The following is a 110305-nucleotide window of genomic DNA, read 5'->3' as shown; positions in this document are numbered from 1 at the left end:
ATGACGCCAGTAGCGATGCTTGGTCGGATTCATGTTGGTGTTCGGTGTCGCACCGCTCAGCGCAGAACCGCCGGCGTCCTTCGGCGCGGATACCGCCTTGTCGCCTGATTGGGCCAGAGACACGGCCGCCGGTACGATCACTGCCGCCGATCCTCCGAGAAGGAGGAAGCCGCAGAGGCTCGAGATGTTCATGTCTGACTCCAGGCGGTCAGCGTGACAACAACGCGACTTCAGCTCGGGACGTCAGGCCAAGTCGCGGGGAACCACGATAAGAGCCGGCTTCCGGATCGCAAATCAGGGATTCTCTGTAGAACTCTGGGGCGGGAAATCGAGCTTGCGGTTCCGGCCAGCCTCCGCCCACGAGGCCGCGCAGGCGTTGACTACGGCTGGGAATCGGTTCGTGGACGGCCGCCCGCGACGAGCACGAAGCTCTGCCGGCAGAATTCACCGCCCTTGGCGAGCTCGGCGGCGATGCGCCTGGCATGGACCACGGCTGCCTCCCGGCTGGCATGCTCGCAGCCGGTTAAGTCGGGAGAGAGACCGTATCTGTCGATGATGTGGAAGAAGTAGCGCATGTGACAGATTTATGTCGGGCCGTTGCCGGGCTCCAGTGACAAACGTGGCAGGTGGCATCAGCAAAAGGTATGAGGCGTGCCGCGCCTCAGGAACGGCCTTGCCGGGCGCACGATCACACCTGCCGCGTGATGGCGGGAAGGCTGGGTAGTTGGCCGTGCCGCCCTCAGGTGATCATCCGATGTCTCAGGCAAGCCTGAAAGAGTAGCGTCGCCCGCATCGAGAGGAGAAGCGGAGGCGCGCGATGTCAAATTATGACCACAACCTGGCAGTCTCCGAGGCCGAAGCTGCTGCGCTCGCGATCGACGGCGAGCGCCGCAGCTATATGGTGCGCATCTACAATTACATGGCTGCGGGAGTCGGCCTGACCGCTGCAGTCGCGTGGATCACCTATCAGCTCACCGGTCCGGAACTGCTGAAGAATCCCGTAATGTGGGTCTTCGTGCTTGCGCCCCTGGTCCTGGTCTTCGTGATCAGCGCGCGCATCAATACGCTGTCGGTCACAACGGCGCGGTTGCTGTTCTTTATCTATGCAGCCCTGGTCGGAGTGTCGCTCTCGACCCTGTTTCACATCTACACAAATTCCTCGATCACCCGCGTGTTTTTCATCACCGCCGCGATGTTCGGTGCGCTCAGCCTGTTCGGCCAGACGACGAGGCGAGACCTTTCGGGAATGGGGACCTTCCTGTTCATGGGACTGATCGGCATCATCATCGCGATGCTGGTCAATCTCTTCCTGAGGTCGACCGGGCTGGACTGGCTGATCTCGGTGATCGGCGTCGGTGTGTTTGCCGGCCTGACCGCCTACGACAATCAGCGGATCAAGGCGATGTATGACAGCAGGGATGACGAAGTCACCAAGGGGCGCAAGTCAGTGATCGCAGCCCTGTCGCTCTACCTCAACTTCATCAACCTGTTCCTGATGCTGTTGCGACTCGCCGGGTCCCGCCGCTAGCACGAGCTGGAACGCGGTTCCGGTAACCACAAGCCCAACGATCGAGGCCGGTTCGGCCTGGATCGTCGGGCGTGGTGCCCATTTCAACTCAACCTGGATGCGTGATCCGGCGTCTAGGCCGCCGGCTTTGCTGCGGCGGTCGAGAGCGCATCGCGCAGCGCCTTTTCTTTGGCGTCATCCAGCGACGTCTTCAAGACGACCCCGCCTGCGTCCTGGATTTCACGGAGCACCTTGTCCGCCGTCATGTTCTTGATCAGCAGGAACAGGACGGCATCGCCTGGCTGGATGCTCGCAGCCAGTTGCTTCATGAAAGCGTCGTCGATCCCGAAATCGGTCAGTGCGCCGCCAAGCGCACCCGAAGCGGCGCCGATCGCGACGCCCACAATGGGATTGAGGAACAGCACGCCGATCAAAAGACCCCAGAAACTTCCCGACATTGCACCCAGCGCGGTGGTATTAACCAGCTGATTCAGCTTGATATTGCCTGAATCCGTCTTCACCGCGATGACGGCGTCGTTCACGGTGATGAGATATTCCTTCTGTAGCCTGAGGAGGCGCTGGCGCACCTCTTCCGCTTTGGCTTCGGATGGATACACGATCGCGACGAGATCGGACATGCAGACCTCCTGCTTGATGAGTTTCTCCCGGCATCTTGATGGATTTCTTCCGGCATAGAGTGCCCCGGGCTACGCGGATCGGCTAGAGTTAGCCGTGGCCATGGGAGGGCGACATCCCGAAAAACCCTTGGCGTCGGCGAGGAATGTTCCCATCGGTCAGCAAACGTCCGGGGACGGGCAGACACGCGAGTTCCTATTGCGTATTGATGCGCCCGATAGCACAATCCTACCTAAACGTGTATATTTTTGAATGTACATCTGGTGGGGGCGCTGGCCGGATCCCGGGGAGGAGGAGACCGGAATAACAAACAGCCTCTCGATGGCGAGAGGCGATCGCGTATGAGTGCGTATCATGAAGCAGGATGGCGCTTCCGCCTACGGTTCTCATCGAACCTACGCCGAGGGATGGAAACGTGTTCGCTCTCCTCATGCGAGCGATCGGCAATATTGGAACGTCACGTCTGATTTTCTCTTTGTGATGCGCCCTTCGACCGGAGGGCGCTTTGTTTATGTGGACGTCAACCCTGCATTCGAATCTCTCGTCGGGCTCTCGTCGAGCGATATCTGCGAGATGACTGTTCGCGACTGCATGGGAGCGCGGGATACGCGGTCCATCCAGGATGCACTCGAGGCGTGTCTCTCCAGACGCCGCGAGGTCCGGATCCGGCACCGGCTCTCGCTCGGGGGATACCCGCGAATTGTCGAGACCATCGTCGCTCCCATTTACGGCGCTGTCACCGGCACGATTGTGAGTTTGGTCGGCAGCCACAGGTTTCTGGACGAGACATCGTCGCCAAAGCTGGAGCGGATGTGGGGCAGTGGCGCGAACGTGAGTGCCGCGCTGCTATCCATTCAGGAGGACATGCAGCAGCGCATCGCCTCTGATCTTCACGACTCGACGTGCCAGCATTTGATCGCCGCGAGTCTTGGAATCATGCGACTTCGGAACGGCCTACGCGACCCGACCGGCGCCGAGCGGCTTTGCAGTGAGATCGATGTCTCGATCGATCAGGCGCTCAAGGAAATTCGAGGCTACGCCTATCTGTTGCACCCGCAAGATCTGACGGTTGCGGGATTGAAGGCAACCATCGAGAAATATGCCGAAGAGTTCGCTGAGCGCACGTCCATCAAGACAAGTGCAAGCATCGCCGCTGAGATCAATCGGTTGCCTTGCGAAACGCAACGCTCGCTGCTGCGGGTCGTCCAGGAGGCGCTCGCGAACGTTTTCCGTCACGCCAAAGCGACGGAGGTCCGGATCGCGATCGAGACGATCGACGATCGGTTTCAACTGACCGTCAGCGACAATGGCCGCGGCCTGCCATCCGTTCGGGCGCTTGGCGGCGGGGTGACGGAGATGCCTGGCGTCGGAATTCCGGCAATGAGAGCCAGGCTGCAGAAGATGGGAGGCAGCCTCGAGATCCGATCCGGATCGGCAACGCGACGGCCTGGTACCACACTGTCTGCGGTATTTCCGCGTGCGTCCGCGAAAGCGGCATCGACCAACGGCCGCCGTCATCCTCATCATCCGCGCAAACGGGTTGTGAACAAGAAGGCTCAATGCTGATCATACAATCGAACTATCTCTCCGAACCGGTTGACGTGTGTGTGATGCGAGTGGGAGTCTCCGGCCATGAAACGCTTTCTTATCGCCGACGATCACGAAGCGGTACGGTGCGGGCTGCGAGCGGTTCTGGAACTACGCGACGACTGGGAGGTCGTTGCCGAGGCGAACGATGGCAGCAATGCTCTTGCCGCGGCCGTTGTGAACCAGCCCGACGTGGCCATCGTGGACTTCTCGTTGCCGCGCATGACGGGAGTGGAGGTTGCCCGACGGATCAGGGAACATCACCTGCCGACCGAAGTGATGATCTTCACCGTGCACAACTCCAGCCTGCTGGCGCAGCATGCGTTCGAGGCCGGTGCCCGGGCATTTGTGCTGAAATCGGACGCGAACCGGCTCTTGTTGACGGCGATCGAGGCGCTTCTGAAACACAAGCCGTTCTGCACCGACAGCTGTTCGGCCCGGTTCAGCGAGATGTCGATGGGTGAGAGGGGAAGGCAACACAAGCTGTCGCCGCGCGAGCAATTGGTGGTCAAGTTGATCGCGGATGGCTACAGTAACAAGGGCATCAGCGCCATTCTGAACCTCAGCGTGAAGACGGCCGAAGCACATCGGGCGGCCGCGATGCGCAAGCTGGACATCCATTCGACGGCAGATCTGGTTCGTTATGCCGTGCGCGCCGGCCTGCTGCAAGCGTGAGGACGCTTGATGTTCTGTCGTGAAGGCGAAAGACGAGCTGATGTCGGTACATTTCCGGCAAAATCCAAGGGTTTTGCGGGATAACCGCCGGACAGCCAGTCAGTATTGTACCCAGTCTGCAATCGTATCGCTGTCGACTGCTTGATCAGCATTGTGCCGGCTACAGGAACGTCGCCGTGAAGCGGATCTTGATCGCGGATGATCATGAAGTTGTACGTTCCGGACTTCGCGCCATCATCGAAGCGCGCTCCAACTGGGCTGTGGCTGGAGAAGCCTGCGATGGGGAGCAGGCGATCACGCTGGCGTTGGACACGAGGCCGGATGTCATCATCGCCGACTACTCCATGCCGGTTGTGAGCGGGCTCGAGGTCAGCCGCCGCGTCAAGGTGCTTCAGCTCCGTTCCGAGGTCCTGATACTGACCATGCACGAAAGTGACGAGCTTCTGACCGAAGCGCTGCTGGCAGGGGTGCGCGGCTTCCTGCTCAAATCCGACGCCAAGCGGCACCTCATCTCTGCAATCGAGGCTCTGCTCGAAGGGCGGCCTTATTTCACCAGCGTCGTGTTGGAGAAATTGCTGGTCAACTATCAGCTCAACAAACAGAACAGGTCCGGCATGCTTCTCACCGCGCGGGAGCAGAACGTGGTTCAGCTGATTGCAGAGGGGCACACCAACAAGGTCATCAGTTCAATGCTGAACCTCAGCGTCAAGACGGTCGAAACCCATCGGGCATCGGCGATGCGCAAACTCGGCATGTCCTCCACGGCTGAACTGGTGCGCTACGCGATCCGCAAGAGGCTGGTGTCTCCCTGAAGTCCGAACCGTTCGTCGAGGCGGACATCAAAGTCACCGCGCGCTCCCATGTGACGGAAGCCAAGCAGGCGGGCCGGCCATGGCGCGGGTTCAGCCGATCGGCTTTTCGAACCGGGGCTCGGCATCCGCTCCTGTCCGGGACGGGGCGACAGCCAGGCGGCGGTTCCCAGATGCCTTCGGCCCCGGGGGCCAAGCTTGGCAGGTGCCGGCGGGGCGGTCCCTGCGCATTTGGCGGCGGGCCGGGCAGGGGCATCCAGGCGGTCATCCGGCCCCCCGACCTTGACCTTTGCCCGCTCGGGAAGTAGATATCCCCGCAACCTGCTGCCGGCCCGTCCAGACGACGGATATCCGGCGCGGCTTTAAACTCCCGAATAATCGAGCCCGCTTGCCGGCTCATCTCTCGAGACGAGGGTTGGGCGAAGAGCGGCTGTTCGGCTTCCTTGAACATCTTACGACGGACGCGGACTAATCGACGATGGCTACCAGCCCGTTCAAATTCCTGCAGGAAGTGCGCTCGGAGACCGCCAAGGTCACCTGGCCGACCCGTCGTGAGACGACGATCACCACGATCATGGTGTTCGTCATGGTGGCGCTGGCCTCGATCTTCTTTTTCGCTTCTGACCAAATCATTCGCTACGTCATCACCTTGGTATTGGGCATCCACTGATGGCAATGGGAACGCAGACCGCCGACAAGCGCTGGTATATCGTCCACGCCTATTCGAATTTCGAGAAGAAGGTCGCCGAGTCGATCCGCGAGCAGGCCAAGCAGCGCGGGCTTGAGGAACTGTTCGAGCAGGTGCTGGTGCCGATCGAGAATGTCACGGAAGTGCGCCGCGGCCGCAAGATCAATGCCGAGCGCAAGTTCTTCCCCGGCTATGTGCTGGTGAAGATGAAGCTGACGGACGAGGCCTTCCACCTTATCAAGAATACGCCGAAGGTCACCGGCTTCCTGGGCGCGGAAAACAAGCCGATGCCGATCTCGGAAGGCGAGGCGATGCGCATCCTCAACCAGATGCAGGAAGGCGTCGAGCGGCCAAAATCGTCGATCTCCTTCGAGATCGGCGAGAACGTGCGCGTGGCCGACGGCCCGTTCGCCTCGTTCTCCGGCGTGGTCGAGGAAGTCGACGAGGGACGTTCGCGCGTCAAGGTGGCGGTGTCGATCTTCGGCCGGGCCACCCCGGTGGAATTGGAATTCGGTCAGGTCGAGAAAATCGTCTGATCGCGTTATGCAACGTTTGCGCGTTGCATAGAGAGGGGCGTGGGAGGAGGGGCGCGGTCGCCAGCCGCGCTGGTCCGGACCACGAAACCTGAACCGCCGGCGACGAGCCGGCACAACAGGAGTGAGCAATGGCAAAGAAAGTTACCGGATACCTGAAATTGCAGGTGCCGGCCGGTGCGGCGAACCCGTCGCCCCCGATCGGCCCCGCGCTCGGTCAGCGCGGCCTCAACATCATGGAGTTCTGCAAGGCGTTCAACGCCCAGACCCAGAAGGAAGAGAAGAACACCCCGATCCCGGTGATCATCACGATCTATGCGGACCGGTCCTTCACCTTCGAGATGAAGACCCCGCCGATGTCCTACTTCTTGAAGCAGGCCGCCAAGATCCAGTCCGGCTCCAAGGCGCCGGGCCGCGACAAGGCGGGCAAGGTGACGAAAGCGCAGGTGCGCGAGATCGCCGAGAAGAAGATGAAGGACTTGAATTGCGATTCCGTCGAAGCGGCCATGAAGATGGTCGAGGGCTCGGCCCGCTCGATGGGCCTGGAAGTTGCGGGGTAAGGCATCATGGCTATCGGAAAACGTCTGACGAAGGCCCGCGAGGGGATTGATCGCACCAAGCTCTATCCGCTTCCCGAGGCGATCAAGATGATCAAGGAGCGGGCCAAGTCGAAATTCGACGAGACCATCGAGGTCTCGATCAATCTCGGTGTCGACCCGCGCCATGCCGACCAGATGGTCCGCGGCGTCGTGATGCTGCCGAACGGCACCGGCCGCACCTTGCGCGTCGGCGTGTTCGCGCGCGGGGCCAAGGCCGACGAGGCCAAGGCCGCCGGTGCGGACGTGGTCGGCGCGGAAGACCTGGTCGAAAAGGTGCAGAACGGCAACATCGACTTCGACCGCTGCATCGCCACTCCCGACATGATGCCGCTGGTCGGCCGTCTCGGTAAGGTGCTCGGCCCGCGCGGCATGATGCCGAACCCGAAGATCGGCACCGTGACCATGGACGTCGCCGGCGCCGTGAAGGGCGCCAAGGGCGGCTCGGTCGAGTTCCGGGTCGAGAAGGCCGGCATCGTGCAGGCCGGCGTCGGCAAGGCCTCGTTCACCGAGGAGAAGCTGGTCGAGAACATCAAGGCGCTGGCGGATGCGGTCGTGAAGGCCAAGCCGGCAGGTGCCAAGGGCACCTATGTGCAGCGTGTCGCGGTGTCCTCGACCATGGGCCCGGGCGTGAAGGTCGAGCCGGGCACCGTGCTGGCGTGATGCCGGTCCGGCAAATTTAGAAGAACGCGCCGAGCGGGACCGGGCAACTGGTCCCGCTCTTGCTTTTTGAGAGCGGGATCGAGAGCGCCGCGCGCGGGGTGTCATGCCTGACAAAGTCCTGGTCTATTCACGTTTCCCCAAAACCCTGCTGCAGCGGATCGGTGCGCATTTCGAGCTGCTCGATTCGGCAGGCAAGCCGGCGCATGAGGTATTTTCGCACCATGATCTCGCGCCCATCCGCGCCCTGCTCACCGCGGGCGGCACGCCGCTGCGGGAGGCGGACATGGACCGGCTGCCGCAGCTCGGCGCGATCGTCTGTTACGGCACCGGCTATGACGGGGTCGACCTTGAGGCCGCGGCGGCACGCGGCATCGCGGTCGGCCACAGCCCCGGCGCCAACGCCGCATCGGTCGCCGATGTCGCGATGACCCTGATGCTGGCGGCGACGCGGCGGCTCAACGTCGCCGACCATTACGTGCGCAGCGGCGACTGGGCCGCCGCCAAGCCGTCGCCGCTGATGAAGCCGCCGGTCGGCCTCAGCCGGCGCAAGGTCGGCATCTACGGCATGGGCGAGATCGGCCGCAAGATCGCCGCCCGCGTCGCAGCCTTCGAGGCCGAGGTCGGATATTTCAGCCGCACCCGCTATGACGATCTGCCGTACCAATATCTCCCCAGCCTGGATGCGCTCGCCGAATGGTGCAGCGTGCTGATGATCGCGGTCCGCGCCGGCGGGGAGACGCATCATGTGGTGAATGCGGATCTCTTGAAGAAGCTCGGCACGGATGGCTGCGTCGTCAACATCTCGCGCGGCTCCGTCATCGACGAGGCTGCGCTGCTCGCGGCGCTGAGGGACGGCACCATCGCCGGCGCCGGCCTCGACGTGTTCGAGACCGAGCCGCACGTGCCGGACGAGCTGACCAGCCTGCCGAACGTGGTGCTGACGCCGCATATCGGCGGCAACACACAGGAATCGCATGTCGCGATGCAGGCCTGCGTTCTTGCCAATCTCAGCGCGTTCTTCGCGGGCAGGCCGCTGCCTTACGCGGTCAGGTGAGGGGACGGCCGCCCTTCGAGCTGGCTGATGGTGCGTGGCGCAGCTTGTCCGGGTTGCGGACCAGATAGAGTGCGGCAATCCTTTCGCCGTCGATCGCCATGCTGAGGGTGTGGTCGAGCTCGCCGTCCAGATAGAGCAGCGCGCCGATGCTGCCATTGATCATGGTCGGCACGATGCGCAGATCATGACCGGCGTTCTTGCCGGCTACGCCGACGAAGAAGCGCGCGACCTTGTCGGCGCCGATGATCGGATTGAGTGCCGCGGTCTTGCGGCCGCCGCCGTCGGTGATCGCGATGGCGTCCTCACGCAGCAGGGCCGCGAGGCGGGATGCGTCGCCACTGGCAACGGCCTCGCCGAACGCTTCCAGCAGGCGGGCGTGGTTCTCCGCAGGTGCGGGCGGCGCGGCCCGCTGGTCGCGCACGCTGCGCCGACCGCGCGCGGCGAGTTGCCGGCAGGCCGCCTCCGAGCGATGCAGCATGGCGGCGATCTCGGAGAACGGCCGGTCGAAGACGTCATGCAGCAGAAAGGCCGCGCGCTCAAGCGGCGAGAGGCGGTCGAGCGCCAGCATCAGCGCAAAGGACAGATCGTCGGCCATCTCGGTGGCGGCGTCGGCCGACAGGGCTTCACTGTCGAACACCGGCTCCGGCAGCCACGGACCGACATAGATCTCCCGCTGCGCCCGTGCGCTTTTCAGCCGGTCGAGGCAAAGCCGGGTCACGATGGTGACCAGGAATGCCTCGGCATTCTGGACATCGTGTGCACCGAGGTAGCGCAGATAGGCGTCCTGCACCACGTCCTCCGCGTCGCTGCGGCTGCCCAGCATCCGATAGGCGAGGCCGAGCAGCCGCCGCCGATGTGGCGCGAGCGGGTCCTTCTCATGCGGCTTGCTTGACGACATCGATCGTATGTCCGTCCACGCTGACGCGCCGACATTCCCTGGCATAGCCGAGCGCCAGCTTCATCATCGGAAACAGGCGGCCCATCTGCAGCGCCATCGCCAAGTCGACCACGCCCTTGTCGCCCCAGCGCGTGCGAACCGCCTCGCGCCTGAGATCCTGATCGTCGGAACGGCGCACGATCGCGTCTGCGAAGCCAAATCCAAGCGCCGTCTCCGCGGTCATTGCCCGGACATCACGGCGGACGACGGCCTCGACCTGGTCCTTTGGCATGCCGGCCTCAAGGGCCATGTTGACGCACAGCTGGGCGCAGGGCCCGCAATCCTCGGCCATCGCGCCGGTGATCTTGGCGGCGAAGCTCGCCTCGATCGGGACCACCTCGCGATGCGACGAGGCGGCCATGAGACGGGCGAACTTGAAGAAGGCGCGGGGCGATTTCGTCAGCATACGGTCGAGATAGCTGACGTCATAACCGTAGTGCTTGCTCATGGCGTGAAGCTTGCGGCGGACGAAGAAGCTAAGCATGGTGTGGGTCTCCTTGGCTAGGCAAGGCCGCATAGACGGCGAGTGGTGCTGAGGTCATGCAACCAGTCGTCGTATTGTGCGCGCCTCCTGCGCGCTCAGACGAGCGGGCAAGGCCGCGTGTGACATCGCGGGTTCAAATTTCTCGGGCGGGTCCCGGAACTTTCTGCCGTCTGCTGGAACCGGCCCGAATTTTGCTCTTGGCAAGCCGCCGCTGACCCGTTAAAGAACCGCCTTCCGGGCGTGCCAGCTTGCTGGCGCGCCTGTGCGCGCATTCCGAAAGCCTGGAGGAGAGATCGTTCCTTTTGAGATGTCCGTTCAAGGATGGCTCGAAAGGAAAGAGGATCCTTCTGCTTCCGAAAATGTCGCAGGGGAGGTCGGTTCGCCGATCGCCCCGATCCTGTCCGAGACTGCAGGCGCCCGCGCGGAAATGCAAATTTCCTCTACGGCTTAATCGTATGGCCTGCATAGACGGGTGACGACCGGATTTTGGCATCCCGAAAAGGCATTAGCCGCATCGGATGCGGGTTTGGTTCGAACCTCGACACTCCGCCCCTGAAAAGGAACGCGGAAGGGCAGGCTATTCAAGTCATCGTCCTGCTCGTCCGTAACCCTTGGTCGTCGTGTCCAGAGGACGGGTTGGTGGGACGGTGGGTGCAACCCGGCGGTCCCGTCTGTTCTTTATGGCGAAGACCGCCTACCGGAGAGAGCTTGCTGTGGAACGAGCGGCAAAGAAAGAGGCGGTCGAACAACTGCACGAGGTCTTCAAGACCACGGGCGTTGCGATCGTCGCTCACTATTCCGGCCTCACCGTGGCCCAGATGCAGACTCTGCGCAAGCAGATGAAGCAGGCGGGCGCGTCGGTGAAGGTCTCGAAGAACCGTCTCGCCAAAATTGCTCTTGATGGCACGGACGTCGTCGGCATCGGCCCCCTGTTGAAGGGGCCGACCGTGATCGCAACTTCGAACGATCCAGTCGCGGCGCCCAAGGTTGCCATCGAATTCGCCAAGGCGAACGAGAAGTTCGTCATTCTCGGCGGCTCGATGGGTAAAACCGTCCTGAATGTCGACAGCGTCAAGGCGCTCGCCTCGCTGCCGTCGCTGGACGAACTGCGCGGCAAGCTCGTCGGCCTGATCCAGGCGCCGGCGACCAAGCTCGCCCAGCTCGCCAACGCACCCGCGGCCAAGGTCGCGCGCGTCATTCAGGCTCATGCCTCAAAGGGCGAAGCGGCCTGACGCCCTTCGCAATCCCTCGACAACCCCTGGTTTCGAACCAACGACTTTAAGGAAATAGATCAATGGCTGACCTGCAGAAAATCGTCGACGACCTCTCCAGCCTCACCGTTCTCGAGGCCGCCGAGCTCGCCAAGCTCCTGGAAGAGAAGTGGGGCGTGTCCGCCGCTGCCGCGGTGGCTGTCGCCGCTCCGGGCGCTGGTGGCGGCGCTGCCGCCGCTCCGGCGGAAGAGAAGACCGACTTCACCGTTGTCCTGGCTTCGGCCGGCGACAAGAAGATCGAGGTCATCAAGGAAGTCCGCGCCATCACCGGCCTCGGCCTGAAGGAGGCGAAGGACCTCGTCGAGGGCGCGCCGAAGCCGCTGAAGGAAGGCGTGAACAAGGAAGAGGCCGACAAGATCAAGGCCCAGCTCGAGAAGGCTGGCGCCAAGGTGGAATTGAAGTAAGCGCAGCTTGCTTCAATTCCATCCCCGGGCGAGCGCAGCGAGACCCGGGGATCTGGAAGACGTGGATGGCCGGGTCAGGCCCGGCCATGACGGGTGGAGAGGCGGCAACGCCCTCCATCCGTTTAGGAAGAAAGAGTTTGCAGCAATTCGGGCAGCGGAGCCCGTCCCATCGCTGCAAAAGACGTGCAACGGGAGGGCCCGCTGCGCGCTGGACACGAAAAAGTGTGGGGAGAGAGGGGCCTGCCCCTCGAATCTCGATTATTGTCAACCCATATTGGGTCGGCAGCACGAAAAGCCGGTGAGCGAGGGGAATGGCGTTTCCCGTCGCGGACCGTTGGGAGATAGGCAATTTCGGGCTTTTGCAGTCCGTGATGAGATGGTTCTGACGAGCGGGTGCGCCCTTGCGCTCCGCGCGTCGTTTTGCGTTTTGGAGGTCCGAAGAACGGATTTGGGACGTTTTCGTTCCCGAAACGACCTTCGGGCCGTCAAAATGGATCGAAATTCAACCCGAAGAGCGAGCGCAAGCGCTTTTCGGAAGGTCCGCCCCTCCGGGCGACGAAATGAGAGGCCACGATGGCGCAGCAGACATTCACTGGTCGCAAACGCGTTCGCAAGTTCTTCGGACACATCAAGGAAGTCGCAGAGATGCCGAACCTCATCGAGGTTCAGAAGGCGTCCTATGACCAGTTCCTGATGGTCGATGAACCTGCGGGCGGCCGGCCGGACGAAGGCTTGCAGGCGGTGTTCCGCTCCGTGTTCCCGATCTCCGACTTCTCGGGAACCTCGATGTTGGAATTCGTCCGCTATGAATTCGAGCCGCCGAAATACGACGTGGACGAGTGCCGCCAGCGCGGCATGACCTTTGCCGCGCCCCTGAAGGTGACGCTGCGCCTCATCGTGTTCGATATCGACGAGGAAACCGGCGCCAAGTCGGTCAAGGACATCAAGGAGCAGGACGTGTACATGGGCGACATCCCGCTCATGACCATGAACGGCACCTTCATCGTCAACGGCACCGAGCGCGTCATTGTCTCCCAGATGCACCGCTCGCCGGGCGTGTTCTTCGACCACGACAAGGGCAAGACCCATTCCTCGGGCAAGCTGCTGTTCGCCGCCCGCGTCATCCCGTATCGCGGCTCCTGGCTCGACATCGAGTTCGACGCCAAGGACATCGTGTTCGCGCGCATCGACCGTCGCCGCAAGATCCCGGTGACGTCGCTGATGTTCGCGCTCGGCCTCGATGGCGAGCAGATCCTGTCGACCTTCTACAAGAAGATCATCTACAAGCGCGCCAAGGACGGCTGGCGCGTGCCGTTCGACGCCAACCGCTTCCGCGGCTACTCGACCGTCAACGACCTGATCGACGCCGACACCGGCAAGGTCGTGCTCGAGGCCGGCAAGAAGCTCACCGTGCGTGCCGCCCGCCAGCTCCAGGAGAAGGGGCTGAAGGCCCTGCGGATGGCCGATGAGGAGCTGGTCGGCAACTATCTCGCCGAGGACCTCGTCAACCCGAAGACCGGCGAGATCTACGCTGAGGCCGGCGAGGAGATCACCGAGAAGAACATGAAGGTGCTGAACGAGCACGGCTACAAGGAGCTGCCGCTGCTCGACATCGACCACGTCAATGTCGGCCCCTACATCCGCAACACCCTCGCTGCCGACAAGAACATGACGCGCGAAGACGCGCTGTTCGACATCTACCGCGTGATGCGTCCGGGTGAGCCGCCGACGCTGGACTCGGCGCAGGCCATGTTCCAGTCGCTGTTCTTCGACGCCGAGCGCTACGACCTCTCTGCGGTCGGCCGCGTCAAGATGAACATGCGCCTCGAGCTCGATGCGCCCGACACCCAGCGCACGCTGCGCAAGGAAGACATCCTGGCGGTCATCAAGACCCTGGTCGACCTGCGCGACGGCAAGGGCGAGATCGACGACATCGACCATCTCGGCAACCGCCGCGTCCGCTCGGTCGGCGAGCTGATGGAGAACCAGTACCGCATCGGTCTGCTCCGCATGGAGCGCGCCATCAAGGAGCGCATGTCGAGCGTCGACATCGACACCGTGATGCCGCAGGACCTGATCAACGCCAAGCCCGCCGCCGCTGCGGTGCGCGAATTCTTCGGCTCCTCGCAGCTGTCGCAGTTCATGGATCAGACCAACCCGCTGTCGGAGATCACCCACAAGCGCCGTCTCTCGGCGCTTGGCCCGGGCGGTCTGACCCGCGAGCGCGCCGGCTTCGAGGTGCGCGACGTGCACCCGACGCATTACGGCCGCATCTGCCCGATCGAGACGCCGGAAGGTCCGAACATCGGCCTGATCAATTCGTTGGCGACGTTTGCTCGCGTCAACAAGTATGGCTTCGTCGAGACGCCGTACCGCAAGGTCAAGGACGGCCGCGTCACCGACGAGGTGGTGTATCTGTCGGCGATGGAGGAGGGGCGCTATCGCGTCGCGCAGGCCAACGTGCCGCTCGATGCAAAGGGCCGCTTCACCGAGGACCTCGTGGTGTGCCGTCATGCCGGCGAAGTCGTGCCGATGACGCCGGACAAGGTCGACTACATGGACGTGTCGCCGAAGCAGCTGGTTTCGGTCGCCGCGGCGCTGATCCCGTTCCTGGAGAACGACGACGCCAACCGCGCGCTGATGGGCTCGAACATGCAGCGCCAGGCGGTGCCGCTGGTTCGTGCCGAGGCGCCGTTCGTCGGCACCGGCATGGAAGGCGTGGTCGCCCGTGACTCAGGCGCTGCGATCGCAGCGCGCCGCTCCGGCGTGATCGACCAGATCGACGCCACCCGCGTCGTCATCCGCGCCACCGAGGATCTCGATCCGACCAAGTCGGGCGTCGATATCTACCGGCTGATGAAGTACCAGCGCTCGAACCAGTCGACCTGCATCAACCAGCGTCCGCTGGTGAAGGTCGGCGACGTCGTCAAGAAGGGCGACATCATCGCCGACGGTCCGTCGACCGATCTCGGCGAGCTCGCGCTCGGCCGTAACGTGCTGGTCGCGTTCATGCCGTGGAACGGCTACAACTTCGAAGACTCGATCCTGCTCTCCGAGCGGATCGTGAAGGAGGACGTCTTCACCTCGATCCACATCGAGGAGTTCGAGGTGATGGCCCGCGACACCAAGCTGGGCCCTGAGGAAATCACCCGCGATATTCCGAACGTCTCGGAAGAAGCGCTGAAGAACCTCGACGAGGCCGGCATCGTCTATATCGGTGCCGAGGTCCGCGCCGGCGACATCCTGGTCGGCAAGATCACGCCGAAGGGCGAAAGCCCGATGACGCCGGAAGAGAAGCTGCTGCGCGCCATCTTCGGCGAGAAGGCCTCCGACGTCCGCGATACCTCGCTCCGCGTGCCTCCGGGCGTGCAGGGCACGATCGTCGAAGTGCGCGTGTTCAACCGCCACGGCGTCGACAAGGACGAGCGTGCGCTGGCGATCGAGCGCGAGGAGATCGAGCGTCTGGCCAAGGACCGTGACGACGAGCAGGCGATCCTGGACCGCAACGTCTACAGCCGTCTCGCCGACATGCTGGAGAACCGCCAGGGCATTTCGGGTCCGAAGGGCTTCAAGAAGGATACCAAGATCACCCGCGCGGTGCTCGATGAGTATCCGAAGTCGCAGTGGTGGCTGTTCGCTTCGCCGAACGACAAGCTGATGGCCGAGATCGAGGCCATGCGGAAGCAGTACGACGAGTCGAAGAAGGGCCTGGAACAGCGCTTCCTCGACAAGGTCGAGAAGCTGCAGCGCGGCGACGAGCTGCCGCCGGGCGTCATGAAGATGGTCAAGGTCTTCGTCGCGGTGAAGCGCAAGATCCAGCCTGGCGACAAGATGGCCGGCCGTCACGGCAACAAGGGCGTCGTGTCCAAGATCGTGCCGATCGAGGATATGCCGTTCCTGGAGGACGGCACGCATGCGGATATCGTGCTCAATCCGCTCGGCGTGCCCTCGCGCATGAACGTCGGCCAGATCCTCGAGACGCATCTCGGCTGGGCCTGCGCAGGCCTTGGCCGGCGCATTGCGCAGACCGTCGATGCTTATCTCTCGAAGCAGGATATCAAGCCGCTGAAGGAGACCTTGAAGCGGATCTACGGCGAGGACGAGACCATCAAGACGCTCAACGACAATGAGCTGCTTGAGCTCGGTCACAATTTGAGCCGCGGCGTGCCGATCGCCACCCCGGTGTTCGACGGCGCCAAGGAGACCGACATCGAGGAGATGCTCAAGCTCGCCGGCATGGATGCTTCCGGCCAGTCGACCGTCTATGACGGCCGCACCGGCGATCCGTTCGACCGCAAGGTCACCGTCGGCTACATCTACATGCTGAAGCTGCACCATCTGGTCGATGACAAGATCCATGCGCGCTCGATCGGCCCGTACTCGCTGGTCACCCAGCAGCCGCTGGGCGGCAAGGCCCAGTTCGGCGGCCAGCGCTTCGGCGAAATGGAGGTGTGGGCGCTCGAAGCTTATGGCGCGGCCTACACGCTGCAGGAGATGCTGACGGTGAAGTCGGACGACGTCGCCGGCCGCACAAAGGTCTACGAGGCGATCGTCCGCGGTGACGACACGTTCGAAGCCGGTATTCCGGAATCGTTCAACGTGCTGGTCAAGGAAATGCGCTCGCTCGGCCTTAACGTCGACCTGCACAACTCCAAGATGGGACCGGCGCCGACGTCGGAAGCTGCCGAGTAAATCGACATGTCTGGCCCGGCCGCGCGCTATTCGCGCGGCCGGGTCGGCGTCCTTGCCGCTCGGGTCGGGCAGGGCGCCAACTTTAAGAGATTTTCGAATTTGCTGCCGACCCCCGATCGGCATGCGAGGAGAAGACGATGAACCAAGAAGTTATGAATCTCTTCAATCCGACGACGCCGGCCCAGGTCTTCGACCAGATCCGGATCTCGATCGCGTCTCCTGAGAAGATTCTGTCCTGGTCCTACGGCGAGATCAAGAAGCCGGAAACGATCAACTACCGCACCTTCAAGCCCGAGCGCGACGGCCTGTTCTGCGCGCGCATCTTCGGGCCGATCAAGGACTATGAGTGCTTGTGCGGCAAGTACAAGCGCATGAAGTACAAGGGCATCATCTGCGAGAAGTGCTCGGTCGAGGTGACGCTCTCGCGCGTCCGGCGCGAGCGCATGGGCCATATCGAGCTCGCCGCTCCCGTCGCGCACATCTGGTTTCTGAAGTCGCTGCCCTCGCGCATCGGCCTCCTGCTCGACATGACGCTGAAGGATCTCGAGCGGATCCTGTACTTCGAATATTACGTCGTGCTCGAGCCGGGCCTGACCGCGCTGAAGGACCGTCAGCTCTTGTCGGAAGACGAGTATCTGAAGGCGCAGGACGAATACGGCCAGGACAGCTTCACCGCCATGATCGGCGCCGAGGCGATCCGCGAGCTGCTCAAGGGCCTCGAGCTCGAGAAGCTCGAAGTGTCGCTGCGTGCCGAGATGCAGGAGACCGACTCCGACATCAAGCACAAGAAGCTCGCCAAGCGGCTGAAGATCGTCGAGGCGTTCCGCCACTCCGGCAACAAGCCGGAATGGATGATCATGACCGTGATCCCGGTGATCCCGCCGGATCTGCGGCCGCTGGTGCCGCTCGATGGCGGCCGCTTCGCGACCTCGGACCTCAACGACCTCTATCGCCGCGTCATCAACCGCAACAACCGCTTGAAGCGGCTGATGGAGCTGCGCGCGCCCGACATCATCATCCGCAACGAGAAGCGCATGCTTCAGGAGGCGGTGGATGCGCTGTTCGACAACGGCCGTCGCGGCCGCGTCATCACCGGCGCCAACAAGCGTCCGCTGAAGTCGCTCGCCGACATGCTGAAGGGCAAGCAGGGCCGGTTCCGCCAGAACCTGCTCGGCAAGCGCGTCGACTATTCCGGCCGTTCGGTGATCGTGGTCGGTCCGGAGCTCCGCCTGCATCAGTGCGGCCTGCCGAAGAAGATGGCGCTCGAGCTGTTCAAGCCGTTCATCTATTCGCGGCTTGACGCCAAGGGCCTGTCGACGACCGTCAAGCAGGCCAAGAAGCTGGTCGAGAAGGAGCGGCCCGAGGTCTGGGACATCCTGGACGAGGTGATCCGCGAGCATCCGGTGCTGCTCAACCGCGCCCCGACCTTGCACCGCCTCGGCATCCAGGCGTTCGAGCCGGTGCTGATCGAGGGCAAGGCGATCCAGCTGCATCCGCTGGTCTGCGCCGCGTTCAACGCCGACTTCGACGGCGACCAGATGGCCGTGCACGTTCCGCTGTCGCTGGAAGCGCAGCTCGAAGCGCGCGTCTTGATGATGTCGACCAACAACATCCTGCATCCGGCGAACGGCCAGCCGATCATCGTGCCGTCGCAGGACATCGTGCTCGGCTTGTACTATCTCTCGATCATGCGCGAGGGCATGCCGGGCGAGGGCATGGCGTTCGGCAACATGGCCGAGCTGGAGCATGCGCTGCACGCCAAGGTCATCCACCTCCACAGCAAGATCAAGTATCGCTGGGAAGGCATGGACGAGGAGGGTAAGCACTCCAAGCGCTGGATCGAGACCACCGCGGGCCGCGTGATGCTCGGCAACGTGCTGCCGAAGCATCCAAGGATCTCCTACGAGATCATCAACAAGCTGATGACCAAGCGCGAGATCTCGGGCGTCATCGACCAGGTCTATCGTCACTGCGGCCAGAAGGAGACGGTGATCTTCTGCGACCGCATCATGGCGCTGGGCTTCTACAACGCCTTCAAGGCCGGCATCTCGTTCGGCAAGGACGACATGGTCGTGCCGCACGGCAAGTGGAAGATCGTGGAGACCACCCGTACGCTGGCGAAGGATTTCGAGCAGCAGTACAATGACGGTCTGATCACCCATGGCGAGAAGTACAACAAGGTCGTCGACGCCTGGTCGAAGGCAACCGAGGAAATCGCCAAGGAGATGATGAAGGAGATCTCCTCGACCAAGAAGACGCCGAAGGGCGCGGATGCGGACATCAACTCGATCTACATGATGGCCCACTCCGGTGCGCGTGGTTCGCCGGCGCAGATGCGCCAGCTGGCCGGCATGCGCGGCCTGATGGCCAAGCCGTCGGGCGAGATCATCGAGACGCCGATCATTTCGAACTTCAAGGAAGGCCTCTCGGTGCTCGAGTACTTCAACTCGACCCACGGCGCCCGCAAGGGCCTCGCGGACACCGCGTTGAAGACCGCGAACTCCGGCTACCTGACCCGCCGTCTGGTCGACGTGGCGCAGGACTGCATCATCACGCAGGACGATTGCGGCACCCATCTCGGCATCAAGATGCGCGCCATCATCGATGCCGGCACGGTGGTCGCCTCGCTCGGCTCGCGCATCCTTGGCCGCGTGGCCTGCGACGACGTGCGTGATCCGTCGTCCAGCAACGTGCTGGTCAAGGCCGGCACGCTGATGGAGGAGAGCCATGTCGACGCCATCCAGCAGGCCGGCGTCCAGGAGGTGAAGATCCGCTCGGCGCTGACCTGCGAGCTCGTCAATGGCATCTGCTCGAAGTGCTACGGGCGCGATCTGGCCCGCGGTACTCCGGTCAACCACGGCGAGGCGGTCGGCGTCATCGCAGCGCAGTCGATCGGCGAGCCGGGCACCCAGCTCACCATGCGCACCTTCCACATCGGCGGTGCGGCGCAGCTCAACGAGCAGTCCTTCGTGGAATCGAACTTCGAAGGCAAGGTCGTGATCAAGAACAAGGCCATCGCCCGCAACAGCGAAGGCCATCTGATCGCGATGGTGCGCAACATGGTCGTGTCCATTGTCGATGCCGACGGCACTGAACGTGCGACGCACCGTATCCAGTACGGTTCGCGCATGCATGTCGACGACGGCGACATGATCAAGCGCGGCCAGCGCATCGCCGAGTGGGATCCTTACACCCGCCCGGTGCTGTCGGAGGCCGAGGGCACGATCGGGTTCGAGGATCTGGTCGAAGGTCAGTCGATCTCGGAGACGCTCGACGAGTCGACCGGTATCGCCAAGCGTGTCGTCATCGACTGGCGCTCGACGCGCGGCGGCGCCGATCTGCGGCCCGCGATCGTGGTCAAGGGCAAGGACGGCAAGGTGCTGAAGCTCGCCCGCGGTGGTGACGCCCGCTACATGCTGGCGGTGGACGCCATCCTGTCGGTCGACGTCGGCACCACGGTCAAGCCGGGCGACATCCTCGCCCGTATCTCGACCGAAAGCGCCAAGACCCGCGACATCACCGGCGGTCTGCCGCGGGTGGCGGAGCTGTTCGAGGCACGCAAGCCGAAGGACGCGGCGATCATCGCGGAAATCGCGGGCACCATCCGCTTTGGCCGCGACTACAAGAACAAGCGCCGCATCTCGATCGAACCGGTCGACAAGACCGAGGAGCCGCGTGAGTACCTGATCCCGAAGGGCAAGCACATCCACTTGCAGGACGGGGATATCGTCGAAAAGGGCGACTTCATCGTCGAAGGCAACCCGGCACCGCACGACATCCTGGCGATCAAGGGCATCGAGGAACTCGCGGCCTATCTGGTCAACGAGATCCAGGAGGTCTATCGGCTGCAGGGCGTGCTCATCAACGACAAGCACATCGAGGTGATTGTCCGTCAGATGCTGCAGAAGATCGAGGTCACCGACCAGGGCGACACCGACATGATCGCCGGCGAGCAGGTCGATAAGATCGAGTTCGACGTGCTCAACGAGAAGGCGAAGGAGGAGGGCAAGAAGCCCGCCACCGGAACCCCGGTCCTGCTCGGCATCACCAAGGCGAGCCTGCAGACCCGCTCGTTCTTCTCGGCGGCGTCGTTCCAGGAGACCACGCGCGTTCTCACGGAGGCCGCGGTCAACGGCAAGATCGATCCGCTCGAGGGCTTGAAGGAGAACGTCATTGTCGGCCGCCTGATCCCAGCCGGCACCGGCGCCTCGATGGCCCGGATCCGCGAGGTTGCGGTCAAGCGCGACAAGCTGATCCTCGACGAGCGCGAGAAGCAGGCGGCGATCGTGCCGGCTCAGCCCGAGCCGCAGCCGCTGGCATTGCCGCCGGCCGAATAGGCCGCACGACAATTAGCCGGAGCGCGATACCGCTCCGCTCCGGCTGTTCATCAGTCGTAGAAAAGGCCGGCTGTCGCCGGCCTTTTTTTGACGGTTTTTTGCCCTGATGCGGTCCCGCATCCCTGCTGTTCATCTTTCCTTCAGGGAAAAAGGCGCTTTTGATATCCTCCGATCCGCTAAAATGACCGTCGTGACCGACAAGATTCCGCGCTGATTCAATGAGTTGGGCATGAATCGCGCGCGGGAAGGGTCGAATCTTGGCCGATCGGGCTCAAGGGTGACTTCTCCGAGGTGACTTATTCAAAGCGCCTTGGAATCCCCGAGACGCGATTCATGACTTGGACCACCGGCGTCGGCTTGCGACGGCCGGAGATAGCGGAACGCTGATGCTTGACCTTGCGATTGTAGGTGGTGGCCCGGGTGGCCTGATGAGCGCCTGGTACCTCAAGAGAAAACTGGGCGACCTGTGCAAGGTCACGATCTTCGAAGCGTCCGACCGGCTCGGCGGCAAGATCGTCACGCGCAAGTTCGACAAGGCGCCGGCGATGTACGAGGCGGGTGTTGCCGAGATCTACGATTACTCGATGACCGGCCCCGATCCCCTGCGCGAACTGATCCAGCATTTCGGCCTGCAGACCATTCCGATGGACGCGCTGCAGGTGCATCTCGACGGCGCGCTGCTCGACGATGTCGACGGCCTGCGCCGCAAGTATGGCCCGAAGACCGCGGCTGCGGTGGAAGCTTTCCGCAAGCGCTGCATCGAGGTGATGTCGCCGGTCGAGTATTACGAGGGCGTCGGCGCGCACGACAATGAGCATCCCTGGGCCTATCTCACCTGCGAGGAACTGCTCGACAAGGAGGTCGACGATCCCACCGCGAAGCGCTTCTTCAAGACCATGGCGCGCTCGGACATCGCGACTGAGGCGCACAATACCAACGGCCTCAACGCGCTGAAGAACTTCGTGATGGATATCGATGGCTATATCGGCCTGTACTCGATCCAGAACGGCAATGAGCAGCTGATCGAGTGCCTGCGTTCCGAGGTCGATGCTGACATCCAGCTCAATCATCGCGTGCTCAAGGTCGGCAAGTCCGATTCCGGCCGTTACCGGCTCAAGATGATGAACGGCAAGGGGCCGGAGACGCGCGAGTTCGATCTCGTGCTGATGTGCCTGCCGCATTCGTGGCTCGCGACCGTCGGTTGGGAAGGCGAGGGCCTGCGTCGGTCGATGACCAAGCACATCGCCTATTTCGACCGGCCGGCGCATTATTTGCGCGTTTCGATCCTGTTTGATGAGCCGTTCTGGGGCGAGAAGATTCCCGGCTCCTGGTTCATGTCGGAGGCGTTTGGCGGTTGCTGCGTCTATAACGAAGGCTCGCGCCACGATGTCGGCAAGCATGGCGTGCTGAACTGGCTGATCGCCGGTTCCGACGCGCTGGCCTTCGCCAATCTCTCAGATCAGGAACTGATCGACGCTGCGCTGAAATCGCTGCCGGCCGAGCTCGGCGATGCCCGCTCCCATTATATGGAGGGCCGCATCCATCGCTGGCTGTCGTCGGTGAACGCGCTGCCGGGCGGCCTGCCGGTGCGCGACGTGATGACCAATCATCGACCGGAGCCGAAGGAGCATCCGGGGATCGTGGTGGTCGGCGACTATCTCTTCGATTCGACCCTCAACGGCCTGCTCGATTCGTCGGACGCGGCCACCGACATCATTCTTACCGAGATGATGCGGCTGCGTCGCGCCCGCTCGCAGGCCGAGACGCCGCTGTCGGACAAGATCGATCGCGAATATTTCGACAATTATCGCGGGCAGGGACCCTATAGCGAATCCTGGTCGCAATTTACCGATCCGGACTATCTGACTGACCTGATCAAGATCGTCTGGAACAACAAGGCCAAGGGCAAGGGCTACAAGCTGCTGGTGGCGGGCTCGGCGAGCGGCGAGCTGGTCGGCGCGCTGCGCGAGCGCGGCATCGATGCATGGGGCGTCGAGAACAACCGCTATATCCACGGCAAGACGCCGAAGGCGCTGAAGAAGTACAACAAGCTCGGCTCGATCACCGACCTGCCGTTCAAGACGGGCACGTTCGATTTCGTGTTCGAGACCAGCCTGTGCCATCTCGGCGACAAGCAGGTGGTGCGGGCGATCCGCGAGCTCAACCGCGTGGTCAAGACTGGCCTTGTGTTCGGTTCGATCACCTCGGACATGGCGCCGGCGCTGATCGACCGCTACGACCTCTTGCGCGGGGTCAAGAAGCTCGGCACCTGGTGGGAATGGTCGGAATTGTTCTTCGGCAACGGCTTCGATCTCTCGATGCACCGCCACGACTGCACCGATGCATTGTGGGAGGCGACGCTCGCGGCCAACAAGGGGCCGGGGCAGTGGTACGCGGACTCCGACAGCCTGCGCTATTCGTTCTTCGACAAGGTCGAGGACGAGGATTGAGGACGCTGGTGGCGGCGCTGTGCAGATGTTAAAGGCCTGACGCGCAAGGCTGACGCTCTCGCGGCCGCGCTGCTTCGGTTGGTTGCATGGCGCCTAAGAAACCAGTCTCAAAACCAGGATCCAAGTCGGGTTCGAAGCGAGGTTCGAAATCCTCTTCGACCTCGGCTCCGGATGGTCCGAGCGCGGACGACCGGACCGCGTCCGATCGGATCTCGGCCGCCGCCGGCGCCGCGGCCGAAATCGCCAAGCGGCTCGCTGGAACCGCTGCGCCGCAGGCACAGCAAGCGCCGCTCGCCGACAAAGCACCGCCGGTGGCCCAAGCGCCGCAGGCGCCTGAACCACCGCAGGTACCTGAAGCGCCTCAGGCACCCAAAGCTCTGCAGGCAGCCCAAGCGCCGCAGGCATCCGATGCGCCGCAGGCATCCGATGCGTCGCAGGCACCCGACGCGCCGCAGCCAGCTGAAGCTTCGCAGGCAGCCAAGCCGCCGCAGGCATCAAAAGCTCCACAGGCCTCCAGGCCGCCGCAGGCATCAAAGCCTCCGCAGTCTTCCAAGCCCTCTCAGGCTCCCAAGCCGCCGCAGGCCTCCAAACCTGCGCCGCCTCCCGATGATGATGACGACGAGGACGAAGAGGACGAGGACGAAGGCCTCGCGCTCGATGATGATGACGACGATGAGGATCTCGTCGTCTTTTCGGCCCGCGAAGCGGCCGGCGCGCTCGCCACGGTCTACCGCTTCGTCAGGCCGCTCCTTGCCAACTACAAGAGCATCCTGGCTTTCGTCGGCCTCGGCATCGTGGTCGAGACGCTGTTCAACGTCATCATGCCCCTCAGCCTGAAGTTCCTGATCGACGATGCCCTCGGCGAGGAGGATTTCGAGGCCCTGTACCGTATCCTTGGCGTGCTCGCCGCCGCCGGTATCTTCACCTCGATCGTGGCGATCTGGTACGAGCGCTGGGACGCGCGGCTCGCGGCCTGCATCATCTCCGACGTCCGCTCGCGGCTGTTCGAGCACGTGCAGAACCTGCCGGCGGCCTATTTCCAGCGCACCAAGCGCGGCGAGATCCTGTCGCGCTTCTCGGTCGACCTGTCGGCTTTCGAAGGCGCGGTGAAGAGCTTTGCCAACAGCGCGGCGCTGCCGTTCCTCGAGCTGATCGCCGGCATCATCCTGATGCTGTTCCTGAACTGGCAGCTTGCGATCATCTCGCTCCTGGTGTTCCCGATCACCCTGATCGGGCCGCGTATCCTGACGCCAAAAGCTGTGCAGGCCAATTACGAGCAGAAGCTGAACGAGGCGGCGCTGCTCGCCGTCGTCCAGGAGAACATCGCGGCGCAAGCGGTGATCAAGGCTTTCAGCCTGCACCGCAAGGTGTTCGGCTGGTTCACCTTCCGCAACGACGAGGCGCGCCGCAAGATCGGCGCGGCGATGTTCCTGTCGAGCATGGTCGAGCGCACCGTCACTGTCGCGGTGCTATTACTTCACCTCGTTGTGCTCGCGCTCGGCGCCTATCTCGCCACCAAGGGCCAGATCACGGTCGGCACCTTCGTCACCTTCGAGAGCGCGTTCTGGGAGGTGTCCTATAACATCGCCCACGTCATGCATTTCATCCCGGTGTCGATCTCCTCGGCTGCGGCGGTGCGCCACATCCAGGAACTGCTGGATGAGCCGACCCGAGGGGCCGACCGCCCGGGCGCGCCGGACCTGCCTCGGATCAGCCACGACATCACCTTCGAGCGCGTCAGCTTCCAGTATGAGGGCAGCGAGACGCCGGTGCTCGACAACCTCAGTCTGCGGCTCGATGTCGGCAAGCGCATCGCCATCGTCGGGCCCTCGGGCTCCGGCAAGAGCACGCTGCTCAACCTGATCCTGCGGCTCTACGTGCCCGACGAAGGGCGGGTCACCATCGACGGCGTCGACATCCGCAAGGTAACCCGGGACTCCTTGCGCGGGAGCATGGCGATCGTGTTCCAGGAGAACATGCTGTTCAACATGTCGCTCCGGGAGAACATCCGGCTCGGCAAGGAGAACGCGACTGACGCGGAGGTCGTGGAGGCCGCGAAGAAGGCCGAGATCCACCGCTACATCATGAGCCTGCCGCAGAAATATGACACGATCGTTGGCGAGCGCGGCGATACGCTCTCGGGCGGCCAGCGCCAGCGCATCGCGATCGCGCGCGCCATCATCCGCAATCCATCGGTGCTGCTGCTGGACGAGGCGACGTCGGCGCTCGACCAGACGACGGAGGCGGCGATCAACCGCACCCTGCTCAAGGTCGCCAAGGGCAGGACCATGATCTGGTCGACCCACCGCTTGACCTCGGTGGTCGAAATGGACGAGATCATCGTGATCTCCGGCGGCCGGGTGATCGAGCGCGGCACCCATGCCGAGCTGCTCGCCAAGGGTGGCACCTATCGCAAGCTATGGGACGACCAGGGCCACAAGCCTGCGACCGCAGGTCAAGCCGATGGCGACAGCGACGATGACGACGAGGATGATGATGACGAGTGAGCGCCGCCAGCGGATGGGTTCACGCGCGCCAGCCGGTGCTTGAGGCCGCGTCCCAGCGAGACGCCGAAACGGGCCCAGCGCTGCGCCAGCCAATAGGGGCCGAGCTCGACCGAGACCGACTTGAACTGCCAGGCTTTGCGCATCGACCAGGCATCGCAGGCCCGCTTGAGCGGATCGGCGTAGAATGCCGCGATCTTGGCTTCGCCCATGCCGCCGCTGGCGAGCCATTGCGGAATGTAGACGTTGCAGAGCCGCGCGACGTCGGTGAACACCTTATCCGAGCCGGTGCCCGTGACAGGGCAGGTGGCGGCGAAGGCATCGCCGACCAGCACCAGACCCGGCTGCCGGTGGCCGGCGGTCACATAAAGATCGGCCGGACGGACCTTGACCTCTCCGGTGACGGCATAGTCGCCCGCGACCCGCCTGAATCCGGGCAGCACGGCGTCGAGCGCCGCCACCGGAGTGCGCCTGACAGCTCGCAGCCAGGGATCGCCAACCTCGCGATAGGCAAACAGATTGGCCCGCATCCGGTCGCGAAGCGGGAATAGCGTGATGTAGGGTACCCGGGTGCGGGCCCGTTCCTGGAAATAGGTCATGGCCGGGAAGGGGAAGCTGCTGCGACCGAGGGGTGCGATGTCGAAGCCGATCGAGATCGAATGCGCGGCGCTTTCGATTCGCCGGACGATGCCCAGCGCATGGCGCAGCCCGACATTGAGCCCGTTGGCGAGCACGACCAGACGGGCGGAGATGGTCTCGCCGTTGGACAAGAAGACGCTCTGCCGGTCCTCGCTCGGGCTGACCGCCACCGCCTTGGCCACGATCCGTTCGACTTCAGGCGGAATCTCCTCACGCAGGGCGTTCACCAGCGCATCGTAGAGAATGCCGTATTGAGGGCTCGGGTCCTTGTCGAGCACGCAGCCGAATCGCGCGATCCAGTTCTCGCCGGCCAGGGTCGCCTTGCGGAGCACCGAATCGGCCAGCCCGGTGGCGCGGAAGCGCGCGAGTTGCGCCTCGCCGCCCAGCTTCTCGACCCGGAAATCCGGCGGATAGACCTCGTGCGGATCGACCAGCACGGCCGCGATCCCGGTGCGGCCGAGCATGGCGGCTGCGGCCGAGCCGGCCAGCCCCCCGCCGATGATCGCAATGTCGGTATATCTCATGGCCAAGGCCCTGCTCGGACCGGTCATCATTGCGCCCGTAATGACAAAAAAAGCCTTAGCCGGATTGTTTTCCGAATATTTGCTCCGGGTAAAAAGTAGTGCACCACTGGACTGGCGCGGAATTGAACATAGATCAGGCTGCACGACGCCACTGCCGAAGCGTTGAGCTGACGCGGAGCGGTCAGCGAAATCGCAGGCTGCAGAAGCCTTTCTTTGCGCATCTTGCAGCCTCGTTTTGCTTGACTTGGCTATTTACCGCTTATAAAAGGCGCCCACTTAACGACAGGCGGTGAGCATCGCCAGCGTCGGAACGGATCACCCATCCCGCTCAGAAATGGGCTGCTCGGAGACGAGCAGGGACGGGCACCACCCTCGACGAATGCCGCTCAAACGCTGTCGATTATAGCTAGGCAATGCCAGGACGATTTTAGTTCTCTTGAGCACGTCCTCTTGAGACCAAACTCGGATGCATGACCTCGGTGAACGGCTGAGCGGCTCGCGCTGATCGGCTCTGACTGCGGTCCTCTGTGGCGTCGAGCGCTTTCCGTTCAGAGATGAGCGGTTGGCGTGTTTTCGCTTTGCGTGGAGGTTTTTTCGCGCGAGGCGGTCCGGCGGGGCGGGAAACCCCGAACAAGAATTTGCGGAGCGCTGTCAAGGCTTTCCGCGCGAACGTTGAAGGGTAAGGCCAAGATGCCGACGATCAACCAGCTGATCGCAAGTCCGCGCGAGGTGCAGAAGTCGCGTAAGAAGGTGCCGGCGCTGCAGCAGTCGCCGCAGAAGCGCGGCGTTTGCACGCGCGTCTACACCACGACGCCGAAGAAGCCGAACTCGGCGCTTCGCAAGGTGGCCAAGGTGCGCCTGACCAACGGCTTCGAGGTGATCGGCTATATCCCGGGTGAGGGCCATAACCTGCAGGAGCACTCGGTGGTCATGATCCGCGGCGGCCGCGTCAAGGACTTGCCGGGCGTGCGCTATCACATTCTCCGCGGCGTGCTGGATACCCAGGGCGTCAAGAACCGTAAGCAGCGCCGTTCGAAGTACGGCGCGAAGCGTCCCAAGTAAGACGTTCGAGACAAGCGGGAAAAGACAACAATGTCGCGTCGCCATTCAGCCGAGAAGCGTGAAGTTCTTCCGGATCCGAAGTTCGGGAACATCATTGTCACCAAGTTTATGAACTCGGTGATGTACGCCGGCAAGAAGTCGGTCGCCGAAAGCATCGTCTATGGCGCGTTCGGCATCATCGAGACCAAGACCAAGCAGAACCCGCTGACGGTGTTCGAGCAGGCGCTCGACAACGTCATGCCGACCATCGAGGTCCGCTCCCGCCGCGTCGGTGGTGCGACCTATCAGGTTCCGGTCGAGGTGCGTTCGACCCGCCGGCAGGCGCTCGGCATCCGCTGGCTGATCGCCGCTGCCCGCGACCGCAACGAGAAGACCATGACCGAGCGGCTTTCGGCGGAGTTGCTCGACGCCTCCAACAACCGGGGGAACGCCGTCAAGAAGCGTGAAGACGTGCACCGCATGGCGGAAGCCAACCGCGCCTTCTCGCACTATCGCTGGTAACGGCGACACGAACGGAAATTTAGGAACAGGTCCATGCCCCGCCAACATGCCATCGAGGACTACCGCAACTTCGGTATCATGGCGCATATCGACGCCGGTAAGACCACGACCACCGAGCGCATCCTCTATTACACCGGCAAGAGCCACAAGATCGGCGAGGTGCATGAAGGCGCCGCGACCATGGACTGGATGGAGCAGGAGCAGGAGCGTGGCATCACGATCACCTCGGCTGCCACCACCGCGTTCTGGAACGGCAAGCGCCTGAACATCATCGACACCCCGGGCCACGTCGATTTCACCATCGAGGTCGAGCGTTCGCTTCGCGTGCTCGACGGCGCCGTGTGCGTGCTCGACTCCAACCAGGGCGTCGAGCCGCAGACCGAGACGGTCTGGCGCCAGGGTGACAAGTATAAGGTGCCGCGTATCGTCTTCGCCAACAAGATGGACAAGACCGGCGCCGACTTCTTCAAGTGCCTGGCCGACATCGTCGACCGCCTGGGCGCGAAGCCGGTTGCGATCCAGCTGCCGATCGGCGCCGAGAACGCCTTCAAGGGCGTGATCGACCTCGTGAAGATGCAGGCGATCGTCTGGAACGACGAGGCGCTCGGCGCGAAGTTCGATTACACCGAGATTCCGGCCGAGCTCGCCGACCAGGCCGCCGAATATCGCGAGAAGCTGGTCGAGGCCGCCGTCGAGCTCGACGACGATGCCATGGCCGCCTATCTCGACGGCAAGGAGCCGGACGAGGCGACGCTGAAGCGGCTGATCCGCAAGGCCGTGCTGTCGGGCGCGTTCTATCCGGTGCTGTGCGGCTCGGCCTTCAAGAACAAGGGCGTGCAGCCGCTGCTCGACGCGGTCGTCGATTATCTGCCGTCGCCGCTCGACGTGCCTGCGATCAAGGGCACCGACGACAAGGGCAACGAGGTTGTGCGCAAGGCGGACGACAAGGAGCCCTTGGCGCTGCTCGCGTTCAAGATCATGGACGACCCGTTCGTCGGCACCATCACCTTCTGCCGCATCTATTCGGGCGTCCTGCAGAGCGGCACCGGCGTCGTGAACTCGACCCGCGAGAAGAAAGAGCGCATCGGCCGCATGCTGCTGATGCACGCGAACAACCGCGAGGACATCAAGGAAGCCTATGCCGGCGACATCGTCGCGCTGGCGGGCCTCAAGGAAGCGCGCACCGGTGACACGCTGTGCGACCCGGCTCACCCGGTGATCCTGGAGAAGATGGAATTCCCGGAGCCGGTGATCGAGATCGCGATCGAGCCGAAGTCGAAGGCGGACCAGGAGAAGCTGGGCATCGCGCTGGCCAAGCTCGCGGCGGAGGATCCGTCGTTCCGGGTGTCGACCGACCACGAGTCCGGCCAGACCATCCTCAAGGGCATGGGCGAGCTTCACCTCGACATCAAGGTCGACATCCTGAAGCGCACCTACAAGGTCGATGCCAACATCGGTGCGCCGCAGGTGGCGTTCCGTGAGCGCATCACCAAGCCGGCCCATGTGGACTACACCCACAAGAAGCAGACCGGCGGTACGGGCCAGTTTGCGGCCGTCTCGCTGGTGGTCGAGCCGAACGAGCCGGGCGGCGGCTACGTGTTCGAATCCAAGATCGTCGGCGGTGCGGTTCCGAAGGAATACATCCCCGGCGTCGAGAAGGGCATCGAGAGCGTGCTCGGCTCCGGCGTGGTCGCCGGCTTCCCGGTGGTCGATGTCAAGGTGGCGCTGGTCGACGGCAAGTATCACGACGTCGACTCGTCGGCGCTGGCCTTCGAAATCGCATCGCGCGCGGCCTTCCGCGAAGCGCTGCAAAAGGGCAAGTCGGTTCTGCTCGAGCCGATCATGAAAGTCGAGGTGGTGACGCCGGAAGACTACACCGGTTCGGTCATCGGCGACTTGAACTCGCGGCGTGGCCAGATCCAGGGCCAGGACATGCGCGGCAATGCCAACGTCATCAATGCGATGGTGCCGCTCATGAACATGTTCGGTTACGTGAATAACCTGCGCTCGATGAGCCAGGGTCGCGCGACCTTCACGATGCAGTTCGACCACTACGCGGAAGCGCCGGCCAACGTGTCGGCGGAAGTCCAGAAGAAGTTTGCCTGATTGTCGTTAGCTCAAGTTAGCGACTGAACGGAGAGTCAAATGGCCAAAGCAAAGTTTGAACGTACCAAACCGCACTGCAACATCGGCACCATCGGTCACGTCGACCACGGCAAGACGTCGCTGACGGCTGCGATCACCAAGATCCTGGCCGAGACCGGTGGCGCGACGTTCACTGCCTACGACCAGATCGACAAGGCGCCGGAAGAGAAGGCTCGCGGCATCACCATCTCGACCGCGCACGTCGAGTACGAGACCAAGAACCGCCACTACGCGCACGTCGACTGCCCCGGCCACGCCGACTACGTGAAGAACATGATCACCGGCGCCGCCCAGATGGATGGTGCGATCCTGGTCGTGTCGGCCGCCGACGGCCCGATGCCGCAGACCCGCGAGCACATCCTGCTTGCCCGCCAGGTCGGCGTTCCGGCGCTGGTCGTGTTCCTCAACAAGTGCGACATGGTCGACGATCCGGAGCTGCTCGAGCTCGTCGAGCTCGAGGTCCGTGAGCTGCTCTCGAAGTACGAATTCCCGGGCGACAAGATCCCGATCATCAAGGGCTCGGCTCTGGCTGCTCTCGAGGACTCGGACAAGAAGCTCGGCCATGAGGCGATCCTTGAGCTGATGCGCAATGTCGACGAGTACATTCCGCAGCCGGAGCGTCCGATCGACCAGCCGTTCCTGATGCCGGTGGAAGACGTGTTCTCGATCTCCGGCCGCGGCACCGTGGTGACCGGTCGTGTCGAGCGTGGCGTGATCAAGGTCGGCGAGGAAATCGAGATCGTCGGTATCCGTCCGACCCAGAAGACCACCGTCACCGGCGTTGAGATGTTCCGCAAGCTGCTCGACCAGGGTCAGGCCGGCGACAACATCGGTGCGCTGCTCCGCGGCACCAAGCGCGAGGACGTCGAGCGCGGCCAGGTGCTGTGCAAGCCGGGTTCGGTCAAGCCGCACACCAAGTTCAAGGCCGAGGCCTACATCCTCACCAAGGAAGAGGGCGGCCGTCATACCCCGTTCTTCACCAACTACCGTCCGCAGTTCTACTTCCGCACCACCGACGTGACCGGTGTCGTGCACCTGCCGGAAGGCACCGAGATGGTGATGCCGGGCGACAACATCGCGATGGAAGTGCACCTGATCGTGCCGATCGCGATGGAAGAGAAGCTCCGCTTCGCCATCCGCGAAGGCGGCCGCACCGTCGGCGCCGGTGTCGTCGCCTCGATCATCGAATAACAAGAGCGAATAGGGAATGGCGAGTGGCGAATGGAGACATCCATTCGCTGTTCGCTACTCGCCACTCACTACTCAAAGAAAGACACGGCAATGAACGGCCAAAATATTCGCATCCGTCTCAAGGCGTTCGACCATCGCATCCTCGATACGTCGACGCGGGAGATCGTGAACACGGCGAAACGCACCGGCGCACAGGTTCGCGGACCCATTCCGCTGCCGACGCGCATCGAGAAGTTCACCGTCAACCGTTCGCCGCACGTGGACAAGAAGAGCCGCGAGCAGTTCGAGATGCGCACCCACAAGCGCCTGCTCGATATCGTCGATCCGACCCCGCAGACCGTCGATGCTCTCATGAAGCTCGATCTGGCTGCCGGCGTCGACGTCGAGATCAAGCTCTAAGTTTTGGATTCACGTCCGCCTTCAACCGCGGACATAGAGAAGAACAGGAAGCACGCCGATGCGCTCCGGAGTGATCGCACAAAAGGTCGGGATGACGCGGGTCTTCACGGAGACCGGCGAACATATCCCCGTGACCGTGCTGAAGCTCGGCAATTGCCAGGTGGTCGGTCATCGCACCACCGAGAAGAACGGTTATGTCGCGCTGCAGCTCGGCAGCGGCAGCCGCAAGACGGTCTACATGCCGAAGGCGGAGCGCGGCCAGTTCGCGGTCGCCAAGGTCGAGCCGAAGCGCAAGCTCGCCGAATTCCGCGTCAGCGAGGACTCGCTGATCCCGGTCGGCGCCGAGATCCAGGCCGACCATTTCGTCGTCGGTCAGTTCGTCGACGTCACCGGCACCACGGTCGGTAAGGGCTTCGCCGGCGGTATGAAGCGCTGGAACTTCGGCGGTCTGCGCGCCACGCATGGTGTGTCGATCTCGCACCGTTCGATCGGTTCGACCGGTGGTCGTCAGGACCCCGGCAAGACCTGGAAGAACAAGAAGATGCCCGGTCACATGGGTGTCGATCGCGTCACCACGCTGAACCTTCGGGTGGTGCAGACGGACGTTGCGCGTGGCCTGATTCTGGTCGAAGGCGCCGTGCCCGGCTCCAAGGGCGGCTGGATTTCGGTGCGCGACGCCGTGAAGAAGCCGCTGCCGAAGGAAGCGCCGAAGCCCGGCAAGTTCAAGGTCGCGGGCGAGCAGGCTGCGGAAGCGCCGGCCGAGCAGGAGGGCGCATAAATGGAATTGAAGGTCACCACGCTCGAGGGCAAGGAAGCCGGCTCGGTCCAGCTGTCCGATGCCATCTTCGGTCTCGAGCCGCGCCAGGACATCATTGCACGTTGCGTGCAGTGGCAGCTCAACAAGCGCCAGGCCGGCACCCACAAGGCCAAGGGCCGCGCTGAGATCTGGCGCACTGGCAAGAAGATGTACAAGCAGAAGGGCACCGGCGGTGCCCGTCACGGCTCGGCCCGCGTGCCGCAGTTCCGTGGCGGCGGCCGCGCTTTCGGCCCGGTGGTGCGTTCGCATGCCACCGACCTGCCGAAGAAGGTGCGCGCGCTGGCGCTCAAGCATGCGCTGTCGGTCAAGGCCAAGGACGGCGATCTGATCGTGCTCGAATCCGCGGTGCTGGAAGCTGCGAAGACCAAGGCGCTGCTTGGCCACTTCTCCGGTCTCGGGCTCACGAACGCGCTGATCATCGATGGCGCCGAGCTGCACACCGGGTTCTCGAATGCGGCCCGTAACATCCCGAACATGGACGTGCTGCCGATCCAGGGCATCAACGTCTACGACATTCTCCGCCGGCAGAAGCTCGTTCTGACCAAGGCGGCGATCGATGCGCTGGAGGCGCGCTTCAAATGAAGACCATCGATCCGCGCCACTATGACATCATCCTGGCGCCTGTCGTGACCGAGAAGGCGACGATCGCTTCCGAGCACAACAAAGTTCTGTTCAAGGTCGCCGCCAAGGCAACCAAGCCGCAGATCAAGGAAGCGATCGAGAAGCTGTTCGACGTCAAGGTCAAGAGCGTCAACACGCTCGTGCGCAAGGGCAAGACCAAGGTGTTCCGCGGCAATTTCGGTTCGCAGTCAGACAGCAAGCGCGCGATCGTGACCCTCGAAGAGGGCCACCGTATCGACGTGACCACCGGTCTATAAGGCGACACTGCCATGGCATTGAAGACATTCAACCCCACGACGCCGGGCCAGCGCCAGCTGGTGATGGTCGATCGTTCGGCGCTCTACAAGGGCAAGCCGGTCAAGGCGCTGACGGAAGGCAAGCTCGGCAGCGGCGGCCGCAACAACACCGGCCGCATCACCGTGCGCTTCCGCGGCGGCGGCCACAAGCAGGCCTACCGCACCGTCGATTTCAAGCGCGAGAAGGTGGACGTTCCGGCCACCGTCGAGCGGTTGGAGTATGATCCGAACCGCACCGCGTTCATCGCCCTGGTCAAGTATCAGGACGGCGAGCAGGCCTACATCCTGGCGCCGCAGCGTCTGGCGGTCGGCGACACCATCGTCGCCGGCAACTATGTCGACGTGAAGCCGGGCAACGTCATGCCGCTCGGCAACATGCCGGTCGGCACGATCGTGCACAACATCGAGGTCAAGATCGGCAAGGGCGGCCAGCTCGCGCGTTCGGCCGGCACCTACGCCCAGATCGTCGGCCGCGACCAGGACTACGTCATCGTCCGCCTGAACTCGGGCGAGCAGCGCTTGGTGCACGGCCGTTGCCGCGGCACCATCGGTGCGGTCTCGAACCCGGACCACATGAACACCTCGATCGGCAAGGCCGGCCGCAAGCGTTGGATGGGCCGCAGGCCTCACAACCGCGGTGTCGCCATGAACCCGATCGACCACCCGCACGGCGGCGGCGAAGGCCGCACCTCCGGCGGCCGTCACCCGGTCACTCCGTGGGGCAAGCCCACCAAGGGCAAGAAGACCCGCACCAACAAGTCGACCGATAAATTCATTCTCCTCAGCCGCCACAAGCGGAAGAAGTAAGGAACGCCGGACATGGTTCGTTCAGTCTGGAAAGGCCCGTTCGTCGAGGCGTCGCTGCTCAAGAAGGCAGATGCCGCGCGCGCGTCCGGCCGTCATGACGTGATCAAGATCTGGAGCCGCCGCTCGACCATTCTGCCGCAGTTCGTCGGCCTGACCTTCGGCGTCTACAACGGCCAGAAGCATGTGCCGGTCGCGGTCAACGAGGAAATGGTGGGTCACAAGTTCGGTGAGTTCTCGCCGACCCGGACCTTCCACGGCCATTCCGGCGATAAGAAAGCCAAGAAGGCCTAACGAGATAGGCTTTAGGGATTTAAGCGATGAGCAAACCAAAGCGCGAACGGAGCCTCCCGGACAACGAGGCCAAGGCGGTCGCCCGGATGCTGCGGGTGAGCCCGCAGAAGCTGAACCTGGTCGCCCAGATGATCCGCGGCCGGAAGGCCTCTCTTGCGCTCGCGGACCTGCAGTTCTCGCGCAAGCGGATTGCGGTCGACGTCAAGAAGTGCCTGGAGTCGGCAATTGCTAATGCCGAGAACAACCACGAGCTCGACGTGGACGATCTCATCGTGTCGGAAGCCTTCGTCGGCAACGGCATCGTGATGAAGCGTTTCTCGCCGCGCGGCCGTGGCCGTTCGGGCCGGGTGTTCAAACCATTTTCGCAGCTGACGATCATCGTTCGTCAGGTCGAGGCGGCCGCTTAAAGCGCGGCGCGGGAGAATAAGATGGGTCAAAAGATCAATCCGATCGGGCTTCGCCTCGGCATCAACCGGACCTGGGATTCGCGCTGGTTCGCGGGCAAGGCCGAGTATGGCAAGCTGCTGCATGAAGACGTCAAGATCCGCGAGATCCTGCACAAGGAGCTCAAGCAGGCCGCTGTGGCGCGCATCGTCATCGAGCGTCCGCACAAGAAGTGCCGCGTCACCATCCACTCGGCGCGTCCGGGTGTCGTGATCGGCAAGAAGGGCGCCGACATCGACAAGCTGCGCAAGCGGGTGGCCGACATCACCTCGTCGGATGTGGTGATCAACATCGTCGAGATCAGGAAGCCCGAGCTCGATGCGACCCTGGTCGCCGAATCGATCGCCCAGCAGCTCGAGCGCCGCGTCGCGTTCCGCCGCGCCATGAAGCGCGCGGTGCAGTCGGCGATGCGTCTCGGCGCGGAAGGCATCCGCATCAACTGCTCGGGCCGTCTGGGCGGTGCGGAAATCGCACGCATGGAGTGGTATCGCGAGGGCCGGGTGCCGCTGCACACGCTGCGTGCCGACATCGATTATGGTGTCGCCACCGCGTTCACGACCTTCGGCACCTGCGGTGTGAAGGTCTGGATCTTCAAGGGCGAGATCCTCGAGCACGATCCGATGGCGCAGGACAAGCGGATGGCCGAGGGCGACAGCGGCAGCAGCTCTTCGCGCTCGCGCCGCGACGCTGCCTGATCGGCGGCGCTAGACAAGGTTTTGAGGGCTACCAGCCATGATGCAACCAAAGAAGACCAAGTTCCGAAAGGCGCATAAGGGCCGTATCCACGGTGTTGCGTCCTCGGGCGCGACGCTGGCGTTCGGCCAGTTCGGGCTGAAGGCCATGGAGCCTGACCGCGTCACCGCGCGTCAGATCGAGGCCGCCCGCCGCGCACTGACCCGTCACATGAAGCGCGCCGGCCGCGTCTGGATCCGCGTGTTCCCCGACCTGCCGGTGTCGAAGAAGCCGGCCGAAGTCCGCATGGGCTCGGGCAAGGGCTCGCCGGAATTGTGGGTGGCTCGCGTCAAGCCCGGCCGCGTGATGTTCGAGATCGACGGCGTGAGCAACCAGATCGCGCGCGAGGCGCTCTCGCTGGCGGCCGCCAAGCTGCCGATCAAGACGCGCTTCGTCGAGCGCATTGCGGAGTAATGGCCATGGCCGAGATGAAGACGTCCGACATTCGCGCGATGAGCCCCGACCAGATGGAGGATGCGATCCTCAATCTGAAGAAGGAGCGTTTCAACCTGCGCTTCCAGCGCGCCACCGGGCAGCTCGAGAACACCTCGCGCCTCAAGGAGGCGCGCCGCGACATCGCCCGCATCAAGACCATCGCCGCGCAGCAGCGCGCCAAGAACAAGTAAGAGGCCGGACCTATGCCGAAACGGACCCTTCAGGGCGTTGTCGTCAGCGACAAGCAGGCCAAGACGGTCGTGGTGCGCGTCGATCGCCGCTTCACCCATCCGATCTACAAGAAGACCATCCGCCGCTCGAAGAACTATCACGCTCACGACGAGGGCAACGAGTTCAAGCCGGGCGATACGGTCTGGATCGAGGAGAGCCGGCCGATCTCGAAGTTGAAGCGCTGGACCGTGATCCGGGGCGAACACAAGAAAACCGCCTGAGGCGGATCGGCCCACACGGGCCGGTTTCGCATTCGGGATCAGAGAAAAGCGCGAATTTCTCGCGCATCAGATGAAGAGGACGAGGTGCATCAATGATTCAGATGCAGACCAACCTCGACGTGGCCGACAATTCCGGCGCACGCCGTGTCATGTGTATCAAGGTGCTCGGCGGCTCCAAGCGTCGTTATGCCACTGTCGGCGACATCATCGTGGTGTCGATCAAGGAAGCGATTCCGCGCGGCAAGGTGAAGAAGGGCGACGTCATGAAGGCCGTCGTGGTGCGCGTCCGCAAGGACATCCGCCGCGCCGACGGCTCGGTGATCCGCTTCGACCGCAACGCCGCCGTGCTGATCAACAATCAGTCCGAGCCGGTCGGCACCCGTATCTTCGGGCCGGTGCCGCGCGAGCTGCGCGCCAAGAACCACATGAAGATCATTTCGCTTGCGCCGGAGGTGCTGTGATGGCTGCCAAGATCCGCAAGGGCGACAAGGTGATCGTGCTCACGGGGCGCGATAAGGGCCGCACCGGCGAGGTGTTCGAGGTGCGCCCGGATGAGGGCAAGGCGCTGGTGCGCGGCGTCAACCTGGTGAAGCGTCACCAGAAGCAGACGGCGCAGCAGGAAGGCGGCATCATCTCCAAGGAGGCGCCGATCGACCTGTCGAACATCGCCTATGTCGGCAAGGACGGTAAGCCGACGCGTATCGGATTCAAGATTCAGGCGGACGGCAAGAAGGTCCGCATCGCCAAGAGCTCGGGAGCTGAGATCGATGGCTGAGACTGCTTACGTGCCGCGCCTGCGCGCGGAATATGACCGCAAGATCAAGGGCCAGCTGACGGAAAAGTTCGGCTATGCCAACGTCATGCAGGTGCCGCGGCTGGAGAAGGTCGTGCTCAACATGGGCGTCGGCGAGGCCGTCAATGACCGCAAGAAGGCGGAGACGGCGGCTGCCGATCTGTCGCTGATCGCGGGCCAGAAGGCTGTTGTGACCTATTCGCGGGTTGCGATCGCGACCTTCAAGCTGCGCGAGAACCAGCCGATCGGCTGCAAGGTGACCTTGCGCAAGGCCCACATGTACGAGTTCATCGACCGCCTGGTGAACGTCGCGCTGCCGCGCGTGCGTGACTTCCGCGGCCTGAACCCGAAGAGCTTCGACGGCCGCGGCAACTACTCGCTCGGCATCAAGGAGCACATCATTTTCCCCGAGATCGACTTCGACAAGGCCGGGGAGAGCTGGGGCATGGACATCACGGTGTGCACCACCGCGCGCACCGACGACGAGGCCCGCGCCCTTCTGACCGCATTCAATTTCCCGTTCCGGCAGTGAGACGCTGATCTTCTTCAAGCATCTCAAACGCGGATACCCAGGAGCCAAGCATGGCAAAGAAGAGTTCAGTCGAGAAGAACAACCGACGCAAGCGGATGGCGAAGAACGCCGCTCCGAAGCGCGAGCGGTTGAAGGCGATCATCGCCGACAAGACCAAGCCGATGGAGGAGCGCTTCGCCGCGACCCTGAAGCTGGCCGAAATGCCGCGCAACTCGTCGGCGACCCGCATTCGCAACCGCTGCGAGCTGACGGGCCGGCCGCGCTCGAACTATCGCAAGAACAAGCTCAGCCGCATCGCACTGCGTGAGCTTGGATCGAAGGGCCTGGTTCCGGGCCTGGTGAAATCGAGCTGGTAAGGAGGGTCGTTAAGATGTCAACGCACGATCCCATCAGCGATCTGATCACCCGCATCCGCAACGCGCAGATGCGCTCGAAGTCGAAGGTCTCGACGCCGGGCTCCAAGATGCGCGCCAGCGTGCTCGAAGTGCTGAAGACCGAGGGCTACATCCGCGGCTATGCCACGGTGGAGCATGCTTCGGGCCGCAGCGAGATCGAGATCGAGCTGAAATATTTCGACGGCGAGCCCGTGATCCGCGAGATCGAGCGGGTCTCCAAGCCCGGCCGGCGGGTCTATACCTCGGTGAAGAACCTGCCGCGCGTGAATAACGGGCTTGGCATTTCGGTGTTGTCGACGCCGAAGGGAATCATGGCCGATCATGACGCGCGTGACGCGAATGTCGGCGGTGAAGTTCTCTTCACGGTGTTCTAAGAAGGATTGAGCCATGTCACGTATTGGCAAGAAGCCAGTGGCGGTGCCGTCCGGTGTGACGGCCACCGTCGACGGACAGACCGTCAAGATGAAGGGGCCGAAGGGCCAGCTTCAGTTCATCGTCCATGACGATGTCGAGGTGAAGTTCGAGAACGGCCAGGTCAAGGTCGCCCCGCGCGCCGAGACCAAGCGCGCGCGCTCGCTCTACGGCACGGCGCGGGCGCAGATCGCCAACCTCGTCGAGGGCGTCACCAAGGGCTTCGAGAAGAAGCTCGAGATCACCGGCGTCGGCTACCGCGCCGCGATGCAGGGCAAGAACCTGCAACTCGCGCTCGGCTACAGCCACGACGTCGTCTACGCGATCCCGGAAGGTATCACCATCACGGTGCCGAAGCCGACCGAGATCACGGTCACCGGCACGGACGCCCAGCGCGTCGGCCAGGTCGCGGCCGAAATTCGTGCCTACCGTCCGCCGGAGCCCTATAAGGGCAAGGGCGTGAAGTACGCGGGCGAATTCATCTTCCGCAAGGAAGGCAAGAAGAAGTAACGGAGCCGGTCATGTCGAGAGCCAAGGTTACGAATGCCCGGCGCAAGCAGCGCGTGAGGCTGGCGCTGCGCCGCTCCGCGGGCGGCCGTCCGCGCCTGTCGGTATTCCGTTCGTCGAAGCACATCTATGCGCAGGTCATCGACGATCAGAAGGGCGAGACACTCGCCTCCGCGTCGTCGATGGAAAAGGAGATGCGTACGGCCGGGAACACCGGTGCCAACATCGATGCGGCCAAGGCGGTGGGCAAGCTGCTCGCCGAGCGCGCGGTGAAGGCGGGCATCAAGGAAGTCGTGTTCGATCGCGGCGGCTATCTGTATCACGGGCGCGTCAAGGCGCTGGCGGATGCGGCGCGCGAAAGCGGATTGAGCTTCTAAGGAATTAAACGGGCGTCACGCCCACTTACGAGATTGGAAAGCACCATGGCAGGTGAACGCGAACGCGGCGGCCGCGAACGGAGCAAGGAGCGCGAGGAGCGCGACAGCGAGTTCGTCGACAAGCTCGTCCACATCAATCGTGTCGCGAAGGTCGTCAAGGGCGGCAAGCGCTTCGGCTTTGCGGCGCTGGTGGTGATCGGCGACCAGAAGGGCCGGGTCGGGTTCGGCCACGGCAAGGCGCGCGAGGTTCCGGAGGCGATCCGCAAGGCGACCGATTCGGCCAAGCGCAACCTGACCCGGGTGGCGCTGCGCGAGGGCCGCACCCTGCATCACGACATCTTCGGTCGTCACGGTGCGGGCCGCGTCTATCTGCGCGCCGCTCCGGCCGGTACCGGCATCATCGCCGGCGGACCGATGCGCGCGGTGTTCGAGACGCTCGGCATCCAGGATGTGGTGGCGAAGTCGATCGGCTCGTCGAACCCGTACAACATGGTGCGGGCGACCTTCAACGCGCTGAAGCACCAGGATAGCCCGCGCTCCGTCGCGGCGCGCCGCAACATCAAGGTGTCGACCCTGCAGGCTCGCCGCGTCGGCGGCGACGCCGAGGCGTCGGCGGACTAACAACGCGCGCCGCCTGCGCGGCGCATCTCGGAGTTTGAAACCATGGCTACCGCCAAGATGATCAAGATCGAGCAGACCGGCAGCCCGATCCGTCGCCATCACTCGCAGCGCGCGACGCTGATCGGGTTGAAGCTCAACAAGATCGGCCGGGTCACCGAGCTGCCGGACACGCCGGCAGTTCGCGGCATGATCACCAAGGTTCACCATCTCGTCCGCATCTTGGGCGAGAAGTAAGGCAATAGGAGAAGGGCGATGAAGCTCAGCGAGATCGCCGACAACGCCGGCGCGCGCAAGAAGCGCATGCGCGTCGGCCGCGGCATTGGCTCCGGCAAGGGCAAGACTTCGGGCCGTGGCGGCAAGGGCCAGACCGCGCGCTCCGGCGTGCGCATCAAGGGGTTCGAGGGCGGCCAGATGCCGATGCATCGCCGTCTGCCGAAGCGCGGCTTCAACAACATCTTCGCGCGCGAGTTCGTCGAGATCAATCTCGACCGCATTCAGGATGCGATCGACGCCAAGAAGCTCGACGCCGGCAACGTGATCAATGCCGAAGCGCTGGTGAAGTCGGGCGCGCTGCGCCGGTCCAAGGATGGCGTGCGTCTGCTGGGCCGCGGCGAGCTCAAGGCCAAGATCAACATCGAGGTGCATGGCGCTTCGAAGTCGGCGGTGGCCGCGGTCGAGAAGGCCGGCGGCACCGTGAAGATCCTGGCGCCCGGCAAGGGCGAAGGCGAGGCGGCGTAACATCTGCGTCATCGCCCTGCCGTAAGCGGGTAGCCGCCGGAGCAGGGCGATGGACTTCGTGGAACCGCGCACCAAATAATATCCGGCGTCTGCCCGATCCCGCGACGAGTCGTGTAGATGAGGGAGTGAAGAGGGCGGCGGGAGAAAGCCAAACATGGTCTCAGCAGCGGAACAACTGGCGGCTAACCTCAATTTCGGCGCGCTTGCCAAGGCCGACGAGCTCAAGAAACGCATCTGGTTCACGCTGGGCGCGCTGCTGGTCTATCGTCTCGGCACCTACATTCCGCTCCCCGGCATCGATCCCAACATCTGGGAGCAGGTGTTCCGCACCCAGGCCGGCGGCATTCTCGGCATGTTCAACATGTTCGCCGGCGGCGGCATCCACCGCATGGCGATCTTTGCGCTCAACATCATGCCGTACATCTCGGCATCGATCATCATCCAGCTCCTGACCACCGTTTCGCCGCAGCTCGAAGCGCTGAAGAAGGAGGGCGAGGCTGGGCGCAAGACGCTGAACCAGTACACGCGCTATCTCACCGTGATCCTGGCCGCGTTCCAGTCCTACGGCATCGCCGTCGGCCTGGAAGGCGCCGGCAATGTCGTCAGCGATCCCGGCCTGTTCTTCCGCCTGTCGACCGCGATCACGCTGACCGGCGGCACCATGTTCCTGATGTGGCTCGGCGAGCAGATCACGTCGCGCGGCATCGGCAACGGCATCTCGCTGATCATCCTCTCGGGCATTGTCGCCGAGCTGCCGTCGGCGCTCGCCAATATGTTGGAACTCGGCCGCCAGGGCGCGCTGTCGACGGGGCTGATCCTGATCGTCATCGTGATGGCGGTGGCCGTGATCGCCTTCATCGTGTTCATGGAGCGCGCGCAGCGCCGGCTCCTGATCCAATATCCCAAGCGCCAGGTCGGCAATAAGATGTTCGAGGGCCAGTCCTCGCATCTGCCGCTCAAGCTCAACACCTCGGGCGTGATCCCGCCGATCTTCGCCTCGTCGCTGCTGTTGTTGCCGACCACGGTGGCGAACTTCAACGCCGGCAAGGGGCCCGAGTGGTTCCAGTGGGTCACCACCCAGCTCGGTCACGGCCGGCCGCTGTTCCTGGTGCTGTATCTGGCGCTGATCCTGTTCTTCGCCTTCTTCTACACCGCGATCGTGTTCAACCCGACCGAGACCGCCGACAATCTGAAGAAGCATGGCGGTTTCATCCCGGGCATCCGTCCCGGCGAGCGCACCGCGGAATATATCGACTACGTGCTGTCCCGGATCACGGTGATCGGCGCGATCTATCTGGCGATCGTTTGTTTGATTCCGGAAATTCTGATTTCCTACGCCTCCGTGCCGTTCTACTTTGGCGGCACGTCGCTCCTGATCGTGGTCAGTGTCACGATGGATACCGTGGCGCAGGTCCAGGGTTACCTTCTCGCCCATCAATATGAGGGGCTGATCAGGAAGTCGAAACTGCGGGGGCGCCGCCGCGGCTAGCGGCGGGTCGCGGCCCGGAGACGTCAAGAACATAAGGTGCGCGGGGATTTCGCTCACCGAATGCCGGGGGGCGAATATCTATGAGACTGATTCTTCTCGGACCGCCGGGCTCGGGCAAGGGTACTCAGGCACAGCGGCTGGTGCAGCGCTATGGCATCGTGCAGCTGTCGACCGGCGACATGCTGCGCGCCGCCGTGGCCGCCCAGACGCCGATCGGCCTGAAGGCCAAGGACATCATGGCCGCCGGGCACCTGGTGCCGGACGAGATCGTGATCGGCATTATCAAGGACCGGATCGAGCAGCCGGATGCAGCCAACGGCTTCATCCTGGACGGCTTTCCGCGCACGGTGCGGCAGGCGGAAGAACTCGACGAGCTCCTGACCGCAGAGCAGATGAACCTCGATGCGGTGATCGAGCTCAAGGTCAATGAGGGCGTGCTCTTGGAGCGGGTCGAGCGGCGGGCCGCCGAGACCCGGGCGCGGGGCGAGGAGGTTCGCGCCGACGATACCGCCGAGGTGCTGACGCGGCGGCTGTCGAACTATCGCGAGCAGACTGAGCCGCTGATCCATTACTATTCCGATCGCCGCAAGCTGGCGACGGTCGACGGCATGATGTCGATCGAGGAGGTCACCGACGAGATCGGCCGGATCCTGACCGCTCTCGGCGCTGGCGGTGCCACGCGCGCCGCCAAGACGGCGAGCCCCGCCAAGCGCAGCGGTGGAGCGGCCAAGAAAACGGTCAAGAGAGCTAGGAAATCGCTTCAGGCGGCCGCTAAGCCAGGCAAGCCGGCAGCCAAGACCAAGCCGGCGGCAGCCAGATCCAAGGCGCCCGCAGCCAAGCCGGCCGGCAAGAAAGCGGCCAAAAATGCCAGGAAGGCTGCTAAAACGGCCACGGCCGGGGCCCGCAGGGCCGGAACCAAGGCGGCAGCCGGCAAGAAGGCCGCTGGCAAGAAGGCGACTGCGAAGAAGACCGCTGCCAAGACGGCTGCAAAATCCTCCAAGGGCGCGCGAAAGACCGCCGCCAAGGTCGGAAAAGGACTCGGGAAACGGCCGGCAAAGGGCCGGTCGCGGTGAGTTGAAGCGTCAGTCAGGGGCCGCCAGGTCTGCCCCGCGGCCGCTTCAAGTCGAAAATAGGCTTGGAGTCAAAGGGTTGATTGCGGTTTCTTGATTTCAAGATGGCAGCCGCGGTCGTTCTTGACATGCAGCGAAACTTGAGAATCGAAGCATCACGGGCGGTTGACGACAGCCGTATGAATCCATTAATAAGCCCGCATCCAAGTCGGTAGTTTTCAAAAAGATGCCGGGCCCTGCGAATCGAGGGGTGGGCGTCTTGTTCGCGTTTGCGGACACCTGCCCGAGATAGCGAGAACGAAGACCGGTCCGCCTCCGGATCGGCACAGGAGAGAAGTCCGTGGCCCGTATTGCCGGCGTCAACATCCCGACCAACAAGCGCGTGCTGATCGCGCTCCAGTACATTCATGGCATCGGCCCGAAAATCGCGGCTGATATCATCGAGAAGGTCAAGATCCCCGAGGATCGCCGGGTCAGCCAGCTCAGCGACCAGGAAGTGCTGCAGATCCGCGAAGTGATCGACCGCGACTATGTCGTCGAGGGCGACCTCCGCCGCGAGACCGGCATCAACATCAAGCGGTTGATGGACCTTGGCTGCTATCGCGGCCTGCGTCATCGCCGCGGCCTGCCGGTGCGCGGCCAGCGCACCCACACCAATGCGCGCACGCGCAAAGGTCCGGCCAAGGCGATCGCCGGCAAGAAGAAGTAAGCGGGCGAATAGGGAATAGCGGATGGCGAGTAGGGGGATAACCCTATTCGCTATTCGCAACTCACCATTCGCCTCATCGGTGTAGCCGCTGGCATTACGGCGGCGTTGAGATCTCAAGAAAGGTACCTATATGGCCAAGGAAGCCGCACGCGTTCGTCGTCGTGAGCGCAAGAACATCGCCTCCGGCGTCGCGCATGTGAACTCGTCGTTCAACAACACCACCATCACCATCACCGACGCGCAGGGCAATACCATTGCCTGGTCGTCGGCCGGTACGATGGGGTTCAAGGGATCGCGCAAGTCGACCCCGTATGCCGCGCAGGTCGCGGCGGAGGACGTGTCCAAGAAGGCCCAGGAGCACGGCATGCGCACCCTCGAGGTCGAGGTTGCGGGTCCGGGTTCTGGCCGCGAATCGGCGCTCCGTGCGCTGCAGGCTGCGGGCTTCACCGTCACTTCGATCCGCGACGTGACGACGATCCCGCACAATGGCTGCCGTCCGCGCAAGCGCCGGCGTGTCTAATTAGGTAAGGAGGCGGGCCCAAGGTCCGCCTCGTTGTGCTTTTGAGCGATTTGATTGCCGCGCGATCTGATGCGCGGGTCTCCAACGCCAGCCGTTCAGACCGAGAGGGCTGGCCCGTATGGGTGAAACAGTGACGATCCAGAAGAATTGGCAAGAATTGATTCGGCCGAACAAGCTTCAGGTCACGCCCGGGTCTGACGCGACCCGTTTCGCGACCCTGGTGGCCGAGCCCTTGGAGCGTGGCTTCGGCCAGACGCTGGGCAACGCGCTGCGTCGCATCCTGCTGTCGTCCCTGCAGGGCGCTGCCGTGCAGTCGGTGCACATCGACGGCGTGCTGCACGAGTTCTCCTCGATTGCAGGCGTCCGCGAGGACGTCACCGACATCGTGCTGAACGTCAAGGACATCTCGATCAAGATGCAGGGCGAAGGCCCCAAGCGCATGGTCGTGAAGAAGCAGGGTCCGGGCGTCGTCACCGCCGGTGACATCCAGACCGTTGGCGACGTCGTGGTGCTCAATCCGGAGCTGCAGCTCTGCACGCTGGACGAGGGCGCCGAGATCCGCATGGAGTTCACGGTCACGACCGGCAAGGGCTACGTGCCGGCCGAGCGCAACCGGCCCGAGGATGCGCCGATCGGCCTGATTCCGATCGACAGCCTGTTCTCGCCGGTCCGCAAGGTCTCCTACAAGGTCGAGAACACCCGCGAGGGCCAGATCCTCGACTACGACAAGCTGACCATGACGATCGAGACCAACGGTGCGATCTCGCCGGAGGACGCGGTGGCCTATGCCGCGCGCATCCTACAGGATCAGCTCAATGTGTTCGTCAACTTCGAGGAGCCGCGCAAGGAAGTCGCGCAGGAGATCATTCCGGATCTCGCCTTCAACCCGGCCTTCCTCAAGAAGGTGGACGAACTCGAGCTGTCGGTGCGTTCGGCGAACTGCCTGAAGAACGACAACATCGTCTATATCGGCGACCTCGTGCAGAAGTCGGAAGCGGAGATGCTGCGCACCCCGAACTTCGGCCGCAAGTCGCTGAACGAGATCAAGGAAGTGCTGGCCCAGATGGGTCTGCATCTCGGCATGGAAGTGCCGGGCTGGCCGCCGGAGAATATCGACGAGCTGGCCAAGCGCTTCGAGGATCATTACTGAGCGAATAGCGAGTAGGGAGTGGCGAATAGGGGAGAAACTACTCGCTACTCGCCATTCGCTACTCACCACGTTAGGGCGAACCCAGGCAGCCCACCTGAGCAACATGTCCGACGAACCGTCGCGGCACATTGAGAAGTGAAGGAATAGACTATGCGTCACGGCAAGGTTCATCGGAAGCTCAACCGCACCGCCGAGCATCGCAAGGCGATGTTCGCGAACATGAGCGCATCGCTGATCAAGCACGAGCAGATCGTCACCACGCTGCCGAAGGCCAAGGAGCTGCGGCCGATCGTCGAGAAGCTGGTCACGCTCGGCAAGAAGGGCGGCCTGTCGATGCGCCGCCAGGCGGCCTCCGAGCTGCGCGACGAGGCGATGACCAAGAAGCTGTTCGACGTGCTGGCGCCCCGCTACAAGGACCGCCAGGGCGGCTACACCCGCATCATCAAGGCCGGCTTCCGCTACGGCGACAATGCCGCGATGGCCGTGATCGAGTTCGTCGATCGTGACGTCGACGCCAAGGGCCAGGATTCCGGTCCGGTGCAGGGCGCGGAGTCGGAGGCGGCGTAAGCCTCAAGCTCCGGCATGAATGAGTTTCGAAAGCGGCGCCTCGGGCGCCGCTTTTTTTGTGCGCCGGTCCGGCTTGGGTCGCACGGGATGTGCGCTCATATGTGAGTCGTAACACGTGACAGGAGCGCCTCATGCACATCGACCTCTCCGGAAAGACCGCATTGGTGACCGGTTCCACCGCCGGCATCGGCTTTGCCATCGCGCGAGGGCTGGCGGCCTCGGGTGCGGAGGTCGTGCTCAACGGCCGCGGCGAGGCGCGCGTCGATGCCGCGCTCGCCAAGCTGAAGCAGGCGATGCCAAACGCGAAGCTCCGTGGCATTGCCGGAGATGTCGGCACGGTCGAGGGCTGCAACGATCTGGTCACGGCGCTGCCGGAAGTCGACATCCTCATCAACAACGCCGGCATCTACGGCGCGCAGGATTTCTTCGAGATTTCCGACGAGGAGTGGAGCCGCTATTTCGAGATCAACGTGATGTCGGGCGTGCGGCTCTCGCGCGCCTACATGCAGGGCATGCTGAAGCGGAACTGGGGCCGCATCATCTTCATCTCCTCGGAATCGGGGCTGAACATCCCGACCGAGATGATCCAGTACGGCATGACCAAGACGGCGCAGCTTGCGATCTCGCGCGGGCTCGCCAAGCTCACTTCGGGGACCGGCGTCACCGTCAATGCCGTGCTGCCGGGCCCGACCATGTCCGAAGGCGTCGAGGTCTTCGTCAAGGATCTTGCGCGCCAGAACAAGCAGTCCGAACAGGAGGCCGCAGCGAACTTCGTCAAGCAGCACCGGCCAGGCTCGCTGCTGCAGCGCTTCGCCGATGTCGGCGAGATCGCCAACATGGTGGTCTATGTCGCCTCAAAGGAGGCCTCCGCCACCAATGGCGCGGCGCTGCGCGTCGAGGGCGGCATCGTCGACACCATCGCCTGAAAGAGAGCCCAGTTCATGCCCGCCTATGTGATCTCCGAGGTCGAGGTGCGGGAGGCCGAAGCGATGGACGCCTACCGCTCGCTGGCCGCCCGCGCGATCGCGCAGTATGGCGGCCGTTATCTGGTTCGCGGCGGCGCCTCCGACACGGTCGAAGGCGGGCCCCCGGCCAAGACGCTGATCATCGTCGAATTTCCGTCGATGGCCCGTGCACGTGAATGGTATGCGTCGCCCGAATATGCGCGAGCCTTGAAGTATCGGCGGTCCGCGCTGGACCGCCGCCTGGTTTTCGTCGAGGGTATCGCGCCGGGGTAACCCCCTTCGAATCGAAGCTGATGACCTTGATATCTCCGCGCCGGAAGCGGTGGCTGAAACTGACGTCGGCACGCTGGCAGCGGCGCGCGATCTTCGTAGCTGGCGGTCTCGTGGTCGGGGCGGCCGCCGTCGTGTTGGCGGCGCTTGCCGACCAGGCACAGCTCGCCTTCAATCTCTTGCTGGCGAAATCGCGCTACGCCTCGCTGTTGGTCACGCCGCTGGGCTTTGCGCTCTCGGTGTTTCTCACCATCCGTTTCTTTCCGAACGCGCAAGGCAGCGGCATCCCGCAGGCGATCGCCGCGCGCCATCTCACGGACACCACGGCGCGCACGCCGCTGGTCTCGATCCGCATTGCGATCGGCAAGATCGTGCTGACCTTGCTTGGCCTGCTCTGCGGCGCTTCGGTCGGCCGCGAGGGGCCGACGGTCCAGGTCGGCGCCTCCATCATGTTCGGGCTGGGCCGGCTCTCGCCGCGCCGCCAGCCTGGATTGATCCTGGCGGGTGCCGCCGCCGGCGTTGCGGCCGCCTTCAACACCCCGCTTGCCGGCATCGTGTTCGGAATCGAGGAGATGAGCCGGACCTTCGAAACGCGGACGTCCAGCCTTATCATCGGGACCGTGATTGCCGCCGGCCTCACCTCGCTCGCGCTGATGGGCAACTACACCTATTTCGGCACCACGCCGATTGCGTTGCGCAACGGCATCGACTGGCTCGCGATTCCGCTCTGCGGTGTTTTCGGCGGTGCCATGGGCGGCCTGTTCAGCCGCATCGTCATCACCATGGCGCGGAGCGCCGGGCATCCCAAAGTCGGCGCGCTCACGCGGCATCCGCTGCTGTTTGCGCTCCTGTGCGGGCTGGCGGTGGCGATCTGCGGCGTCGTCTCCGGCGACATGATCTACGGCACCGGCTATGCGCAGGTGAAGTCGGCGCTGGAGACCGGCACGCCGCTGCCGGAGAGCTTCGGTGTGCTGAAATTCCTTGCCACCATTTTTGCCGCGATCAGCGGCATCCCCGGCGGCATCTTCTCGCCGTCCCTGGCGGTGGGCGCAGGCCTCGGCGCCAATGTCGCCACGCTGTTCCATGACGCGCCGCTGGCGCCCATCATGCTGCTCGGCATGGTCTCGTATTTTGCCGGTGTCGTGCAGGCACCGATCACCGCCTTCGTGATCGTGACCGAGATGACCGACAATCACGCCATGGTGGTGCCGGTGATGGCCGCCTCGCTGATCGCCTACGGCACCTCGCGCCTGATCTGCGAGGAGGGGATCTATCACGCGCTCGCCAAGGGCTTTGTCGCCAAGGCGGAGCTGCCGCGTGCAGGTTGAGCCGGTCCGTCGCCCTTCAGGCTGTGGCGGACACCTTGCTTTGCTCGCAATGACGGAGAAATGCAGGAGTGTGGGTTAGCGGCCGCGAGTGCATGATCGTGCGGCAGACTCCAAAACATGAAGCGCGGACGCGTAACCCACCATGGCCTCGGCAAGGTCGGTGGGTCTCGCTGGCGCTCAACCCACCTTACGAATCCTACCACCCCTCCAGCACGATCTTGCCGCGGGACTTGTTGCTCTCGATCAGCGCGTGGGCGCGTTTGAGGTTGGCGGCGTTGATGGTGCCGTAGTTCTCGCCCAAGGTGGTGCGGATCACGCCCTTATCGATCAGGTCGGCGACATCGTTCAAGAGATTATGCTGGGCGATCATGTCCGGCGTCGTGAAGGACGAGCGCGTGAACATCGACTCCCAATGGATCGAGATCGCCTTGCCTTTGAAGGCGGTGGCGGAGAACTCGGCGGGATCGTCGATCAGGCCGAACTTGCCCTGCGGCGCCATGAAGTCGATGATCTGCTTGTAGTGCTGGTCGGTGTGGGTGAGGCTGGCGACGAGGTCGACCGGCGGCAGCTTAAGCGTGTCGATCTGCTCCTTCATCGGCTTGCCATGATCGATCACGGCATGCGCGCCGAGCGCAAGGCACCAGTCCCGCGATTCCGGCCGCGTCGCGGTGGCGAGCACGGTCAAGCCGGTGAGCCGGCGGGCGAGCTGGATCAGGATCGAGCCGACGCCGCCGGCACCTCCGGTGATCAGAAGCGTGCGTGGATCGAGGCTCTTGCCGGGCACGGCGCCGAGCCGGTCGAACAGCAATTCCCAGGCAGTGATCGAGGTCAGGGGCAGGGCGGCGGCCTCAGCCAGCGACAAGCTCTTCGGCTTGCGCCCGACGATGCGCTCGTCGACGAGGTGATATTCGGCATTGGTGCCCTGGCGCAGGATCGAGCCGGCGTAAAACACTTCGTCGCCGACCTTGAACAGCGTCACCTCGGGGCCGACAGCGTCGACCACGCCGACCGCGTCATAGCCAAGGATCTTGACCTCGCTCTCGGGCGGAGCGGCACGCTTGCGCACTTTGGTGTCGACTGGATTGACCGAGATCGCCTTGACCGCGACGCGGAGGTCGCGCCCGCTCGGCTCGGGCTTGGCAGCCTCGACATCGAGCAGGGCGTCCTTGTCCTCGATCGGGAGCGACTTCTTGTAACCAACGGCCTTCATGGGGACCTCCTCGTTGACCTGTGCGACCTAACTGTCCTGCTGGCGTCATTTTCGCAAGTACGGTAGGAATGGGGAACTAGTCCCCATTTGGATACTATTGGATCAAAAACGGATGAAACGGCGTGATTTCGGGCGCCGGCCCGGCTGTGCGGTGGAAGCGACGCTCGACCTGATCGACGGCAAGTGGAAGGGCGTCATCCTGTACCACCTGCAGGGCGGGCACCGGCGCTTCGGCGAGCTCAGGCAGCGGATGCCGAGCATCACCCAGCGCATGCTGACCAAGCAGCTCCGCGCGCTGGAGGAGGACGGGCTGATCATCCGCAAGGTCTATGCGGAGGTGCCGCCGCGGGTCGAATACAGCCTGTCGGAGATCGGCGAGAGCCTCCGGCCTGTCATCGACATCCTCAAGACCTGGGGCGAGCGCCACTGGGAACGACTGTCCTGCGCGCCCGTTCAGGACACCGTCAAAACGCCTCATCCGGCAGCATAAGCTTGGCCGGACTCCCTGTTCCGCCTATATCGAAGGCATTCAATTCAGGATTCTCCGAATGACGTTGATCAGAACTTTCGCTGCACTGCTGCTCTCGGTGCTGGCCGCATCTCCCACGCTGGCACAGGACCGCCGCGTGCCGGCCTCACAGGCCGAGCTGCGGCTGTCCTACGCGCCGATCGTACAGCGCGTGCAGCCCGCGGTGGTCAACGTCTACGCCGCCAAGGTGGTGCAGAACCACAACCCGTTCCTGGACGATCCGATCTTCCGTCGCTTCTTCGGCCTGCAGGGCGGTCCGCAGGAGCAGATGCAACGCTCGCTCGGCTCGGGCGTGATGGTCGATCCCTCGGGTCTCGTCGTCACCAACGTGCATGTGATCGAGGGCGCCGACGAGGTGAAGGTGTCGCTGTCGGACAAACGCGAGTTCGAAGCCGAGATCGTGCTCAAAGACAGCCGCAGCGATCTAGCCGTGCTCAAGCTGAAGAACACCAAGGAGCAGTTTCCGACGCTTGAACTCGCCAATTCCGACGAGCTCATGGTCGGCGACGTCGTGATGGCGATCGGCAACCCGTTCGGCGTCGGTCAGACCGTGACCCACGGCATCATCTCGGCGCTGGCCCGCACCCAGGTCGGCATCACAGACTACCAGTTCTTCATCCAGACCGATGCGGCGATCAATCCCGGCAATTCGGGCGGCGCGCTGGTCGACATGACCGGCAAGCTCGTCGGCATCAACACCGCGATCTATTCGCGCTCCGGCGGCTCGCAGGGCATCGGCTTTGCGATTCCGGCCAACATGGTCCGCGTGGTGGTCGCCTCGGCCAAGAGCGGCGGCAAGGCCGTGAAGCGGCCGTGGCTCGGCGCGAAGCTGCAGGCGGTGTCGCCCGACATCGCCGACAGCCTCGGCCTGCGCTCGCCGTCCGGCGCGCTGGTCGCAAACGTGGTGCCGAACAGCCCCGCAGCGCGCGCCGGCCTGAAGGCCTCCGACCTGATCACGGCCATCGACGGCCAGACCATCGACGACCCCAACGCCTTCGACTACCGCTTCGCCACCCGGCCGCTCGGCGGCACCGCGCAGCTCGACGTGCAGCGCGCCGGCAAGCCGGTGAAGCTCCAGGTCGCCCTGGAGACCGCCCCTGACAGCGGCCGCAGCGAGATGGTGATCAATGGCCGCTCGCCGTTCCAGGGCGCCAAGGTCGCCAACATCTCGCCGGCGCTTGCCGACGAAATGCATCTCGACGCCGACACCGAAGGCGTGGTCGTGCTCGAGCCCGGCGACGACACCACCGCCGCCAATGTCGGCTTCCAGAAGGGCGATATCATCATGGCGGTAAACGGCCAGAAGATCGCCAAGACCGCCGATCTGGAGAAGACCTCGCGCGATGGCGCGCGCATCTGGCGCATCACCCTGCTGCGCGGCGGGCAGCAGATCAACGTCACGCTCGGCGGATGAGTCCGAAGCGGCCACAGCAAGCAGGACCGAGCCTCTTCGCCGCGGGGGGGCTGGAGCAGGATGCGCCGCGACCGCTGCCGGAGAAGCTGCGGCCGCACAAGCTTACGGACGTCGTCGGCCAGGATCATATCCTTGGGCCCGACGGCGCGCTGACGCGGATGCTGGAGACGCGCTCGCTCGGCTCGCTGATCTTCTGGGGGCCGCCGGGCACCGGCAAGACCACCGTCGCGCGGCTGCTGGCCGACGCGACCGAACTGCATTTCGAGCAGATCTCGGCGGTGTTCTCCGGCGTCGCGGATTTGAAGAAGGTGTTCGACGCCGCACGTGCCCGCCGCGAGACCGGCAAGGGCACGCTGCTGTTCGTCGACGAGGTGCATCGCTTCAACCGCGCCCAGCAGGATTCGTTTCTGCCCGTGATGGAAGATGGCACGGTGGTGCTGGTCGGCGCCACCACGGAGAATCCATCGTTCGAGCTCAACGCCGCGCTGTTGTCGCGCTCGCGCGTGCTGGTGTTTCATTCACTCGACGCGGCAGCGATCGAGAAGCTCTATGCCAATGCGGAAGCGGTCGAGGGCCGCAAGCTGCCGCTCGATCACGAGGCACGAGCGGTGCTGATCCGGATGGCCGATGGCGACGGTCGCGCCGCGCTGACCTTGGCGGAAGAGGTCTGGCGCTCGGCACGCAAGGACGAGGTCTTCGACGCGGTGCAGCTGCAGGAGATCTTGCAGCGCCGCGCGCCCATCTACGACAAGTCGGCCGACGGCCATTACAATCTGATCTCTGCGCTGCATAAATCGGTGCGCGGCTCCGATCCGGATGCGGCGCTGTATTACTTCGCGCGCATGCTGGATGCCGGCGAGGACCCGCTGTTCCTGGCGCGGCGCATCGTGCGTATGGCGGTGGAGGACATTGGCCTGGCCGATCCGCAGGCGCTCGTCATCGCCAATGCCGCCAAGGACGCCTATGACTTCTTAGGGTCGCCCGAAGGCGAGCTCGCGATCGCGCAGGCCGTGATCTATGTCGCGACCGCGCCGAAATCGAACGCGGCCTACATGGCGTTCGGCGCGGCGAAGCGGGTGGCGAAGGAGGGCGGCTCGCTGCTGCCGCCCAAGCATATCCTGAACGCGCCGACCAAATTGATGAAGAACGAAGGCTACGGCACCGGCTATCAGTACGACCACGACGCGCCGGACGCATTCTCAGGGCAGGATTACTTTCCCGAAAGTCTGGGCCGGCAGCATTTCTATGATCCGCCCGAACGCGGCTTCGAGCGCGAGATCCGCAAGCGGCTGGATTATTGGGAGAAGCTCAGAAAAGAGCGGGGCGGTGGCTGATGCTATCTGCTCTGCTGCATGAACTCGGCGATCTCCCGCGTCAGCCGGTCGTCGGCGGTGTTGATCGAATAGACCTCCGACATGTGGCTGTGCTGCGGCAGCATCACCGCACGCGCACAGCCGCTCGCGCGCTTGCAAGCCGCCTGCTTCAGCAGATCGAACTGCTCGACGAAACGCGGCAGATCGAGCTCGGCCGAGACGATCATCAGCGGCAGCGCACTCGCCTGTAGGCCCGACAGCGACGAGCGCTCCTTGAAGCGCGAGGGATCGATCCCGAAATAGGCCATCTCCTGATCGCCGAGCGGGGTCGCCGTGAGATCATAAATGCCGGAGACCAGGATCGCGCCGGCAAGGCCGCCGCCGGGCACCTTGTGAAACGCGGGATGCGCGACATAGGTCGCGACATGAATGGCGCCGGCGGAATGGCCCATCAGGAACACGCGCGCCGGATCGCCGCCAAGGGCCGCCGCGTTCGCCGCGACCCATTGCACCGCGCTGGCGACATCCTCCACGCCGGCCGGCCATGGAAATTTCGGCGCCAGGCGGTAGGTGATGTTAACGCCGATAGAGCCGTGCCGCACAGCCCAAAGCATGATGTTGTCATAGAACGGGCTGTCCGGCGTCCTGCGTTTGTTACCGCCGATGAAGGCGCCGCCATGCACGAAGATCAGGACCGGACGAGGCGCGCCGGACTGCTCGGGCGTGAAGACGTCGAGCAGGTTGCGTTCGGCCGGGCCGTATTTGACGTCGCGCTGCACCTTGACGTCCTGATATGGCTCCTTTTCCTGCAACGGTGCGTAGATGGCGGCTGTCTTGTCCGAGTCGACCGCGCGGCCGATCTCGATCAGCTTCCAGGCGATGTCGTCGGGCATGGGGCTCTCCTGCGCCAGCGCGGACGTCAGCCCAAGCCATCCGGCCGCAATCATCAGGGTCAGTCTCGCCCATGCCATCCGGTCTGCTCCCCCAGCGACGTCTATCCTGGCCCGGGACTTATAGCGATTTCGCCGTGACTGACAGCGGCTTTTGCGATACGCACCGGCCATGAGCCGTCGTATCAAACGAACCCAGACCAGGTCGGATCGTCCGGCCGAGCGCCGCAAGAGTGATCGCCCGAGAGAGGATCGCTTCAAGGCCGATCGGCTCAAAGCTGATCGTCCAAAGAGCGATCGTCAGAAAGGCGATCGACCGCATGCGCCGCGGGGTGAGCGCACGAGCCGCAGCGAGGAGTGGACGCCGCGCGAGCGGCCGGCGGCCAAGCGCGCCGGCGGCAAGCCGTCGCGCTTTGCGGTCGATCGGGAGCGGCCGGATCTCCACAAGCCGATGGTGGCGGCCGCGAAGAAGCAGGACGCCGAAGCGCCGCTGCCGACCAAGGTGCAGACTGTCGTCGTCACCGCCGACGAGAACAACATGCGCGTCGACCGCTTTCTCGAAGCGCGCTTTCCCGGCCTTTCGTTTTCCCACATCCAGCGGATCGTCCGCAAAGGCGAGCTGCGCGTCAACGGCAAGCGCGCCGACAGCAAGGACCGGCTGGAGGAGGGGCAGAGCGTGCGTATCCCGCCGCTCAAGCTCGACGCGCCGAAGGTCGCCGGCAGCCTGTCGGAAGCCGAGCGCAAGACGCTCGACAGTCTGAAGGCGATGACGCTGTTCGAGGACGATGACGTGCTCGTCCTCAACAAGCCGGCGGGCCTTGCCGTGCAAGGCGGCTCCGGCATGACGCGCCACATCGATCAGATGCTGGAGGTGATGCGCGACGCCAAGGGACAGAAGCCGCGGCTGGTGCACCGGATCGACCGCGAGACCTCGGGCTGCCTCTTGATCGCCAAGACGCGCTTCGCCGCGACGCATCTGACCGGCGCATTCCGCAGCCGCTCGGCGCGCAAGATCTATTGGGCGCTGGTGGTCGGTGTCCCCAAGCCGAAGCAGGGCCGTATCTCGACCTATCTTGCCAAGGATGAAGGCGAGGAAGACACCATCATGCGCGTCGCCGCCCATGGCGACGAGGGCGCGAGCCACGCCGTGACCTATTACGCGGTCGTCGAAGCCTCCGCCAACAAGCTTACCTGGGTGTCGCTGAAGCCGGTGACGGGCCGCACGCATCAGCTGCGTGCGCACATGGCCCATATCGATCACCCGATCATCGGCGACCCCAAATATTTCAACAAGGAGAACTGGGCGCTGCCAGGGGGCTTGCAGAACCGGCTGCATCTCTTGGCGCGGCGGATCGTGATCCCGCATCCGCGCGGCGGCGTGATCGACGCCACCGCGCCGCTGCCGCCGCACATGCTGCAGTCCTGGAATTTGCTCGGCCTCGAAGCCGACCGTTTCGATCCGATCGAGAACGCGCCGGAGGAGTAGACGGCGCGAGCGCTCAGCGTTCTTGCAACGCGAGGCGGACACCGAGCGCCAGATAGATCGTGCCGACCGCGCGGCCCTGCCAGCGCCCGATGCCGCGGTGGCGCTTCAACCATTGACCGATCGAGCCGGCGGCCAGCGCGAGCAGCACGGTGTACACCGCGCTCATGCCGACAAAGACCAGGCCAAGCGTCGCGAGCTGAGCGACCGGGCCATGGCTCGCGTCGACGAATTGCGGCAGGAAAGCAAGAAAGAACAACGCGGTCTTGGGGTTCAGGACTTCCGCCAGCACGGCCTGGCGAAACGCGAGCGGCGCATCGATCAGGCGGGCGGGCGCGATGTCGAGCTCATCGCTCTTCTCCATGAAGGCCCTGATGCCGAGATAGACGAGGTAGGCCACACCAGCATATTTGACCAGGCTGAACGCCAGCGCCGAGGTCATCAGCACCGCTGATAATCCGATCGTCGCCATCAGCGTATGAAGCAGGTCGCCGCATGCCACGCCCAATCCCGTCGCGATGCCCACGCGCCGCCCTCCAGCCATCGCGCGGCCGAGCACCAGCAGCACGGCGGGGCCGGGGATGAGGAACAGGCCCAGCACGACGGTGACATAGGTGAGGAGGGTGGCGGTGCTGACCATGAAAGTCTCCGGGCAGGTTTGAAGATGCAGGCGTAGCCTAGTTTCGGAATTGCTCCAGGAACAGGCGCAAGGAATCGTGCGGCGTCTCGACATCCCAGATCACCCAGGCGTCGGGGCCCTTCACGACGATGAAATTCATCGTGACGCGGCGGCCCTCATTGTCAAAGGCGGCTGCGACGTAGGTCTTGTCGAACTGGCGGCGCTGGATGGAGATCGCGACGGGACCGAGCTTCCAGCTCGGACTCTGCACCAGGAAATCGTACGGCTCCTGCTTCGGCGCAGTCCAGTCTTTCGACAGGCTTGGATCGAAGAACTGCCGCGCGGTGTCCGGGTCGCGCGGCAGGCCATTCGAGAGTTCGGGAACGCCGTGGCCGTAATGGGCGTAGACGTTGCGCACGAGCGATTCCGGCGAGCGGAAGCCGGCCGTGGCGCTCGGGATGCCGGCGAGGAGAGCCAGGATGGACAACGCAACACGCATGGCGGCTCGCAAACGGTTGATCTGAAACCTATCTTAGCGCTTTAACATCCGTCCCTCAAAAATCATCCGTCGCGGAAGGTCACATCGACATGCGGGAACTGTTCGACGAGGTTGCCGGCCAATCGCCGCTCGATCCGCAGGAGTCGGCCCGGGCTGGGATGCGGGCACCGGCGCGCAAGCGGTTCTACAAGGACGCGGGCGTGAAGGACGCCGAGGACGGCTTCGTCGTCACTCTCGATGGCCGGCCGATCCGCACCCCCTCCGGACGCGTCGTTGCGGTGCCTGTCAAGCCGCTCGCCGAGGCTGTCGCCGCCGAGTGGCAGGCGCAGGGCGAGACGCTCGACCCGCTGACCATGCCGCTGACGCGGTTCGCCAACAGCGTCGTCGAAGGCGTGGTCGGCCGCGCCGATCTCGTCCGTGACGACATCGCCAAATATCTGCAATCGGACCTCGTGTTCTATCGCGCCGGCCACCCCGAAGGGCTGGTGCAGCGCGAGGCTCGGCACTGGGACCCCGTGCTGGATTGGGCGCGGGACAGCCTTGGCGCGCATTTCATCCTGGCCGAGGGGATCATGCATGTCAGCCAGCCCGAGGCCGCGGTCGCGGCCGCGCGCGACGCGCTACCAAACGATCCTTGGACCATCGCGGCCACGCATGTGGTGACGACGGTGACCGGCTCGGCATTGCTGGCACTCTCTCTTGTCCATCGCGTGCGCGACCCGGACCAGGTCTGGGCGGCCGCTCACGTCGATGAGGACTGGAATGCCGAGCAATGGGGCGTGGATGAAGAGGCTGCGGCGCGGCGCGCCAGCAGGCAGGTCGATTTCCGCGCCGCGGTGCAAATCCTGCAGGCGTTGAGGGGATAAGCGGGGCGGGTCGCCGCGCCGGTTAACGGCGGGTTCAGGCCATCGGGTTAAGCTGCACGCAGTCACCCGAGTTGCGTATCATGGTCCTGAGTGTCACCCCGCCACCTCCAGTGAGCGCCGTTCGCGGCGCAGGCACGTCGGCAAGTGGCACGGTCGCGCCCGATGCTGCCGGCGCGGCACTCGGGACGGCGGGCGCCTCGGCACAATCGGCCACCGTGATCAGCGCCAAGGTGCAGCAGATCACCGCCGAGAACCTCGTCCAAGTCGCGATCGGCAATCTGTTGCTTGAGCTTGCCAGCGCTATCCCGCTGCAGGTGGGGCAGACCGTGCAGCTTGCGGTCTCGCAGACCGACCAGGGCGTGCGGCTCGCGATCATCGGCACGACAGATCCGGCGGCCCCGACCGTGGTCGAAATCGCGGCGCCGCTCAATCCGGTCGTCACGCCGATTAATGATCCGCTGAGCGGGCTCGAGCGCCTGGCCGTCTCGATTGCGACCGAGGAAGCTGCCACGCAGCAAGGCGGCCAGGGCCAGCTCTTTGCCGACCTCAACGCCATTGTCGGCGCACCGAGCCTGCCACCGGCCCTGCGGGCAGCCATCTCGCAGGTGCTGGCGCAGCAGACGCCGCTGGATGCGAATTTGACCGGTGCTGATGTCCAGAAGGCATTTCAGGGCTCCGGGCTCTTGCTCGAGGCGTCGCTGGCCACCGGCAGCCCGGCTGCGCCTGAAGGGAGCGCGCCGGATTTGAAGGCGGCACTGATCGTGCTGCGACAGGCGCTGAGCTCGGTGCTGCAGAGCGACAACGATGTGTCGCCGGCACAGACCAGCGCCGCCCAGGCCGGTGGTCCCAAGACCTACGCGCCAGCGGCGCCGACGGCAGTGCCGCAACTTGCCCTGACCTCGGGCGCCGCTGCCGAACCGCCGATGACAGCGGCTCCGTCGCTGGCTCCGGACATCGATGGCGAAGCAATGCCGCGGCAGCAGACGGCCGCAACGCAGCCGCTGCCGGGCCGCCTTCAGGCCGCGGAACATGAGACCATCAGCACGCCGACAACGGCCGCACTTTCCGGCGTACTGATGCAGGCGAAGCCGCAATCGATGACCCCATCTGCCGCGTTCACTCTGCTGCAGGAGGTACAGCAGCAGGTCCCGCGTGCGGCCGGCCTGCCGGCAACGCATCCTGCGATGCACGAGGCCGGCCACGGCGAGGTCATCATCCGCACCAATACGCCGCCACCGCCGTTCCGCGGCAGCCTGCCTACGGCGCAGGTGGTCGCCTCGCCATCGCTTGCACCGGAGACCCCGCTGCACGCGATCGCGCATCGCCTGCTGGAGGACACCGACGCGGCGCTGGCGCGGCAGACATTGCTGCAGGTGGCATCGCTGCCCGACCGCACGGATGCGGCAGGTAGCCGCGTCGATCCCACCGCGCCGCGCTGGAATTTCGAGATTCCGTTTCTGACCCAGCAGGGCACCGCGATGGCGCAGTTCGAGATATCTCGCGACGGCGGCGGCGCGGAGCCGGAGCGTGATCCGGCCAAGAAGACCTGGCGGGCGCGGTTCTCGCTTGACGTCGAGCCAGCCGGTCCGGTGCATGCGCTGATCACTTACAATCGCGAGCGCACCTCGGTGCGGATGTGGGCCGAGCGCCCGGCGACCGCGGCGCAATTGCGTGCCGGCATCACCGATCTCAGCCAGGCCCTGAGCCGCGCGGAGCTGTCGCCCGGCGATATCGTCGTCCAGTTGGGGACGCCGCCGGCCGCGGTGCCGCCCAGGGCGGGGCACTTCCTGGATCGTGCGCTATGAGCCCCGAGATCAAGCGCCGGCTCGCGGTCGCGCTGCATTATGAAAAGGGCAGTGGCGGCGCGCCGCGTGTGGTCGCCAAGGGCAAGGGCGCGATCGGCGCCAAGATCATCGAGATCGCACGCGCGCATGACGTTCCGATCGAGGAGAACGAGGTGCTGGCCGGGGCGCTCTCCAATGTCGAGCTCGGCGAAGAGATTCCGGAAGACCTCTACAAGGCGGTCGCGGAAGTGCTGATCTTTGTAATGAGATTGTCCGGGCGGCTGCGGTAAAATGCGCCATGGTTTGACCACCATGTGGTCGCCATCGTCGCGCCCGTTCCGATCAATTACCGGATGCTTCTTGTGATCCATCGCCGCCATGCGCTCGGCCTCATCGCCGCCGCCACCGCTCTGCCCGCCCGGGCGTTCGCCAACGTCGCGCCGCAACGGAGCGAGATTCGTGAATCGCTCGCCAAGCGGTTCACGGATGACGGCACCGAAGGCACCTTTGTCGGCTACAAGGTCGAGGATTATCTCGTCATCGCCAGCGACACCGTCCGTTCGGGCGAGGCCAGGCTGCCGGCGTCCACCTTCAAGATTCCGAACTCGCTGATCGCGCTGGAGACCGGCGTCGTCGAGGACCCCGACAAGGATGTCTTCAAGTGGGACGGCGTGGTCAGGCCGATCGAGGCCTGGAACAAGGACCACACGTTGCGCAGCGCGATCGCAGCCTCGGCCGTGCCGGTCTATCAGGAGATCGCGCGCCGGATCGGCGCGGAGCGGATGCAGACATTCGTCAATCTGCTGGAATATGGCAATCGAAACATCGGCGGCGGCATCGATCAGTTCTGGCTGACCGGCGACATGCGCATCGACCCGGTGCAGCAGATCGATTTCATCGATCGTCTGCGGCGCGGCGTGCTGCCGGTCTCCAAGCGCAGCCAGGACCTGGTGCGCGACATCATCCCGACCACCAAGGTCGGAGATTCCGTCATTCACTTCAAGTCGGGGCTGCTCGATGCCGCCCACGGTTCGCTGGGCTGGATGGTGGGCTGGGCCGACAAGGGCGATGCGCCAACCGTGTTCGCGCTCAACATCGACTGCAGGGAGCAGCGTCACGTGGCGGACCGCATGACGCTCACCCAAGCATGTCTGTCCGATATCGGCGCGATCTAGACATAGCCGCCGGCGTCATTGCGAGGAGCCGAAGGCGACGAAGCAATCCAGATTTTTTCTGACTCTCTGGATTGCTTCCGCCTTCGCCCTACGGGCTTCGGCGGACACGTCGCCTCGCTCGCAATAACAGCCAGCTGGCTTAGCGCCGCGACAGCTCCAGATTGACGCCGGTGATCTCGGTGCCCGCGGGGCGGATCGAGATCGACTGCCGGTTGCCGCGCGTGGTCAGCGACAGGCCGGCCGAGAAGGTGTCGCCGCGCGCTTCCGCTTCGATGCGGTCGCCGCTGGCGCGTCCCGCAATTGTGCCGGAGGCGTTGTGGCTGGCCTCGCTCCATTGTCCCGATATTGCGCCGCCACGATAGGCGACATCGCTGGACAGGTCGATATTGTAGCTGTCGCTGGCGCAGCGGATGTTCAGCCGCAGCTGCTCGCCGCCGTCGGTGTCGTAGGCGGCGCGGCAGCGCAGCCGCTCACGCTCGCCGCTTTGCATGCTCAGCGTGCCGCCGCCCACCCAGGAGCCGGCCATGGCGCGGAAGGGCGATGCCGCCTCGGCCGAACCGGCGGCCAGAAGCGACGCCAGGACAATTGAAGTTGAGACGAGGGACGAGACGCGCATCGAAGTGACTCCGGTGAAAGATGAGCCGGCGTCAACGCGGCATTCGCGTTTGCGTTCACGCCAAACTGAAAATGATCTGGTTGGCGCAAGGCCGCCGCACTAGGCTTCCACGCATCACAAACAAGTGTGCCCGGGAGGAAATCATGCACGCGCCGTCGATCTGGATGTCTTCGCTTGCTCTCGCAGCTGCGAGCGGCTGGTTCGCTGCGACCATGTTTGCCCAGCCCGCGACCAGCAAGGAGCCGCGCTTTCCGCAGCTCACGATGGATCAGCTCACTGACGCGCAGAAGCCGCTCGGCGAGCAGATCATGAAGGTGTCGAGCGTCGGCCTCGGCGGCCCCTACAACCCGATGATCCGCAGCCCAGTGCTCGGCCAGCGTCTGTACGACCTGTTTTACTACTTGCGCTGGCAGACCTCGGTGCCGACGCGGCTGAACGAGTTTGCGATCCTGATCATCGGCCGGCAATGGCGCTCGCAGGTCGAATGGTTCGCGCATGCGCCGCTCGCGGCCAAGGCCGGTCTTTCGGCCGGCGTCATCGCGGAATTGAAGCAGGGCAAGCGCCCGACCAGCATGGCCGAGGACGAAGCGGTGGTCTACGATTTCGTCACCGAGCTCACCACGACCAAAAAGGTCTCTGACGAGACCTATGCGCGGGCGAAGAAGATTTTCAACGACCAGCAGATCGTCGATCTCACCGCCGTGGCCGGCAATTACGTCATGGTGGCGATGATGCTGGCGATGGCCGAGGAGACGGTGCCGCCCGGCAAGGAGGAGCCGTTCAAGGTCGGGGAGAACTGAGCGCTATCCATTGCCTGCTGCGCGCGCGAGCCGGGTCTCACGCGGCAGCCCGGCCGATCCGCCCCAGATGAGTGGAGCCAAAACCATCCGGATATTTCAGGCCGTATCCGAGCGCGCGGTCGAAGCCGATATGGGCGAGCCAGATGATCGCAACGGCGATGGCGAGCGGCTGTCTGAGCACGAGGCCGAGGCCGAGCAGGGCGCCTGGCACGATTGTCGTGTGCACGGCGTTATAGACGATCGCGCCCGGCCGCGGTCCGAGCAGATAGCCGGCGAAGCTCAGATCGGGCATGAAGAACAGCACCGCGAACAACCACCAGGAGGTGCCCCGCCAAGCGTACAGCGCCGCCATCGCGGCCAGCAATGCCAGGCCTTCCAGTCGCAGCAGGAGTCTCGCACCCCCGGTCACGCCGATGGCTGGCGCTTCCATTTTGTCCTGCATGGTCGTCTCCCGAGACTAGGCGGCCGATTTCGCTGCGCCTTCTTGGCTGTGGCCCATGCCCAAAGTGGGGCAAAAGCGGGTTTTCGGCTTTGAAAATGCCGTGTTAGAACCGCCGCCGACAGACATGACGAGGGCGGAAACGACGCATGAAGGACATCCTGGACACCCTGGAGGCGCGGCGCGCCGGTGCCAAGCTCGGCGGCGGCGAGAAGCGGATCGAGGCGCAGCATGCCCGTGGCAAGCTGACGGCGCGCGAGCGTATCGAATTGCTGCTCGACAAGGGGTCGTTCGAGGAGTTCGACATGTTCGTCGAGCATCGGTCGACCGAGTTCGGCATGGAGAAGACCAAGGTGCCGGGCGATGGCGTCGTCACCGGCTGGGGCACGGTGAACGGCCGCAAGACCTTCGTCTTCGCCAAGGACTTCACCGTGTTCGGCGGCTCGCTGTCGGAGACGCATGCGCTCAAGATCACCAAGCTGCAGGACATGGCGATGAAGGCGCGCGCGCCGATCATCGGGCTCTATGATGCCGGCGGGGCGCGCATCCAGGAGGGCGTCGCCGCGCTCGCCGGCTATTCCTACGTGTTCCGCCGCAACGTCATCGCCTCGGGCGTGATCCCGCAGATTTCCGTCATCATGGGCCCCTGCGCCGGCGGTGACGTCTATTCGCCTGCGATGACCGACTTCATCTTCATGGTGAAGAACACGAGCTACATGTTCGTCACCGGTCCTGATGTGGTGAAGACCGTCACCAACGAGGTGGTCACGGCGGAGGAGCTCGGCGGCGCCTCGGTGCATGCGACGCGCTCCTCGATTGCCGACGGCGCCTTCGAGAACGACGTCGAGGCGCTGCTGCAGATGCGCCGGCTGATCGACTTCCTCCCGGCGAACAACACCGACGGCGTGCCGGAATGGCCGAGCTTCGACGACATCGAGCGCGTCGACATGTCCCTGGACACGCTGATCCCGGACAATCCGAACAAGCCCTACGACATGAAGGAGCTGATCCTGAAGGTCGTGGACGAGGGCGACTTCTTCGAGATATCCGAGGCCTTCGCCAAGAACATCGTCACCGGCTTCGGCCGCATTGCGGGCCGCACCGTGGGCTTCGTCGCCAACCAACCGATGGTGCTAGCCGGGGTGCTCGACAGCGACGCCTCGCGCAAGGCGGCGCGCTTCGTGCGTTTTTGCGATGCCTTCAACATCCCGATCGTCACCTTCGTCGACGTGCCGGGCTTCCTGCCGGGCACGGCACAGGAATATGGCGGCCTGATCAAGCACGGCGCCAAGCTGCTCTTCGCTTATTCGCAATGCACGGTGCCGCTGGTGACCGTGATCACGCGCAAGGCCTATGGCGGCGCCTTCGACGTCATGGCGTCCAAGGAAATCGGCGCCGACATGAACTACGCCTGGCCGACCGCGCAGATCGCCGTGATGGGCGCCAAGGGCGCGGTCGAGATCATCTTCCGCGCCGACATGGCCGATCCCGACAAAATCGCCGCGCGTACTAAAGAATATGAGGATCGCTTCCTGTCGCCCTTCATCGCCGCCGAACGCGGCTATATCGACGACGTCATCATGCCGCACTCCACCCGTCGCCGCATCGCCCGCGCGCTCGCGATGCTCCGCGACAAAAAGATGGAAATGCCCGCCAAGAAGCACGACAATCTGCCGCTGTGAGCTGAGAAGAGAGTAGGCCGGATTAGCGCCGCGTAATCCGCCACTTTCATCCGGCAGTAGGTGGCGCCAATCCTCCGGTCGTGACGATCATGGCAGCTTACGGCTGCGCCTAAGCCGCCCTACGGCATCGTCCGTGCGTTGGAGCGCGGCAATTTGGCACTGAGTCCCGTCATTGCGAGCGAAGCGAAGCAATCCAGCATCAAAAAGAAAGTATGGATTGCTTCGTCGCCTTCGGCTCCTCGCAATGACGGTGCTCATGCGCATCTGGTTGCCGGTCCGCGGCGGCGATCCGCCGCGATGACAAGCTTCCATTAACCATCTATCTTAACTAACAATTAATTGTGTGTTTGCGGCCATCCACCCCCAAGCCTAGCTTTGGCCAAGGGGCGGTTGGTCAAGAGAATTGGTGCGTGCCATGGCGTATCGTGGATTTCGAATGGTTTTTGCCTGTGCTGGAATGGCCGGAGCCGCGCTCCTCGTGTCGGCGGACATGGCCTCGGCGAGGTCGGGCGGCGTGGCGCCGGTGCGGGGAGGCGTTGCCTCGGCGCATGCGATGGTGCGTCCGCACGGGATTGGCCACTTCCGCCATCACGGCCGCTTCATCGGCGGCGTCTGGACCTATTGGCCGGGCTATGATGACTTCGGCTTTGGCGCTTCTGGCGCGCCGGTCGGCGAGGCGGTGCCGCCGCAATCGAACGACGTCCGTTACACCTATACCTACGACGTGCCCTGGGACTGGGCGCATCGCTATCCGCCGAATGTGACGCCATCGGACCGGCCCTACGTGTCGAGTTGCCCAACCGAGAGCGTGACCGTGCCGGGCCGCGGCGGCGAGCAGACGGTCAACATCACCCGCTGCTACTGATCGGCTGACGCCATCGCCCGGGATGCGCGGACTCGCACTCGCTGTCGTCCCGGCCTTGCGCCGGGACCCATACTCCGCGGCGTTCATGTTGCGATGATCGCAACTTCAGCCATGCCGCCAAACACAGATCGTGGTTATGGATCCCGGGTCGGCGCACGTCCGCGCTTGCGCGCCGCCGTGCTTGGCCGGGATGACATCAGGAGTCGTGCGAATGCATCACTCCCCGAGCCTGGCCAGCGTGCCGTTGCGCGCAGCCTCGACTGAACGTTCGGCATCCTCCGGCAGCAGCAGTCGTTCGGCAACGGCGCGGGCGGCCTCCTTGCGTACCGCTTCGACGTAGGCCTCGTTATCATTGTAGCGCGCGTCGATCGATGGCCGCGGATCATGCGCCTCCTTCCGCGCCGCTTCCGTTGGTGCGAACGGCACCACGGCGCCCTGCAGCGGATAGAGCGCGGTCGGACCATAACCGACCGCGCGCGGATTCCAGCCGGTATAGGTCGCACGCGGCACCGCGATTGCCGGCATGTGCACGCCCGCGATCACGTTGCCGTCGCCATCGGTCTTCGGCACGAACACCGGATAGCGCCCGATCTCTTTCGGCGGCAGCACGCTCTGGTCCGAGAAAACCGTCGGCAGATATTGCGCGCGATAGGGCAGGCCGGGAATGTCTGATGGTACCGCGCCTTCGGCCGTAACCAGCGTCCCATGCGCGCGCATCGGCACGCGGTTCGATGGCGGCGGCACGCCGTCGGTGATCCAGCTTTGCAGGTCGGTCAGCAGCGCGCGCATCGGCGCGCCGGCATGCATCGGGTTCTGCGGCAACGCTAAGGCCTTGTTGTCGGTGCGCATGTGGTCGCCGGGCTCGGCGAAATGCGGCGTGCCCGCGATCATATAGGCGCGGACATTGTCGGGCAGGTCGAGCTGGTTGCCAGAGAGATCGGTGACCAGCAGCGAGGCGTGAGAGGACCACCATTCAAGCTCGGTGTCGGTCTGCATCACCTTCGGGCAGGTGGCCGACAGCGCGCAGCGCCGCAGCAGCCCATCGGTGCGGCCGGAGAGCGGATCGGTCAGCGTGACATAGGTGAAGGGAAACAGGTCGGCCATCCAGCCCGGGTCCTGCGGATGACGCGGCACCCGGCCGGGCAGGCCGAACCGCATGTTGGTCGCCATCCGCCGCGTGCCGGCGACATGCGGCATCAGCGCGTCGAACACCATGCGTCCCCGCTCGTCCTCGTTGAAGCCGAGATAGAGGAAGTCGCGCAGGAAGCGGCCGGATTGCGAGATGCCAAAGCCGATGGCGCGGTCGACCGATGGTTGCAGCCCATTAAGCAGCGGGTTGGCCGGTGTGGTGTCACGGCGCAGAAAGGTCGCGATATCACGGACCGCGGCGAAGCCCATGCCGAGCGGAGCGGGATCGCGCGCGCTGTAGGTGATCTCGTAGAGCGCGCCGGCATCGAAGCCGTCGGGCCGCGAGATCTCGACTGTGACAGGATCGACCAGTTTCGCCGCGAGCTCCGGCGGCGTCTGCCGCGTATCCGCCCATGCGGCGCGCACGGTGACATTGAGATTGGGCGGATCGGCGGCCGGCCAGGTCAGCGTGGTGCGCGCCGGATTGATGGTGTTGTCGAACACGACCTCCTCGCGCGCCGGTCCGGTGATGCCGGCTAGCACGGGCACGCTCAGCGCCATCACGCCGGGGAGCTTGGAGGCAATGTCGCCTTGCCAGCCGACCCAGACCACCGTGTAGCCCTGGCCCGGCAGGAAACCGAGCCCGGCATCTTCCGGCGCCTCGGCACGGGAGGCGCCGGGCTGCGGCGAGTCATCGAACAGCGTTGGCGCAAGCTTGCGGCCGCGATTGACGACCTCGACGAACAGCGTGCGGTTTCCGCGCGTCGGATCCGTCGGACGCAGGATGACGACATCGGCGGAAGCTTCGACGCGCCCATCGGCGATGCGCGGCGCCTGCGCGAGATCGACGATGACGGCGTTGCGATCATCCTTAGGGTCGAGTGCGATCGTCGCCTTGGCGGTGATCCGCTCGAAGGAGCCGACCGCACCGAAGCTACGCCCCGCAAACGCCGGCGTCCGCTCGACAATGTCGAACTTGACGACTTCGGCCCGTGGCGTGAGCGGCAGGAAGCAGGTGGCCGCAGCGAACGCCAAAACAAGCCTGCACAAGGCGGACGCGCACGCGACGGGCTTGCGCATGGCTTGATATCCTCCCGATGTTCGCGCCGAGCTTGAGCTCTCGTTCGCGCGCCGTGTTGGCGGGAAGTCTAACTATGTTTCGCGCCACGCGATAGTCGCCAATGTCCCTGATGCGTCCAGGCGCCAGGCGTTCGATCAATGGTACCGCGACGTCCGTCTGCCGGACGCGATCCGGAGTTTCGGCGCGCGCAAGGCATGGCCGCTCTGGAGCCTGTCCGATCCCGCAGTGCATCAGGCGATGTACCAATTCGACGATGCGGCGGCGCTCGAGCGTGCTGTCGACGGCGACGAGATGAAGCGGCTGATCGCCGACTTTAATCGTGATTGGCCCGATGTCACGCGCACGCGCGAAAGCTTCACGGTAGCGGAAGCCCTCGCGGTCTGACGACGCGCGGCGGCCGCTGTTCGGCGAACCTGAACGCGCAGTTCAGTGAGCGTTCAGCTCGCGTGCACCAATCTCGTCCGATCGACGATTTGATTCGGAGGAGAGCAATGCAACGTTCGGGCCTTCTCAAACTGGCTTTGATGATTGGATTGAGCCTTTCTGCAGGCGCGAGCCTTCGAGTGACCGGCGCTGAGGCAGCGCCGTTGGCGCCGGCCCCGCTTGTCGCGCCGCATGATTTCCATCGTGCGGTGACGTCGAGCGAAGAGGCGGGCCGGCTCGCACCGCAGCAGGTGCGCTGGGGTCATCACTGGCATCATCACCACTGGCATCGGCATTGGCATCACCGTCACTGGGGCTGGCACCATCGTCATTGAGGCTGGCGCCATCACCACCATTGGGGCTGGCGCCATCATCACTGGCACCGTCATCACTGGCGGCATTGGTGACCTCGTCGCGAACGAATCGGCGGTCGTCATCACCTGACTTTTGCTCGAACGATCACCATCAACGACACATTTGAAAGAGGAGACCCTGATGAAGATTCTTGCTATCTCTGCCCTGGCTCTTGGCCTCGGCCTGTTCAGCCTGTCCGCGGCGCAGGCCGCGCCGCTGGCGCCGGTCATGCCGGCCATCGAGCAGGGCGCTCCGTCCGCCGAGATCATTCCCGTGGCGCAAGGCTGCGGCCCGGGCTTCCACCGGGGGCCCTATGGCGGCTGCCGTCCGCTGTTCACCTGTCCTCCGGGCTGGCACACCGGGCCCTATGGCCGCCGTTGCTTCCGCAACTGGTAATGACAAAACGCCCGGCGAGAAAACCTCGCCGGGCGTTTTCGATGTTCGATGATCCGGGTTCGCGCCAAGTGGCCGTCATTGCGAGCGAAAGCGACGTGTCCGCCGAAGCCCATAGGGCGAAGGCGGAAGCAATCCAGAGTCAAGGAAGAAAGCTGGATTGCTTCGTCGCTTTCGCTCCTCGCAACGAGGACGTGGAAATCGTGCTTCAAAGGTAGCTACGAGGATTGATTCTCTATTTTCCGAGGAAGCCGAGCAGCAGCGCGTCGTATTTCTCCCGCGCCTCCAGGAACACCAGATGGCCGGTGTTCGGGATCACCTCGGCATGGCCATCCTTCATCTGGCTTGCCAGCGCCTTGGCGTTCTCGGCATTCTGGCCCATCTTCGCTCGCAGCGCTTCCGGCGCGTAGGGCCGTCCCGGCGCATTGTGGTCGTCGGCGCCCATGATGAACAGGGTCGGCTGGGTGACCAGCGGGATCTCGTGCACGACAGGCTCGCGATAGATCATCTGGTAGGACGCGACGAAGGCGCGCAGCCAATGCGCGTAGGAGGGGCTGCCTTTGATGTTGAAGCGCGCGTCGATATAGGGCGTGATCTGCTCCGGCGGCAGCTTCAGCGCGTAGTTGGTCTCGAGCTGCTTGCGATAGCCTTCGGCGGTGAGCTTGTCCTCGGTCTCGATCAGCTTCTCGGTCGGGACCGGGGGCACCGAGAGCCGGTAGTCCTCGAGACCGATCGGCGCGGTCAGCACCAGATGCGCGACGCGGTCGGGATAGGCGCGGGCGATCCGCACCGCGACCATGCCGCCGGTCGAATGCGCCACCACCTCAGCCTTGGCGATGCCGAGATGGTCGAGCAGCGCGATCGTGTTGCGAGCGAGGTTATCGAAATGCAATGCGCCATTCGGCTTGGAGGATTTGCCGAAGCCGATCTGGTCCGGCACTACGACGCGGAAGCCCGCATCGCTCAAGGTCTTGATCACGGGCGCCCAATAGCTCGACGGAAAATTGCGTCCATGCAGCAGCAGCGCGGTGCGGCCGTTCGGCTGGCCAGGTGCGACGTCCATATAGGCCATCTGCAGCTGCTCGCCCTCATTGGCGACCGGCAACAGATGCACCGGGTAGGGATAGGGGAAACCTTCGAGGTTCTCGCCATAGGGCTCGCGCGGCGGTGCATCAGTCGCGCGCGACGGCATCGATGAGGTGACGAGCAGGGCGGCGCAGAGCGCGCCGAGGACAAGGCGGTTCATGGCAGGATCCGGACGAATGTGATGTGTCGGCATCACCGCATTGTCACCGTTGCAGCGGTGGTGCGGCCTGCCTCGTTTGGCGCGAGCCTTATACAAGAGGCAGGCAGGTGAGCCACGTACCGAGGCGCGAAGATCCGGACAACAGCACGTGATGACACCGGCCGCTTTGTGTTCCTTGGATGTTGATGTCCAAGGATAGAGGTTAACGCTGGATAGAGGTTAGCGCTCGGCGCTGCCGAACAGCCTGTTGAAATGTTTCTCGCCGTTTCGCGTGAAATTGACGATGCGACTGCCGGGCGTGGCGTCCCGCGCCGCCCATTTCAGCTCGGTGAAGCGCTGCATCAGGGCGGCGCCCAGCGTGCCGGCGAGGTGATGCCGCCGCTCGCTCCAGTCGAGACAGGCCTTGCAGACCGGCCGGCGCGGATGCGCAAGCATCTGTGGCGAGATCTGCAGCTGCCTCTCCAGGAAGCGCTCGCCCTCGCTCGTCAGCGTGATCTCCTGCTTGCGGTGACGCAGCAGCTTCTGCCGCGTCATGCTGTCGAGCATCTGCACGCCGAGATCGCCGGCGAGATGGTCGTAGCAGATGCGGGCGCGGCGCAGCGCCGGCTCCTTCGGCCCGGTGCGCACGCGCATATGGCCGGTGCGTGCGGCAAGCCCGGCGAGCCCCTCCAGCACGTCGGCGATATCGGGATCGGCGAGGCGGTAGTAGCGGTGGCGGCCCTGCTTCTCGGGCTCGATCAGTCCGCCGCCTTCGAGCTTTGCCAGATGCGAGCTCGCGGTCTGCGGCGTGACGCCGGCCTCCTGCGCGAGCTCGCTCGCGGTGAGCGCCTTGCCGGAGAGCAGCGCAGTCAGCATGTTGGCGCGGGCGGGATCGCCGACCAGCGCGGCAACCATGGCGATGTCGGGACCTGATTTCATGCTTCGATGTTAGCCGAAGCATCCCGTTCACGCAAGCGGCTATTGAGAGATGTCGTCAATATCGGAGGTTGTCATGCCCGTCACCGTCTTCATCCGCTATCAGATCGATCCGCATCGGCGCGAGCAGTTCGAGCAATATGCCACGCGATGGCTCGGGATCATTCCGCGCTGCGGCGGAGATCTGATCGGCTATTTCATGCCGCATGAAGGCACCAACAACATCGCCTTTGGTCTCGTGTCATTCGATAGTCTCGCATCTTACGAGCGTTATCGCGCCACCTTGCGCTCCGATGCGGAGGCACGAGCGAATTTCGCCTTCGCCGAGGAGCACAAGTTCATCCTCGCCGAGGAGCGCACGTTCCTGCGCCAGGTGGTGGCGCCGGGTTGAGCAGATCGGCTATGGTCTGCCGGCGCTATCAGATCATCACGATTCAACGATAAGGGAAAAACCCATGACCGTCTCACCTAAGGACAAGCGCGCGGCCTTTCGCAGCCTGCATCAGGGCGGCTGCTTCGTGCTGCCGAACCCGTTCGACGTCGGCAGCGCCAAGGCGCTGGCTCATCTCGGCTTCAAGGCGATCGCCTCGACCAGCGCCGGCTTTGCCTGGAGCATCGGCAAGGCCGACAACAAGGTTGATGTCGACGAGGTGCTGCATCATTTGTCGGCAATCAGTGCGGCCGTCGACATTCCCGTCAATGCCGATTTCGAAGGCGGCTTCGCTCACGAGCCGGAGGGTGTTGCCGCCAATGTGACGCGCGCGGTGGCGACCGGTGTTGCCGGGCTCTCGATCGAGGATTCCACCGGCGACAAGGCAAAGCCGCTCTACGAGCGCAACGTCGCGGTCGCGCGCATCCAGGCGGCGCGGCAGGCGATCGATTCTGCCGGCGGCGACGTGCTGCTCACCGGCCGCTGCGAGGCGTTCCTGTGGGGCCAGCCGGATCTTGCGCTCGTAATCGACCGGCTGACCGCCTATGCCGAAGCGGGCGCGGACTGCCTCTACGCGCCGGGGATCAAGACCCGCGAGGAGATATCAGCCGTCGTCAAGGCCGTGGCGCCCAAGCCGGTCAATCTGCTGATCGGCGCCTCCGGCCTGTCGCTGCAGCAGGCCGAGGAGCTTGGCGTGCGCCGCATCAGCGTCGGCGGCTCGCTGGCGCGGATGGCCTGGGCCGGCGTCATGCGCGCGGCCAGGGAGATGGCCGAGCAGGGCACCTTCACCGAGCTCGCCAGCGGCTATCCCGGCGGCGATCTCAACAAGATGTTCAGCTAGCACTCCACTCCATTCTGGCGGCTACAGACAAGAGAAGCGGCGGGCGAGGTGCCCGCCGCTTCTTAGGTGTGAGTTGCGCTTCCGTTAGTGCGTGTTGTTGTTCTGACCGGTCGGCGGCGGTGCCGACTGGTCCATCTCCGAGCTGCCCGGCTGAGCCGACGGCGCTTTCGGACTGTTCGGCGCCGCGCCCGTGGTCACACCAGGTGCCTTGTTGTCCGTGGGGCTGGCCGGCTGGGTCTGCGCCGACTTGGTCGGCGGCGGATTGCTGGCCTGGTTGTTGCCGGTCGACGAATTGTTCAGGCCGTAGAACACTGCGGCAAGCAGGATGGCAATGCCGACGGCAAAGGCCGCGACCTTGCCGGTCGAGCTAGGTCCTTCGGCCAGCTCGGGATCGGGCTGCAGCTCGTTGTCGAATCGCTGCGGGCTGCGCGGCGGCACATCGCTCATGCCGGCCATGTAGGGATCGTTGGGAAAGCGCTCGTCGGGAAAACGATCGTTGGCCATAGCCATCTCCTCTTCGTCTGTCTTTCGTCTTTCCTGTCGTCGATCGTCCCAGACAACCAACGCCGGCTGCGATCCGTTCCGGCGGAACTCCGCGGTTCCATTGTGCCTGCGCCGATCTGGTCAGCGGTACTGCCCCGCTCTAGGTTCCCTCTGATGATGAGTCTTGGGGGAAACACATGTGGACTTTGCCGCCTGGCGACACCGTGCTGCACCTGCTCTCGTGGGTCGCGCTGGCGGCGCAGTCCATGACCGCCGCGTTGGCGGCCGGCCGGCGCAGCATGGACTGGGTCGGCGTCTGCATGCTGGGCGCGATCACCGCGCTCGGCGGTGGCACGGTGCGCGACGTGCTGCTCGGGCATTATCCGCTGGCCTGGGTCGAGCGGCCGTCCTATCTCGCCGTTACGGTGATCGCGGCATTCGCCACCATCCTGATCGCACGCCTGGTCGACCGGCTCACGACCGCCTTCCTGGTGCTGGACGCGGTCGGTCTGGTGGTCTTCTCCATCGCAGGCTGCGAGGTTGCTTGGCAGATCAACGTCTCGCCGCCGATCGTGATCGTCGCCGGCATGATCACCGGCTGTGCCGGCGGCGTGCTGCGCGACATCCTCTGCAACGATGTGCCGCTGCTGTTCCGCGCCGAACTCTATGCCAGCGTCGCCGTCGCCACCGGCCTGGTCTACGCGATCGGCTTCGTGCTGAAGCTGGATGGCGATCTCTGGACCTTCATGACCTTTGCGGTGGGCTTGAGCTTCCGGCTGCTCGCGCTCCGCTACCGCTGGAACATGCCGAAATTCGTGTATGTCGGCAGCGAACGGAGTTAGAGCGCGTTTTCAAGCGAAGTGGAGATCGGTTCGCGTCAAGAAAACGCGTCAGAATAGAGAGCTAGAGCCTCCGTTCCGATTCCATCGGAACGGAGGCTCTAGCGCCGCGCGGCCTTGACCTGGTCGGCCGTGACCGTCGGCGCCGCATTGCCCCAGGCGTTGCGGATGTAATTGGCGACGTCGGCGACCTGCTGGTCGTTGAGCTGGTGCGCGTAGGCCGGCATCGAGCCGGTGTTCGGCGCGCGGGGGGTGGTCAGCGTCTGCGCGCCATCGAGGATCACACGCAAGGTGCTCGATGGGTCCTGCGCCTGCAGCAGTGCATTGCCCGGCAATGGCGGATAGATCCGCGGTGCGCCCATGCCGTCGGCCTCGTGGCAGGAGATGCAGGCGCGGGCATAGATCGTCTGGCCGGCGATCATGCTGGCGTCGGAGGGCGGCGTGCTGACGGCGTCCTGCGGCCCTGCCGGCAGGGACTTGAGATAGACAGCGATGGCGCGGACGTCCGCGTCGGCCATCTTCGAGGTCGAGGTCACGACCACCTCGGCCATTGGCCCCTCGGCATGGCTTTTCGCATTGCGGCCGCTCGATAAATATTCGGCGATGTCGTCCGAGCTCCAATCCTTCAGGCCGGAGCGGGCGGCGCCATCGAGCCGCGGCGCGAACCAGCCGCCGACCCGGCCGCCGGATAGCGGCGCACCGCGCTTCTCGGCGCCGAGCAGGTTCTTCGGCGTATGGCAGCTGCCGCAATGGCCTGCTGCCTCGACCAGATAGCGGCCGCGATTCCACTCCGCGCTCTTGGCCTGATCGGGCAGCAGCACGCCGGGCTTGAGGAACGCCGCATCCCATAGCCGCATCAGCGGCCGGTAGTTGAATGGAAAGCGCAGCTCGGGCGGCGGCACCTTGTTCGACACCGCTGGTACAGTAGCGAGATAAGCGCGAATGGCCGCGATGTCGTCGCGGGTCAGCTTGGTGAAATGCGGGTAGGGGAAAGCGGGATAGTAGCGCGAACCGTTTGGCGCGATGCCCTCACGAAGCGCACGGCGAAAATCCTCATCGCTCCAGGCGCCGATGCCGGTGCCGGGATCGGGCGTCAGGTTGGGCGCGAAGACCGCGCCGAACGGCGTCTCGATCCGCTTGCCGCCGGCGAACGGTTGCGCCGGGTCGGCGGTATGGCAGCCGGCGCAACCGCCGATCACCGTTAGCATCTCGCCGCGGGCGGTCTCGGCTGGCGCCCCCCCGTCCGCGCGCATAATCGCACTGCACAATAACAGGCCAGCCAGAATCGTCCTGATCACAGCAAGACCTTTCCAAACAAACCGCTGCCCGCGCCTTTGCGGCACGGAAAAACAAGAGCCGTCATCAGCACGCCGTTTCGCGGCGCGCCCTTGCCACGACACAATCGCAAAATTTCGCATCCATTCCAGGCCACGAAATTGCGAATTGCGGAAGCCATTACAAATGCGACGAAATTTGTGATGCATGCGTGACACGAGCCGACATAGATTACATCTAAAGCCTGGGAGTCCGAGGGTTTTGATGCCCTTGGAGCGCGCCGGCGCAGCACGAGGTTTGAAGAGGGCGGAATGGGCATCAACGAAGGTGCGATCAATCTCGAACAGAAATACACCGCCAGCTCAGGCCATATCTTCCTGACGGGCATCCAGGCCCTGGTGCGATTGCCGATGGCGCAGATCCGGCGCGACCGCGCCGCCGGCTTGAACACCGCGGGCTTCATCTCCGGCTATCGCGGCTCGCCGCTCGGCGGCTATGACCAGCAGCTGTTCGCCGCGCGCAAGCACCTCGAGCAGTACAACATCAAGTTCCAGCCCGGTGTGAATGAGGACCTGGCGGCCACAGCGGTCTGGGGCTCGCAGCAGCTGCATCTGTCGCCGGGCGGCAAGTATGACGGCGTGGTCGGCATCTGGTACGGCAAGGGCCCCGGCGTCGACCGCTCCGGCGATGTCTTCCGCCATGGCAATGCGGCGGGCTCGGCCAAGAATGGCGGCGTGCTGTGCCTTGCCGGCGACGATCACGGCGCCAAATCATCCACCGTGCCGCATCAGTCGGATCACGCCTTCATCTCGGCGCTGATGCCTTATCTCTATCCGTCCTCGATCCACGAGATGATCGAGATGGGCCTGCTCGGCATTGCGATGTCGCGCTATTCCGGCTGCTGGGTCGGCATGAAGGTGATCACCGAGACGGTGGAGACCACGGCCGAGATCAACCTCAACGACGAGATGACGCCGTTCGTCATTCCCACCGATTTCGAGATGCCGCCGGGCGGTCTCAATTTGCGCTGGCCCGATGACCGCTTCGAGCAGGACCGACGGCTGCAGGACTACAAGGGCTTTGCCGCCATTGCCTTTGCCCGCGCCAACAAGGTCAACCGGGTCACGATGGATAGCCCGAACGCCCGCTATGGCATCATGGCGTCCGGCAAGAGCTATGAGGACATCCGCCAGGCGCTGCGCGAGCTTGGCATCACCGAGGAGGTGGCCGCCAAGATCGGGCTTCGGCTCTACAAGATCGGCATGCCCTGGCCCTTGGAGCCGGAAGGCGTGCGGCAGTTCGCGGTCGGGCTCGAGGAGATCTTCATCGTCGAGGAGCGGCGCGAGATCGTCGAGAACCAGGTCAAGCAGGAGCTGTTCAACTGGCGCGACGACGTCCGCCCGCGCATCGTCGGCAAGATGGACGAGCACGACAAGCGCTTCCTGACCTTCGCTGCCGAGCTCAGCGTCGCCTCGCTCGCCAGCTCGCTCACCGAACGGCTTCTCCGGCTCGATCTCAATCCCGAGATCGCAGCGATGCTGCGGGCCAAGGCCGACTGGTTCAACGGCCGCGAAGCCTCGCAGATGCAGCTGGTGTCGCCGGTGGCCCGCACGCCATATTTCTGCTCGGGCTGCCCGCACAACACCTCGACCAAGGTGCCGGAAGGAAGCCGCGCCATGGCCGGCATCGGCTGCCACTTCATGGCGCTGTGGATGAACCGCTCGACCGAGACCTTCACCCATATGGGCGGCGAGGGCGTGCCATGGGTCGGCATCGCGCCGTTCACCGACGAGAAGCACATCTTTGCCAATCTTGGCGACGGCACTTATTTCCACTCCGGCATTCTCGCCATCCGCCAGGCGATCGCCTCCAAGGCCAACATCACCTACAAGATCCTCTACAACGATGCGGTCGCGATGACCGGCGGCCAGCGCCATGACGGCGACCTGTCGCCACAGCAGATCACCTATCAGCTGCACGCGGAAGGCATTCGCGAGATCTATCTGGTCTCGGAAAATCCGGACGCCTATCCGGCCGATACCATCGCGCCCGGCGTCAAGCTCGCCCACCGCGACGAGCTCGACAACGTGATGAAGACGCTGCGCGAGACCAAGGGCGCCTCCGCCATCGTCTTCGTGCAGACCTGTGCCGCCGAGAAGCGACGCCGCCGCAAGCGCGGCACCATGGAGGATCCGCAGCGCCGGGTCTTCATCAACCCGGCCGTCTGCGAAGGCTGCGGCGACTGCTCGGTGCAGTCGAACTGCATCTCGGTCGAGCCGTTGGAGACCGAGCTGGGGCGAAAGCGCGTCATCAATCAGTCGAGCTGCAACAAGGACTATTCCTGCGTGAAGGGCTTCTGTCCGTCCTTCGTCACCATCGACGGCGGCAAGCCGCGCAGCCGTGCGCCGGCCGAGCTCGGCGAGATCGGGGCGCTGCCGGAGCCGGCATCGAAACCGGCGCTCGACAAGCCCTACAACATCGCGGTCGGCGGCGTCGGCGGCACCGGCGTCCTCACCATCGGCGCGCTGCTCGGCATGGCCGCTCATATCGAGGGCAAGGCCTCGATGATCCTCGACATGTCGGGCCTCGCCCAGAAGGGCGGCGCGGTGCTCAGCCATGTGCGCCTCTCCGAGCACACCGCCGACGTGACCTGCTCGCGCATCGTCACGGGCACTGCGGATCTTGTGATCGCGGCCGACGAGGTCGTCGCCGGCTCCAAGGAGACGATTACGCTGTGCGATTCCTCGCGCACTCACGGCATCATCAATAGCCATCTGATTCCGACCGCGGACTTCATCCTCAACCGCGACTTCAACTTCCAGAACCGCAAGGTCGCGCAGGTGCTGGAGACGGCGCTGCGCAACGATTCCGACTTCGTCGATTTTACCAAGCCGGCCGAGGCGCTGCTCGGCGATGCCATCGCCACCAACATGATGATGATGGGCTATGCCTATCAGAAGGGGCTGCTGCCATTGTCGGCCGAAGCCATCGAAAAGGCGATCGGCATCAACGGCGTCGCGGTCAAGATGAATACCGAAGCGTTCCGGCTCGGCCGTCTCGCGGTGGTCGATCCGGCGCGGCTCGCCGAGATGATGAAGGGCCATGACGAGATCGAGGCGCCGAAAGCGCTGGACGCGATGTCGCTCGATGAGATCATCGCCCATCGCACCGATTTCCTGACCAAGTATCAGAACGGCCGGCTCGCCAAGCGCTACCGCAAGCTGGTGGATCAGGTGCGCGAGGCTGCGGAGAAAGGCGGCTATGGCGAGGCGCTGCCGCGCGCAGTCGCGATCAACTATGCCAAGCTGCTCGCCTACAAGGACGAGTATGAGGTGGCGCGGCTGTTCGCCGACGGCACCTTCGAGAAGCAGCTCCATGATGCCTTCGAAGGCGACTACAAGATCAGCTTCAACCTGGCGCCGCCGATCTTCAATAGCGGCGTCGATGCGCAGGGACGGCCGAACAAACGCACCTACGGCCCCGGCATGATGAAGACGTTCCGCTTGCTGGCGAAGCTCAAGGGCCTGCGCGGCACGCCGCTGGACATCTTCGGCTATTCGGCCGACCGCAAGATGGAGCGCAGCCTGATCACGGCCTATGAGAAGGACGTCGCCAGCGTGCTGGCGCAGCTGTCGCCCGCCAACGCCGAGACCGCGCTCGAGCTGTTGTCGCTGCCGGACCGCATCCGCGGCTACGGCCCGGTGAAGGAGAAGTCGGTGAAGGAGGCACAAGTACGTCACACTCAGCTCGTGGCCGACCTCGCCAACCCGCCTCCGGCCCCAAGGCAGATGGCAGCGGAGTAGGGCGTTCTTTCTCCGTCATTGCGAGGAGCGAAGCGACGAAGCAATCCAGACCTTCTTTGTGACTCTGGATTGCTTCGCTTCGCTCGCAATGACGGCTACATCAGCGATCGTGCAATGTTCACTGCTCTCGATGCTCCCCCTGAGAAACTCGACCGGCACGAGCAGAACGTCGTCGCGAAGATTCGTGAGCATGGCTGGTTCGCTCACCATATCGGGGCGGACAAGGAGGGGCCTGGCTTTTGCTACACCACCGGCTTCTGGCTGAAGTTCAGACACCCAGAGCTGATCGTATTCTCGCTGCAGGCGCAGACCGCGCACGATACGTTCTGGCACATCTATCGCGAGCTGGAAGCCGGACGGCGCGTCGTGGTGGGTGCACAGACCGGCGAGATCTTCAAAAATGCACCCGCCGTGCTGCTTCCGGTAGCGCAGCGGCATTATCGAAATTACTTGGGATGGAGCCGCTGGTTTTACGGCAATGACAACTTCGAATGTGTGCAGTTGCTTTATCCCGATTCCGACGGCCGCTTTCCATGGTCGCCCGATGCGTCAGCGGGCAGCCGGAGCGCGCAGCCAGACCTCACCGAGGGAAATTGGTTCGGGCTGGAACAGTAGTCCCTCTATGTTCGGGACCGTGCGCAAGCCTTGGCATTTAGGAACGCGTCGGGCGGCGCTTGCCGCCGTTCACCAAGCTTACCTTAAATTCATTAATGGGCGGAACGGTCTCGGCAAGATAGCGTTGCTCGGGCAGGAGCTGTGTCAGGTACCAGCACAGGATTCCGAGCTTACAAACAATCAATAATATCTCGAGGAGAAGTAGAGATGGCAAATCCGCGCCAGGAGGAAAGGTCTACCCAGAACGTGGGTGATGCAGCTCGGCAAACCGGTGAAAGGACGGCTGAGCAAGCGTCGCATATCGCACAGAGTGCGGCCGAGCAGACCGCGCGCATCGGACAGGCAACCGCCCAGGCCGGCGAGGAGGTGGCGCGGGTCGGAGCCACCCTCCTGAAGCAAAATGCCGAGACGCTTCAGAACACGTGGCGTTTCGGTCTGGACATGACGAACGCCATGATGGGACGTTCGACCGAGCAGATCAGTCGCACGCTTGGACTGACCGGGCAGGAAGCGCAACAGGCAGCCGAGCGGTCGGCGCGCAATGCCCAGAGCATTCTCTACTCTGCGACGGCGGCCACCAAGGTCATGACCGGAATGTCACAGGAGTACTTCGTGCTCGTTCGGCATCAGATCGAGCATGGAATGGAGCGTATGAACGAGTTGTGGAATTGCCGGACCCCGCAGGATCTCGCGGCTGTTCAGACTGATCTGCTTCGTGATGCCGTGGGCAGTGTCTTGGAGAGCAGCCGCCGTATGGCGGACATGTCGGTCAAGTTGGCCGAGGATGCGACCAAGCGCATGGAAGAGACCGTGCGACATGCCGCCTGACTCGACAATTATCACGTAATGCGGGCAGGGGCGGCTGAACTGCAGCCGCTCCTGTCTTGAGCGCCGACAGCCATACGAGCGCGGCTCGCGTGCGGCTGTCTGTTTGTTTCCGGGGGCGGGACCGAAACTCTTCAACCGAACCTTTGCGGCCATTTCGGAGAACTCGCGTCAGCGGTTGGCTGCGTTCGGAAGCTCGCTTTAGTGGCCTCATTGCTCGCTGCGCCGCTTGCGGCCAAGTGTGCATATCCGCCATGTGCAAATTGCCCGTCGTGCCAGTCTGTCGCAGTTGTGCACCTTGCCTTGTCGGGCAAATCACGACGATCATCTCGGCCATCCCGCCTCACCACGGAGGGGCGTTGCGCGCGATCGTCACGACACGCGAGGCGGGGATGCGGTGGACGTGGAGCCTCGCAGCATGCTCGCGCATGCGGACGAACGATGGCATCACGGACGTGAAATCGTGTGGTCCTGGCCTCCCGGTGCTGAGGCCTGCGGCAACGCGCGGAAGGCGCGTTGCCGCAAATGGGGACAACAAGCCGGTCCCCAAGGAGAGCGCGTATAAGCGTTAAAACCGCCGCGCAGGGAATGCCGGATGATCCGGCTGCACCTGTGGTGACTGCCGCCTGCTTTTTCTTCTGCAGGCGGGCCATGGGTGAGGCCTTCACCCGGCATTCCCTGCGCCCTCCGTACTGATGAGGGTGAGCGAAGGCAGCACAACTCGGGCATGACATGCCGCGGGAACGAGAGGTCGTGTGTGTAGATCGGCGATGCGTCATCCTCGGTGTCGTCCCGGCCTCGCGCCGGGGTCCATAAGCACCGACCGAAGTTTGCCGATGATCCTCTGCCACCGAATGCCATCGAGAAATCACGCGGTATGGATCCCGGGTGGCGCTCACTTCGTTCGCTTGCCCGGGACGACGGCCGAATGAGTGGCGCTACCGTCATCTCCACCGCACGGAATATTTTCGCACCTTGCCAAGCCCCGAGCGAGGGTCCAGAAAATCGCGTCAGGAGAGGGACGAAACGACCTATGCGGAGACCCAGTTGACCATCAAGGGCAAGGCCTACATCGCCGGGATCTATGAGCATCCCACCCGGCACGCACCCGACAAATCCACCGCACAGCTGCATGCCGAGGTCGCCAAGGGCGCGATTGAGGACGCAGGGCTGACCAAGGACGATATCGACGGCTATTTCTGCGCCGGCGATGCGCCGGGCGGACTGTGGCCGATGGTGGATTATCTTGGTCTCAACACCAAGAAACTCCGCCATGTCGATTCCACCGAGACCGGCGGTTGCTCCTATCTCATCCATCTCGGCCATGCGGCCGAGGCGATCGCCGCCGGCAAGTGCTCCGTCGCGCTGATCACACTCGCCGGCAAGCCGCGCACCGGGCCGATGCCGCCGCGCGCCGCCGGCGCCGAAGCCGATTTCGAGGCCGCCTACGGCGCCACCACGCACAACGCCTATGGCATGTGCGCGATGCGCCACATGCACGATTATGGCACGACCAGCGAGCAGCTCGCCTGGATCAAGGTCGCCGCCTCGCACCATGCGCAATACAATCCGCATGCGATGCTCAAGGAGGTCGTCACGGTCGAGGACGTGCTCAATTCGCCGATGATCTCCGATCCCTTGCACCGCATGGATTGCTGTGTCGTTACCGATGGCGGCGGCGCGCTGATCGTCACCACGCCGGAGATCGCGAAAAGCCTGAAGAAGCCGCTCGTGCGGCTGATCGGCCATGGCGAGGCCGCGAAGGGGCCGCGTGGCGGCAAGGATCTCGATCTCACCTACTCCGCCGGTGTCTGGTCCGGCCCCCGCGCGTTCGAGGAGGCGGGCGTCACCCCGAAGGATATCAAATACGCCTCGATCTATGACAGCTTCACGATCACCGTGCTGATGCAGCTCGAGGACCTCGGCTTCTGCAAAAAGGGCGAGGGCGGCAAGTTCGTTGCCGACGGCAATCTGATCTCGGGCGTCGGCAAGCTGCCGTTCAACACCGATGGCGGCGGGCTCTGCAGCAACCATCCGGTCAACCGGGGCGGCATGACCAAGATCATCGAGGCGGTGCGCCAGCTGCGGGGGCAGGCGCATCCGAAGGTGCAGGTGCCGAACTGCGATCTCGCTATCGCCCATGGCACCGGCGGACTTCTGGGCGTTCGCCACGCCGCCTCGACCTGCATTCTGGAGCGCGTGTGATGTCTGAAACGAAGAAATATCCGGCCCCGGTGACCAATCCCGAGACCAAGCCGTTCTGGGATGCGGCCGCGCAGGGCAAGCTCATGATCAAGCGCTGCACGGCCTGCGGCGAGCCGCATTACTTCCCGCGGTCGATCTGCCCGTTCTGCTTCTCGGACCAAACCGTGTGGGAGGAGGCGAGCGGCGAGGCGACGATCTACACCTACAGCCTGATGCGGAAGTCGCCGACCGGGCCTTATGCGATTGCCTATGTGACGCTGAAGGAGGGGCCGTCGATCCAGACCAACATCGTCGATTGCGACATCGACAAGCTCAAGATCGGCCAGAAGGTGAAGCTGGTGTTCAAGCCAACCGACGGCGCACCGCTGCCGTTCTTCACGGTGGCCTAGTATTTGCTAGGCGCGGCTGCAGCTAAGCAAACGGTTCACCCTCTCCCCTTGTGGGAGAGGGTGGCAGCCTCAAGGCGATGCTTTGCATCGCCTTGAGGCTGACGGGTGAGGGGTCTCTCTCCTCATTAAAGGTGGGCATTGCCGCGCGAACCCCTCACCCGAGTGAGTTTGATGCTGATGCCGGTGTAGCCCTCTCCCACAAGGGGAGAGGGCGCATCAACAAGCGCCGCGGACGGGAAGAAATGAGGCGGGAGGAAAATAACAACATGCCGATCAACTACGATGAGCTGATGGCCATGAAGAGCCTTGGCCAGAAATACAGCTACGGCGATCGCGAGGTGATGCTCTACGCGTACGGGATCGGCATGGGCGCCGACCCGATGGACGAGAAGGAGCTGGCCTTCGTCAACGAGGCCACTGCCGAGCCGCGGCCATTGAAAGTGGTGCCGACCTTCGCCTCCGTCGCGGCTTGGGGCGCTGGACCTGGCGACATGAAGCTGAACCGGGTGATGGTCGTCGACGGCGAGCGCGATATCACCTTCCACCAGCCGCTCGCGACCGCGGCGCATATCACCGCGGATTCCTCCGTGCTTGCCGTCTCCGACAAGGGCAAGGACAAGGGCGCCGTGATCCGGCATCAGACCATCCTTCGTGACGAGAGCGGCGCGCCGCTGGCGACCTTGGTGGCCTCGCGCTTTGCCCGCGGCGATGGCGGCTTCGGCGGCCCCACAGGCGGCATTCCGGATCCGCATCCGGTGCCGGCTCGCGCGCCGGACCGCAGCATCGATATTGCGACCCGCCCGGATCAGGCGCTGGTGTACCGGCTCTGCGGCGACCGCAATCCGCTGCACTCCGATCCGGCTTTCGCCAGGCGCGCCGGCTTCCCGCGGCCGATCCTGCACGGCATGTGCACCTACGGCATCACCTGCCGCGGCGTGCTGCAGACCTATGCGGATTACGATCCGTCGGCGTTCAGGCAGCACGCGGCGCGGTTCTCCTCGCCGGTCTATCCCGGCGAGACCGTCACCATCGATCTCTGGAAGGATGGCGAGGTGATCTCGTTCGAAGCACGCGTGAAGGCCCGCAACGTCACCGTGATCAAGAACGGCAGGACGGTGCTGGGTTGACGCTCATGTTAGAACGCGGATGCCTGCTCACCTGTCATTGCGACGAGCGAAGCGACCGAAGCAATCCAGAATCTTCGGCTGGGTGCCTGGATTGCTTCGTTTCGCTCGCAATGACTGTGAGAGGGTGTCCCGGAATGACAACGAAACAAAGAACAAGACGAAGGGAGGACACCCATGGGATTGCTCGACGGCAAGGTGGCGCTGATCACTGGCGCGGGCGGCGGCTTAGGGGAGGCTTACGCCAAGCTGTTCGCCCGCGAGGGCGCAGCGGTCGTGGTGAATGATCTCGGCGGCCCGCGCGATGGCTCAGGCTCCGACCAGTCGATGGCCGAGCAGGTGGTGGCGGCGATCAAGGCCGAGGGCGGCCGCGCGGTGGCCAACGGTGCGGACATTTCGACCATGGAGGGCGGGCAGTCGGTCTTCGACGATGCCATCAAGCATTTCGGCCGCGCCGACATCCTGGTCAACAATGCCGGCATCCTGCGCGACCAGACCTTCGCCAAGGCCAGCGAGGCCGACTGGGACAAGGTCATCAAGGTGCATCTGAAAGGCACCTTCTGTTGCACCCTTCCTGTCTTCCGCTGGATGCGCGAGAACGGCGGCGGCGTCATCGTCAACACCTCCTCGACCTCGGGCCTGATCGGCAATTTCGGCCAGTCCAATTACGGTGCTGCCAAGGGCGGTATCTGGGGCTTGTCCAACGTGCTGGCGATCGAGGGCCGCAAGTACAATATCCGCGTGTGGACCTTGGCGCCGGGCGCGCTGACGCGCATGACGGCGGACCTGCCGCGTTACAAAGAGAACCCGGGCGCTGCGCTTGGCCCCGACGGGATCGCGCCGGCCGTGCTCTACATGGTCTCCGACCTCTCCGGCGACCAGACCGGCAAGGTGCTCGGCGTCTCCGGCCCGCGCGGGGTGCGGGAGATGCGGATGATGGAGATGGAGGGCTGGAAGCCGCCATTTACGGGCTGGAAGGCCGAGGATATCGTCGCCCATGCGAGCGAGATCTTCTTCTCCGAAGAGCAGATCAAGATGGGCGCGCGCCGGTTCTGATGTATTGAGGTCGTCATTCCGGGATGCGCCGTAAGGCGCAGGCCCGGGATCCATATTCCCGATCGTGGTAATGGAGTCCGGGTTCGTGCCTTCGGCCCGCCCCGCAATGACGAGCATAGTGGAGACTGCACAATGAAGCTCACCGCCGACGCCAAAGGCACCTTCGCGATCGCGCCAACTCCGTTCCATGACGACGGTCGCATCGACGAGGCCTCGATCGATCGCCTGGTCGATTTCTACGGCGAGGCGGGCTGTGACGGGATCACCGTGCTCGGCATCATGGGCGAAGCGCCCAAGCTCGACGCCGCCGAGTCCGAGCAGGTCGCGGTGCGCTTCGCCAAGCGGACGAAAAACATGCAGATCATCGTCGGCGTCTCCGCGCCGGGCTTTGCCACCATGCGCTCGCTGGCGCGCGCCTCGATGGATGCCGGCGCTGCGGGCGTCATGATCGCGCCGCCGCCGAGCCTGCGCACCGACGACCAGATCACCGGTTACTTCAAGCAGGCGCAGGAAGCGATCGGCGAGGACATTCCCTGGGTGCTGCAGGACTACCCGCTCACGCTCAGCGTGGTGTTCACACCATCGGTCATCCGCAAGATCGTCATGGACAGCCCCTCCTGCGTGATGCTCAAGCACGAGGACTGGCCGGGCCTGGAGAAGATCTCGGCCTTGAGAGGGTTCCAGAAGGATGGGTCATTGCGAGCGCTCTCGATCCTCTGCGGCAATGGCGGCCTATTCCTGGATTTCGAGATGGACCGCGGCGCCGACGGCGCCATGACCGGCTATGCCTTCCCTGAGCTGCTGGTCGACGTCGTCAAGCTGTCGCGGGAGGGGAAGCGCGATGCTGCACATGACCTGTTCGACGCGCATCTGCCGCTGATCCGCTACGAGCAGCAGCCGGGCGCCGGCCTTGCCGTGCGCAAATACGTGCTGCAGAAGCGCGGCGCAATCGCCTCGAGCGCCCAGCGCAAGCCGGCCTCCGGCATCAGCGCCACGGCCAAGGCCGAGGTCGATTATCTCTTGTCGCGCGTCGCCCGCTATGACCGCCGCGCCAATCTGCAACCGCAATCGAGCGCGGCGGGTTAGGAGATGGCCGAGCCCGCCGCAATCCGTCCGGCTTCCACCGTGCTGCTGCTGCGCGACAACACGGGCGCAAGCGAGATCGAACTATTCATGATGGTGCGTCACCATCAGATCGAGTTCAACTCGGGCGCGCTGGTGTTTCCGGGCGGCAGCGTCGACGCGAACGACAAGGAGATCGCAGCCCGCCCGGCGCTGTATTCCGATGGTGGGGGATTGGATGCGCAGGCGCTCGGCTTCCGCATCGCCGGCGTCCGCGAGACTTTCGAGGAGAGCGGCATCCTGCTGGCGCGGGCCAAAGGCTCCGGTGTGCTGATCGATGCGGGCCGAGCGCGCGAAATCGAAGCGGAACGTCGCGCTGACCTGTGCGAGGGCAAGACCGCCTTCCTCGACGTCGTGGCCGGCAACGATCTCGTGCTCGCGCTGGATGCGCTGGTGCCTTACGCGCACTGGATCACGCCCGAGGGCATGCCGAAGCGCTTCGATACCTGGTTCTTCCTGGCGGCGGCACCGCCGGACCAGCTTGGCGCCCATGACGGGAAGGAATCCACCGATTCGATCTGGGTGTCGCCCCGGGAGGCCCTGGCCGGTGGCGACAGCGGCCGCTTCAAGCTGCCATTCCCGACCACCCGCAACCTGATCCGGCTCGGCAAGCAGGCCACCGTGGCCGCAGCCCTCGCTTATGCCAGGGATATGGACATCGTTACCGTGATGCCGGTGATGACCAGGACGGCTGATGGCGGGCGCCAGCTGCGCATTCCCCGCGAAGCCGGCTATGATGGGGAGGTGTTCGAGGTCGGCGCGGTGGGTTAAGGCATTAACGGGGAGGCACACACGATGCGACACCCCGAAGTTACTTTGTTCGTAATTCGTTCTCCAGGCCGCGGCGCGGCTGATATATAGTTCGGTTCCGAAACGGATCCCTTGAGTATGCCAGCAGTGTTCGCGGTAATTTTTAATCGCGTCCGGTCGTTGTCGCTGTCGATCGGGCAATTGACCTTCGGCAGTTTTCTGCTGCTGCTCGCGATCATCACCGCGACCAGCATGGCCAGCGTGATCGCGATCCGCCACATCGATACGACCTTTGCCGAGCTGCAGCGGCTGCAGAATGTCGGCGATCTCGCCGAGGAGATCGACGGCCGCATGAACGAGCTCAGGCTCGCGGCGCGCGATTTCGTGACCGATCCCGGAGCACGCTCCGATCGCGTCGTCCAGGCGGCGAGCGAGTTGAGCGCGCTTCTGAAGAAGACCCGGCTCGAGCTGGCGCCGGAGCAGCAGGCGATGATCGACGGCGTGTCGCAGCGGCTCGCCAATTACCGCGAAGGCATCGACCGCGTCGGCGAGCTGATCGGCCATCGCGCCGAGCTGCTCGCCACCTTGCCGGCGACACGGGTCCGCTTCGAGGGCACAATCGCCGAGGTGCAGGACCGCAGTACGGCCAGGGCGCTGTTCCGCCTGCAGAACCAGATCAATGGCGCGCTGCTCGCGCATGATCCGGCCGGGGCCGAGCAGGCGGCGCGGGGCATGCGGGCGCTGCCGATCGACGATTCCAACCTGCGCAGCGCAGCCGACAGCTACGCTGACAGCATCATCGCGATCTCAAGTACCGAGGCGGAGATCGCGCGTCTCGATAAGGAGGTGCTGGGCACCGAGGGCCGGCTGATCGGCCGCGTTACCGAGCTGTTGCGGGCGCTCAGTTCCCAGCAGGGCAGGGTGCTGTCGCGCGATTTCGCCCGCACCCTTGCCGAGACCAAGTGGCAGAGCATCATCCTGGGCAGTGCTGGCGTGCTCATCGGCATCTTTGCCGCGCTGTTCGTGGTCCGGCGCACCGTGCGGCCGCTGGTCTCGATCGCCGGCTCGATCCGCGCGCTTGCCGCAGGGCAGAAGGAAGCCTCGATCCCGGCGACCGATGTCGAGAATGAGATCGGCGACATCGCCCGCGCCGCCGAGGTGTTCCGCCGCACGCTAGTCGAGGCCGACGCCTCGCGTGAAGCCGCCTTGCGTGCGCTCGCCGAGCAGCGGCTGGCGGAGGAAAGCTACCGCAAGCTGTTCGAGGCCTCGATCGACGGCATTTATGTCACGACGCCGGGTGGCCTCGTCGTCAACGCCAATCCGGCGCTGGCGCGGATCATGGGCTATGAGTCGGCGGAGCAGCTCATCAGATCGGTCGGCGACATCTCGGAGTCGATCTACGTCGATCCAAGCGCGCGCGCGGAGTTCCAGGCTCTCATGCAGCGCGACAGCATGGTGCGCGATTTCGAGTACCAGGTGCGCCAGCGCAACGGCGACATCCGCTGGCTTTCCGACAGCGCGACCGCGGTACGCGACGAGCACGGCGAGGTGGTCCGCTACGAGGGCAGCGTCCGCGACATCACCGATCAGAAGCGTGCGGAAGAGGCGATCGCCGAAGGTCGCAGGCTGCTGCAACAGGTCATCGACACCGTGCCCGCGGTGATCAACGTCAAGGACCGCAATCTCCGCTATGTCCTAATGAACCGCTACATGGCCGGCATTTTCAGTGTCGAGCCCAAGGATGCGCTCGGCCGCACCACCAACGAAATCATGGCGCGTTACGGCGCCAACAAGACCGATGCCAACGACAAGCGGGTGCTGGCGACCAAGGCGGATCTCGGCTTCTACGAAGAGGAATACAGGGATTCCACCGGGACAATGCGGCAGTGGCTGGTCAACAAGATGCCGCTGCTCGATGCCGATGGCGAAATCGACAAGATCGTCACGGTGGCGCTCGACATCGGCGAGCGCAAGAAGAGCGAGCGCGAGATGCTCAAGGCCAAGGACGCCGCCGAGACCGCGCTGCGCAACCTGCGCGAGACTCAGGCATCGCTGATCGAGGCGGAAAAGCTCGCCGCGCTCGGGCGCATGGTCGCGGGCGTCGCCCACGAGGTCAACAATCCCGTCGGCATCAGCCTGACGGTGGCGTCCGCACTGGAGCGCAAGACCGAGCGCTTCGGCGAGGAGGTCAAGCGCGGCGAGCTCCGGCGCTCCAGCCTGAACGAGTTCCTCGACACCAGCCGCAGCGCGGCCGCGCAGCTCGTCTCCAATCTCAACCGCGCCGCCGAGCTGATCCAGTCATTCAAGCAGGTCGCCGCGGACCGCAACTATTCCGACCAGCGCACCTTCGACCTTGCCGATCTCACTGAGCAGGTGGTGATGAGCCTGCGGCCTGGCTTACGCAAGCACAACCTGACGCTCACGGTCGACTGCCAGCCCAATCTGGTCATGAACAGCTATCCGGGCCCCTATGGCCAGGTGCTGACCAACCTGTTCCTCAATGCCGTGGCGCATGCTTTCCCGGACGGCCGGCCCGGGCTGATCGAGATCCAGGCCCGCGAGTGCGGCCGTGATAATGTCGAGATCGTCTTCTCCGACGATGGCTGCGGCATGAGCCTCGACGTCCGCCGCCGCGCCTTCGATCCGTTCTTCACCACCCGCCGTGACCAGGGCGGCACCGGGCTCGGGCTGCACATCGTCTACAACATCGTCACCAACCGGCTCGGCGGTCGGCTCGACCTCGATTCGGAGCCCGGCTCGGGCACGCGGATTCAGATCATCCTGCCGCGCACCGCGCCGCTGGAGCAGGCCGCGGAGTAGAGGAGCGGTGCGCCCGGTATTTCAGTCGCGCCGCGTGTGTGGCGCTTTGAAGAGCTGAACGAGATTTTCCGTAGTGCTCCGTCTTGACTGTCACGAAGCCGCGACCGAATCGCGTTCTGGCCCGGTTGATGCATATTCATCGCCGCACCGTGGGGTGGTGCTGGAGCAGGATGGAAATGAGCAACTGGATCGTTTCCGGCGGCCGCGCGCCGCATCGAGGTCGTGATGCATTTGCGTGCGCTTCGCAGCCGAGGCAGGCCACGCGCTGGAAGCCACCATTGCAGATGACGAGCGCTGCCTTGCTGATTGCGCTGACAGCGCCGCCGGCGCTGGCGCGCGATCGCGGGCAATATGCCGGCTCGTCGCCGGAGATGAAGGCGTGGTTCGACAGTCTACGCAGCGGCAAGGGGCCGTGCTGCTCGGACGCCGATGGCAGCGCGGTGAGCGACGTCGATTGGGAAACCCGGAATGGGCACTACCGGGTGCGCATCGATGGCGAATGGGTCGATGTGCCCGACGAGGCGGTCATCACCGAACCGAACCGCGTCGGCCGCACCATGGTGTGGCCGATGCGCGGCTATCTCGGCATCTCGATCCGCTGCTTCATGCCGGGCAGCATGACTTAGTGCGAAACCCGGGTCACGGCTTGGTCGCCAACGCCCGCGCCGGGCGAGAGCGGCGGCTCAGGCGTATTTCTTGTCGCGCTCGAGCAGCTCGATCGAGATGCCCTGCGGCCCGCGGATGAAGCAGATGCGCACGCCGGGCCGGATCGTGGTCGGCTCGGTGGTGAAGGTGACGCCCTTGGCCTTGAGCTCGGCGGCGACCGCATCGATGTCCTTCACTGTCAGCCCGAAATGGTCGAGCCCCTGATACGGTGTCACCGGCGGCGCGCCTACGCCGTCGCCCGGCTTGACCGGCGCGATGAAGACGCTGGCGCCGCCGAGCTTGACGTCGATGCGGCCGGGATTGCGGATGATCTCGCCCCCGAGAATGTCCTGGAGCCAGGTCGCGGTCGCCTCCGGGTCGGGGCTGCGCAGGTGGATATGGTCCCAGGTGACGTTCAGCATAAGCGCGATCTCTCTCGACGTGACTTGCTGCAGTGGAAAGCGAAGATAGGTCGGCTGCATGTTAGCCGCCCGTATCCTGCAAGGCCATCCCGGCTGGAGCCGATCGGAGCACTTTGCGAATTCGCCCTCTAATTGTCGACTTCGCATGCAACTATTTCGGCGTTGGCGGGTTGAGGCGCCAAGCGCACGGAAGCGCTGGTCGGTGGTGCTGAGATGAGCACGGGGCTCTATCGTTCGCTATGGCGCCGGTTTGACCGGACCAGCCAAGCTGGCGGTCTGCGCGAGGCTCCGAGAGGACGGCGTCTAAGGTCCGCGCTGATCGCATTTGCCGTGGGCGCGGTGCTGCTGGTTGGTGCAGGAGCTTGGCTCGTGGTCTGGGTCGACGACAGCGCGAGTGCCGACGGCAGTTCGATTCGCGTGGCCGGCGAGGCCCCTGCCGGCCAGGCGTACTGGGACGGCGCTTCGGAAATGGCAGCTCAAGGCGAGGCAGCTCCGGCGGCAACGGCGCCTGCGACTGCGGGGCAGAATGAGGCCAATGCCGCGCCCGAGCCAACCGTACCGGAGGACAAGGCGGCCTCCCTCGAGCCGCCGGCCATCAACGGCTTGCGAATCTCCTCACAGTCCTGGCGCAGGGGCGGGCTCGGTTCAAAGGCGCTGGTGACCTTCACCTTGCGCAATGACAATCCCTACCCTGTGAAGGACTTTGAACTCGCCTGCGCTTTCAGCCGCCGCGACGGCAGCCATCTCACCGATCGCACGCGGATCGTTCCGGGACTGGTCGGGATGAAGAGTCGGAAGACCTTCACGGCGGTTCATGTCGGCTTCGTCAACGTTAATGCCAGCAAGGCAAAGTGTACGCTGGTGACGGCGAATAAAATCTAATTAGGTCACGCAAAGTTTCCTTTTGCCTTTGAACCGGCGTGACCATGTAAGGAACATATTCTCGTGGTCCCCCGTTGGGAGGACAGTCTGGCGAGCGTCCGGACGGAGTGGTACCCTTATGCCCGTGTTGCGCTATTTTGTGTTTGTCGGCGGCGCCCTGTTGGCACTGCTGTTCGTGTGTGACGCGGTCGTTCCTCAGATCCCGCTTCCGGCTACGCTCAAATCCGGGTCCGATCTGCCGACGGTGCGGATTCATTCCGAGCGCAGGTGGCCCGAACGAGTTGTGATCGACACCACCGTGCCGACGGTTGCACCGGTCAAGGTCGCCAAAGCGGATGCGCCGAAGGCCGATACCGGACAGGAGGCCGCTACCCCGAGCGATACGCAAAAGGCGAAGGTGCGTGACGCTTACGCGCAGATCCAGACCGCTGAGGCAAAGACCGCAACCTCGGTAGCGATGGCCGGGACCGCCGCGCCCAAGACGGCCGAGCAGGCCAGGTTCAAGATGGCCGACGCGACTGCGCCGAGAGCGGGGGAGTCCAAGTCGGAGTTGAGCAGGCCGGAAGCCAAGCCGAAGCGCAAGGTCGCGAAGGTTCATCCGCAGCGTCCGATGATGCTGGTCGCGCAGCAACCGCAGCCGCATTTCGGCTTCTTCGATTTCACCTGGTAAGCACCGCGCCCGTGGCTCGAGCTAACAGCGCGGCAGATGCTCTTGATCTGCGTGTCCAGCAGCCTCTCACGCTCGTCCGATGCAGCCCTGACATAAGCGTCATCAGTATGACGGCCACCGGCAGAGAACGATGGGCGGCCTCCACCGCCCGGGCCGCGAGCGCTGAAGCCATGACTGCCAAAGTGATGAGCCGTGCCCTGGCCGCCGCGTGCTGCGGCCGGATGCAACGACAGCATGAGAGACGCGGCGATAACCCTCGCCGGTGAAATCATGTTCACCATCCGCCGACCTTTTCGCAATGCGCTGGCCCGTGCTGCCGGGCCATTTCGGGTCGATCTGTCGCACTCTCGGCCGCGTCCGGCATGGTCATGAAGCCGTAGGGTAGTTGAATCTCCGCAATGTGAGGTCTCGTGAACAGAGCGCCTTTGCTACAATCCGCTCTGCTCCTGTGCACAGACAAGGCGGAAGGCGCCGCCGGCCCGCCTTGATCCTGCGCAAGGTGCGGCAGCGCGGAAGGCTTAGGTGTGTTCTGCTGGTTGGACCGAAGGCGTTGCCCCGGTGCGACGAGGACACCAAGGAGGCACTTTGATGCAGACCATTCCAAACCTGTCGATCTCGCCGGAGAAGGTCGCCTTCGTGGTCGCGAAGATCCGTCAGTCCGAGATGGAATCGTCGGAACCCGAGCTGCTTGCGGATCTCACGGATGATGACACCGTTCATGGGGGCAGGGGGCGAGGTGTCAACACCGACCGCTCCGAGCTGGCGAGCTTCATCCGCGGCCTCAATGTCGACGAGCAGATCGACCTCGTGGCGCTGATGTGGCTCGGCCGCGGCGACGGCGGACCGGAGAACTGGGACGAGTTGCGTGCGCAGGCCGCGCAGGCCCACAACAACCGGACCGCCACCTATCTGATCGAAACGCCGATGCTCGGCGATTATCTCGAGGAGGCATTGTCACAGTTCGGCCTGTCGCTGGAGGAGTTCGAGGAGCGCCTGTGAGCTGCAGGAGAGCGGGTCCGCGCCCCGCGGCGACGATGGTCTCGCGCCAGTGAACAGATCGTGCGCTGAAATTGAACGTCTGCCGCCCTGCGTTCATGAGCAGTTCAAGTTCAGGGCAGCACGACTGTCGTGTTTGCCAGCGCTCCTATGCTTTCCGAGGTTCGCGTAGGAGCCAGTTCCCGATTGTGCGTGAACTTCGGAAGCGGAGCATTCGAATGGACAAGATGAAGATCGGCACGGGTGCCTGGGTGGTCGTTTGTGACGGCCGCAAGGCACTGATCCTGGAGAACGTCGGCGACACCATGTTTCCGAACCTGCATACCAAGCAGGTTCGCGAGCAGGCCAATCCACGGACAGCCGATCTCGGCACCGATGCGCCGGGCTCAGTGCATCCAGCCGTCGGAACGGCGCGCAGCGCGGTCGAGCAGACCAACTGGCATGACGAGGCCGAGCGCCTGTTCCTGAAAGAGCTCGCCGGCCGACTGCATCAGGCCGTGCAGTCCGGCGAGACCAAGGCGCTGACCATGGTGGCGTCGCCGCGGGCGCTCGGCATGATCCGCGCCGACTATTCGGACGCGGTGCGCAAGGCGCTGCGCGGCGAGGTCGACAAGGACCTCGTCAAGCTGCCGGTCTACGAGATCGAGAGGCAACTGCTGGCGTGATGTGGCGACAGACGGTTGCTGGTGCGCGGCGGAACGCCGCCGCGCATCCGGCCCGCCAGTTGCTGCAGGACGCCTCGGTGATGGAGGTGACTGATGAAGACACTGCTCTCGGTCGCGATCGTGATGGCGTGCCTGGTCACGGGCTCCTGGGCGCAGACCGCGTCACCTGGCGCGCCGTCCGCACCGGCCCGAGGGAATGCTCAGAGCAATGCTGCGCCCGAGACTGCCGGCGGCGGCGAACGGGTCGCTTGCCAGGCTGCAGCGCAGGCCGCGAAGGGACAGGAGCGCCGCGACCAGATGCAGCTCTGCATGGCGCAGGCGCATCTCGACTGCCTGAAGCAGGCGATCGATCAGAAGGTCGTCGGCGCCCAGCGCCGTGACTTTGTGAGAAACTGCGTGGGGACCGACGGAAGACAGCAGCGATCTGACACATCGGACGAATGATGGCCTGATGGTCGCTGGCTACCGGCGCAGGATTCCGCTAGCTTGGCGGCGTAAAAGGCGTGGGTTGGACGGTTGGCTGGTCAGGCGATGCGGCGGTGTACGATCTTGGTCATCTGCATCGCATTGGCGGCGTTGTTGCCTGCGCTCACATGGCCTGCATTCACACGATCTGCGTTCATTTGGCCTGCATTCGCCGCCGAGGCCGCACAAGACATCGTGGTGCAGGGCACAGACGGACCGATCGCCGTCAAGCTGTTCTCAGACGGGCAAGGCGGCGAACGGCCGGCCGTGATCATGCTTCATGGCCGAGAAAATCCGGCGCAATTGCCTGCACCCTATCTGCATTGGGGCCGAGAGATCGCGGCGAAGGGCTTTGATGCCTATCTCGTCTCCTACTAGGATGCTGCGGACGCCGAGGCCATGGCGTCGCCTGATCGTGCGGAACGAGTGGCCTACTTCGGCGCGCACCTTGCCGTTTGGAGCGATCGCGTTCGCGCTGTCGTCACCCAGGCGCTCGTGCGCGACGAATCCTCCGGGAAGGTCGGGCTGCTCGGCTTTTCCAATGGCGGTTTTCTCGCGGTGCAGTCGGCGGCTGCCGATGAGCGTGTCGCGGCGCTGGTCGTGTTCTATGGCGGTTTGCCTGGCAAGCTGGAGATTGCACGTCTGCCGCCGCTGCTCGCTCTACATGGCGATGCCGATCGCGTCATTCCGTTGTCGTCGGGGCAGGGCCTCGTGGACAGGGCGCATGCACTCGGTGGCATCGCGGAGCTTGTGGTCTATCCCGGCGCGGCGCACGGGTTCGACTTCCACCCGGAGCGCTCGGACGCACGTGACGCCAGCGATCGAGCGCTATCTTTCTTGGAACGGCAGCTTGGGCGGAGATAAGCGGTGCAAGCCATCATCTATCTCGCCTGCCAGGCCGAAAGCCGCAGATGAGCCCAGCCGGCAGGCGGCGCGGCTAACGACGTGCTGTTTGGCGAAGCCCAGCAGATACGGGGGCTGGTCCAGGATTCTCCCCAACGGTCCGGGGAGCCTGAGAAGAGAAGGCCTGAGACAACGGCCACGCGCTTCCGCAGCGCATCAGGCGCCAGTGGCGATCGACGCGGACGCTCAGTGCGCGCGGGCGAGCCTAAGCTTTTCCTCGGTATCGGAGGCTGCCGGAACGAGGCTTGCGTCCTGATGCGCGACGCCCTTTTCCACGATCTCGTATCCGCATTCATCGAGCCAGGCGATCAACCGATCGGCCATGGCGTAGTCCCAGCTCGGATAGGATCGGGCGATCACTTGGCGCGGTGTAAGCTTGCGAGACATGCTCAACCTTTGACGGCTTGTACGCTCCCGCCGAGTGAACCCGGGAACCCGACGGCGGTTCCAGATGCCATCTCCCGTGGCAGGACGACAGGTTCACATCTGAGTGCACGGCGGTGGTTTTGCGGGCGTCGTTAGCGATTGGTTGCGGCACGACGCCGCCAGGTTCAACGCAGCCCGCCCGCTTGGCCCACTAGGCCCTGATGTCATCGGTCGAGCGGATAACGGCGGCCTGGCGGCTCAGCAGGCCGGCGTAAGCTCTGGCGATGCGCGCCCGGGCATGGGGAGAGCCGCGACCTGCTCAGTGCCGGCCTGCGGCTTCTGTACGATCTCGTAACCGCAATCTTGGAGCCAAGCGATCAGCCTATCAGCCATGGCATAGTCCCAGGTTGGATAGGAGCGGGCGATCACTTGGCGTGGCGTAAGCTTACGAGACATGACTAAATACCTACCTGCTTTCGTTCTTCCGCACGCCCGCCCGAAAAACGCCGGGCAAGAATCGCTATGCGCCGCAATTCACACACAGCGGCCCTGGTGGGCCTGCGGGCAGCCCTTGTTTCGGCTGCTTTCCTCCTAACTAATTAAGGAGTTCCGCTTTTTTGCGATGGAAGTTGGCTTTTTTTGTTGCGGCCGTCCAAACGTAAATGTCTGTGTCCAATGGTGCACCGCGTTGCACGCGATAGCTAGTAGAACGGGGCTCCGCGCGCGCTGTTGCGCTACCCGAGCGTGTATTCGACGCGGCTGTTGCGATGATCTGCCGCACCGAATCGCTTGCGATGCATGCGCCGGATCATCTGCTTCCAAAGGTCGTATCCATCGGAAACGCCACGCATCATTCTTCAGGGCGCCGGGAGCTGACCTAACAACGACGAGGTGAGGAAGAGCTTCGATAACCAGCGGCTGGATCAACGGTGCAAGCTCCGCCGGACCGTCGGCGCAACCCGGAGGTGATCATTCGCGGCGTTTCCGCTGACAGCGACGCAATTACGCTTCCCGTTGCAGCTTCCGAGACCTGGCATAAAATGGCGCCACGTGAGAGCGGATCATGAACGCGGACAATCGTAGCAAGCTCAACGACCGCGTGATCAGGGCGGCAGAGGCGGCCCTGGCGGCACAGAAATACGTGAGTTCGATCGATGTGCTGGTCGGAATTGGATGGCTTGATCCCGGATTGCTCAAGCGCTGGCAGCAGGGGCAGATCGGCTATCTCGAGGAAGGTATCCAGACCAACCAGTCGCGTATCTCGGAGGCCATGAAGCTGTTTCGGTCGTGGGCCACAGCCAAGGGTTTGCGTCCGAGCGAGACGCACTATGTGGCGCGGACGCCCTCACGCCAGACGCTTCAGTTCAGCAAGAGCGGAGATCCAGCGATCGAAAAGCTGTACCGCACACATTGGATTTCGAGCGAACTCTCTGAAAAGGAGCGGGAGAAGCTGGCCGAGAAGGCGAGCCGCGCGCCCGAGCTCGTCGTGATCCAGCCCCTGAATGATGAGTGGACGTGCCACCGGTGCCATGGCAGGGGACGTCTTCTTATGATGGAAGAGGCCGGCCCGGCGTGCCTGGGTTGTGCCGGGCTCGGCGATCTCGAATTCCTGCCGGCCGGGGACACGCTGCTCACACGCCGCGCCAAAGCGAAGAGCTCGAGGTATGCCGTGGTGGTTCGGTTCAGCAGAACCCGAGGCCGCTATGAGCGGCAGGGCCTGTTGGTCGAGCCGGCAGCGGTGCAGGCGGCACAACGCGAACTCGATCGATGAGCACCGGCATTGACGTGCGCCCTGCTTGAAGCTGAGATGGTGCGCGGCTGCCTCAAAGCCGCGCAGGGCTGGCTGCTCCAGCGCAAGCGTCGGCGCGCGACCTGCTTTCCGCGTTCGCAATCAGCGCGGGACTGGCGGGGCAACGACGACTGGCCACGCGATAGCGAGATAAGAGCGACGATATCGTCTCTGGCCGCTAGAGCGTTTTCAAGCGAAGTGGATACCGGTTCGCGTCAAGAAAACGCGTCAAAACAAGAAGCTAGACTACAGCCCCGTTCCGATTCAATCGGAACGGAAAAGGCTCTAGGCCTGATTGCCGACCGGGTGGTGCACGGAGATCGCACGTAACCGGTTGGAAAGGCTGGTCAGCCGGTGCAGCGCACAATCATAGTTGGCATTGCCTATGTCGCGCCAGACTTGACCTTGCACATCGGCCAGACCCTCGATGGTGATCGGGCAGGTTGCAGCCTCGGTGACAGCGCCCTTTTCATTGATCAGATAGCGCCCGTTCATGGCGAACAGGACTTGCGCCATGCAGCACAGCGCCCGATAGGCACAGCCTGCGACATGCGTTTGCTCGAGGCGCCTGGCTGCGATCCGAGCGTTCTCGATGGCGAAATCCACTTCCCAGCCGAAGCGAGTTACGAGGGCGTCCTTCAGCGCGTTCGGAAAGGGCCAGCATTCTCGCTTCAGTCTGGCAATGATGCCGAACGGATCGAGGAGTGGTTGGCAGATTGCGACTTCGCCCATCCAGATGGCCGAACAGAAACCATGCGGATGCCCCGGCTGGTAGTTCATCGAGATACGGCCTTGCCGTGCATCGGCGATGATCTCTCGCACCCTTGCGAGGTCGCGGTAGAGGAGATCGACCTTGAAGCCTCCGACTGCGAGCCAGCCTCCGCCATTGATCCAGGGGCCCCACTCGCCAACCGGAGTCACCGTGGGTGAGGGATCGTCGACGAGTGGCGCAATGGCGGATTGGAGAGCAGCAATGTCGAGCGGCGCGGCCGGCTCGTAGTAAAGGCCTATGTCATAGTCGGAAGCGGGACCGGCCGTCCCCCTCGCGCGCGAGCCGCCGAGAACGATAGCCGCCAGGCCTGGAACGCGTTCGAGCGCCCGGACGACCCGGGTCAGGATCGGATCTTTCACTCAGCCATCATCCCATCGCGTGAATTGAGGTCGACTTGGCGAACGGCGAATGCGGCGCTTCGATTGCCGCGATCATCTGCAACTGACCGACGAGCCGGGCGCCACGCGGCCCTGTCACCGCCCATCATATTCGGCCCAGCAGTCCGCGGTCTCATAGACCCGAACCGCGGAGAGTTGCGCCAGGTCCGGCTTCAGGCGGTCCCATATCCACACCGCGATGTTCTCGGCGGTCGGATTCTCCAGCCCCTCGATATCGTTCAGGCAGCGATGGTCCAGCGCCTCGATGATGCCGGCAAAGCCCTTCTCGATGTCGAAGAAGTCGGCAACGAAGCCGGTATGCGGGTCCACCGGACCCTCCAGGTGAATCTCGATGCGGTAGGAATGGCCATGCAGCCGGCGGCACCGGTGCGTCTCGGGTACGTTCGGCAGCCGATGCGCCGCCTCGAACTTGAACGCCTGCGATATTTTCATCTGGTTCCCGACTTGGCAGGACCCGGCCGCGATCTCGGACCGAAGACCGGATGTGCGGTGGCTCTGACCGGCTTCGAAGAAAATGGCGCGCTCGGAGAGATTCGAACTCCCGGCCCTCGGAATCGAAATCCGATGCTCTATCCAGCTGAGCTACGAGCGCGTTCTGGTCCGGCCCGCGAACATCCGGCGCCGGAGACTCCCGGATACCAGACTTGAGCGGGCGGGGCCAGCGGGGCCGTCCTGCCCGAAAGAGATAATCCCGGTTGCAGGATGTCAGCCGCGTGGCTTGACGCGAGAGGCGGGTCCCAGTCAGAAGCAGGGATGACGGCGGTGATCCTGGCCGAGATAGGCCGCCGCGCTCTGATAGCAGTGATTGGTCGATGGGCCATCGTAATAGGCGAAGGTGCCGGGCAGCGGACCCGGGCCATAATTGTGCAGATAGCTGATCGGGTAAGGCAGGCCGAGATAAACGTGGTGGGCATGGTGCCGATGATGATGGGTGCGTGCTTCGGAGAGGGTAGGGATCAGGCTTGCCGCTGACACAATCAGGGCGGTGACGACCAGTTTCGACAGACTCATCTCGTTTCTCCGGAAATCGGGCTAGCGCCCATGACGAGCGCAGCAGATTTGACATTTGCTTCCCTTGCCGCGATCCGTGGTTGCAAATGTCAAATCCAAAGTTGCACTAGATACAGTGGTTTAGCGAGTATTCCTGTGCGCCGACCTTCGCTCGAACGCCTCCGGGAAGGGAGCGAATGTTGGCGCCGGAACATTGGCGGGAACAATCTAATGCGAACGGGCCGGAAAAGCTGCCGAAAGATAGCGGAAACAAGGCCGCTCTCGCCCAATTTTTGGCCTTTTCCGGATGCTTAACCGATTCACAACACAGTCCGGCAAAAGTCCTGCAACGCAGGATTGGGGTTGACGCCTGCTGAAGATCGACTGGGGTCTTGTCCGCTGATGCGCCGTCTGCTTCCGCTGCTGCTGCTTACGTTGGCCGCTGCCTCGCCGGCGCGCGCCGACCTGCACATCACGCGCGACCATGGCGGCTATATCGAGGAATACAAGGCCAAGTACCAGCAGATCCGCGACACCCATCAGCGCGTCATCATCGACGGCATCTGCAACTCAGCCTGCACGCTGGTGTTCGGCATCGTTCCGATGAACAAGATCTGCGTCACGCCGCGCGCCAGCATCGGTGTCCATCAGGCCTATTACGACAAGGCCTTCACCTTCGGGATGAAGGTGACGAGCCTCGAAGGCACCTCGGAGCTGATGTCCTACTACCCCGATCCCTTGAAGGACTGGATACGCCGCAACGGCGGGCTCACCACCGAGATGAAGAAGATCAAGAACGGGATCGAGCTCTGGAAGATCGTCGATCCCTGTCCGGATGCCTGGTAGGGCGGACGGTCACCGCGACACCATTTAGGCCTTGGCGGCGGACGATCGCGGCGCAGCCTGGCTCACCTCGGTCGAGACCAGTAGCACCGGCGCGCGCGATCGGGCCAGCACGGCGGCGGCGACCGATCCGAAATCGAGAGCCTCTCCCTGTAGCCGGTCGACGCCGAGCACAACCAGATCGGCGCCCGCCGCTTCGACCTCCTGCAGGATGGCCCGCTCCGGCGCGGCACTGGCGTGAATCCGCGTCGTCACGGGCAGATCGTAACGGGCGGCGATCGCCGCCGTCTCCCGCAGCACCTGGGATGCGCGCTCCTGCACGCCCTCTGCGGCTGGGCGCCGCGTGCCCTGGTCGCGGGTGGTCGAGACGTAGATGAGGTGAAGCCGGGCGGCACGGACGCGCGCAATGGCGATCGCGATCTCTGCGCCGCGCCGCGACACGCCGCTGCCGGACACCGGCACCAGGATGCGAAGATCGCCTCTGGGCGGTGTATCCGGGTTGCGGACCGTTGCGTGCACCAGTGCCAGCGGTCCATCGAAACCGGCAGCGAGTTCCTGCAGCGACCGGCTGAAGCGGCCGTCCGCGGCCAACACCGGAGACAAGCCGACCAGCAGCAGGTCAAAACCCTTGCGAGCCTCCTCGGCGATCGTCTCGCGAAGTGACGTTCGAAGCCTTGGCTCTTGGACGCGTGTCGTCACGTCGATCTCGCCACGCAGGCCGCCTTGTCGCGCTGCCTCTTTGACGATCGTCACCGAGCTTTCCTGGTCGGGCAGATGAGGATCGACCTGAAAAACGGTGGTCGGCAGCGCCCGTGGCGCGGCCAGCCAGCCGGCGACCTTGGCGGCGAGCTCGGCATTGCCGCTGCGATCGACCGCGAGCAGCAGCCGCTCAAGGTGGCCGACAAAGCCCTTGTCCTCGTACGCCTCGCGTTCGAGCCGGTCCTGCTCGTCCCGCCGCGGCGGCAGCCGCGCCAGCGCGCCGCGCAGCATTGGCGGCATCGCCAGCGTGGTCAGGATCGCCATGGTGACGATCATAGAGAACAGGTTCTGTGTCAGCACCCCCATGGACAGGCCGATCGAGGCGATGATCACCTCGGTCGAGCCGCGCGCATTCATGCCGCTGGCAAGCGCGAGCGATTCCCGCCGCGTCAACCCGCCGGCCGCGCCGCCGAGCAGCGCGCCGGTGAACTTGCCGACGCTGGCGATGACGATCAGCGCGGCGGTGAACAGCAAAAGCTCGGGGCTGCGCAGCTGGGTGAGATCGGTGCCGAGGCCGGCAAGGCCGAAGAACACCGGCGTGAACAGGCCGGCGATCAAGCCGCGCAGCCGCTCGTCGATCTGCCGGGTCAGGATCGGGGATTCGCCGACCAGGACGCCGGCGATGAAGGCGCCGAGCACGGTGTGGACGCCGATCAGGTGTGTGATCAGCGCCATCGTGCTCATCAGCAGCAGGATCACGGTGACCACTGGCGCGGAGCTGACGAGATGGTCGTTGGCGAAGCGGATCAGCTGGAAGACCAGCCGCCGTCCCAGGGTGAAGCTGAAGACCAGGAAGGCGATCGTGCCCAGCAGCGCCTTGGCGACCGAGGCGAGGTCGACGGTGCCGCTCGATGCCAGGCTGAAGATCATGGCGATGATGATCCAGCCGAGCGTGTCGTCGATGATCGCCGAGGCCACAATGATCTGGCCGACATTCCGGCGCATGAAGTTCATCTCGCGCACCACCACCGCGACGATCTTGATCGAGGAGATCGACAGCGCAGTGCCAAGGAAAAGGGCGGCGACGAGCCGCGCTTCGGGATGCGGCAAGAGGCTGTCCGGCATGAACTCGCCGAGCGTGAAGCCGCAGGCGAACGGCAGCACGATGCCGAAGATCGAGATCGTGACCGCCGGCCGGCCGACCTTGCGCACGAGCTTGAGGTCGATCTCCATCCCGGTCAAAAGCAGCAGCAGCAGGATGCCGAACTGGGCGATGCCGTCCAGCATCGCCTTCTGCGCCGGATCGTGCGGGAAAATAGCCACTTGCGCCGATGGCCAGATCCAGCCGAACAGCGACGGTCCAAGGATCAGGCCGGCGAGCAGCTCGCCGATCACAGAGGGCTGGCCGATGCGCTGCATCAGCTCGCCGAGGCCGCGCCCGATGCCGATCAGGAGCGCGATCTGAACCAGCAGCAGGAATTCCGAGCCGCCTTTGCCGCCGCCTTCGTCGGCGTGGGCGATTGTTGCGGTCAACACAACAACGCCGCCGCCCAAGATGACTGCAGCGACGACAAGAGCGATCGGGCGGAGCCACCGGCTGTCGGCCGGTCGCACGGTCCGCTTCGCATCCTGCCTATCCATGCGCGGCTAAGCCGCCCCGCCGGATTTGGTTCCATGCGCCGCGATGGCGCACCTGCCGTTCGCAATTCACATCATCGAAACGAGGCAATCCAGCACCGGACAGTCCCCACTCGGGCGCTGGATTGCATCGCGGAAGCAACGAGCCGAAGCCGGCCCACGCGTCCTTCCAGTTTGCCTCAGCCCTTCTTGGCCTTCTTCTTGGCGGCCTTCTTGCTCGTCTTCTTCGCAGACTTCTTGGCGGCCTTCTTTGTTGCCTTGTTGGCCGACTTCTTGGTCGCCACCTTCTTGGCCTTGGCGGCACGCTTTGGCGCCGCCTTCTTTGCGGCCGGTTTCGCAGCGGGCTTGGCTGCGCGGCGGGCCTTCTTGATCACGGTCACCACTGTTTCTTTGGCGGTGTCGGCGGCGGTGTTGATCGCATTCGTCGCCTGGTCGATGAGAGGTGTATCGTCCATTTCGATCCCCCGATCTGTTGCAAACAAGCTAACGATAGCTGGATTCTTCAAGCTGTCAAAGTGAACGACAAACTACTCACCTTTTGCGTGCGCGTGCGCAGGTGGCCATCCTTGTCGCGCAGCCGCAGCTGCGCGCCAGCGCCAGATGATCCGACGGGCGCAAGCTCTCGCAGACCGGACGACGAGGCGCGATGCGGCCATTCGCGCCGGTCCCTTGCTGCCGGGGGCTTCCCCGTAATTCCCCGGCCACGCCCGTTAATCAGGATGAAATTCGGATCGCCTATTTTAGGGAGAATTTGCATCTTCGTAGGTCGAAACCCTTGTCCGTCAAGCTCAAGCTCGGGACCAAGGCGCTGCTTGGCGCCGCCTTTGTCATCGCCCTCAATACTGCGCTGGTGGTCGGCGCGGCTTATTGGTCGCTGTCGTCGGATTTCACCGAACGCGCCAAGCGGGATATCGAGGACAATCTGCGTACCCTGGCGCTGACCTTCACGGAGATCTTCCCCGATGCCAAGGTGACCATGCAGGACGGCGTTATCCGCCATATCGAAATCGCCCAGTTTCCCGAGCTCAGGGATCACGGAATCGTCGATCGCGCGGTCAGCTATGTCGGCGGCAACGCGACCTTGTTCGCCTTTGACGAGGTGAGCGGCCAGTTCGTGCGTCGCTCGACCAACGTCAAGAAGGAGAATGGCGAGCGCGCGGTGGGCACCCAGCTCGCCGCCGATCATCCCGGGCAGGCGATCCTGCGCCGTGGCGAAGCCTATAAGGGCCCGGCCGTGCTGTTCGGCAAATCGTTCATGACGGCCTATTTCCCGCTCACCAATCCCACAGGCAAGGTGATCGGCATCCTCTATGTCGGCGTGCCGATGGCGCAGCTCGATGCGATGCTGAGCCAGGCGATGCGGACCATGATCGAGGCGGCAGGCATAGCGGCGCTGCTGGCTCTCGGTCTCACGCTGCTGGTGGTGCGCCGGGTGACGCAGCCGCTGGCGGCGGTGACGCAGGCGCTGACCGCCATTGCGGAAGGGCGCAGCGACATCGCGATCGACTGTGACGACCGCGGCGACGAGATCGGCGAGATCGCCCGTACCCTGGCCGTATTCCGCAGCGCCTCCGGCGAGCGCCGGCGCCTGCGCGAGGAGCAGGCGGCCTCCGCCGAGGCTGCTGCCGAGCAGCGCAAGGCGGAGCTCAGGCGTTTCGTCGATGGCTTTCAGGCCAGCGTCGGCGGCATCATCGATCATGTGCTGAGCTCGTCCGGCGAATTCGAGCGTGTTGCGCGCCAGTTGACCCAAACCGCGCGCACGACCGCGGAATTGTCCGGCCAGTCGGCCGGCGCGTCGGAAGCGGCGTCCGAGCACGTCCGCACCGCGGCGGCTGCATCGGACGAACTGTCCGGCTCGATCGCGGAGATCGGCCGCAGGGTGCGCGAGTCCAACGAGATTGCCGCCGGGGCCGTCAAGCAGGCGAGTGCCACCGACCAACGCATCAAGGAGCTGTCGGAGGCGGGCGCCCGGATCGGCGACGTCGTCAAGCTGATCACCTCGATCGCCGAGCAGACCAACCTCTTGGCGCTGAATGCGACCATCGAGGCGGCCCGTGCCGGCGATGCCGGCCGCGGCTTCGCCGTGGTGGCGCAGGAGGTGAAGACACTGGCCGGCCAGACCGCCAAGGCGACCGAGGAGATCTCCAGCCAGATCGCCAACATGCAGACCGTCACCCAGGAATCGGTCGATGCCATCAAGGCGATCGGCCAGACCATCGAGCGCATCAACGGCATTGCCGCCTCGATCTCGTCCGCCGTCGAGCAGCAGCGTGCGGCGACGCAGAACATCACCCAGAGCGTCCGCTCGGCGGCGAGCGGCACCGCTGAGGTCGTGAACACCATCCGCAGCGCCGCACGCGGGGCGGATGAGACCGGCGAAAGCTCGAACAGGATGTTCGCTTCCGCGCAGTCGCTGTCCGGCGAAAGCCTGCGGCTGAAGGCCGAGGTCGACAAATTCCTCGACGGCATGCGGGCAGCCTGATCGGGCCGCTGACCCCATGGGCGGGCCTCATCCATAGAGTAGCCGGGGCAGGATGGTGACGATTCCCGGGAATAGCGTCAGCAGCAGCACGAAGCTGATCATGATCAGGAGATAGGGCGCGGTCACGCCCGCGATATAGCCGAGCCCGTCCTCGGTGAGGCCCTGGATCACGAACAGGTTGAAGCCCACCGGCGGGGTGATCTGCGCCATCTCGACCGCGATCACCAGGAAGATGCCGAACCAGATCTCGTCGAAGCCCGCAGCCTTTACGATCGGCAGCACGATCGGAAGCGTCATCACGATCATGGAGAAGCCGTCGAGAAAGCAGCCAAGGATCAGATAGAACACGATCAGGACGACGATCAGCATGAAGGGCGACAGGCCGAGCCCCTTCACGAAGGCGGCGATCGCCTGGGGGATGCCGAGAAAGGCCGCGGCATTGCCCAGGATCGAGGCGCCAAGCACGATCAGCGCGATCATCGAGCAGGTGACGACCGAGCCGATCAGCACATCGCGCATCACCTGCTGCGAGAGCGAGCCCTGGACGTAGGCCACCAGCGCTGCGCCGAGCACGCCCACCGCCGCCGCTTCGGACGGCGTCGCCAGGCCGCCATACATCGAGCCGAGGACACAGGCGATCAGGAACAAGGCCGGCGCCAGATCCTTCAAGGCGGCGAAGCTCTCGCTCCAGGGCACGAGCGAGAGCTTCGCTTCAGCTTCGGGCACCATGGCCGGCTGCCATGTCGTGTGCAGCATGACCCAGGTCATGAATACGCCCGCGAGCAGCAGGCCGGGCAGCACGCCGGCGGTAAAGAGTTTCAGAATGGAAACGTCGCCGAGCACGCCATAGATGATCATGATGTTCGAGGGCGGGATCAGGAAGCCGAGCGTGCCGGCGCCCGCCAGCGAGCCGATCGCGATGTCGCGCGAATAGCCGCGGCGCAGCAACTCGTTGAGCGACATGCGGCCGATCACCTGCGTGGTCGCAGCCGACGAGCCCGAGATCGCGGCAAAGATCGTGCAGCCGATCACGTTGACATGCAGCAGACGTCCCGGCAGCAGCCCGGCCCAGGGGGCGAGCCCCTGGAACAGCGAGCGCGACAGGCGGGTACGAAACAAGAGCTCGCCCATCAGGATAAACAGCGGCAGCGCCAGCAGCTCCTGCGTGGTCAGGACGTTCCAGGCATATTGCGGAAGCAGCTTGTCGAGCGGGATCGAGCGGAACATCGCCAGCAGCAGCGTCGCCGTCAGGGCGAGGGTCAGTCCGATCCAAAGGCCGCCGGCCAGCAGCGCGAACAGGATGACGAACAGGCTGACGACTTCGATGGTCATGAGGCCTCGCGATCCGGAGTGCCGCCTCCCGCTGGGGCAGGAGGCAATCGCATTGGAAACTTGCTCGGTCGCACCTCTCCCGCTTGCGGGGGAGGTCGCATCGCATTGAAAATGCGATGCGGGTGGGGGAAGTGCTTCCGCAGGAAGACCGTGCCTTGAGGCTGCCCCACCCCAACCCTCCCCCGCAAGCGGGGGAGGGAGCGCACCATCCTGATGCGTTGTCCTTCCTCATTCGACCGGCGAAGCCTTCATGCTGTGATCCTCGAGCGGGAGCCCAAGCACGCCCTGGATCGCGCGCGCCAGGAATTGCAGCGTCAGCAGCAGCATGCCGAAGGTCACGACGGCTTGCGGAAACCACAGCGGCGTGTCGCTTCCGGTCGACACCTGGCCGCGGACGAAGGAGCTCCACGCGAACTTGGCCATCGCCGAGGTCAGGAAAGCCATGAAGACGAAGCCGGCCAACGCCGCGAGCACTTCAAGCCCGCGCTGCAGCGGGGCGGGGACGTTCTTCAGCAGCAGCACCACGCGAATGTGGCCGCCGACCCGCAGCGTCATCGCTGCGCCGAAAGTGAAGGACGCCGCCATCAGATAGGAGGAGTATTCCCAGGCGATCGAAATATCCGGCGGGAAGAACGGCAGCACGTTCGACAGCGCGCGGGTGGCGACTTCCGCGAGCATCAGAAAGGTCAGGGCCAAGAGGCAGCCGCCGCCGATCCAGCCATCGAGCCGGCCGAGGCGGTCGATGGCGTCGAGCAGAAAGCGGATCGGCACAGGTGCCGCCGCGTTGAGGCTCTTCGGCGCAGCAGGCGAGAGGGTTGTCACGGCCGAGACCTCATCCACGCTTCATCTCGGCGAGATAGGCCCTGACCGGTTTGTCGGCCGCCGGCACGCGCTTCAGGAACGCTTCCAGCAGGGGCGCCGCACGGGTGCGGATATCCGTCATCATGGCGTCCGACACCGGCATCACCTCCATGCCGCCTTCCTTCAGCCGGTTGAGGCTGTCGGCATCGGCCTTCAGCGAGTTCGCCCAGAAGCCGGGCTCCATCCTCTCGGCAATGCCGGCGATCGTCGTCTGTTGCTCGGCGCTCAGCGCTTTCCAGGAGTCGAGGTTCATGGTCAGCATCTGCGACGACCAGACATGGTTGGTCGGATAGACGTATTTGAGAAATTCCCAGAACTTGCCGTCGACGCCGGAGACGGAGGAGGTCGCGACGCCCGCGACCGCGCCGGACGCCAGCGCCGGAATGGTCTCGCCCCAGGGGATCATCACCGGTGCCATGCCGATCACGTTGCACAGGTCGATGTTGTTCTTATCGGGTACGCGGATCTTGATGTTCTTCAGCCCGGCGACATCGGCAACCCTAACCTTGAGGTGCAGATATTGCGTCGGCCAGGGCACGATGTAGAGAATCTTCTGGTTGTTGCGCGCGGCGATCTTCTCGTATTCGGGCCGCACATATTTGTGCAGCACCTTGAGCTCGTCCATCGAGCCGCACAGGAAGGGGATGCTCTCGACGCCCATGAACGGCTCGTCGCCGACTTGCTGGATATTGAGCACGTCGGCGAGCGGCACCAGGCCGTCGCGCACCGCGCGCAGATGTTCAGGCCCCTTGAAGCCGAGCTGGCCGCCGGCCTTCACGGTGATCTCGACGCTGCCGTCGGTCCGCTTCCTGACCTCCTCGGCGAAGGCAAAAGCGTTCTGGGTGTGGAAATTGCCGTCGGGCCAGACCGTCGACATGTCCAGGCTCGTGGTCGCCGCGCGTGCAGGGGTGGAGATCTGGCTTGCCGCGAGCAAGGTCGCTGCGCCCGCGGTGAACGTCCGTCGCGTGATCATTCATACCCCTCCGCTGTTGTCTCGATCTCTGATCTCATTGCGTAGCAACCGCCGTCATTCCGGGGCGATGCGACAGCATCGAACCCTCAGGTACGCAATTGCGCACCGGGAATCTCGAGATTCCGGGTTCAGCCCTGACGGGCTGCCCCGGAATGACGGCGGTTAATTTCCGAGCCTCCGACACAGTAAGACCAACGCCGCGCATCGCTCAGCCTGTCCGGCCGTAGATGACGGCCGCATTGTCGGCCGACACCAGGCCGCTTTCGACGTCCTCGCGCACGGCCTCTGCCGCGCGCTCCCTGGGATCGCCGATCCCGGCGCCGCCGGGCGTCATCACCACCAGGCGGTCGTCAGGCGGGACGGTCTGAAAACCTTTCCCGCGCAGCTTCCGGCCTGACTTCAGCCCGACATAGCCGGCTTCGCCGTTACGGCCGCCATCACGGCCGCGCGGCGGATGGTCGATACGGTCGAACGCGGCGAGAATGTCGAACGGCGCATCGACGCCGCTACCGACCTCGATGATCTGGCCGAGCCCGCCGCGGGTGCGGCCGGCGCCGCCGGAATCGGGACGCAGCTCCTTGCGCCAGAAGATCAGCGGCGTCTGGGTTTCGGCGATCTCGACCGGGGTGCCGCGCACGCCGGAGGGGTAGGCGGTCGCGGAGAGGCCGTCCTTGGTGAAGCGGGCGCCGGTGCCGCCGTTGCTCGTCACCGCCATCGAGAACCCGTAATTGCCGCCGGCGCCGGAACGGGTCTGGCCGCGGACATTGAGATTCCAGAGGCAGGAGGTGCCTTCGGCCGGCACGCGCTCGGGGATGATCTGGCGCAGGCAGCCAAACACGACATCCGGCAGCATCTGGCCGATCACGTGGCGCGAGGCCACGGGTGCGGGCTTCGGTGCATTGAGGATCGCGCCGTCGGGCGCCGAGACCGTCAGCGGCGCCAGCGAGCCCGCATTGTTCGGAATATTGGACGCGACCACGCAGCCGAGACCGAACACCGTGTAGGCGGTGGTGTAGGAGAGGGGGACGTTGATGCCGAATTTCGAGGCCTTCGAGGTACCGTCGAAATCGACATGGATGCCTTGGTCCGAGATCGTCAGCGCGGCGCTCAGCGTCACCGGCGCGTCATAGCCGTCGACGGTCATCTCGTTGCGCCAGGTGCCCTTGGGCAGCCCAGCGATCTCGGCCAGCACCGCCTCGCGCGAGCGGTCGCAGATGTAGTCGCCAAGCGTATCGAGCGTGTCGATGCCGAACTCGGCCATCATCTCGACCAAGCGCTGGCAGCCCACGTCGTTGCAGCCGGCGAGCGAATAGGTGTCGCCTTCGGTATCGATCGGCAGCCGCGTGTTGGCGCGGATCATGGCCATCAACGTCTCGTTGACGACGCCCTGATCGATCAGCTTCAGCATCGGGATGTACAGGCCCTCCATGAACACGTCGGTGCCATCGGGCCCGAAGCCGATGCCGCCGATGTCCATCAGGTGGCTGGTGCAGGAGAACAGCGCGACGATCTTGCCATCCTTGAAGCAGGGCGTGGTGACGACGAAGTCGTTGAGATGGCCGGTGCCCATCCACGGGTCGTTGGTGAT

116 protein-coding genes and 1 tRNA gene (2 of these 117 cut by a window edge) are annotated in these 110305 nt (G+C 64.2%); 87 read left to right on the top strand and 30 right to left on the bottom strand.

The annotated features are described in order from the left end of the window. Positions 1 to 192 carry the 5' portion of a hypothetical protein gene (locus P6U24_RS24550; RefSeq protein ID WP_407155056.1) on the bottom strand. It extends 48 nt beyond the left edge of the window, so only the first 192 of its 240 coding nucleotides appear in the window; it begins with the start codon at positions 190 to 192; the stop codon falls past the left edge of the window. Between the two features lie 188 nt (positions 193 to 380). After that, positions 381 to 575 (bottom strand): DUF6894 family protein, encoded by a 195-nt coding sequence (locus P6U24_RS24545; protein ID WP_407155055.1) that lies wholly within the window; start codon positions 573 to 575, stop codon positions 381 to 383. Between the two features lie 242 nt (positions 576 to 817). Between P6U24_RS24545 and P6U24_RS24540 the strand changes: the two genes are divergently transcribed. Then, positions 818 to 1528: a Bax inhibitor-1/YccA family protein gene (locus tag P6U24_RS24540; protein ID WP_407155054.1), complete on the top strand. Its 711-nt coding sequence runs from the start codon at positions 818 to 820 to the stop codon at positions 1526 to 1528. A 113-nt stretch (positions 1529 to 1641) separates the two neighbouring features. On the opposite strand, the gene P6U24_RS24535 is transcribed toward P6U24_RS24540, so the two are convergent. Beyond that, positions 1642 to 2145: a DUF1269 domain-containing protein gene (locus tag P6U24_RS24535; RefSeq protein ID WP_407155053.1), complete on the bottom strand. Its 504-nt coding sequence runs from the start codon at positions 2143 to 2145 to the stop codon at positions 1642 to 1644. 352 nt (positions 2146 to 2497) lie between these two features. On the opposite strand from P6U24_RS24535, the gene P6U24_RS24530 reads away from it, so the two are divergent. From P6U24_RS24530 to P6U24_RS24495, 8 genes are all read left to right on the top strand, one after another. Beyond that, positions 2498 to 3709 carry an ATP-binding protein gene (locus P6U24_RS24530; RefSeq protein ID WP_407155052.1) on the top strand — a complete coding sequence of 404 codons (1212 nt, stop codon included), beginning with the start codon at positions 2498 to 2500 and terminating at the stop codon, positions 3707 to 3709. A gap of 66 nt (positions 3710 to 3775) precedes the next feature. Next, a complete protein-coding gene (locus P6U24_RS24525; RefSeq protein WP_407155051.1) occupies positions 3776 to 4405 on the top strand; it encodes a response regulator in 630 nt (209 codons plus the stop codon). Between the two features lie 176 nt (positions 4406 to 4581). Next, a complete protein-coding gene (locus tag P6U24_RS24520) occupies positions 4582 to 5217 on the top strand; it encodes a response regulator (protein ID WP_407155050.1) in 636 nt (211 codons plus the stop codon). A 475-nt stretch (positions 5218 to 5692) separates the two neighbouring features. Further along, a complete protein-coding gene (gene secE / locus P6U24_RS24515; RefSeq protein WP_407155049.1) occupies positions 5693 to 5884 on the top strand; it encodes a preprotein translocase subunit SecE in 192 nt (63 codons plus the stop codon). Beyond that, entirely contained in the window at positions 5884 to 6438 is a 555-nt protein-coding gene (gene nusG, locus P6U24_RS24510) for a transcription termination/antitermination protein NusG (RefSeq protein WP_407155048.1), read from the top strand. The genes secE and nusG overlap by 1 nt, the downstream gene beginning before the upstream one ends. 128 nt (positions 6439 to 6566) lie before the next feature. Next, complete coding sequence (gene rplK, locus P6U24_RS24505; protein WP_407155047.1) at positions 6567 to 6995, top strand: 50S ribosomal protein L11; 429 nt, start codon at positions 6567 to 6569, stop codon at positions 6993 to 6995. A gap of 6 nt (positions 6996 to 7001) precedes the next feature. Then, on the top strand, positions 7002 to 7694 hold the full coding sequence (gene rplA, locus P6U24_RS24500; protein ID WP_407155046.1) for a 50S ribosomal protein L1: 693 nt from the start codon (positions 7002 to 7004) through the stop codon (positions 7692 to 7694). Between the two features lie 103 nt (positions 7695 to 7797). After that, positions 7798 to 8748, top strand: coding sequence for a 2-hydroxyacid dehydrogenase (locus tag P6U24_RS24495; RefSeq protein WP_407155045.1), 951 nt, complete (start codon positions 7798 to 7800; stop codon positions 8746 to 8748). Here the strand turns inward: P6U24_RS24495 and P6U24_RS24490 are convergent. Continuing rightward, positions 8741 to 9646 carry a sigma-70 family RNA polymerase sigma factor gene (locus P6U24_RS24490; RefSeq protein WP_407155044.1) on the bottom strand — a complete coding sequence of 302 codons (906 nt, stop codon included), beginning with the start codon at positions 9644 to 9646 and terminating at the stop codon, positions 8741 to 8743. The genes P6U24_RS24495 and P6U24_RS24490 overlap by 8 nt on opposite strands. Continuing rightward, on the bottom strand, positions 9624 to 10169 hold the full coding sequence (locus tag P6U24_RS24485; RefSeq protein ID WP_407155043.1) for a hypothetical protein: 546 nt from the start codon (positions 10167 to 10169) through the stop codon (positions 9624 to 9626). The genes P6U24_RS24490 and P6U24_RS24485 overlap by 23 nt, the downstream gene beginning before the upstream one ends. 713 nt (positions 10170 to 10882) lie before the next feature. On the opposite strand from P6U24_RS24485, the gene rplJ reads away from it, so the two are divergent. The 6 genes from rplJ (at position 10883) to P6U24_RS24455 (ending at position 25830) form a co-directional block, all read left to right on the top strand. Beyond that, positions 10883 to 11401 carry a 50S ribosomal protein L10 gene (gene rplJ, locus P6U24_RS24480; RefSeq protein WP_407160568.1) on the top strand — a complete coding sequence of 173 codons (519 nt, stop codon included), beginning with the start codon at positions 10883 to 10885 and terminating at the stop codon, positions 11399 to 11401. Between the two features lie 62 nt (positions 11402 to 11463). Continuing rightward, entirely contained in the window at positions 11464 to 11844 is a 381-nt protein-coding gene (gene rplL, locus P6U24_RS24475) for a 50S ribosomal protein L7/L12 (protein WP_407155042.1), read from the top strand. Positions 11845 to 12417: 573 nt separating this feature from the next. Further along, entirely contained in the window at positions 12418 to 16536 is a 4119-nt protein-coding gene (gene rpoB / locus P6U24_RS24470) for a DNA-directed RNA polymerase subunit beta (RefSeq protein ID WP_407155041.1), read from the top strand. A 137-nt stretch (positions 16537 to 16673) separates the two neighbouring features. Continuing rightward, positions 16674 to 20873 carry a DNA-directed RNA polymerase subunit beta' gene (gene rpoC, locus P6U24_RS24465; RefSeq protein WP_407155040.1) on the top strand — a complete coding sequence of 1400 codons (4200 nt, stop codon included), beginning with the start codon at positions 16674 to 16676 and terminating at the stop codon, positions 20871 to 20873. A gap of 386 nt (positions 20874 to 21259) precedes the next feature. Beyond that, complete coding sequence (locus P6U24_RS24460; protein WP_407155039.1) at positions 21260 to 23323, top strand: FAD-dependent oxidoreductase; 2064 nt, start codon at positions 21260 to 21262, stop codon at positions 23321 to 23323. Positions 23324 to 23409: 86 nt separating this feature from the next. Then, positions 23410 to 25830, top strand: coding sequence for an ABC transporter transmembrane domain-containing protein (locus P6U24_RS24455; protein WP_407155038.1), 2421 nt, complete (start codon positions 23410 to 23412; stop codon positions 25828 to 25830). Here the strand turns inward: P6U24_RS24455 and P6U24_RS24450 are convergent. Next, positions 25779 to 26990 carry an FAD-dependent monooxygenase gene (locus tag P6U24_RS24450; protein WP_407155037.1) on the bottom strand — a complete coding sequence of 404 codons (1212 nt, stop codon included), beginning with the start codon at positions 26988 to 26990 and terminating at the stop codon, positions 25779 to 25781. The two genes, P6U24_RS24455 and P6U24_RS24450, sit on opposite strands and share 52 nt — an antisense overlap. Here P6U24_RS24450 and P6U24_RS24445 point away from each other — a divergent pair. The 35 genes from P6U24_RS24445 to P6U24_RS24275 all read left to right on the top strand — a co-directional run bounded on the left by P6U24_RS24445 (position 26989) and on the right by P6U24_RS24275 (position 49625). After that, positions 26989 to 27156, top strand: coding sequence for a hypothetical protein (locus P6U24_RS24445; protein ID WP_407155036.1), 168 nt, complete (start codon positions 26989 to 26991; stop codon positions 27154 to 27156). The genes P6U24_RS24450 and P6U24_RS24445 overlap by 2 nt on opposite strands. 524 nt (positions 27157 to 27680) lie before the next feature. Beyond that, a complete protein-coding gene (gene rpsL, locus P6U24_RS24440) occupies positions 27681 to 28052 on the top strand; it encodes a 30S ribosomal protein S12 (protein WP_044538537.1) in 372 nt (123 codons plus the stop codon). 30 nt (positions 28053 to 28082) lie between these two features. Continuing rightward, positions 28083 to 28553 (top strand): 30S ribosomal protein S7, encoded by a 471-nt coding sequence (rpsG, locus tag P6U24_RS24435; protein ID WP_407155035.1) that lies wholly within the window; start codon positions 28083 to 28085, stop codon positions 28551 to 28553. Positions 28554 to 28586: 33 nt separating this feature from the next. Then, entirely contained in the window at positions 28587 to 30659 is a 2073-nt protein-coding gene (gene fusA / locus P6U24_RS24430; RefSeq protein WP_407155034.1) for an elongation factor G, read from the top strand. Between the two features lie 39 nt (positions 30660 to 30698). Beyond that, positions 30699 to 31889 (top strand): elongation factor Tu, encoded by a 1191-nt coding sequence (gene tuf, locus P6U24_RS24425; protein WP_407155033.1) that lies wholly within the window; start codon positions 30699 to 30701, stop codon positions 31887 to 31889. 90 nt (positions 31890 to 31979) lie between these two features. Next, positions 31980 to 32288 (top strand): 30S ribosomal protein S10, encoded by a 309-nt coding sequence (gene rpsJ, locus P6U24_RS24420; protein WP_002712302.1) that lies wholly within the window; start codon positions 31980 to 31982, stop codon positions 32286 to 32288. Between the two features lie 58 nt (positions 32289 to 32346). Further along, a complete protein-coding gene (gene rplC / locus P6U24_RS24415) occupies positions 32347 to 33066 on the top strand; it encodes a 50S ribosomal protein L3 (RefSeq protein WP_407155032.1) in 720 nt (239 codons plus the stop codon). After that, positions 33067 to 33687: a 50S ribosomal protein L4 gene (rplD, locus tag P6U24_RS24410; protein WP_407155031.1), complete on the top strand. Its 621-nt coding sequence runs from the start codon at positions 33067 to 33069 to the stop codon at positions 33685 to 33687. It abuts the gene before it with no gap. Continuing rightward, the gene (locus P6U24_RS24405; RefSeq protein WP_407155030.1) at positions 33684 to 33983 is read left to right on the top strand and encodes a 50S ribosomal protein L23; all 300 of its coding nucleotides are present in this window, start codon (positions 33684 to 33686) and stop codon (positions 33981 to 33983) included. Before rplD ends, P6U24_RS24405 begins: the two co-directional genes overlap by 4 nt. A 12-nt stretch (positions 33984 to 33995) precedes the next feature. Beyond that, positions 33996 to 34829 (top strand): 50S ribosomal protein L2, encoded by an 834-nt coding sequence (gene rplB, locus P6U24_RS24400; RefSeq protein WP_407155029.1) that lies wholly within the window; start codon positions 33996 to 33998, stop codon positions 34827 to 34829. Positions 34830 to 34841: 12 nt separating this feature from the next. Further along, positions 34842 to 35120, top strand: coding sequence for a 30S ribosomal protein S19 (rpsS, locus tag P6U24_RS24395; protein WP_008963465.1), 279 nt, complete (start codon positions 34842 to 34844; stop codon positions 35118 to 35120). Positions 35121 to 35146: 26 nt separating this feature from the next. After that, positions 35147 to 35527 (top strand): 50S ribosomal protein L22, encoded by a 381-nt coding sequence (gene rplV / locus P6U24_RS24390; RefSeq protein ID WP_407155028.1) that lies wholly within the window; start codon positions 35147 to 35149, stop codon positions 35525 to 35527. 21 nt (positions 35528 to 35548) lie between these two features. Further along, positions 35549 to 36259: a 30S ribosomal protein S3 gene (gene rpsC, locus P6U24_RS24385; RefSeq protein ID WP_407155027.1), complete on the top strand. Its 711-nt coding sequence runs from the start codon at positions 35549 to 35551 to the stop codon at positions 36257 to 36259. A 37-nt stretch (positions 36260 to 36296) separates the two neighbouring features. Continuing rightward, positions 36297 to 36710 carry a 50S ribosomal protein L16 gene (gene rplP, locus P6U24_RS24380; protein ID WP_407155026.1) on the top strand — a complete coding sequence of 138 codons (414 nt, stop codon included), beginning with the start codon at positions 36297 to 36299 and terminating at the stop codon, positions 36708 to 36710. Between the two features lie 5 nt (positions 36711 to 36715). Continuing rightward, positions 36716 to 36922 (top strand): 50S ribosomal protein L29, encoded by a 207-nt coding sequence (gene rpmC / locus P6U24_RS24375; protein ID WP_407155025.1) that lies wholly within the window; start codon positions 36716 to 36718, stop codon positions 36920 to 36922. Positions 36923 to 36934: 12 nt separating this feature from the next. After that, entirely contained in the window at positions 36935 to 37183 is a 249-nt protein-coding gene (rpsQ, locus tag P6U24_RS24370) for a 30S ribosomal protein S17 (protein WP_407155024.1), read from the top strand. A gap of 92 nt (positions 37184 to 37275) precedes the next feature. Beyond that, complete coding sequence (gene rplN / locus P6U24_RS24365) at positions 37276 to 37644, top strand: 50S ribosomal protein L14 (RefSeq protein ID WP_006611848.1); 369 nt, start codon at positions 37276 to 37278, stop codon at positions 37642 to 37644. After that, a complete protein-coding gene (gene rplX, locus P6U24_RS24360; protein WP_407155023.1) occupies positions 37644 to 37958 on the top strand; it encodes a 50S ribosomal protein L24 in 315 nt (104 codons plus the stop codon). The genes rplN and rplX overlap by 1 nt, the downstream gene beginning before the upstream one ends. After that, a complete protein-coding gene (gene rplE / locus P6U24_RS24355; RefSeq protein WP_407155022.1) occupies positions 37951 to 38508 on the top strand; it encodes a 50S ribosomal protein L5 in 558 nt (185 codons plus the stop codon). The genes rplX and rplE overlap by 8 nt, the downstream gene beginning before the upstream one ends. Positions 38509 to 38558: 50 nt before the next feature. Then, complete coding sequence (rpsN, locus tag P6U24_RS24350) at positions 38559 to 38864, top strand: 30S ribosomal protein S14 (RefSeq protein ID WP_324399090.1); 306 nt, start codon at positions 38559 to 38561, stop codon at positions 38862 to 38864. Positions 38865 to 38878: 14 nt separating this feature from the next. Next, on the top strand, positions 38879 to 39277 hold the full coding sequence (gene rpsH / locus P6U24_RS24345) for a 30S ribosomal protein S8 (protein ID WP_407155021.1): 399 nt from the start codon (positions 38879 to 38881) through the stop codon (positions 39275 to 39277). A gap of 13 nt (positions 39278 to 39290) precedes the next feature. Beyond that, positions 39291 to 39824: a 50S ribosomal protein L6 gene (gene rplF, locus P6U24_RS24340; RefSeq protein WP_407155020.1), complete on the top strand. Its 534-nt coding sequence runs from the start codon at positions 39291 to 39293 to the stop codon at positions 39822 to 39824. Positions 39825 to 39835: 11 nt separating this feature from the next. After that, positions 39836 to 40198, top strand: a complete 363-nt coding sequence (gene rplR, locus P6U24_RS24335; RefSeq protein ID WP_407155019.1) for a 50S ribosomal protein L18 — start codon at positions 39836 to 39838, stop codon at positions 40196 to 40198. 45 nt (positions 40199 to 40243) lie between these two features. Next, positions 40244 to 40819, top strand: a complete 576-nt coding sequence (gene rpsE / locus P6U24_RS24330; RefSeq protein WP_008969415.1) for a 30S ribosomal protein S5 — start codon at positions 40244 to 40246, stop codon at positions 40817 to 40819. A gap of 42 nt (positions 40820 to 40861) precedes the next feature. Continuing rightward, positions 40862 to 41053, top strand: coding sequence for a 50S ribosomal protein L30 (rpmD, locus tag P6U24_RS24325; RefSeq protein WP_407155018.1), 192 nt, complete (start codon positions 40862 to 40864; stop codon positions 41051 to 41053). Positions 41054 to 41071: 18 nt separating this feature from the next. Next, positions 41072 to 41557, top strand: a complete 486-nt coding sequence (gene rplO, locus P6U24_RS24320; protein ID WP_407155017.1) for a 50S ribosomal protein L15 — start codon at positions 41072 to 41074, stop codon at positions 41555 to 41557. Between the two features lie 154 nt (positions 41558 to 41711). After that, positions 41712 to 43046, top strand: coding sequence for a preprotein translocase subunit SecY (secY, locus tag P6U24_RS24315; RefSeq protein WP_407155016.1), 1335 nt, complete (start codon positions 41712 to 41714; stop codon positions 43044 to 43046). 80 nt (positions 43047 to 43126) lie between these two features. Next, positions 43127 to 44119: an adenylate kinase gene (locus tag P6U24_RS24310; protein WP_407155015.1), complete on the top strand. Its 993-nt coding sequence runs from the start codon at positions 43127 to 43129 to the stop codon at positions 44117 to 44119. A gap of 337 nt (positions 44120 to 44456) precedes the next feature. Further along, positions 44457 to 44825, top strand: coding sequence for a 30S ribosomal protein S13 (gene rpsM, locus P6U24_RS24305; RefSeq protein WP_407155014.1), 369 nt, complete (start codon positions 44457 to 44459; stop codon positions 44823 to 44825). 130 nt (positions 44826 to 44955) lie between these two features. Next, positions 44956 to 45345 (top strand): 30S ribosomal protein S11, encoded by a 390-nt coding sequence (gene rpsK / locus P6U24_RS24300; protein ID WP_006611861.1) that lies wholly within the window; start codon positions 44956 to 44958, stop codon positions 45343 to 45345. A gap of 118 nt (positions 45346 to 45463) precedes the next feature. After that, positions 45464 to 46495 (top strand): DNA-directed RNA polymerase subunit alpha, encoded by a 1032-nt coding sequence (locus tag P6U24_RS24295; protein ID WP_407155013.1) that lies wholly within the window; start codon positions 45464 to 45466, stop codon positions 46493 to 46495. 150 nt (positions 46496 to 46645) lie between these two features. Next, positions 46646 to 47062: a 50S ribosomal protein L17 gene (gene rplQ, locus P6U24_RS24290; RefSeq protein WP_407155012.1), complete on the top strand. Its 417-nt coding sequence runs from the start codon at positions 46646 to 46648 to the stop codon at positions 47060 to 47062. 131 nt (positions 47063 to 47193) lie between these two features. Next, positions 47194 to 47988 carry an SDR family NAD(P)-dependent oxidoreductase gene (locus P6U24_RS24285; RefSeq protein WP_407155011.1) on the top strand — a complete coding sequence of 265 codons (795 nt, stop codon included), beginning with the start codon at positions 47194 to 47196 and terminating at the stop codon, positions 47986 to 47988. 15 nt (positions 47989 to 48003) lie between these two features. Then, positions 48004 to 48300 carry a DUF1330 domain-containing protein gene (locus P6U24_RS24280; protein ID WP_407155010.1) on the top strand — a complete coding sequence of 99 codons (297 nt, stop codon included), beginning with the start codon at positions 48004 to 48006 and terminating at the stop codon, positions 48298 to 48300. Between the two features lie 20 nt (positions 48301 to 48320). Beyond that, positions 48321 to 49625 (top strand): chloride channel protein, encoded by a 1305-nt coding sequence (locus tag P6U24_RS24275; protein ID WP_407155009.1) that lies wholly within the window; start codon positions 48321 to 48323, stop codon positions 49623 to 49625. A gap of 196 nt (positions 49626 to 49821) precedes the next feature. Here the strand turns inward: P6U24_RS24275 and P6U24_RS24270 are convergent, their stop codons facing one another. Continuing rightward, positions 49822 to 50835 (bottom strand): zinc-binding alcohol dehydrogenase family protein, encoded by a 1014-nt coding sequence (locus tag P6U24_RS24270; protein ID WP_407155008.1) that lies wholly within the window; start codon positions 50833 to 50835, stop codon positions 49822 to 49824. Between the two features lie 112 nt (positions 50836 to 50947). Here P6U24_RS24270 and P6U24_RS24265 point away from each other — a divergent pair, with 112 nt between their 5' ends. From P6U24_RS24265 to P6U24_RS24255, 3 genes are read left to right on the top strand one after another with little or no spacing between them, the layout of a single operon-like run. Further along, a complete protein-coding gene (locus P6U24_RS24265) occupies positions 50948 to 51325 on the top strand; it encodes a winged helix-turn-helix transcriptional regulator (RefSeq protein WP_407155007.1) in 378 nt (125 codons plus the stop codon). Between the two features lie 58 nt (positions 51326 to 51383). Next, positions 51384 to 52778: a DegQ family serine endoprotease gene (locus P6U24_RS24260; protein ID WP_407155006.1), complete on the top strand. Its 1395-nt coding sequence runs from the start codon at positions 51384 to 51386 to the stop codon at positions 52776 to 52778. Then, positions 52775 to 54112: a replication-associated recombination protein A gene (locus tag P6U24_RS24255; protein WP_407155005.1), complete on the top strand. Its 1338-nt coding sequence runs from the start codon at positions 52775 to 52777 to the stop codon at positions 54110 to 54112. Before P6U24_RS24260 ends, P6U24_RS24255 begins: the two co-directional genes overlap by 4 nt. Positions 54113 to 54114: 2 nt before the next feature. On the opposite strand, the gene P6U24_RS24250 is transcribed toward P6U24_RS24255, so the two are convergent. Beyond that, positions 54115 to 55062, bottom strand: coding sequence for an alpha/beta hydrolase (locus tag P6U24_RS24250; protein WP_407155004.1), 948 nt, complete (start codon positions 55060 to 55062; stop codon positions 54115 to 54117). Positions 55063 to 55153: 91 nt separating this feature from the next. On the opposite strand from P6U24_RS24250, the gene P6U24_RS24245 reads away from it, so the two are divergent. Beyond that, on the top strand, positions 55154 to 56467 hold the full coding sequence (locus P6U24_RS24245) for an RluA family pseudouridine synthase (RefSeq protein ID WP_407155003.1): 1314 nt from the start codon (positions 55154 to 55156) through the stop codon (positions 56465 to 56467). Positions 56468 to 56480: 13 nt separating this feature from the next. Here the strand turns inward: P6U24_RS24245 and P6U24_RS24240 are convergent, their stop codons facing one another. Beyond that, positions 56481 to 57104: a LysE family translocator gene (locus P6U24_RS24240; RefSeq protein WP_407155002.1), complete on the bottom strand. Its 624-nt coding sequence runs from the start codon at positions 57102 to 57104 to the stop codon at positions 56481 to 56483. A gap of 37 nt (positions 57105 to 57141) precedes the next feature. Then, positions 57142 to 57582, bottom strand: a complete 441-nt coding sequence (locus P6U24_RS24235; protein ID WP_407155001.1) for a hypothetical protein — start codon at positions 57580 to 57582, stop codon at positions 57142 to 57144. A gap of 89 nt (positions 57583 to 57671) precedes the next feature. Between P6U24_RS24235 and P6U24_RS24230 the strand changes: the two genes are divergently transcribed. From P6U24_RS24230 to P6U24_RS24215, 4 genes are all read left to right on the top strand, one after another. After that, entirely contained in the window at positions 57672 to 58448 is a 777-nt protein-coding gene (locus P6U24_RS24230; protein WP_407155000.1) for an ATP12 family chaperone protein, read from the top strand. A gap of 80 nt (positions 58449 to 58528) precedes the next feature. After that, positions 58529 to 60253, top strand: coding sequence for a flagellar hook-length control protein FliK (locus P6U24_RS24225; RefSeq protein ID WP_407154999.1), 1725 nt, complete (start codon positions 58529 to 58531; stop codon positions 60251 to 60253). Continuing rightward, positions 60250 to 60522: an EscU/YscU/HrcU family type III secretion system export apparatus switch protein gene (locus P6U24_RS24220; RefSeq protein WP_407154998.1), complete on the top strand. Its 273-nt coding sequence runs from the start codon at positions 60250 to 60252 to the stop codon at positions 60520 to 60522. Before P6U24_RS24225 ends, P6U24_RS24220 begins: the two co-directional genes overlap by 4 nt. Positions 60523 to 60585: 63 nt before the next feature. Then, positions 60586 to 61407, top strand: coding sequence for a penicillin-binding transpeptidase domain-containing protein (locus P6U24_RS24215; RefSeq protein WP_407154997.1), 822 nt, complete (start codon positions 60586 to 60588; stop codon positions 61405 to 61407). Between the two features lie 139 nt (positions 61408 to 61546). Here P6U24_RS24215 and P6U24_RS24210 read toward each other — a convergent pair whose 3' ends face one another. Further along, positions 61547 to 62023 (bottom strand): hypothetical protein, encoded by a 477-nt coding sequence (locus P6U24_RS24210; RefSeq protein ID WP_407154996.1) that lies wholly within the window; start codon positions 62021 to 62023, stop codon positions 61547 to 61549. A 143-nt stretch (positions 62024 to 62166) separates the two neighbouring features. Between P6U24_RS24210 and P6U24_RS24205 the strand changes: the two genes are divergently transcribed. After that, positions 62167 to 62823, top strand: coding sequence for a carboxymuconolactone decarboxylase family protein (locus P6U24_RS24205; protein ID WP_407154995.1), 657 nt, complete (start codon positions 62167 to 62169; stop codon positions 62821 to 62823). A 37-nt stretch (positions 62824 to 62860) separates the two neighbouring features. Here P6U24_RS24205 and P6U24_RS24200 read toward each other — a convergent pair whose 3' ends face one another. Then, entirely contained in the window at positions 62861 to 63265 is a 405-nt protein-coding gene (locus tag P6U24_RS24200) for a DUF4260 domain-containing protein (protein ID WP_407154994.1), read from the bottom strand. A gap of 146 nt (positions 63266 to 63411) precedes the next feature. Here P6U24_RS24200 and P6U24_RS24195 point away from each other — a divergent pair, with 146 nt between their 5' ends. Both P6U24_RS24195 and P6U24_RS24190 read left to right on the top strand, forming a co-directional pair. After that, positions 63412 to 64944: an acyl-CoA carboxylase subunit beta gene (locus P6U24_RS24195; protein ID WP_407154993.1), complete on the top strand. Its 1533-nt coding sequence runs from the start codon at positions 63412 to 63414 to the stop codon at positions 64942 to 64944. Between the two features lie 436 nt (positions 64945 to 65380). Next, entirely contained in the window at positions 65381 to 65809 is a 429-nt protein-coding gene (locus P6U24_RS24190; RefSeq protein WP_407154992.1) for a hypothetical protein, read from the top strand. 216 nt (positions 65810 to 66025) lie between these two features. Here the strand turns inward: P6U24_RS24190 and P6U24_RS24185 are convergent, their stop codons facing one another. Continuing rightward, positions 66026 to 68017: an alpha/beta hydrolase domain-containing protein gene (locus P6U24_RS24185; protein WP_407154991.1), complete on the bottom strand. Its 1992-nt coding sequence runs from the start codon at positions 68015 to 68017 to the stop codon at positions 66026 to 66028. A 91-nt stretch (positions 68018 to 68108) separates the two neighbouring features. Between P6U24_RS24185 and P6U24_RS24180 the strand changes: the two genes are divergently transcribed. Then, a complete protein-coding gene (locus P6U24_RS24180) occupies positions 68109 to 68402 on the top strand; it encodes a hypothetical protein (RefSeq protein ID WP_407160567.1) in 294 nt (97 codons plus the stop codon). Positions 68403 to 68936: 534 nt separating this feature from the next. Then, positions 68937 to 69191: a GCG_CRPN prefix-to-repeats domain-containing protein gene (locus P6U24_RS24175; RefSeq protein ID WP_407154990.1), complete on the top strand. Its 255-nt coding sequence runs from the start codon at positions 68937 to 68939 to the stop codon at positions 69189 to 69191. Between the two features lie 232 nt (positions 69192 to 69423). Here the strand turns inward: P6U24_RS24175 and P6U24_RS24170 are convergent, their stop codons facing one another. Continuing rightward, entirely contained in the window at positions 69424 to 70434 is a 1011-nt protein-coding gene (locus P6U24_RS24170) for an alpha/beta fold hydrolase (protein WP_407154989.1), read from the bottom strand. A 219-nt stretch (positions 70435 to 70653) separates the two neighbouring features. After that, on the bottom strand, positions 70654 to 71352 hold the full coding sequence (locus tag P6U24_RS24165; RefSeq protein WP_407154988.1) for an ArsR/SmtB family transcription factor: 699 nt from the start codon (positions 71350 to 71352) through the stop codon (positions 70654 to 70656). 73 nt (positions 71353 to 71425) lie between these two features. Between P6U24_RS24165 and P6U24_RS24160 the strand changes: the two genes are divergently transcribed. Further along, entirely contained in the window at positions 71426 to 71740 is a 315-nt protein-coding gene (locus P6U24_RS24160) for an NIPSNAP family protein (RefSeq protein ID WP_407154987.1), read from the top strand. Positions 71741 to 71804: 64 nt separating this feature from the next. Beyond that, on the top strand, positions 71805 to 72620 hold the full coding sequence (locus P6U24_RS24155; RefSeq protein ID WP_407154986.1) for an oxaloacetate decarboxylase: 816 nt from the start codon (positions 71805 to 71807) through the stop codon (positions 72618 to 72620). A gap of 84 nt (positions 72621 to 72704) precedes the next feature. Here the strand turns inward: P6U24_RS24155 and P6U24_RS24150 are convergent, their stop codons facing one another. Beyond that, a complete protein-coding gene (locus P6U24_RS24150; protein ID WP_407154985.1) occupies positions 72705 to 73124 on the bottom strand; it encodes a hypothetical protein in 420 nt (139 codons plus the stop codon). A 176-nt stretch (positions 73125 to 73300) separates the two neighbouring features. Between P6U24_RS24150 and P6U24_RS24145 the strand changes: the two genes are divergently transcribed. Continuing rightward, positions 73301 to 73945, top strand: coding sequence for a trimeric intracellular cation channel family protein (locus P6U24_RS24145; RefSeq protein ID WP_407154984.1), 645 nt, complete (start codon positions 73301 to 73303; stop codon positions 73943 to 73945). Between the two features lie 98 nt (positions 73946 to 74043). Here P6U24_RS24145 and P6U24_RS24140 read toward each other — a convergent pair whose 3' ends face one another. Next, a complete protein-coding gene (locus tag P6U24_RS24140; RefSeq protein WP_407160566.1) occupies positions 74044 to 75237 on the bottom strand; it encodes a cytochrome c in 1194 nt (397 codons plus the stop codon). A gap of 291 nt (positions 75238 to 75528) precedes the next feature. Here P6U24_RS24140 and P6U24_RS24135 point away from each other — a divergent pair, with 291 nt between their 5' ends. The 11 genes from P6U24_RS24135 to P6U24_RS24085 all read left to right on the top strand — a co-directional run bounded on the left by P6U24_RS24135 (position 75529) and on the right by P6U24_RS24085 (position 90552). Beyond that, positions 75529 to 79020 (top strand): indolepyruvate ferredoxin oxidoreductase family protein, encoded by a 3492-nt coding sequence (locus tag P6U24_RS24135; protein WP_407154983.1) that lies wholly within the window; start codon positions 75529 to 75531, stop codon positions 79018 to 79020. 114 nt (positions 79021 to 79134) lie between these two features. Further along, complete coding sequence (locus P6U24_RS24130) at positions 79135 to 79635, top strand: DUF4262 domain-containing protein (RefSeq protein WP_407154982.1); 501 nt, start codon at positions 79135 to 79137, stop codon at positions 79633 to 79635. 207 nt (positions 79636 to 79842) lie between these two features. Beyond that, positions 79843 to 80463 carry a phasin family protein gene (locus P6U24_RS24125; RefSeq protein WP_407154981.1) on the top strand — a complete coding sequence of 207 codons (621 nt, stop codon included), beginning with the start codon at positions 79843 to 79845 and terminating at the stop codon, positions 80461 to 80463. A gap of 1044 nt (positions 80464 to 81507) precedes the next feature. Next, a complete protein-coding gene (locus P6U24_RS24120) occupies positions 81508 to 82665 on the top strand; it encodes a thiolase domain-containing protein (protein ID WP_407154980.1) in 1158 nt (385 codons plus the stop codon). Then, positions 82665 to 83054: a Zn-ribbon domain-containing OB-fold protein gene (locus tag P6U24_RS24115; RefSeq protein ID WP_407154979.1), complete on the top strand. Its 390-nt coding sequence runs from the start codon at positions 82665 to 82667 to the stop codon at positions 83052 to 83054. The genes P6U24_RS24120 and P6U24_RS24115 overlap by 1 nt, the downstream gene beginning before the upstream one ends. Positions 83055 to 83320: 266 nt before the next feature. Further along, a complete protein-coding gene (locus P6U24_RS24110; RefSeq protein WP_407154978.1) occupies positions 83321 to 84181 on the top strand; it encodes a MaoC/PaaZ C-terminal domain-containing protein in 861 nt (286 codons plus the stop codon). 174 nt (positions 84182 to 84355) lie between these two features. Further along, positions 84356 to 85234 (top strand): SDR family oxidoreductase, encoded by an 879-nt coding sequence (locus P6U24_RS24105; RefSeq protein ID WP_407154977.1) that lies wholly within the window; start codon positions 84356 to 84358, stop codon positions 85232 to 85234. 132 nt (positions 85235 to 85366) lie between these two features. Continuing rightward, on the top strand, positions 85367 to 86320 hold the full coding sequence (locus tag P6U24_RS24100; protein ID WP_407154976.1) for a dihydrodipicolinate synthase family protein: 954 nt from the start codon (positions 85367 to 85369) through the stop codon (positions 86318 to 86320). A gap of 3 nt (positions 86321 to 86323) precedes the next feature. Further along, positions 86324 to 87127, top strand: a complete 804-nt coding sequence (locus tag P6U24_RS24095; RefSeq protein WP_407154975.1) for an NUDIX hydrolase — start codon at positions 86324 to 86326, stop codon at positions 87125 to 87127. A gap of 117 nt (positions 87128 to 87244) precedes the next feature. Beyond that, positions 87245 to 89926 (top strand): PAS domain S-box protein, encoded by a 2682-nt coding sequence (locus tag P6U24_RS24090; protein WP_407154974.1) that lies wholly within the window; start codon positions 87245 to 87247, stop codon positions 89924 to 89926. 176 nt (positions 89927 to 90102) lie between these two features. Next, entirely contained in the window at positions 90103 to 90552 is a 450-nt protein-coding gene (locus P6U24_RS24085; protein WP_407154973.1) for a hypothetical protein, read from the top strand. A gap of 57 nt (positions 90553 to 90609) precedes the next feature. Here the strand turns inward: P6U24_RS24085 and P6U24_RS24080 are convergent, their stop codons facing one another. Further along, a complete protein-coding gene (locus P6U24_RS24080) occupies positions 90610 to 90993 on the bottom strand; it encodes a VOC family protein (protein ID WP_407154972.1) in 384 nt (127 codons plus the stop codon). A 369-nt stretch (positions 90994 to 91362) separates the two neighbouring features. On the opposite strand from P6U24_RS24080, the gene P6U24_RS24075 reads away from it, so the two are divergent. From P6U24_RS24075 to P6U24_RS24045, 7 genes are all read left to right on the top strand, one after another. Further along, positions 91363 to 91875 (top strand): hypothetical protein, encoded by a 513-nt coding sequence (locus P6U24_RS24075; protein ID WP_407154971.1) that lies wholly within the window; start codon positions 91363 to 91365, stop codon positions 91873 to 91875. A gap of 118 nt (positions 91876 to 91993) precedes the next feature. Next, positions 91994 to 92545, top strand: a complete 552-nt coding sequence (locus P6U24_RS24070) for a hypothetical protein (protein WP_407154970.1) — start codon at positions 91994 to 91996, stop codon at positions 92543 to 92545. A gap of 585 nt (positions 92546 to 93130) precedes the next feature. After that, the gene (locus tag P6U24_RS24065) at positions 93131 to 93544 is read left to right on the top strand and encodes a DUF3775 domain-containing protein (protein ID WP_407154969.1); all 414 of its coding nucleotides are present in this window, start codon (positions 93131 to 93133) and stop codon (positions 93542 to 93544) included. 215 nt (positions 93545 to 93759) lie between these two features. Continuing rightward, on the top strand, positions 93760 to 94206 hold the full coding sequence (locus P6U24_RS24060; protein ID WP_407154968.1) for a host attachment protein: 447 nt from the start codon (positions 93760 to 93762) through the stop codon (positions 94204 to 94206). A gap of 93 nt (positions 94207 to 94299) precedes the next feature. Further along, positions 94300 to 94650: a hypothetical protein gene (locus P6U24_RS24055; protein WP_407154967.1), complete on the top strand. Its 351-nt coding sequence runs from the start codon at positions 94300 to 94302 to the stop codon at positions 94648 to 94650. A 219-nt stretch (positions 94651 to 94869) separates the two neighbouring features. Then, positions 94870 to 95049 carry a hypothetical protein gene (locus tag P6U24_RS24050; protein ID WP_407154966.1) on the top strand — a complete coding sequence of 60 codons (180 nt, stop codon included), beginning with the start codon at positions 94870 to 94872 and terminating at the stop codon, positions 95047 to 95049. 21 nt (positions 95050 to 95070) lie between these two features. Next, a complete protein-coding gene (locus P6U24_RS24045; RefSeq protein ID WP_407154965.1) occupies positions 95071 to 95535 on the top strand; it encodes a dienelactone hydrolase family protein in 465 nt (154 codons plus the stop codon). Between the two features lie 225 nt (positions 95536 to 95760). Here the strand turns inward: P6U24_RS24045 and P6U24_RS24040 are convergent, their stop codons facing one another. Both P6U24_RS24040 and P6U24_RS24035 read right to left on the bottom strand, forming a co-directional pair. Continuing rightward, positions 95761 to 95961, bottom strand: a complete 201-nt coding sequence (locus tag P6U24_RS24040) for a hypothetical protein (RefSeq protein WP_407154964.1) — start codon at positions 95959 to 95961, stop codon at positions 95761 to 95763. A gap of 237 nt (positions 95962 to 96198) precedes the next feature. Further along, positions 96199 to 96396, bottom strand: coding sequence for a hypothetical protein (locus tag P6U24_RS24035; RefSeq protein WP_407154963.1), 198 nt, complete (start codon positions 96394 to 96396; stop codon positions 96199 to 96201). A gap of 607 nt (positions 96397 to 97003) precedes the next feature. On the opposite strand from P6U24_RS24035, the gene P6U24_RS24030 reads away from it, so the two are divergent. Further along, on the top strand, positions 97004 to 97711 hold the full coding sequence (locus P6U24_RS24030; protein WP_407154962.1) for a hypothetical protein: 708 nt from the start codon (positions 97004 to 97006) through the stop codon (positions 97709 to 97711). Between the two features lie 303 nt (positions 97712 to 98014). On the opposite strand, the gene P6U24_RS24025 is transcribed toward P6U24_RS24030, so the two are convergent. From P6U24_RS24025 to P6U24_RS24010, 4 genes are all read right to left on the bottom strand, one after another. Continuing rightward, complete coding sequence (locus P6U24_RS24025; protein WP_407154961.1) at positions 98015 to 98860, bottom strand: nucleotidyltransferase domain-containing protein; 846 nt, start codon at positions 98858 to 98860, stop codon at positions 98015 to 98017. Positions 98861 to 98974: 114 nt separating this feature from the next. Continuing rightward, a complete protein-coding gene (gene queD, locus P6U24_RS24020; protein WP_407154960.1) occupies positions 98975 to 99331 on the bottom strand; it encodes a 6-carboxytetrahydropterin synthase QueD in 357 nt (118 codons plus the stop codon). An 83-nt stretch (positions 99332 to 99414) separates the two neighbouring features. Further along, positions 99415 to 99491 (bottom strand) — tRNA-Arg (locus P6U24_RS24015). Between the two features lie 149 nt (positions 99492 to 99640). Next, entirely contained in the window at positions 99641 to 99910 is a 270-nt protein-coding gene (locus P6U24_RS24010) for a hypothetical protein (RefSeq protein ID WP_407154959.1), read from the bottom strand. Between the two features lie 381 nt (positions 99911 to 100291). Here P6U24_RS24010 and P6U24_RS24005 point away from each other — a divergent pair, with 381 nt between their 5' ends. Then, complete coding sequence (locus P6U24_RS24005; RefSeq protein WP_407154958.1) at positions 100292 to 100735, top strand: hypothetical protein; 444 nt, start codon at positions 100292 to 100294, stop codon at positions 100733 to 100735. A gap of 24 nt (positions 100736 to 100759) precedes the next feature. Here P6U24_RS24005 and P6U24_RS24000 read toward each other — a convergent pair whose 3' ends face one another. Further along, positions 100760 to 103072 carry a cation:proton antiporter gene (locus P6U24_RS24000; RefSeq protein ID WP_407154957.1) on the bottom strand — a complete coding sequence of 771 codons (2313 nt, stop codon included), beginning with the start codon at positions 103070 to 103072 and terminating at the stop codon, positions 100760 to 100762. Positions 103073 to 103248: 176 nt separating this feature from the next. After that, entirely contained in the window at positions 103249 to 103524 is a 276-nt protein-coding gene (locus P6U24_RS23995) for a histone (RefSeq protein WP_407154956.1), read from the bottom strand. A 320-nt stretch (positions 103525 to 103844) separates the two neighbouring features. Between P6U24_RS23995 and P6U24_RS23990 the strand changes: the two genes are divergently transcribed. Next, positions 103845 to 105551: a methyl-accepting chemotaxis protein gene (locus tag P6U24_RS23990; RefSeq protein ID WP_407154955.1), complete on the top strand. Its 1707-nt coding sequence runs from the start codon at positions 103845 to 103847 to the stop codon at positions 105549 to 105551. A 27-nt stretch (positions 105552 to 105578) separates the two neighbouring features. On the opposite strand, the gene P6U24_RS23985 is transcribed toward P6U24_RS23990, so the two are convergent. From P6U24_RS23985 to P6U24_RS23970, 4 genes are all read right to left on the bottom strand, one after another. Beyond that, positions 105579 to 106883 (bottom strand): TRAP transporter large permease, encoded by a 1305-nt coding sequence (locus tag P6U24_RS23985; RefSeq protein WP_407154954.1) that lies wholly within the window; start codon positions 106881 to 106883, stop codon positions 105579 to 105581. A 228-nt stretch (positions 106884 to 107111) separates the two neighbouring features. After that, positions 107112 to 107705, bottom strand: coding sequence for a TRAP transporter small permease subunit (locus P6U24_RS23980; protein ID WP_407154953.1), 594 nt, complete (start codon positions 107703 to 107705; stop codon positions 107112 to 107114). A 10-nt stretch (positions 107706 to 107715) separates the two neighbouring features. Beyond that, on the bottom strand, positions 107716 to 108717 hold the full coding sequence (locus P6U24_RS23975; RefSeq protein WP_407154952.1) for a TRAP transporter substrate-binding protein: 1002 nt from the start codon (positions 108715 to 108717) through the stop codon (positions 107716 to 107718). A gap of 208 nt (positions 108718 to 108925) precedes the next feature. Continuing rightward, positions 108926 to 110305: the 3' portion of a hydantoinase B/oxoprolinase family protein gene (locus P6U24_RS23970; protein WP_407154951.1), read on the bottom strand. It continues 279 nt past the right edge of the window; only the last 1380 of its 1659 coding nucleotides appear in the window; its start codon lies beyond the right edge, outside the window; its stop codon occupies positions 108926 to 108928.

Origin of the sequence: Bradyrhizobium sp. STM 3557 (assembly GCF_045571465.1) — a bacterium.
Taxonomy (GTDB): domain Bacteria; phylum Pseudomonadota; class Alphaproteobacteria; order Rhizobiales; family Xanthobacteraceae; genus Bradyrhizobium.
This window is presented reverse-complemented; position numbering and strand designations above follow the sequence as displayed.

Excerpts from the sequence above, each read along its gene's own strand:
- P6U24_RS24545 (WP_407155055.1), bottom strand. The coding sequence starts at position 575 with ATGCGCTACTTCTTCCACATCATCGACAGATACGGTCTCTCTCCCGAC.
- P6U24_RS24540 (WP_407155054.1), top strand. The coding sequence starts at position 818 with ATGTCAAATTATGACCACAACCTGGCAGTCTCCGAGGCCGAAGCTGCT.
- P6U24_RS24535 (WP_407155053.1), bottom strand. The coding sequence starts at position 2,145 with ATGTCCGATCTCGTCGCGATCGTGTATCCATCCGAAGCCAAAGCGGAA.
- P6U24_RS24530 (WP_407155052.1), top strand. The coding sequence starts at position 2,498 with ATGAAGCAGGATGGCGCTTCCGCCTACGGTTCTCATCGAACCTACGCC.
- P6U24_RS24525 (WP_407155051.1), top strand. The coding sequence starts at position 3,776 with ATGAAACGCTTTCTTATCGCCGACGATCACGAAGCGGTACGGTGCGGG.
- secE (WP_407155049.1), top strand. The coding sequence starts at position 5,693 with ATGGCTACCAGCCCGTTCAAATTCCTGCAGGAAGTGCGCTCGGAGACC.
- nusG (WP_407155048.1), top strand. The coding sequence starts at position 5,884 with ATGGCAATGGGAACGCAGACCGCCGACAAGCGCTGGTATATCGTCCAC.
- rplK (WP_407155047.1), top strand. The coding sequence starts at position 6,567 with ATGGCAAAGAAAGTTACCGGATACCTGAAATTGCAGGTGCCGGCCGGT.
- rplA (WP_407155046.1), top strand. The coding sequence starts at position 7,002 with ATGGCTATCGGAAAACGTCTGACGAAGGCCCGCGAGGGGATTGATCGC.
- P6U24_RS24495 (WP_407155045.1), top strand. The coding sequence starts at position 7,798 with ATGCCTGACAAAGTCCTGGTCTATTCACGTTTCCCCAAAACCCTGCTG.
- P6U24_RS24490 (WP_407155044.1), bottom strand. The coding sequence starts at position 9,646 with ATGTCGTCAAGCAAGCCGCATGAGAAGGACCCGCTCGCGCCACATCGG.
- P6U24_RS24485 (WP_407155043.1), bottom strand. The coding sequence starts at position 10,169 with ATGCTTAGCTTCTTCGTCCGCCGCAAGCTTCACGCCATGAGCAAGCAC.
- rplL (WP_407155042.1), top strand. The coding sequence starts at position 11,464 with ATGGCTGACCTGCAGAAAATCGTCGACGACCTCTCCAGCCTCACCGTT.
- rpoB (WP_407155041.1), top strand. The coding sequence starts at position 12,418 with ATGGCGCAGCAGACATTCACTGGTCGCAAACGCGTTCGCAAGTTCTTC.
- rpoC (WP_407155040.1), top strand. The coding sequence starts at position 16,674 with ATGAACCAAGAAGTTATGAATCTCTTCAATCCGACGACGCCGGCCCAG.
- P6U24_RS24460 (WP_407155039.1), top strand. The coding sequence starts at position 21,260 with ATGCTTGACCTTGCGATTGTAGGTGGTGGCCCGGGTGGCCTGATGAGC.
- P6U24_RS24455 (WP_407155038.1), top strand. The coding sequence starts at position 23,410 with ATGGCGCCTAAGAAACCAGTCTCAAAACCAGGATCCAAGTCGGGTTCG.
- P6U24_RS24445 (WP_407155036.1), top strand. The coding sequence starts at position 26,989 with ATGGCCAAGGCCCTGCTCGGACCGGTCATCATTGCGCCCGTAATGACA.
- P6U24_RS24450 (WP_407155037.1), bottom strand. The coding sequence starts at position 26,990 with ATGAGATATACCGACATTGCGATCATCGGCGGGGGGCTGGCCGGCTCG.
- rpsL (WP_044538537.1), top strand. The coding sequence starts at position 27,681 with ATGCCGACGATCAACCAGCTGATCGCAAGTCCGCGCGAGGTGCAGAAG.
- rpsG (WP_407155035.1), top strand. The coding sequence starts at position 28,083 with ATGTCGCGTCGCCATTCAGCCGAGAAGCGTGAAGTTCTTCCGGATCCG.
- fusA (WP_407155034.1), top strand. The coding sequence starts at position 28,587 with ATGCCCCGCCAACATGCCATCGAGGACTACCGCAACTTCGGTATCATG.
- tuf (WP_407155033.1), top strand. The coding sequence starts at position 30,699 with ATGGCCAAAGCAAAGTTTGAACGTACCAAACCGCACTGCAACATCGGC.
- rpsJ (WP_002712302.1), top strand. The coding sequence starts at position 31,980 with ATGAACGGCCAAAATATTCGCATCCGTCTCAAGGCGTTCGACCATCGC.
- rplC (WP_407155032.1), top strand. The coding sequence starts at position 32,347 with ATGCGCTCCGGAGTGATCGCACAAAAGGTCGGGATGACGCGGGTCTTC.
- rplD (WP_407155031.1), top strand. The coding sequence starts at position 33,067 with ATGGAATTGAAGGTCACCACGCTCGAGGGCAAGGAAGCCGGCTCGGTC.
- P6U24_RS24405 (WP_407155030.1), top strand. The coding sequence starts at position 33,684 with ATGAAGACCATCGATCCGCGCCACTATGACATCATCCTGGCGCCTGTC.
- rplB (WP_407155029.1), top strand. The coding sequence starts at position 33,996 with ATGGCATTGAAGACATTCAACCCCACGACGCCGGGCCAGCGCCAGCTG.
- rpsS (WP_008963465.1), top strand. The coding sequence starts at position 34,842 with ATGGTTCGTTCAGTCTGGAAAGGCCCGTTCGTCGAGGCGTCGCTGCTC.
- rplV (WP_407155028.1), top strand. The coding sequence starts at position 35,147 with ATGAGCAAACCAAAGCGCGAACGGAGCCTCCCGGACAACGAGGCCAAG.
- rpsC (WP_407155027.1), top strand. The coding sequence starts at position 35,549 with ATGGGTCAAAAGATCAATCCGATCGGGCTTCGCCTCGGCATCAACCGG.
- rplP (WP_407155026.1), top strand. The coding sequence starts at position 36,297 with ATGATGCAACCAAAGAAGACCAAGTTCCGAAAGGCGCATAAGGGCCGT.
- rpmC (WP_407155025.1), top strand. The coding sequence starts at position 36,716 with ATGGCCGAGATGAAGACGTCCGACATTCGCGCGATGAGCCCCGACCAG.
- rpsQ (WP_407155024.1), top strand. The coding sequence starts at position 36,935 with ATGCCGAAACGGACCCTTCAGGGCGTTGTCGTCAGCGACAAGCAGGCC.
- rplN (WP_006611848.1), top strand. The coding sequence starts at position 37,276 with ATGATTCAGATGCAGACCAACCTCGACGTGGCCGACAATTCCGGCGCA.
- rplX (WP_407155023.1), top strand. The coding sequence starts at position 37,644 with ATGGCTGCCAAGATCCGCAAGGGCGACAAGGTGATCGTGCTCACGGGG.
- rplE (WP_407155022.1), top strand. The coding sequence starts at position 37,951 with ATGGCTGAGACTGCTTACGTGCCGCGCCTGCGCGCGGAATATGACCGC.
- rpsN (WP_324399090.1), top strand. The coding sequence starts at position 38,559 with ATGGCAAAGAAGAGTTCAGTCGAGAAGAACAACCGACGCAAGCGGATG.
- rpsH (WP_407155021.1), top strand. The coding sequence starts at position 38,879 with ATGTCAACGCACGATCCCATCAGCGATCTGATCACCCGCATCCGCAAC.
- rplF (WP_407155020.1), top strand. The coding sequence starts at position 39,291 with ATGTCACGTATTGGCAAGAAGCCAGTGGCGGTGCCGTCCGGTGTGACG.
- rplR (WP_407155019.1), top strand. The coding sequence starts at position 39,836 with ATGTCGAGAGCCAAGGTTACGAATGCCCGGCGCAAGCAGCGCGTGAGG.
- rpsE (WP_008969415.1), top strand. The coding sequence starts at position 40,244 with ATGGCAGGTGAACGCGAACGCGGCGGCCGCGAACGGAGCAAGGAGCGC.
- rpmD (WP_407155018.1), top strand. The coding sequence starts at position 40,862 with ATGGCTACCGCCAAGATGATCAAGATCGAGCAGACCGGCAGCCCGATC.
- rplO (WP_407155017.1), top strand. The coding sequence starts at position 41,072 with ATGAAGCTCAGCGAGATCGCCGACAACGCCGGCGCGCGCAAGAAGCGC.
- secY (WP_407155016.1), top strand. The coding sequence starts at position 41,712 with ATGGTCTCAGCAGCGGAACAACTGGCGGCTAACCTCAATTTCGGCGCG.
- P6U24_RS24310 (WP_407155015.1), top strand. The coding sequence starts at position 43,127 with ATGAGACTGATTCTTCTCGGACCGCCGGGCTCGGGCAAGGGTACTCAG.
- rpsK (WP_006611861.1), top strand. The coding sequence starts at position 44,956 with ATGGCCAAGGAAGCCGCACGCGTTCGTCGTCGTGAGCGCAAGAACATC.
- P6U24_RS24295 (WP_407155013.1), top strand. The coding sequence starts at position 45,464 with ATGGGTGAAACAGTGACGATCCAGAAGAATTGGCAAGAATTGATTCGG.
- rplQ (WP_407155012.1), top strand. The coding sequence starts at position 46,646 with ATGCGTCACGGCAAGGTTCATCGGAAGCTCAACCGCACCGCCGAGCAT.
- P6U24_RS24285 (WP_407155011.1), top strand. The coding sequence starts at position 47,194 with ATGCACATCGACCTCTCCGGAAAGACCGCATTGGTGACCGGTTCCACC.
- P6U24_RS24280 (WP_407155010.1), top strand. The coding sequence starts at position 48,004 with ATGCCCGCCTATGTGATCTCCGAGGTCGAGGTGCGGGAGGCCGAAGCG.
- P6U24_RS24275 (WP_407155009.1), top strand. The coding sequence starts at position 48,321 with ATGACCTTGATATCTCCGCGCCGGAAGCGGTGGCTGAAACTGACGTCG.
- P6U24_RS24270 (WP_407155008.1), bottom strand. The coding sequence starts at position 50,835 with ATGAAGGCCGTTGGTTACAAGAAGTCGCTCCCGATCGAGGACAAGGAC.
- P6U24_RS24265 (WP_407155007.1), top strand. The coding sequence starts at position 50,948 with ATGAAACGGCGTGATTTCGGGCGCCGGCCCGGCTGTGCGGTGGAAGCG.
- P6U24_RS24260 (WP_407155006.1), top strand. The coding sequence starts at position 51,384 with ATGACGTTGATCAGAACTTTCGCTGCACTGCTGCTCTCGGTGCTGGCC.
- P6U24_RS24255 (WP_407155005.1), top strand. The coding sequence starts at position 52,775 with ATGAGTCCGAAGCGGCCACAGCAAGCAGGACCGAGCCTCTTCGCCGCG.
- P6U24_RS24250 (WP_407155004.1), bottom strand. The coding sequence starts at position 55,062 with ATGGCATGGGCGAGACTGACCCTGATGATTGCGGCCGGATGGCTTGGG.
- P6U24_RS24245 (WP_407155003.1), top strand. The coding sequence starts at position 55,154 with ATGAGCCGTCGTATCAAACGAACCCAGACCAGGTCGGATCGTCCGGCC.
- P6U24_RS24240 (WP_407155002.1), bottom strand. The coding sequence starts at position 57,104 with ATGGTCAGCACCGCCACCCTCCTCACCTATGTCACCGTCGTGCTGGGC.
- P6U24_RS24235 (WP_407155001.1), bottom strand. The coding sequence starts at position 57,582 with ATGCGTGTTGCGTTGTCCATCCTGGCTCTCCTCGCCGGCATCCCGAGC.
- P6U24_RS24230 (WP_407155000.1), top strand. The coding sequence starts at position 57,672 with ATGCGGGAACTGTTCGACGAGGTTGCCGGCCAATCGCCGCTCGATCCG.
- P6U24_RS24225 (WP_407154999.1), top strand. The coding sequence starts at position 58,529 with ATGGTCCTGAGTGTCACCCCGCCACCTCCAGTGAGCGCCGTTCGCGGC.
- P6U24_RS24220 (WP_407154998.1), top strand. The coding sequence starts at position 60,250 with ATGAGCCCCGAGATCAAGCGCCGGCTCGCGGTCGCGCTGCATTATGAA.
- P6U24_RS24215 (WP_407154997.1), top strand. The coding sequence starts at position 60,586 with ATGCTTCTTGTGATCCATCGCCGCCATGCGCTCGGCCTCATCGCCGCC.
- P6U24_RS24210 (WP_407154996.1), bottom strand. The coding sequence starts at position 62,023 with ATGCGCGTCTCGTCCCTCGTCTCAACTTCAATTGTCCTGGCGTCGCTT.
- P6U24_RS24205 (WP_407154995.1), top strand. The coding sequence starts at position 62,167 with ATGCACGCGCCGTCGATCTGGATGTCTTCGCTTGCTCTCGCAGCTGCG.
- P6U24_RS24200 (WP_407154994.1), bottom strand. The coding sequence starts at position 63,265 with ATGCAGGACAAAATGGAAGCGCCAGCCATCGGCGTGACCGGGGGTGCG.
- P6U24_RS24195 (WP_407154993.1), top strand. The coding sequence starts at position 63,412 with ATGAAGGACATCCTGGACACCCTGGAGGCGCGGCGCGCCGGTGCCAAG.
- P6U24_RS24190 (WP_407154992.1), top strand. The coding sequence starts at position 65,381 with ATGGTTTTTGCCTGTGCTGGAATGGCCGGAGCCGCGCTCCTCGTGTCG.
- P6U24_RS24185 (WP_407154991.1), bottom strand. The coding sequence starts at position 68,017 with ATGCGCAAGCCCGTCGCGTGCGCGTCCGCCTTGTGCAGGCTTGTTTTG.
- P6U24_RS24175 (WP_407154990.1), top strand. The coding sequence starts at position 68,937 with ATGAAGATTCTTGCTATCTCTGCCCTGGCTCTTGGCCTCGGCCTGTTC.
- P6U24_RS24170 (WP_407154989.1), bottom strand. The coding sequence starts at position 70,434 with ATGAACCGCCTTGTCCTCGGCGCGCTCTGCGCCGCCCTGCTCGTCACC.
- P6U24_RS24165 (WP_407154988.1), bottom strand. The coding sequence starts at position 71,352 with ATGAAATCAGGTCCCGACATCGCCATGGTTGCCGCGCTGGTCGGCGAT.
- P6U24_RS24160 (WP_407154987.1), top strand. The coding sequence starts at position 71,426 with ATGCCCGTCACCGTCTTCATCCGCTATCAGATCGATCCGCATCGGCGC.
- P6U24_RS24155 (WP_407154986.1), top strand. The coding sequence starts at position 71,805 with ATGACCGTCTCACCTAAGGACAAGCGCGCGGCCTTTCGCAGCCTGCAT.
- P6U24_RS24150 (WP_407154985.1), bottom strand. The coding sequence starts at position 73,124 with ATGGCCAACGATCGTTTTCCCGACGAGCGCTTTCCCAACGATCCCTAC.
- P6U24_RS24145 (WP_407154984.1), top strand. The coding sequence starts at position 73,301 with ATGTGGACTTTGCCGCCTGGCGACACCGTGCTGCACCTGCTCTCGTGG.
- P6U24_RS24135 (WP_407154983.1), top strand. The coding sequence starts at position 75,529 with ATGGGCATCAACGAAGGTGCGATCAATCTCGAACAGAAATACACCGCC.
- P6U24_RS24130 (WP_407154982.1), top strand. The coding sequence starts at position 79,135 with ATGTTCACTGCTCTCGATGCTCCCCCTGAGAAACTCGACCGGCACGAG.
- P6U24_RS24125 (WP_407154981.1), top strand. The coding sequence starts at position 79,843 with ATGGCAAATCCGCGCCAGGAGGAAAGGTCTACCCAGAACGTGGGTGAT.
- P6U24_RS24115 (WP_407154979.1), top strand. The coding sequence starts at position 82,665 with ATGTCTGAAACGAAGAAATATCCGGCCCCGGTGACCAATCCCGAGACC.
- P6U24_RS24110 (WP_407154978.1), top strand. The coding sequence starts at position 83,321 with ATGCCGATCAACTACGATGAGCTGATGGCCATGAAGAGCCTTGGCCAG.
- P6U24_RS24105 (WP_407154977.1), top strand. The coding sequence starts at position 84,356 with ATGGGATTGCTCGACGGCAAGGTGGCGCTGATCACTGGCGCGGGCGGC.
- P6U24_RS24100 (WP_407154976.1), top strand. The coding sequence starts at position 85,367 with ATGAAGCTCACCGCCGACGCCAAAGGCACCTTCGCGATCGCGCCAACT.
- P6U24_RS24095 (WP_407154975.1), top strand. The coding sequence starts at position 86,324 with ATGGCCGAGCCCGCCGCAATCCGTCCGGCTTCCACCGTGCTGCTGCTG.
- P6U24_RS24090 (WP_407154974.1), top strand. The coding sequence starts at position 87,245 with ATGCCAGCAGTGTTCGCGGTAATTTTTAATCGCGTCCGGTCGTTGTCG.
- P6U24_RS24085 (WP_407154973.1), top strand. The coding sequence starts at position 90,103 with ATGAGCAACTGGATCGTTTCCGGCGGCCGCGCGCCGCATCGAGGTCGT.
- P6U24_RS24080 (WP_407154972.1), bottom strand. The coding sequence starts at position 90,993 with ATGCTGAACGTCACCTGGGACCATATCCACCTGCGCAGCCCCGACCCG.
- P6U24_RS24070 (WP_407154970.1), top strand. The coding sequence starts at position 91,994 with ATGCCCGTGTTGCGCTATTTTGTGTTTGTCGGCGGCGCCCTGTTGGCA.
- P6U24_RS24060 (WP_407154968.1), top strand. The coding sequence starts at position 93,760 with ATGGACAAGATGAAGATCGGCACGGGTGCCTGGGTGGTCGTTTGTGAC.
- P6U24_RS24055 (WP_407154967.1), top strand. The coding sequence starts at position 94,300 with ATGAAGACACTGCTCTCGGTCGCGATCGTGATGGCGTGCCTGGTCACG.
- P6U24_RS24045 (WP_407154965.1), top strand. The coding sequence starts at position 95,071 with ATGGCGTCGCCTGATCGTGCGGAACGAGTGGCCTACTTCGGCGCGCAC.
- P6U24_RS24040 (WP_407154964.1), bottom strand. The coding sequence starts at position 95,961 with ATGTCTCGCAAGCTTACACCGCGCCAAGTGATCGCCCGATCCTATCCG.
- P6U24_RS24035 (WP_407154963.1), bottom strand. The coding sequence starts at position 96,396 with ATGTCTCGTAAGCTTACGCCACGCCAAGTGATCGCCCGCTCCTATCCA.
- P6U24_RS24030 (WP_407154962.1), top strand. The coding sequence starts at position 97,004 with ATGAACGCGGACAATCGTAGCAAGCTCAACGACCGCGTGATCAGGGCG.
- queD (WP_407154960.1), bottom strand. The coding sequence starts at position 99,331 with ATGAAAATATCGCAGGCGTTCAAGTTCGAGGCGGCGCATCGGCTGCCG.
- P6U24_RS24010 (WP_407154959.1), bottom strand. The coding sequence starts at position 99,910 with ATGAGTCTGTCGAAACTGGTCGTCACCGCCCTGATTGTGTCAGCGGCA.
- P6U24_RS24005 (WP_407154958.1), top strand. The coding sequence starts at position 100,292 with ATGCGCCGTCTGCTTCCGCTGCTGCTGCTTACGTTGGCCGCTGCCTCG.
- P6U24_RS24000 (WP_407154957.1), bottom strand. The coding sequence starts at position 103,072 with ATGGATAGGCAGGATGCGAAGCGGACCGTGCGACCGGCCGACAGCCGG.
- P6U24_RS23995 (WP_407154956.1), bottom strand. The coding sequence starts at position 103,524 with ATGGACGATACACCTCTCATCGACCAGGCGACGAATGCGATCAACACC.
- P6U24_RS23985 (WP_407154954.1), bottom strand. The coding sequence starts at position 106,883 with ATGACCATCGAAGTCGTCAGCCTGTTCGTCATCCTGTTCGCGCTGCTG.
- P6U24_RS23975 (WP_407154952.1), bottom strand. The coding sequence starts at position 108,717 with ATGATCACGCGACGGACGTTCACCGCGGGCGCAGCGACCTTGCTCGCG.